The organism is Lysobacter sp. F60174L2 (genome assembly GCF_052547135.1).
The window spans coordinates 276,728-392,070 of sequence record NZ_JBQWRA010000002.1 but is presented as its reverse complement, the minus strand read 5'-3'; the positions used below and the strand labels follow the sequence as shown (position 1 = coordinate 392,070).

Here is a 115,343-nt window from a genome sequence, read left to right as displayed (position 1 = left end):
CCTCCAGGAACGCGCGCACCTCGTCGCTGCCACGGAGGCCATTGATGGCCGCCGCGAGCGCGTCGATCTCGTCCCCCTGCGTTTCGATGTCGCCCGGTCGTCGCTTCACTGGTTTGCCTTAATGTATTAACGCGTTAATACATTAGATCGCACGGAAGTACGGCCCGTCAACACGGCGCCGCCGCGCGAAGTACACTTCCCCCGCAGGCTGAACAAGATTCACAGGCCGTCGGAAGGGTCGGGGAATGCGCTGCAAACCGGGGACCACCTGCCAGGCGATGTTGCTGGTGCTGCTGCTGGCGCTGGTTTGCGGCTGGACGCACGCGCGCCCTGCCCTGCCCGCAGCCGCAGCCGCAGCCGCCGCGGACGCCATGCCTCCCGCGCTGGAACTCACCGCGGAAAACTCGCGCCTGGCGCTGAATCCCTACGTCGCCTACTACCACGACATCGCGGGAAACGACGGTTTGGCCGAAGCCCGCGCACACCTGCGGCAAGGCGATTTCCGCGCCCTGCCGGCGGGCAACGCCGCCTTCGGGTTCCAGCCCGGTGCGTACTGGTTCCATGTGCGGCTGGTCAACCGCAACCCGGTCGAACCGCGCTGGCTGCTGGTGCAGGACTACCCTTTGAGCGACCGGCTGGAGACCTACAGCCTGTACCCCGACGGCCGCGTGGCCCGCCACGCCGGCGGCGACGCGCTGCCGTTCGATGCCCGCAGCATCCGCTACCGGATGCCGAACTTCTGGCTGCACCTGCCACCGGGCCAGCCCGTCGACGTGCTGTTGCGCGTGGAGAGCCAGAGCTCGATGCAGGTGCCGCTGTCGCTCTACACCCCCGCCGCGTTCGCCGAAGTATCGCGTGACGCGCAGTTCGGCATCGGCCTCTACTACGGCCTGCTGCTGGCGCTGTTCTTCTACAACCTGGTGCTGTGGCTGCAGCTTCGCGACGCCAGCTACTTCTGGTACCTGCTGCACATCTTCGCGTTCGGGCTGGTGCTGTTCACCCTCAACGGGCTGGGCTTCGAGTACCTGTGGCCCAACTCGACCTGGCTGGCGGACAAGTCGGTGCCGCTGTCGATCTGCCTGGCGCAGGTCGGGATGCAGCAGTTCGCGCGGACCTTCCTGGAGTTGCGGCAACGCTGGCGCTTCGGCGACTACGTCGGACTGGGGATGATCGCGTTCTTCGTCCTGCTCGGGATCGCATCGACCCGCTTGCCGTATCGGATATCCACCCCGATCGCGTCCGCTTCGGTGTTCACCAGCATCGCCTGGATCGCGATCGAGGCGGTGGTGGTGATGCGCCGCGGCTACAAGCCGGCACGGTTGTTCCTGCTGGCCTGGGGCGCATTTTTGCTGGGCACCGCGATGATCGCGGCAGTCGCGTTCGGCCTGCTGCCCAAGAACTTCATCACCGCCTATGGCGTGCAGTTCGGCTCCGCGCTGGAGATGCTGCTGCTGTCGATCGCGCTGGGTTACCGCTACGCGGGGCTGCGCAACGAGAACGAGCGCATCGTTCGCGAGGCCAAGAACCAGCTGGAACACAAGGTCGAGCAGCGCACGGCCGAACTGCGCAACGCACTGGGCCAGCTCGGCGACGCCCACGCACGGCTGCGCGAATCCAGCCAGCGCGACGGCCTGACCGGGCTGCACACGCGGGTGCATTTCCGCGAGCGTTTCGAGCAGTTGATGGCGCAGGCGCGCAGCCAGGCCCGGCCTCTGTCGCTGCTGATGATCGACCTCGACCACTTCAAGCTGATCAATGACCGCCATGGCCACCTGACCGGCGACGAGTGCCTGCGCTGGGCCGCACGGACCATCGGCCAGGCGTTGCGGCCGCATGGCGCCCTGCTGGCACGGTTCGGCGGCGAGGAGTTCGTGGTCGGCCTGCCCGGGCTGGACCTGCAGGCCGCGTTGCTGGTCGCCGAGGACCTGCGCCAGCACCTGGGCGACGAACCCTGCAGCAGCAACGGCCGCGAGATAACCGTCACCGCCAGCATCGGCGTGCACGAACTCGACAACTACGAATCCGGCGGAATCGACGCCGCACTGCAGCGCGCGGACGAGGCGCTGTACCGGGCCAAGGCGGATGGCCGCGACTGCGTGCGGCCGGCGCCCGGGATCGAGCCGCTGACGGTTGGCTGATTCGTGGGCGCGACGGCCTCAGGCCAGTCGCGCCGCCGCCAGCACCTCGCCATCCACCACCAGTTGCACCGCGGCGGCGACTTCGCCGTCGAGCGCGCGGTCGCGATGCAGGAACGGGATCCGTGCACGGATCGCCGCATGCGCGGCCGCGACCGCGTGCCCCGGCCGGAACTCGTCGGCCGCCGCCAGCTCGACCCGCAGCGCCTCCACCTCGGCAATGAAGCCGGCGTGGCCGCCACTGTCGGCACGCGGTGCGCCCTGCACTTTCGCCGCCAGCGCCGTGGCATCGGCGCGGTCGGCCAGGTCGCGGGCGGCGTTGATCATGTCGCGCCGCAGGTCGAGCGCCTGCGCCGCGGTGTACAGCTCCAGCGCCAGCACCTTGCCGAGGTCGTCGGCCATCGCCAGCACGTGGCGTGCCTCGTTGGCGCCCATCGAGACGTGGTCCTCGGCGTTGGCGCTGGTCGGGATCGAGTACACCGATGCCGGGTGCGCGCGGCTGGCCAGGTCGTTGACGATCGCCGCCGCGGTGTACTGCACGATCATGAAGCCCGACTCGGTCGAGTCCTCGTTGCCGATCAGGAACCCCGGCAGGCCGTCGTTGGTGGCCGGGTCGACCAGCTTGTTGAGGCGACGCTCGGAGATCGACGCCAGCACCGGGATCGCGGCCTTGACGTAGCTCATCACCAGCGCCAGCGGCATGCCGTGGAAGTGGCCGGCGGAGATCACCTGCTCCTCGACGTGCTCCTTGTCGGCATCCGGGAACACGATCGGGTTGTCGGTCAGCGCATTGAGCTCGACCTCGAGCACCCGCGCGGCCTGCGCCACCGCGTCGCGCACCGCGCCATGCACCTGCGGGATGCAACGCAACGAGTAGCTGTCCTGCGGCTGGTGCTTCTTGCCGCCGCGGAACGGGCGGAAGCGGGTGTAGAACTTCTCGCGGCCGTGGCGCTGGTCGAACGACACCCAGTTCCAGCCGATGTCGAAACGCAGCGCCTGCGCTTCCGGAGTGTCCCAGCTCTGCGGCGCCCATGGCCTGAATGCCGGCACCAGGTGGTACGGGATATCGGCGAGGGTCGAGCCATCGAGCAGCCGGCGCAGGTGCGCGGCGACCTCGACCTGCCCCGGGTGCGGCCGCAGCGCGTGGACCTCTTCCGCAAACGCACCCAGGCGGCCCGCGAACGCGTCGATCGTCATCGCCGCTGCGAGGTCGGCAGTGTCCAGCAGGTCCTCCAGCTTCGACAACGCCAGCACGCCGCAGGCCAGCATCTGCGCGGTGCCGTTGTTGAGCGCCAGGCCCTCCTTGTACGACAGCGTGACCGGCTGCAGCCCGGCGCGGTCCAGCGCGTCGGCGCCACTGATCCGCTCACCCTGGTAGAACGCCTCGCCACCTCCGAGCAGCACGATCGCCAGGTGCGACAGCGGCGCGAGGTCGCCCGACGCGCCCACAGAGCCCAGTTGCGGCACCACCGGCACGATGCCGGCGTTGAGCATCGCCACGAGGCCCTGCAGCGTCTGCACACGGATGCCGGAATGGCCGCGCATCAGCGTGTTGATGCGGATGCAGAGCATTGCCCGCACCACGTCCGGCGCGAACGGCTCGCCCACGCATACGGCATGGGTGACGATGAGGTTGCGCTGCAGCTCCTCGTGCAGGGTGCCGGCCGGTTGCGGCTCGCCGGACAGCTCCCCGCGCAGGCGGTGGGCACCGAGCAGGCGGTCGGCATTGCTGCCGAAGCCGGTCGAGACGCCGTAGATGGGCTCCTCGCGGCGCACCTGTTCGGCCAGGAATTCGGCGGCGCGCGCGACCGCCGGCAGTTGTTCTTCGGCCAGTTCGACCTGCGCGCCATGCGCGACCGCGACCAGTTGCGCGCGCGTCAGCGAGCGGCCATCCAGACGTACCGGCTTCATCGCTGCGCCTCCACCTGCGGCTGGGCCAGCTCGACCCGCAACGCCTTGGCCAGCTCGGCCCGCGCCACCTCGAACTGGTCGGCCCGGCGCAGGTCCTTGACCGTCACCGTGCCCTTTCCGATCTCGTCCTCGCCCATCACCACCACGAAGCGGATCCCGGCGCGGTCGGCGTACTTGAACTGCTTCGCCAGCTTCGACGATTCCATCACCACCTCGGTGTTGAGCCCGGCCTGGCGCAACTCATGGGCGATTGCCAGCCCATGCGGCAGGTACGCCGGGTCCATCTGGGTCACCAGCACCTGCACCGTGCTCGCGCCGCTGTCGACCAGGCCTGCCTCGCGCAGCTGCCAGAACAGCCGGGTCAGGCCGATCGAGATGCCGACACCGGGCAGTTTCGACTTGCTGTAGTGGCCGGCCAGGTTGTCGTAGCGACCGCCCGAGCAGATCGAACCGATCTGCGGGTAGTCGTCGAGCGTGGTCTCGTAGACGGTGCCGGTGTAGTAGTCCAGGCCACGGGCGATCGAGAAGTTGAGCGCGTAATCGGCCTCGGGGACGCCGAGCGCGCGGACCAGCTCGAGCACTTCGCGCAACTCGGCCACGCCCTCGCGCAGCGACTCGTTGCCGTCGCCGAGGGCGTCCAGCCGCGCCAGCGCATCGGCGTGCGAGGTCGAGCGCACCTCGACGAACGCCATGATCGCCGCGACAGCCGTGGCATCGAGCCCGAAGCCCTCGCCGGTCAAGGTCTCGCGCACGTAGGCGGCGCCGCGCTTGTCGAGCTTGTCGACCTCGCGCAGCACCCGCGCCTGCAACTCGCCATCGGCCACGCCCTGGGCCTCGAAGAAGCCGCGTAGCAGCTTGCGATTGTTGAGCTGGATGGTGAACTTGCCGATCGCCAGCTCGGAGAAAACCGCGTGGATCACCGCAGGGATCTCGGCATCGAAACGCACGCTCAGCGCGTCCTTGCCGACCACGTCGATGTCGCACTGGTAGAACTCGCGGAAACGGCCGCGCTGGGCGCGCTCGCCGCGGTAGACGCGCTGCATCTGGTAGCGCCGGAACGGGAACGCGAGATCGTGCTCGTGCTCGGCGACGTAGCGCGCCAGCGGCACGGTGAGGTCGAATCGCAGGGCCAGTTCCGGCAGGCCTTCGCCGCCCTTCTCCAGCGCCCCGGTCGACTGCACGAAGTACACCTGCCGCTCGGTCTCGCCGCCGGACTTGGTCAGCAGCACGTCCGACAATTCCATCACCGGCGTTTCCACCGGCAGGAAGCCGAAGCGTTCATAGTTGCGGCGGATCGTGTCCAGCATGCGCTGGAAGGCGATCTGGTCGGGAGGCAGCAGCTCCATGACCCCCGGCGGGGTACGCGGCTTGATCAAGCAAGGCTCCAGTGACGGCGGTTGTCGCGGATGGATCGCCACAGTTTAGCGGGGCGGCCGGATTCCCGTCGCCCGATGGTCAGGACCCCTTGCCTAACCCCGCGGCACTGTCTAAAATGCGCGGCTCTGCTGTCGGGGTGTAGCTCAGCCTGGTAGAGCGCTACGTTCGGGACGTAGAAGTCGCAGGTTCGAATCCTGTCTCCCCGACCAATCAAATCAAGCAGATAGCAAAAAACCGGCCGAGGCCGGTTTTTTTGTGTCCGGTTTCCGGCCCCGTCCGGGCCGCGCATTACCCCGCTGCGGCGACCCTGGCCACGTCCGGATGCCGCGCCTGCCCCTCGCCGCGCACCACGTAGCGCTCGATCGTCAACGACTCCAGCCCCATCGGCCCGTAGGCGTGCAGCCGCGTGGTCGAGATGCCGATCTCGGCGCCCAGGCCGAGCGCACCGCCGTCGTTGAAGCGCGACGAGGCGTTGACGACCACGGCGGAGCTGCGGATTTCGCGGATGAAGCGGTCGATCGCGGCGCGGTCCGTGCTGACGATCACCTCGGTGTGGTCGGAGGTGTAGCGATGGATATGGGCGATCGCGTCATCGATGCCGTCGACCACGCGCACCGCGAGGATCGGCGCAAGGAACTCGGCGTCGTAGTCGTCGTCGGTGGCGGGGATCGCGTCGGGGAACAGTGCCCGGGTGCGCTCGCAACCGCGGATCTCGGCGCCGCGCGCGACGAGCTCCGCCAGCGCGCCCGGCAGCCACTGGTCAGCGATGTCGGCATGCACCAGCATCGTCTCCAGCGCATTGCACACGCCGGGACGCGACAGCTTGCCGTCGATCGCCAGCTTCAACGCCAGGTCGAGGTCGGCGGCGCGGTCGACATACAGGTGGCAGACGCCCTTGTAGTGCTTGATCACCGGCACCCGCGCGTGTTCGGCGACGAAGCGGATGAGCTTTTCGCCGCCGCGCGGGATCGCCAGGTCGATCAGGTCCGACAGCTGCAGCAGTTCCAGCACGTGTTCGCGCGCGGTGTCCTCGATCAGCGATACCGCCTCGGCCGGCAGGCCCTGACCGCGCAACGCACGGTGCAGGCAGGCGGCGATCGCGATGTTGCTGTCGCGCGCCTCCGAGCCGCCACGCAGCAGCACCGCGTTGCCGGCGCGCAGGCACAACGCGGCGGCATCGGCGGTCACGTTGGGACGGGCCTCGTAGATCATCGCGATCAGGCCGAGCGGGATGCGGACCTTCTCGACCTGCAGGCCGTTGGGGCGCACGTCGCTGCGGGTGACCTGGCCGACCGGATCGGGCAGCTCGGCGACCTCGCGGATCGCGATGACGATGCCGGCGACGCGGTCGGCATCGAGCTTGAGCCGGTCGAGCATCGCGCCAGTGGTGCCGGCATCGGTGGCACGCTGCATGTCGGCGGCATTGGCCGCGAGGATGTCGTCGCGACCGGCCGCCACGGCATCGGCCATGGCCTGCATCAGCGCCGCACGCTGCGCGCTGTCGAGCGCGGCGATGACCTGCGAGGCCTCGCGGGCGCGTTCGGCCAGGCCGCGGACGTAGCCGCCCGCGTTCGAGCCGGTGTTCGTCGAGCCGGCCTTCGTCGAGGCGGTCGTGGTCGATGCGGTGGTGGTGGCGTCATTCATCAGCAGGTCTCCATGAACAGTTCGGGGGTCGGCGCGGCCGCGGCGGCGCTCAGCAGCACCATGTCCTCGCGGCGGATCACCGAATGGCAGTTGTTGAAGCCGAGTACGCCCTCGATCTCGCTGCTGTGGCGTCCCGCGATGCGCTGCAGGTCGGTCGACTGGTACTGGACGAGGCCGCGGGCGAGTCGGCGATAGCCTTCGGCCGGCAACACGTCGACCATCGCATCGCGGTTGAAGTCGCCTTCGACCGAGACCACGCCGCCGGGCAACAGCGAGGCGCCCTGCTCGGACAGCGCCGCGGCCGCGCCGGCATCGATCCGGATCGCTCCGCCGCTTGGCGGGGTATGCCGCAGCCACATCTTGCGCGCGACCAGGCGGTCGCCGTGGGCGGGGATGAAGGTGCCGTGCAGGCGGTCGTCGGCGAGCGCCGCGATGGTGTCGGCGTCGTGGCCGCAGAACAGCGCGGTGTCGATGCCGGCCGCGGCGGTCTTGGTGGCCGCTTCCAGCTTGGTGTACATGCCACCCGTGCCGAGCGAGCCGGCCCCGCCCTGCGCCATCAGCATGGTTTCGGGCGTGATCTCCTCGACCCGCGGTACAGGCCGCGCGTCGGGGTCGTTGGCGGGATGGCCGGTGTACAGGCCTTCGGTGTCGGTGGCGATCAGCAGCACGTCGGCATCGACCAGGCTGGCGACCACGGCGGCCAGGTTGTCGTTGTCGCCCAGCTTCAGTTCATCGATGGCGACGGTGTCGTTCTCGTTGACGATCGGCAGCGCGCCGATCCGCAACAGCTCGCGCAGGGTCGCGCGGGCATTGAGGTAGCGCCTGCGATTGCGCAGGTCATCGTGGCTCAGCAGTACCTGCGCGACCGGCTGCTCGACCAGCCCCTGCCACAGCGCGAGCATCGGGGTCTGGCCGACCGCCGCCAGCGCCTGGCGCTGGGTGAAGCCCCGGCCGCTGCGGGCGAGCAGGCCGCGCCCGGCCGCCACCGCGCCGGACGACACCAGCAACACCTCGCGGCCCTGGTCGTGGAAGCGCGCGATCATGTTGGCCAGCGCGGCGGCGTTGCGTTTGCCCAGGCCGCCCTTGCCATCGGTCAGCAGGCTGCTGCCGACCTTGAGCACGGCGCGCTGCCAGGACGGCATCGGTTGTGAAGGAAAAACAGGTGTCATTGGCTGCGTCGGCCCCCATGGTTGGTGTGCGTGGACCACGCCGCAGGCGTGGCTGGCACAGCCATTCCCGGGCGCGTGCAAGCAGCGGTCGTGCCCGTGGATGACAGGCTGGACAACAAGCCGGGAATGTCTGCCTGCGATGCGCCGTTGGCGCTTGCGCGGGATATTTCGCGATGGCGGAAATATGCGCTGCAGGACGGCGGCGTTACCTGGAACCAACGCCGAAAGCTGTACTCGACAGCGCACCACCCTAACATTTGCGGGCTTGCGGCTCCACCGCGGCATTCATGCTGGAGTTGGAAGACGACACCTGCGAGCGGACGGCGGCGGCACTGGCCAGCAGCACCATGTCGTCGCGATGGATCACCGATTCGCCATGGTAGAAACCGAGCACGGCCTCGATCGCCCGGCTGTGGCAACCGGTGATGCGACGCAGGTCGGCGGACTGGTACTGGACGAGGCCGCGGGCGACTCGCCGGGACCCACGATCGGCCAGCACGTCGACCATCGCCGCGCGGCTGAAATCGCCTTCGACCGACACCATGCCACCCGGCAGCAACGAGGCGCCGTGTTCGAGCAGCGCCCGCGCCGCGCCATCGTCGATGCGGATCACGCCGCCGCTGGGCGGGGTGTGGCGCAACCACATCTTGCGCGCGACCAGCCGCTCGCCGTGCGCGGGGATGAAGGTGCCGTGCAGGCGACCGTCGGCCAGTGCCGAGATGGTCGCGCCGTCATGGCCGCAGAACAGGACGGTGTCGATCCCGGCCGCCGCGGCCTTGGTCGCCGCTTCGAGCTTGGTGTGCATGCCGCCGGTGCCGAGCGCGCCCGCCCCGCCCCGCGCCATCCGCATGGTCTCGGGCGTGATGTGCTCGATACGCGGAACCGGCACCGCATCGGGGTCGTGGCTGGGGTTGCCGGTGTAGAGCCCGGCGATATCGGTGGCGATCAGCAGGATGTCGGCATCGATCAGGCTGGCGACCGCAGCGGCCAGGTTGTCGTTGTCGCCGAGCTTCAGTTCATCGATGGCGACCGTGTCGTTCTCGTTGACCACCGGCAGTGCGCCGATCCGCAGCAGCTCGCGCAGGGTCGCGCGGGTGTTGAGGTAGCGACGGCGGTTGCACAGGTCGTCATGGCTCAACAGCACCTGCGCCACCGGTTGCTCGACCAGCCCCTGCCACAACGCCAGCATCGGGGTCTGGCCGATGGCGGCCAATGCCTGTCGCTGGGCAAGCCCCGGTCCGCGGCTGGCCAGCAGGCCGCGGCCGGCGGCGACCGCACCGGACGACACCAGCAATACTTCGCGGCCCTGGTCGCGGAAGCGCGAGATCATGTTGGCGAGCGCGACGGCGTTGCGCTTGGCCAGGCCGCCCTTGCCGTCGGACAGCAAGCTGCTGCCCACCTTGACCACGGCGCGTTTCCAGGGCGGCATCGACTGTGCGGGGAATGGCGATGTCATGGGCTCGGTATCCTTGCTCTTGTGGCTCTTCCTGGGCCGCCCGGAGTTTCAGGTGCGGCTTGATGTTTCCGTCGACCGGTCGCCGGCGAGCGCCGCAAGACGCCCTCGCAGCACCCCGAGTCGCAGGTCGCCTGCCGCGCCCGGCGAGACGCGTGCGGCGAGGCTGTCCATGGGGTCGCCTTCGGCCCAACGCGCGGGGTCGGCGGCCTGCCGGTAGGCATCGCGGAACGGCATGCCATCGCGCGCGAGATCGATCGCGAGATCGGTCGCGTACATGGACGGCTCCAGCGCGGCGCGCATCGCCTCGGGCTTCCACTCCAGGTTGCGCAGCAGCTCCGGCAGCAGTTCCAGTGCGCCGAGCCCGCGGCCGAACGCATGGAAAATCGCGCCCTTGGAGAACTGCAGGTCGCGGTGGTAGCCCGACGGCAGCGACAGCAACTGCTCGATCTCGGCGCGGCCGGCCGCGACGCTGGCGTAGCTGGCGCGCATCAGTTCGATGACGTCGGGGTTGCGCTTGTTCGGCATGATCGAGCTGCCGGTGGTGTATTGCGCAGGCAGCGCGACGTAGCCGAATTCGGCGCTGGTGAACAGGCTCAGGTCCCAGGCGAGCCGGCGCAGGTCCAGCATCGCGCTCGACAGCGCCTCGATCGCGGCCAGCTCGAACTTGCCGCGCGACAGCTGCGCGTAGGTGGCCGAGACCTGCATCCGGCCGAACCCGAGCGCCTGGGTGGTGTGGTCGCGGTCGAGCGGCAGGTTGACGCCGTAGCCCGCCGCGCTACCGAGCGGGTTGGCATCGACCCAGGCGAGGGTGTCACGGGCGCGCGCCGCGTCATCGATGAACGCCTCGGCCCATGCCGACCACCACATGCCGGCCGAGGACACCACGGCGCGCTGCAGGTGGGTGTACCCCGGCAATGGCAACGACGCCTCCGCCTCCGTGCGGTCGAGCGCGACGGCGGCCGCCTGGCGACACGATGCCAGCAACCGTGTGAGCCGGTCCTTCAGCCAAAGCCGGGTCGCGACCAGCACCTGGTCGTTGCGGCTGCGACCGGTGTGGATCCTGCGCCCGGCGTCGCCGAGGCGTTCGACCAGCCGCGCCTCGATCGCCGAGTGGCCGTCCTCGTAGCGGTCGTCGAGGACGAACTCGCCGGCCGTGAAGTCCCGGGCCAGGGCGTCGAGTTCGCGGACGATGCCGGCCAGCTCGTCGGCGTCGAGGATGCCGATGCGCTGCAGGCCCTCGGCATGCGCGGCGCTGGCCTGGATGTCGAACAGGAAGAACTCGCGGTCGAGGATCACGTCGTCGCCGGCGCAGAACTGCTGGATGCGCGCGTCGAGCTTGACGCCGGGTTTCTGCCAGAGAAGGTCGGTCATCTGTGTGTTTCCTGTTGGAGCATTGGAATGCGTGGAACCCTGTAGGAGCGACGTGAGTCGCGAATGCGCGGAGTCCCGGGATCGCCGTGCGGTCGCGACTTACGTCGCTCCTACATCGGAGGGTGTCGGCAGCGGGATTCCGGTCAGCTCGTGCAGACCGAACGCGCGATTGAGGTTCTGCAGCGCCTGTGTCGCGGCGCCCTTGAGCAGGTTGTCCTCGGTGGCGACCACGACCAGGCGCCGGCCGTCCTCCGACAGGGTGAAGCCGCCAAGTTCCACATGGTGCCGGCCGGCGATCGCACTCACCCACGGCGCCGCGTCGAGCACGCGGACCAGCGGCTCGTCGGCATAGCGGTCGCGGTAGCGCGCCTGCACTTCGCCGATGGTGAACGGCCGCGCGAGGTGCAGGTTCGCGGTGACGGTGATCCCGCGGAAATGCGGCGCCACGTGCGGCATGAACTCGATCGCATGGCCAAGCCGCGACGACACCTCGCGCTCATGCACGTGCCCGGTCAGCGCGTACGGCATCAGGTTGTCGCGCAGCTTGTCCGGATCGTTCCGGTCCGATGGCGTGGTGCCGGCGCCCGAATATCCAGATACACCGAAGCACTGCACCGCGCCTTCAAGCACGTCGAGCATCGGCGCGATCGCCAGTTGCATCGCGGTGGCGTAGCAACCGGGGTTGCTGATGCGGCGCTGGCCGGCGTAGGTGCCACGCGTCAGTTCCGGCAGGCCGTAGTACCAGTCGCCATCGAAGCGGTAGTCGGCGGACAGGTCGATGATCACCGGGCCGTCGTCTGCGCCCGCCCCGGCGGCATCGTACGCATCCACGCACAGCGCGGCCTTGCCGTTCGGCATCGCCAGCACGACCGCATCGGCGCCCAGGCCCGGCAACTGCTCATGGCCCGGCGCGCTGAAGCGCAGGGAACCGGTGTAGGCGTCGCTGTGGTCGGCGAGGCGCTGTCCGTCGAGTTCGCGCGATGACACGAACGCCAGTTCGAAGCGCGGATGTCCGGCAATCAGCCGGATCAGCTCGGCACCGGTATGTCCGCGCGCTCCGACGATGCCGATTGAAATCGGTGGTTCAATCATGCTCTCGCTCCAGTTTTGCCTGCAGGTGCCGCTTCACCGCCGGCCACTCGCTCTCGACAATGGAGTACGTCACGGTGTCGCGAATGCTGCCGTCGGCATGGCGCAGATGGTTGCGGATCACCCCGTCGCACTTGGCGCCCAGCCGCTCGATCGCGTTGCGCGAGCGGTGGTTGAACCAACTGGTCTGGAACCCGACCGCTATGCAGCCCATGGCTTCGAACGCATGCGCGAGCAGCAATCGCTTGGCCTCGGTATTGAGGCCGGTGCGCTGCACCCGGCGCGCATACCAGGTGTAGCCGATCTGCAGCCGCGGGGTGGACGGGTCGAGATCGTAATAGCGCGTGGTGCCGACGACCTCGCCGTCCGGGGCACTGACGACGAAGGACAACGCCTCGCCCGGGGCCTGCATCTCCAGCGCCGATTCGACGTACGCGGCAACCGCGTCCGGCGCGGGCACGCTGGTGTACCAATGCTGCGCGAGCACCTCGTCGGTAGCCGCCTGCAAGCCGGCGACATGCCTTCGGTCCAGCGGCTCAAGCCGAACGTGCCGGCCGGCCAGCACCGGTGGAACAGTCCACATGCTCATGCGGCCTCCAGTGGTTCGAGCAGGGTCGGCGCGCGGTCACGGCAGTGGACGACGCAGCGCGCGACCTCGTCGAAATCCTCCAGCCCGTACCAGAACACCTTCCATTGCTGCTGTTTGCAGTGACCGTCGGATTCGGCGTAGTAGAACGCGTTGACCGGATTGCCATGGCGCGAGCGCCAGAACAGCCGCGGGTTCTGTTCGCGCATCACCTGCCAGACCGCGCGGCCAAGGCCTTCGCCCTGCGCCTCGTCGAGCACGGCGAACTTGTCCAGGTAGGCGTGGCCATCGACCTCGATGAGGATCACCGCGGCGCGGTAGTTCTCACTCACGTACGCGCGATGCAGCGCGGTGCGTTCGAAGTAGTCCGGCGCCAGTCGCCGCCCGAACGCGGACTCGATCAGCGCGCGCAGGCGCGACAGGTCCAGCGCGTCCCAGTCATCGGCCTGCAGCACCCGCTCGCCCCGCCGCACCAGCGTGCCGGAGCCCTTGTGGGTGAACAGTTCCTTGGCCAGCTCGGCCGGCTTGGTGATCGATACCGACGACGACAGGGGCAACCGGTCGAGCAGCTGCTTGATCTGCTCGATCTTGACCCGCATGCCGCCGTTGACCCACGGCTGCGTGAGCAGATGGTCGTACTCGGTCGACAGGTTGATCGAGTCGATCACCCTTCCCTGCTCGTCGAGCAGGCCACCGGTGCCGGTCAGGAACACGATCTTGTAGGGCTGCAGCACTTGCACCAGTTCATTGGCGGCGAAGTCGGCGTTGATGTTGACGATCTGCCCGCCGACGGTTTCCCCGAGGCTGGCGATCACCGGGATCGAGCCGGCCTGCAGGCTGGCCTGGATCGGCGCCAGGTCGACCCGCTTGACCTCGCCCACCAGGCCATAGGTGCCGCGATCTAGATAGTCGGCCTCGAACACGCCCGACACGATCGAGGTCGCGCGCGCATCGCCATGCTGCAGCGCCTCGACCAGTTTCAGGTTCTGGCTGTGGAACACCCGGCGCACCACCGCCAGCGCCTCCGGCGAAGTGATGCGCAGGCCGTTGATGGTCTGCTTCTCGATGCCGGCGGCGGCCATCGCCTCGTCCAGTTGCGGGCCGGCGCCGTGGACGACGATCGGGGTCAGGCCGACGTCCTGCAGGAACGCCAGCGACGAGGTCAGCGCATCGAGGTCGTCGCGCAGCACCGCGCCGCCGACCTTGACCACCGCGAAGCGCGCCGCGTCCAGCTGCGAGAAGCGCTTGAGGTACTGGCTGATCTCCTTGGCGCTGGCCATGCTGGAAAGCAGCCGCACGATGGTCTGGCGCGTCTGGATGTCGTGGCTGTTGGGAAGAATGGTCATCGGCCAGGGCGTTGTAGTTGCACTTGTAGGAGCGACGTAAGTCGCGAACGCGAAAGAAATCGTGGTGTCAGCGGATCGCGACGTTCGCCGCGCCCCCAACGGAGCCACCGAGAATGCGCGCCACCGACTCCCCATAGCGCTGCAACTGCTCCAGCGCCACCCACTCGTCAGCCGTATGCGCCTGCGCGATGTCGCCCGGCCCGTAGACGATCGCGGTCAGGCCGGCGGCGGAAAACAGCGAGGCCTCGGTCCAGAAATCGACCGCGTTGCCGATCGGCAGGTCCAGCGCCTCGGCGAGGTCGCGCGCTTCCAGCCGGCGTTCCTCGGCCGTCGCGATATCCCCGGAGGGCAGCGGCGGTCCACGGAAGGTTTCCTCGTAGCGCTCGACCGCGCCGGCCTCGACCAGGGTGCCGAAACGCGCATGCAACTCGTCGATCGACATCGACGGCAGCGGCCGGAAACCGAACCGGACCTCGGCGCTCGGCGCGATCATGTTGGCCTTGATCCCACCCTCGACCTTGCCGATGTTGAAACGCAGGCCGGTCAGGCCGCCGAAGCGCTGGTGCGACTCGTCCTCGACCAGGTCCAGCGCGCGATCGCCCCAGCGCATCGCCTGGTGCAACGCGCTGGCCTCCATCGCGTTGGCGCCGGAAGCATGGCCGGCGCTGCCGCGGAACCGCATCAGCACCGAGCTGATGCCGCGGTGGGCGAGCACCGCCTCGCATCGGGTGGGCTCGGCCACGATCGCCTCGGTGAAACCGTGCGCACGCGCCAGGAACACCGGGATGCAACGGGCGTCGTTGGCCTCCTCGTCGGTACTGAACAGGAATGCGGCGTCGCCCGTGGTGGTCGCCGCGGCAGCCAGCAGGCCGGCCGCCGCACCCTTGATGTCGCAGGCACCGAGGCCGATCGCGCGATCTTCCTCGACACGCAGCACGTGCGGGTCGGCCGTCCATGCCTTCGAGTCCGGCACCGTATCCAGGTGCACGTTGAACACCCGGCGCGGGTTGCCGCGAACGGCCAGCATCGACACCGCGCCGGCGCCGTGGTCGGTGACCTCGACCCGGAAGCCGGGCAGCTGCGCGCGCAGGTAGTCGAACATTCCGCCGGTGCCGATCCGGCGCGGCGGGTTGCGGGTATCGAAGGACACCAGCGCTTCGAGGTGGCGGAGGATGACGGGCAGCATGGTCATGTCCGGTTGACCTCCGCCCACAGCGTGCTGCTCATGCCGAACAGCTTGATGAACCCTTCCGCCTCGGCGACGCCCCAGTCGGCGGCCTGCGCGTAGGTCGCGCCCTTGGCGTTGAGGATGTGCGGCGACTCGATCGCGACCGCGTTGACGATGCCGCCGTGGGTTTCCAGCAGCACCTCGCCGTTGACGGTCGCCTGGCTGGAGGCAAGGAACGCTTCCAGGTCGGTCTTCAGCGGGTCATGGAAGAAGCCCTCGTAAACCAGTTCCACCCACTTGCGCGCGACGTCGGGCTTGAAGCGGTTTTGCTGCTTGCTCAGCACCGCCTCCTCCAGTGCGCGGTGGGCGACCAGCAGCGCCGCCAGCCCGGGTGCCTCGAAGATGATCCGGCCCTTCAGGCCGATCGTGGTGTCGCCGGTGTAGAGTCCGCGGCCGACGCCGTATTCCGCGAACAGGCCGTTGAGCTTCGCCAGCAACGCGTGCCCGGCGATCCGCTCGCCATCGAGCGAGACCGCCTCGCCATTCTCGAATCCGAGTTTCACCCGCAGCGGTTGCGCCGGCCATTCGGCGCGAGGCTTGCACCAGCCGGTCGCGCCTTCGCCGGGCGCCTGCCAGCGATCGATCTCGCCGCCCGACATGGTCAGGCCCAACAGGTTTTCGTTGATGGTGTAGGCCTGCTGCTTGGCCCGTACGCCAAAACCGCGCTGTTCCAGATACGCCTGCTCGTAGGCGCGCACTTCGGTGTGCTCTTTCTGGATCTCGCGGATCGGCGCGACGATCTCGTAGTCGCCGAGTGCCTTGACCGCCAGGTCGAAGCGGACCTGGTCATTGCCCATGCCGGTGCAGCCGTGCGCGATCGCGCGGGTGCCGAGTTCGGCGGCACGCTTGAGCGCGGCCTCCACGATCAGGTAGCGGTCCGACACCAGCAGCGGGTACTGGCCCTGGTAGCCCTCGCCCGCCCATACGAACGGCTTGACGAAGCCCGACCAGATCGCCGGGCCGCCGTCGATGGTCACGTGGCTGGCGACGCCCAATTCGGCGGCGCGCTGCTCGATGAAGGCGCGCTCCTCGTCGTCGACCCCGCCGGTATCGGCGAACACGGTGTGCACGGCCCAGCCGCGCTCCTGCAGGTAGGGCACGCAGAAGCTGGTGTCGAGGCCGCCGGAAAAGGCGAGGACGATGTTCTTGTCGGTCATGTCGGGTCTCGTGGGTTTTTTGGCTCCCTCTCCCGCTTGCGGGAGAGGGCTGGGGTGAGGGCAGGCGAAACGGGCTTGCGTGGAATCGGCGGTGTGTCGCGTGCCCTCATCCGCCCTTCGGGCACCTTCTCCCGCTAGCGGGAGAAGGAAAACAAAACACGCCTCCCGCTGGCGGGAGAAGGAAAAACAAAACACGCCTCCCGCTAGCGGGAGAAGGAAAAAGCAGTTACCGGGCGGTCAACGCGGCCATGATCGCCTTCTGCACGTGCAGGCGGTTCCCGGCCTCCTCGATCGCGATGCAGCGCGGGGAATCCATCACCGCGTCCGTTGCCTTGACGTTGCGGCGCAGCGGCAGGCAGTGGCTGAAGACGGCGTCGTTGGTCAACGCCATCTTCCGCTCGTCGACGATGAAGTGCCTGTACTGGTCGCGGATCGGCTTTTCCGGTGCCCAGTTGCCGAAGTACGGCAACGCGCCCCAGCTCTTGGCATAGACCACGTCGGCGCCGGCGTAGGCGCTGTCGATGTCGTGGCTGACCGCGAGCGAGCCGCCGCTTTCGCCGACGTTCGCCTCGGCCCAGCCCATGTAACGCTCGTCCAGCACGTACTCCGGGGTCGGGCACAGCAGGGTCACGTCCATGCCCATGCGGGTGGCGATCGTCAGCGCGGAATTGGCGACTGCGGTGTTGAGCGGCTTCGGGTGGTAGGTCCAGGTCAGCACGAACTTCTTCCCCCGCAGGTCGGTGGTGCCGAAGTGCTCCTGCAACGCCATCGCGTGGGCCAGTTCCTGGCACGGGTGGGTGATCGTCTCCATGTTGATCACCGGCACCGGCGAGTACTTCGCGAATGCCTTGAGCACGCGGTCCTCGCGATCGACCGCCCAGTCGACGAACTTCGGGAACGCGCGCACCCCGATCAGGTCGACATAACGGCCCAGCACCCGCGCGACCTCGGCCACGTGCTCCTCGGCCTCCCCGTCCATGACCGTGCCCAGCTCGAATTCGATCGGCCAAGCGTCCTTGCCCGGCTGCAGCACCACGGCGTGGCCGCCGAGCTGGAACGCACCCAGCTCGAAACTGGTACGGGTGCGCATCGACGGGTTGAAGAACACCAGCGCGATCGACTTTCCACGCAACTGGTCGCCAAGCTTGTCGCGCTTGAACGCCGCGGCCTGCGCCAGCAGCGCGTCGAGGTCGGGGCGGGACCAGTCCTGGGTATTGAGGAAGTGCTTGATGGACATCGTCGGGGTTCCGGGAGGGTGGATTTGCCGGGCCAGAACGCAAAAAAGCCCAGCTCGGAGGCTGGGCTTTTCGTGTGTCACGCACCTGTCGCGTGCGTGCGAGCGCTACCCAGCCGGATTGGGGGGTTGCGGTCGACGCGCGCGCGAGGTCATCCCCGCCGCCATGTAGGCGGAGGTCAGGATGTCGGCGTCGGCGCGGAACTGGGTCATCAGGGAACGGATGCTCGCACGTGGCGGGCGCCACGGCAAATGATTATCGGCAATGTCGCTCAATGGCTGCGCGACCCGGTGACCACCGGGGTCACCCCGATCCGGATGCGCAGGCGGTTGCCGGGGTCGTCGGGCAGGCGCGAACGGTACTTCGAGCCCTTGTAGACGTAGTCGACGTCGTAGGCGATCGGCCGGTGGAACTCGCGCTCCACGGGCACGGCCACGCAGTTTTCCGGCACTTCCTCGGGTTTGCGGCTCAAAGCGTCCTTGACCGCGCCGACCACCCGCGACAGCCCCGACGCCTCCTCTTCCGGACGCGGCGACTGGTCGCAGCGCTGCTCGACGCTGGTCGCGGTCAGGGTCTGGTAGACCGGGGTCACGCGGAGCACCTGGGCGTAGGCGAAGCGGACGTTCTCGGCCTGGATCACCGTGGTTTCCTGCGCCATCGCCGGGAATGCCCACAGGGCAGACAGCATCAACGGCAGCGACAGGGCGAGGCGGGTCATCAAATCGGAGGCTCGGCAGGCGTATCGACGAAGTGTATGCGGGCGGCGGGTGGATGGGCTGAATCCTCGCTGTCGTGCCCCCGCAGGCCGCGGCGCCCGCCGCGGTGTGCGGCGGGCCGCTAGAATGTCGCAAACCCTCGCAACGCCCCCATGAGCCTGCATCTATACAACAGCCTGACCCGCCGGGTCGAAACCTTCGTCCCCGCCGATCCGGCCCGCGTGACCATGTATGTCTGCGGCCCGACCGTCTACAACTACGTGCACATCGGCAACGCCCGCGGGCCGGTGGTTTTCGGGGTACTGGCCGAGCTGCTGCGCCGGCGCTTCGGCGCCCTCGCCTACGCCCGCAACATCACCGACGTCGACGACAAGATCAATGCCGCCGCCCGCGAACAGGGGGTGCCGATCACGGCGATCACCGACCGCTTCGCCGCCGCCTACCGCGAGGACATGGCGGCGCTGGGCATCACGCCGCCGGACATCGAGCCGGAGGCGACCGGCCATATCGGCGAGATCATCGCGATGATCGAGCGCCTCATCGACTCCGGCCACGCCTACGCGGCCGAGGGCCACGTGCTGTTCTCGGTCGCCAGTTTCGATGGCTACGGCAAGCTGTCGCGGCGCGATACCGAGGACATGCTGGCCGGCGCCCGGGTCGACGTGGCGCCGTACAAGCGCGACCCCGGCGATTTCGTGCTGTGGAAGCCGTCGACCGACGACCTGCCCGGCTGGGATTCGCCGTGGGGTCGCGGTCGCCCGGGCTGGCACATCGAGTGCTCGGCAATGGCCGCCGCGCACCTGGGCGAGACCATCGACATCCATGCCGGCGGCGTCGACCTGCAGTTCCCGCACCACGAGAACGAGATCGCCCAGAGTGAATGCGCCCACGGCGGCAAGCCGTTCGCGCGCTGGTGGCTGCACAACGGCATGCTCAATTTCGGCGGCGCCAAGATGTCCAAGTCGCTGGGCAACATCGAGAAGGTGCACGACCTGGTGCGCAAGCATCCGCCGGAAGCCCTGCGCTACGCGCTGCTGTCGGCGCACTACCGGCAGCCGCTGGACTGGTCGGACGCGTTGATCGAGCAGAGCGTGCGAACCCTGGACCGGCTGTACGGAACCCTGCGCGACCTGGCCGATGTCGACGCCAGCGCCGTCATCCCGGGCGCCATCGAAACGATTCTCGACGACGACCTCAACACGCCGCAGGCGCTGGCCGAGATCGCCCGGATCGGTGGCGAGGCGCGCAAGGCCGACTCGGTTGCGGACAAGGCCCGGCTCAAGGCCGAACTGCTCGGCGCCGGCCTGGCGCTGGGACTGTTGCAGCAGGACCCGGCGACCTGGTTCGCCCGCGGCGCCGGCAGCGGCGACGACGCGCGGATCCAGGCACTGGTCGACGAGCGCCACGCCGCCAAGCAAGCCCGCGATTTCACCCGCGCCGATGCGATCCGCGAGCAACTCGCCGCTGACGGCATCCTGCTGGAAGACACGCCGGCGGGTGTACGTTGGAAACGCGCGTAGGAGCGCCCTCATCCCGGCCTTCTCCCGCAAGCGGGAGAAGGGGCCAGAAGCAACGAAGAGTGATGCAGTGACTGATACCCCGTTCCCGCTTGAACCCACCGCCGCCGAGGCGCAGGCCGCGATCCGCGAGGAGTTCGCGTTCTTCAGCGACTGGTCGGAGCGCTACCAGTACCTGATCGACCTCGGCCGCAAGCTGCCCGACCTGCCGGCGGAGTGGAAGACCGAAGAGCACCGCCTGCACGGGTGCCAGTCGATGGTCTGGATCGTCGCCGAAGGTGACGCCGGCAAACTCGACTTCCACGCGATCAGCGACTCGGCGATCGTCTCCGGCCTGGTCTACCTCGCACTGCGCGTCTATTCCGGCCGCAGCGCTGCCGAGATCGCCGATACCGACGCCGACTACATCGCCGACATCGGCTTGGCCAAACACCTCTCGCCGACCCGCAGCAACGGCTTGGCGGCGCTGCTGGCATTCATCCGCGACCAGGCCCGAAACCGCCTGTGAGCGCGCCGATGCCGGGCGTCCGGGTGCTGTTGCGCAACCCGGGGTTCATCGCCCTGCTGACTTACCGGCTGCTGTCGATGTTCTCCGCGCAGATCGTCGCGGTGACGGTCGGCTGGCACATCTACCAGCTCACCGCCGACCCGTTCGCGCTCGGCCTGGTCGGCCTGGCCGAGGTGGGGCCCTACATCGCATGCGCCCTGTTCGCGGGATATGCGGTGGACCACCTGCCGCGGCGCAAGGTCGGGATGGTGGCGTGCCTCGGGCTGGGCGGGACGACGTTGATCCTCGCCGCGGTTGCCGCCGGACTGCTGCCGGCGGGCGTCGGCGGCATGCAGGCCTTCACCATCTATGCCGCGATCGCGTTGAACGGCGTGGTCCGGGCATTCCTCAGCCCGGTCTACATGTCGCTGTTCGCGCGCGTGCTCAAGCGCGACGAGTATGTCCGCGGCTCCAGCATCGGTGCGGCCGTGATGCAGACCGGGATGGTGCTGGGGCCTGCGTTGGGCGGATTGCTGATCGCCGCCATCGGCACCACCGCGACCTATCTGGTCGCGGCGGCATTCGCGGGGATCGCGGCGGCGGTCGTCGTCGCCCTGCAGGTCACCGAACCACCCCTGCCGCTGCAGCGCGAGCCCGTGTTCAAGAGCATCGGCGAGGGGCTGCGCTTCGTCCGCAATACCCAGGTCGTGTTCGGCGCACTGGCGCTGGACATGTTTGCGGTGCTGTTCGGTGGCGCGGTGGCGATGCTGCCCGCATTCGTCAGCGACATATTCGAGGCCGGGCCGGATGCACTCGGCCTGCTGCGCGCGGCGCCCGCTGCCGGTGCGGTGCTGATGAGCCTGTGGCTTGCGCGCCACCCACCGCAACGCCACGCCGGGCCGCTGCTGTTCGGCGCCGTCGGCGCGTTCGGCCTGTGCATCGTCGGCTTCGGCCTGTCGCAATGGATGTGGCTGTCGGCGGCGATGCTGCTGCTGTCGGGTGCGTTCGACAGCATCTCGGTGGTGATCCGCTCGACCATCGTGCAACTGGCCACGCCGGACCACATGCGCGGACGGGTCGCGTCGATCAACGGCATATTCATCGGTTCTTCCAACGAGCTGGGCGCGTTCGAATCGGGCGTCGCCGCGCGCCTGCTGGGGCTGGTGCCGTCGGTTGTGTTCGGCGGGTTCATGACGCTGGCGACGGTGGGCATCACCGCGAAGCTGACGCCGAAGTTGCGGCGGCTCGACCTGCGCGACCTCGATTGACACTCCGGTTTCTGTAGGAGCGACGTGAGTCGCGACCTGTACATCCTCTCAAGCGCTCGGCGGGTCGCGACTTACGTCGCTCCTACAAGGGCCGTAACCTGGCCATGAAAAACCCCGCGAGTGACCGCGGGGTTTTCAGGGGTGCGACCGCAGCGACGATCAGTCGCCCATCTGGCGCTGCAGGTGCTCCCAGCGCTCCTGCGCGTCGATCGTACGCTCGGCGGTGAGGCGCGCCTCGAGGCGCTCCAGGCCGATGTCCTCGCCGGTGTCCACGCAGAAACCGTAGTCACCGCTGTCGACCCGCTTCAGCGTGCTGTCGATCTTGCTGATCAGCTTGCGGTAGCGGTCACGGGTACGCAGCTCAAGCGAGTTCTCGGTCTCGCGGGTCGCGCGCTCGGCCTCGTCGCCGACGTCACGCACTTCTTCCTTGAGGTTCTCGATCGTCTGCTTGGACTCCTCGACCAGGTCCTCGCGCCACTTCAGCAGGCGCTGGCGGAAATATTCCAGTTGCAACGGGCTCATGTATTCCTCGTCCGGGCCCGGCTTGTAACCAGCGGGAACGATCGGACGACCACCTTTTTCTGTCTTGTACGGCACGACTTTTACTTTTCCTCGCGGTGCGGGTGCTTGCGGCTTGGCCGCGACTGCGACGGCAACCTTGCCGATCGGTCGCTTGGCCGGAGCCGAAGCGGGCTTGCCGACGGCGGGCTTCTGCGAAGCCGGTGCCTTGGCAGCCTTGGTTAGGGATGAAGTTGCGGGGGAAGAAGCCGGCGCCTTGGCAGCCGTCTTCCTGACCGGGGATTTCTTGGACGCGGCCTTGGCCACGGTCGACTTTGAAGCCGCCTTGGCTGGCGCAGCCGCTTTCCGGACCGGCGCGGTCTTTTTGGGAGCCGCCTTCTGGACGGTCTTCGCGGCCGGCTTCGCGGTGGCGACCTTCTTCGCGGGAGCCTTCTTTGCCGGAGCCTTCTTGACCGGGGCCTTCTTCGCGGCTGCCTTGCCCGCGGCAACCTTCTTGGCCGCCGGCTTCTTCGCAACCGACTTGGCGGCCACGGCCGGCTTTTTCGCGACCGGCTTTTTGGCAACCGCCTTGCGCGCCGCCGGCTTGCCGGCAACGGGCTTCTTCGCAGCGGCCCCCTTGGCGGCCGGCTTGACGGTCTTCTTGATGGCCTTGCTGGCCTTCTTGGCGGTTTTCTTGGCTGCCACGGTCGGCGTATCCTTTTTTCATTCCCTTGTGACGGGAAAGCGCGCTGTTATACCCTGCCCGGACACTTGCAGCAACCGCGACGGCAAACGTCCGCTAGGTTTCACGCGGGTCTGCCGGGCCGCCTGCCCCGACCCAGGCCGGAATGTGCACGAGCGCGCCACATCCAACGTCCCATCATGGCGCATCTTCCCTTCAAGGAACCGTGATCGACCGTCTGCTCATCGCCCTGCTGCGCGGCTACAAGCGCTGGATCAGCCCGCTGCTTGGGCCGCGCTGCCGTTTCCATCCGACCTGTTCCGAGTATGCCATGCAGGCGGTGGCGCGTTTTGGCGCGATCAAGGGCAGCTGGCTGGCGCTCCGGCGGATCCTGCGCTGCCACCCCCTCCACCCCGGCGGCCACGACCCGGTCCCGCCGGCCTCGTGATCCGTGCCAACCTGACGCCCGGAATCTTCGAAAAGGACCCCTGATGACCTCTGCCCCCACCCTTATCGTCAACGCCCGCCTGGTCAACGAGGGGCGCGAGTTCGACGGCGACCTGCGCTTCGAGGACGGCCGTATCACCGCCATCGGCAGCGGCCTGTCCGCGCGCGCCAACGAGACCGTGGTCGACGCCGCCGGCCGCCGGCTGCTGCCGGGCATGATCGACGACCAGGTCCACTTCCGCGAGCCGGGGATGGAATACAAGGCCGACATGGCGATCGAGTCCGGCGCCGCGGTCGCCGGCGGCCTGACCAGCTTCATGGACATGCCCAACACCAGCCCGCCGACACTGGATGCCGAAGCGCTGGAGAACAAGTACCAGCGCGCCGCCGGCCGGGTGCGCGGCAACTACGGCTTCTACATGGGGACCAGCACGTCCAACCTGGAGCACATCCAGCGACTCGATCCGCTGACCGCACCGGGCGTGAAGGTGTTCATGGGCGCCTCCACCGGCAACATGCTGGTCGACGACCCGGTGGTGCTCGACGCGGTGTTCCGAGACGTGCCGACGCCGATCATCACCCACTGCGAAGACACCCCGATGATCGAGGCCAACACCGCGCGCTACAAGGCGCAGTACGGCGACGACATCCCGGCCGAGTGCCACCCCGACATCCGCTCGCGCGAGGCCTGCCAGAAGTCGACCGAACTGGCGATCTCGCTGGCGCGCAAACACGGCACCCGCCTGCACGTGCTGCACATCTCCACCGCCGACGAGCTGGCGCTGTTCGAAGCCGGCCCGCTGATCCGTGCCGACGGCAGCCGCAAGCAGATCACCGCCGAGACCTGCATCCATTTCCTGCGTTTCGACCGCAGCGACTACGCCGCGCTTGGCCACCTGATCAAGTGCAATCCGGCGATCAAGGACGCCAGCGACCGCGAGGCACTGGTCCGCGCCGTCGCCGGCGACGTGATCGACGTGCTCGCCACCGACCACGCCCCGCACCTGCTGGAAGAGAAGCAGAACCCGTATACGAAGGCGCCGAGCGGCCTGCCGCTGGTGCAGTACGCGCTCAACGCCGCGCTGGAGCTGGTCCACGAAGGCCACCTGACCACCGCCCAGGTGGTGCAGAAGTTCGCCCACGCACCGGCGCAATTGTTCGACGTCAAAAACCGCGGTTTCCTGCGCGAAGGCTACGCCGCCGACCTGGTGCTGATCGACGACACCCCGTTGACCGTGCGCCGCGAAGACGTGCTGTCGAAATGCGGCTGGTCGCCGTTCGAAGGCCGCACCTTCCACTCGCGCATCGCCTCGACCTGGGTCAACGGCCAGCTGGCGTGGGACGGCACCCGGCTGGTCGGCGCGCCCAACGGCCAGCGGCTGGAGTTCGATCGTTGAGAACCGTGCTGGTCGCTGCCGGCATCGGCTTGCTGACAGCCTGCGCCGGCACCGCATCCCTTCCTGCCCGGGCCGCTCCCGCGCCGCAGGTGGGTGGAGCCGGACCGGCCACTCCGGCGCCCGCGGTGGATCGACGCATCATCTTTCCCGCCTCGGTCCAGCAGGGTGCGCTGGTGATCGGCAAGGTCCCTGCCGGAAGCCGCGTTTCCTACGCCGGGCGCGATCTCAAGGTCACGCCCTACGGAACGGTCGCCTTCGGCGTGGCCCGCACCGAGGCCGGCCCGGTCAGTGTCGAGGTCACCCGGCCGGACGGCAGCCGGGAAACCGCGAGCATCGCGGTCACCGCGCGTGACTGGCCGGTCGAACGGGTCAATGGCGTGCCCGGCAAGACCGTCGATCCGCCGCCGGCGATCGCCCGGCGCATCGCCCGCGAGCAGGCCGCGGTAACCGCCGCGCGGACCCGTGACGACGCGCGCACCGGGTTCGCGCAGGATTTCATCTGGCCGGTCCGGGGCCGGATCAGCGGCCGCTTCGGCAACCAGCGCGTCTACAACGGCACGCCGGGCTCGGCGCATTCGGGCATGGACATCGCGGCCGCCAGTGGCACCCCGGTCAAGGCGCCCGCCGATGGTGTGGTGACCTTCGCCGACGATCTGTACCTGACCGGCGGCACGATCCTGCTCGACCACGGGCATGGGGTGAGCTCCAACTTCCTGCACCTGTCCCGCATGGACGTGGCGGTCGGCGACAGCGTCGAACAGGGCGAAGTCATCGGCCGGGTGGGCGCGACCGGGCGCGCGACCGGCCCGCACCTGCACTGGGGCATGAACTGGCTGACGGTGCGGATCGATCCGCTGCTGATGATCGAGGCGTCGGACGCGGCGCAGCCCTGATCCGGACCGGGCGGGCCGGTGTCAGGCCATCGCCAGACCACCGCGGCTGTGCGCGGTGACGCGGTCGCGGCCGGCCGACTTGCTCGAATACAGCGCGGCATCGGCGCGTTCGAGCAGTTGTTCGGCGGTCTCGCCCTCGCCCAGTTGCGCGACCCCGAGGCTCAGGCTCGCGTCGAACAGGTGGCCATCGATCGAGAGCGGCCGGCAATTGACGGCCGAGCGCAGGTTTTCCGCGACGCCCAAGGCCTCGCCCAGGCGGGTATCGGGGAGCAGCACGAGGATCTCGTCGCCACCCCAGCGGCCAAACAGGTCGTAGGTGCGCAGGCGGTTGCGCGTGCGCAGCGCGATGATCTTCAGGCAACTGTCGCCGACCCGATGGCCAAAGTCGTCGTTGATCCGCTTGAACCGGTCGATGTCGAAGAACACCACCGACAACGGCATGCCGGTGCGATGCGAGTCGGCGACGCCGGCCTTCAGGCGCTCCTCGATCGCCGGTCGCGACATCGCCCCGGTCAACGCATCGAATGTCGCCAGCCGGCTGGCGCGGTCGCGGTCGCGGCGCAGCTGCTGCAGGGTGTCGCCGAGGCCGATCATGATCACCAGCCCGGACAGCACGAACGCCGCCGGGAACGCATAACCCACCCAGGTCGACGCCGGCCACAGGCCGGACAGCTCGCCCACCCGCAGGAACAGCAGGCCGATCATCGGCAACCACGACAGCAGCACGAAGTACGCGGCGCGCTGCCGTTGCAGGCACCCGATGAGGCTCGCCACCAGGACCACCACGGCGGCGACCAGCAGGATCGAGTTGGCGACCACCGCCACCCAGCCCATCGTTCCCACCAGCGATACCAGCACGAGCAGCAGCAACGCCGCCCCGCAGCCCACCAGCACCCGCAGCGTGCGCGGCTGCCGGGCCCGCAGGTCGAGGTAGTGGATCAGGAATACCAGGCTGCACAGCGCACCCAACAGCCCCAGCAGCAGCGGGATCCTCGGGTCGTTCTGGATAAGCGTCGCGACGCCGGGCAGCATCCGCACCTCGCCGCCGGTGGTCGCAAAGAACGCGGCCTGCGCCAGCAGGGTCAGCAGAAGGTAGGCGTAACTGCGTTCACCGATACCCAGCCAGAACCCGAGCGCCAGCAACGCCAGCAGCAGCAGGCTGACCAGGATCATGGTGCGCCATGCGACGTGGAGCAGGTCGGCGCGATGCACTTGCGCCAGCGACTCGATCGAGACCGGCATCGGCGCTGTCGAGGGGGAATGCACGCGCAGCCACAACGAGGCGCCGGCTTCGAGTCCGTCGTCCAGCGGGATCACCAGCGCGCGGGTGGAATACCCCGGGTCGGCATCCGGCCCCATGATCGATCGCCGGATCGGCATCGGGTGACCCGGCGTCCAGGCTTCCACCCGGGCCAAGTGCGGTGACTGCAGGACCAGTTGCGGCCGCGATTCCGCCGGCACCGCGCGATCGACCGTGATGCGCCACCAGCGGGGCGCGCGGTCGCGCTCGCGGATCACGGCGCCCGGCTGGGTGATGAAGTCGCTGGCGAAGTCACCGGCAACGACGCGTGCCGGCACCGGATCGGAGGCCAGCCGCGCCACGGCGACCTCGGCAAGCGTCGCGGGCGGCGGAGCGGCCCACGAAATCGATGGCAGCGCCGCGATCGAGGCGAGCGCAAGCAGCACGGCATGCGCGCTCGCAGTAATCCATCGACGCAGGGGTGTCCCCATACCCATCCCGGTCTTGCAGCCGCTGAAGCATAGCGCGAAGCCGGCGAGCGGGGGCAATGCCGCCCCCCTCGGGCGAGGGATGCCGAAATCGTCAGCCGTTGGCGCCGGTACCGCTCACCCGCGCCACCGCATCGTGCGCGTGCAGGCTTTCGAAGTGCGCGACCTCGGCATCGAAACGCTCGATCCGCGGATCGGCCGAGAGCGCGGCCGCAACCCGCCGCGAGGCGTCCTCGCAGAACATCAGGTTGGCCGCGTTGAGGCGCGCGAAGGCCTGCTCGTCCTCGCGCTTGACCGCGGTCTGCACCGGGGTCGCGAGCACCGTCTCCAGGGCGTCGATCAATGCGGTGAGCGGCAGTTCATCGAATGCGGGGCGCAACTGGACGCGGACATCGGCGCGGCTGCGCTGGGCGTGCGGGGTCGCAGCCAGGCCACGCTCGGACGCCAGCCATTCGTGGACCGCACTGGACAGCGGCCGCGCATCGGCGAAATCCTCGGCGAAACGGTCGGCATTGAGCTGTCGCGACAGCGCCGCCGAGGCCGGGCAGGTGCTGGAATATTCGACCGAGAAGCGCAGCGCGACCTGCAGGTGGCCATCGACCAGACTGGCGTCGATCTCGACCGGGTAACGCTTCCAGCCGGCATTGGCGCTGGCCAGCGCCGGGCGCAGCAACATCTGCTCGTAGCGCAGGACCAGCCGTGCGGCGGTCGACAGCCCGGCCTGGGTCTCGACCAGGGTCTGCAGCACCCGGCGCAGGCCGGCGGGGGTCACCGTCTCGCTGGCGAACGCGGTCTGCAGCTCGAGGTACAGCCGCGACATGTGGATGCCGCGGGCGTCGGCGTCGACCAGGTTGACCGAGACATCGACCGAGGCGGCGACCTGGATGGGCTCACCGCCGGCCGTCGCGACCCGCAACGGCAGGGCGATGTTGGACATGCCGACCCAGTCCAGCGGCCGCGCCATGGCGGCGGCATCGGAGGCTACATCGGGCAGGCGGCGGGGGGCGTTGGGATTCGTGGTCACGTGGGAAGAAATGGGGGCGTCGCGGGGAGTTGCAACGCCGCCATTCTACCGGCCAGGGCCGGTGCAGCCGGCTGTACGGCTGGAACGCTGCATCGCGGGAACCCGTGCCGCCGTTGCGCGTCAGCGGCGGGCGGCGCGCCAGGCCGTCAGCAACGCCTTCCAGGCGGCCTGCGGGCGGGCCGGATCGGCCTGGCCCAGCCGGGCACGCGCCAATGCCAGCCAGATCCGGCGCGGTCGCGTCCCCGGGCGACCGGGCGGCCATTGCCGATGCAGTTGCGCGGCCCAGACCGGTCGCGGATCGGCGTCGCCGGCACGCGCGAGCACGGCCAACGGCACCCCTGCGGCGGAATCCGCCTCCGCCTGGCCGTCCGCCTTGAGCATCCTCGACTGCAGCAGGCCCGCCGCGACCCGCCGCACCTCGGCCGGATCGACCGGTGTATCGGTGGATTCGCCGAAAAGTCCCGCATCGATCCGCGCCACCGCCTCGGCGAACGGGGCCACCGCGGCGAACGCCTCGTCGACGCTGGCCGGCCGCTCGCGGCTTGCGCGCAGCGATGGCAGGGACGCGGCCAACATCGCCCAAGCGGCCGGACGGCGCTGCAACACGGTGCCGAGCGGATGGCGACGTGCGCCCCTGCCCCACCCCGCCAGCTCCTCCTGCCACCAGCCCAGCTTGGCCTCGCCCGGACGCGGGTCGTTGCCGCCCCACGCAGCATCGGTCAGCTCCTGCTGCAGCGTCGCCCAGGCGAGCGCGGCCTCGCGCTGCGCGGCGGGAACGAACACCTCGGCCACCGTCCATTCCGCCCAGCGCACGCGCCACTTGTCGATGAAGTCGGCCAGCGCATCGCCACCGGCATCCGGCCGCGCCGTCGCGGCCCGATCGTCGGGAGCCAGCGGGTCAAGCATTGCACGCGGGCCATGCGGCCGCTTCGCACAACTGCGCGGGCTGCTCGATCATCACGTCGCCCTGCCATGCCGCCGGGTCGTCGCTGGACAGCCGGTAGCCCCACAGCGCCACCACCGACGGCATGCCGGCGGCGCGCGCGGCGACGATGTCGCGCTCGTCATCGCCGACATAGATGCAATCGCCCGGGGCGACGCCGATGCGCTCGGCGGCCACCAGTAACGGTAGCGGATCGGGCTTGCGCGCCGCGAGGGTGTCGCCACCGATCAGCACGGCGCAGCGGTCCTGCCAGCCCAGCATCGGCACCAGCGCCGCGGCCAGGTATTCGGGCTTGTTGGTGACGATGCCCCAGATGCAGCCGGACGCCTCCAGCGCGGCCAGCATCGCCTCGACACCTTCGAACGGCGCGCAATGGCGACCCAGCTCGGCCTGGTAGTGGTCGAGGAACGACGGGATCCAGCTGTCGCGCTCGGCGGCATCGACCTCCGGGAACGCCGCCGCGACCATCGCCCGCGCGCCCTTGGAGACATGTGGTCGCAGCTCGGCCAGCAACATCGGCGGCATGCCGCGGGCGGCACGCGCGTTGTTTATCGCGGCAAGCAGGTCGGGCGCGCTGTCGAGCAGGGTGCCGTCGAGATCGAACAGCACGGCCCTGGGGAACGGACGGCTCATCCCGCCTGCCCCGGTTTGCGCGCACACGCGAGATAGTTGACGTCGGTCCGGCCGATGATCCGGGCCGTGTTGCGCCACGGCTCGTACATCAGCCCGCTGACGTCGTCCAGTTGCAGGCCGGCGGCACGCAACCAGGCCGCCAGTTCCGACGGCTTGATGAAGTCGCGGTACTGGTGGGTGCCCTTGGGCAGCAGGCGGGCGACGTACTCGGCACCGACCACCGCCAGCGCGAACGCGGCCGGAGTGCGGTTGAGGGTCGACACGAACAGCTGGCCGCCCGGTTTCAGCAGCGCCGCGCAGGCGTCGATGATCGACCCCGGGTCGGGCACGTGCTCCAGCATTTCCATGCAGGTGACGACGTCGAAACTCCCCGGGCGCTCCAGCGCCAGCGACTCGACCGACTGCAGCCGGTAATCGACCTCGACGCCGCTTTCCAGCCGATGCAGCCTGGCGACCTTGACCAACTCGGGCGCCAGGTCCAGCGCGGTAACCCGGGCGCCCGCGGTCGCCAGCGCCTCGCTCAGCAACCCGCCACCGCAGCCGACATCGAGCGCCTCGGCGCCCGCCAGCGACGCCCGGCTGGCGACGTAGCCCAGCCGCGCGGGATTCAGCGCGTGCAATGCCTTCTGCGGACCCGCCGGGTCCCACCAGCGCTGCGCGAGCGCGCCGAACTTGTCGAGTTCGGACTGGCTGAAATTGTCGTCGGGCGCGTTGGCGGCTTGGTTCATGTCGTGGTTCCTTCAGGCCCGGATCGCGGCGATCCGCTGCCGCCATTGCCGGGCATTGGCGACCAGCGCCGCCGCGTCGATGTCGACCAGCACGCGCTCGCGCAGCCTGGCCAAGCCGCCGATCCAGACGTCGCTGACCTGGTGCCGGCCGGTGGCGTAGACCAGCTGCGACACCACGCTGTGCAGCGGCTGGGTTTCGAGCTGGGCCAGGTCGACGCAGGCCAGGTCGGCCTGCTTGCCGATCTCGATCGAGCCGATCGCGTGGTCCAGGCCCATCGCCTTCGCGCCTCCGAGGGTCGCCGCGCGCAGCGCACTGGCAGCACTGAAGGCCGCAGCGTCCCCGGCGACGGCCTTGGCGAGCTGGGCCGCGGTGCGGGTCTCGCCGAACATGTCGAGGTCGTTGTTGCTGGCCGCGCCATCGGTACCGATCGCGATGTTGACGCCGGCCTGCTCGAACCGGCCGACCGGGCAGAAACCCGACGCCAGCTTGAGGTTGGATTCCGGGCAATGCACCACGCTGACGCCACGCTGCGCGCACAGTTCGATCTCGGCGTCGGTCACGTCGGTCATGTGCACCGCGATCAGGCGGTCGTTGACCAGTCCGAGCCGGTCGAGCCGCGCCAGCGGACGCTGGCCGTATTTCTGCAGCGACTCCTCGACCTCGTGCCGGGTCTCGTGCGTGTGCAGGTGGACCGGCACGTCGAGCTGGTCGGCCAGCATCCGGATCCGTTCGAAGCTCGTATCCGACACCGTGTACGGCGCGTGCGGGACGAACGCCGTCGACACCAGCGGGTCGTCGCGCCACTGATCGAAGACTTCCGAGGCGCGGTCGAAGTATTCGTCGTCGCTGGCCGCCCACGCGGTCGGGAAGTCGATCACCGGCAACCCCACGCGCGCGCGGAAACCGTGGCGCTTGTAGGTCGCGGCCTGCACGTCGGGGAAGAAGTAGTTCTCGTTGGCACAGGTGGTGCCGCCACGCAGCATTTCGGCGATCGCCAGGGTCACGCCGTCGGCGACGAACTCCGGCCCGATCACCGCCGCCTCGATCGGCCAGATGTGGCCGTTCAGCCATTCCATCAGCGGCAGGTCGTCGGCCACCCCGCGCAGCAGGGTCATCGGGTTGTGGGTGTGCGCGTTGACCAGGCCGGGCATCAGCGCCGCGTCGGGGCGCGAGACGGTTTCCTTCGCGTCGAAACGCGCGCGCGCCTCGGCGATCGGCAGCAACGCCACGATGACGCCGCCGCTGACCGCCACGGCATGGTCCTGCAGGACCACGCCGCGCGGCTCGACCGGCACCACCCAGCCGGCTTCGATCAGCAGGTCGCAGGGCTGGGGGGCTTGGCCGGTCATTTACTTGACCCGGCTGACGTACTCGCCCGAGCGGGTATCGACCTTGATCACCTCGTCCTGGCCGACGAACAGCGGCACGCGCACCACCGCGCCGGTTTCCAGCGTGGCCGGCTTGCCGCCGCCACCGGAAGTGTCGCCGCGGACGCCCGGGTCGGTCTCGGTGATCTTGAGTTCGACGAAGTTCGGCGGGTTGACGAAAATCGGCACGCCGTTCCACAGCGTCACCACGCAATCCTCCTCGCCCTTGAGCCACTTGGATGCGTCGCCCACGCCGTTCTTGTCGGCCTGGACCTGCTCGAAGCTGGTCGGATCCATGAAGTGCCAGTGCTCGCCGTCGGCGTACAGGAACTGCATGTCGGTGTCGATCACGTCGGCGGCCTCGACCGAGTCGGTCGCCTTCATGGTGATTTCCTGCACCCGGCCGGTCTTGATGCTGCGGTACTTCATGCGGGTGAACGCCTGGCCCTTGCCCGGCTTGACGTACTCGGTGTCGGTGATGATGCACGGGTCGTTGTTGACCAGGATCTTCATCCCGTTCTTTACGTCGTTCATGCCGTAACTGGCCATGCTGGAACTCCTGCGATGTAGATGATTGGAGTGGCGCGGTCCGGCGCGGACGCCGGGCGGCTAGAATGTCGGGCTGCGCCCGGCCGAGGCCGGATGCAGGCAAAACCGGACCCGAATGATAACCGCAGTGACCCCCACCGCCCCAGCCTTGCAGACGCCTCCAACCCCGCAGTCGCCGCGCTGGCAGCAACTGTGGCGCGAGGCAGTGCGGGATCCGCGCGAACTGCTGGCGCTGCTCGGCCTCGATCCGGATGCAATGGGCGTTTCCGCCGACGCCGCCACGCAGTTCCCGCTGCGAGTACCGCGTGGCTTCGTCGCCCGCATGCGCCACGGCGATCCGGCCGACCCGTTGCTGCGCCAGGTATTGCCGCTGGACGCGGAAATGCAGCCGATGCCCGGCTTCAGCCTCGATGCGGTCGGCGATGGCGCTGCCAGGACCGGCCACGGCGTGATCCAGAAGTACCGGGGGCGCGCCCTGCTGGTGACCACCGGCAGCTGCGCGATCAACTGTCGCTACTGCTTCCGCCGGCACTTCCCGTATGCGGAGGAAACCGCCGCCGCGGCCGGCTGGCGCGAGGCGGTGGCGCTGATCGGTGCCGACGCCAGCATCGACGAGGTGATCCTGTCCGGCGGCGACCCGCTGTCGCTCGCCACGCCCAAGCTGGCCGAGCTGACCGGTGCGTTGGCCGGATTCAGCCACATCAGGCGGCTGCGCATCCACACCCGCCTGCCGGTGGTCCTGCCTGAACGCGTCGACGACGCCCTGCTCGACTGGCTCGCGGGCCTGCCCTGGCCGCTGACCGTGGTGCTGCATGCCAACCACGCCAACGAGTTCGATCCATCGGTCGACGCCGCGATGGCCCGCCTGCGCCAGGCCGGGGCCACCCTGCTGAACCAGGCGGTGCTGCTGCGCGGGGTCAACGATTCGGTCGACGCGCTGGTAGCACTGAGCGAACGCGGTTTCGAGGCCGGCGTGCTGCCGTATTACCTGCACCAGCTGGACCGGGTCCAGGGCGCGGCCCATTTCGAGATCGACGACGACAGTGCCCGCGCCCTCCATGCCGGCCTTGCAGCCCGGCTGTCGGGCTACCTGGTGCCCCGGCTGGTGCGGGAGGTTCCCGGCGACAGCGGCAAACGGCCGCTCTGAGGCCCCACTCGCGTCCCAACTCTAGAGAGGCGCCATGGACGGTGGCTCCGGCATCTGTCATAACACGGCGGAATGCGTCGGAACGGGTCGCGCAACGTCGCCGAGCGACGGGCCTTAGGGCCGGACCCGACGACCCGGGCGGTGACGTCCGGGGCAACGCAGGGGGACAACATGCTTATATATGCGAACGGCGAAGCCGCGATGGCGGGCGGGTCCCACCCGGCCGTCATGCTGGGCGATTGCAGCGTGACCACGCTGCAATCGTTGCAAGCGATGCCAACAGACCCGGATGGAGGGGCTATGCAAGTGGGTAAGGACATGGTGTTGCGGCTGCTGATCGTCGACGACAGCGTCGAGGCGGCCGAAGCCATTGCCAGCGGGCTGCGCAACAGCGGCATCGCGGTGCGGCCCAACCGGCCCGAAACCGAGTCCGACTTCCTCGCGATGCTGGCCAACCACCCACCGGATTTCGTGCTGATCGCGCGCGACGCGACCAGCGTGCCGCTTGCCACCGTGATGCAGCATGTCGCCGCCAGCGGCAAGGACCTGCCGGTGCTGCTGCTGCTCGACAGCATCGATGACGCCGGCCTGCTGCAGGCCAGCTCGCTCGGCGTCCGAAACGTGGTCCTGCGCGACCGCATCGCGCAGATCGAGAGCACCGTGCGCAGCGAGTGGGCCGACCTGGAGGCACGCCGCGCGTTGCGCAAGCTCGAGTCGCAGGTCCGCGAGACCGAGCGCCGTTGCGATGCATTGATCGACTCCTCGCGCGACCCGATCGCCTATGTGCACGAGGGCATGCACATCCGCGCCAACAGCGCCTACCTGGAGATGTTCGGCTTCGAATCGTTCGAGGACATCGAGGGCATGTCGCTGCTGGACCTGGTCGCGCCGCAGCATGTCGACGAGTTCAAGCAGCTGCTCAAGCGGCTCGGCAAGGGCGAGGCACCGCCGCCGCGGCACGAGATCGAGGCGCGCACGCTCGAGGGCAACAGCTTCCCGGCGGTGATGGAATTCACCGCGGCCAGTTACGAGGGCGAAAACTGCCAGCAGGTGATCCTGCGCCGACAGGAACTGGATCCGGAACTGGCCCGCGAGGTCGAGGAACTGCGCCAGCGCGACCAGGCCACCGGCCTGCTCAACCGCGCGACCTTCCTGCGCGCGCTCGAGGACGCGGTTGCCGACGCCGGCCAGAACGCCAGCCACCATGCGCTGCTGCTGGTCGAGCCGGACCACTATTCGCGCCTGCTGCAGGAACTCGGGCTGGATGCCGCCGACGAGCTGATATCCGCCTGCGCACAACGCCTGCGCAGTGCGCTTGGCGCCGACGACGTCGTCGCGCGTTTTGGCGAGCACCAGTTCGCGGTGCTCCGTCGCGGCAGTGATTACACCGCCACCTCGGCCCTGGCGGAAACCGTGCGCGCGGCATTCGCCAACAGCGTGCTCGACATCGACAGCCGCTCGCTCAACGCCACCGCGAGCATCGGCGGCGTGCAGATCGGGCAGAAGATCGCCAGCGTCGCCGCGGTGCTCGGCAAGGCGAACCAGGGCGTCCAGTCCGCCATCGGCGTGGGCGGCAACCGTACCGACATCTTCGACCCCGGCGCGGTCGACCGCGCCGAGGAAGAACGCGTCGAAGCCTGGGTCAACCGGATCCGCGACGCGATCGACAGCGACCGGTTCGTCCCCTACTACCAGCCGCTGATGAGCCTGCACGGCGAGCCCATGGAGATCTACGACGTCTACCTGCGCATGCAGGGCGAACATGGCGAACTGGTGCAGCCGCTGACCTTCCTGCAGATCGCCGAGGAACACGGCCTGCTGTGGGAGATCGACCGCTGGATGGTCGGCCGCGCGATCGCCGACATCGGCGCGCAGCTCAAGGCCGGCCACCGGACCACCCTGATGGTCCGGATCACCGAAGCGTCGTTGCAGGACGACAGCCTGCTGCAGCACATCGAGGAAAACCTGGCCAAGCACGGTGCCGACGGCAGCCTGCTGGTGCTGCAGCTGACCGAATCGAAGGTGTCCACACACCTCAAGGCCGCGCAGGCGTTCCAGCAGCGCGCCTCGAAGGCGGGGGTGCGGATCGGCCTGGAGCAGTTCGGCAGCGGACTCAACTCGTTCCAGTTGCTGAGCCATTTCGACGCCGACCTGGTCAAGCTCGACCGCGCCTTCATGGAAGACCTGGCGGCCAACCCCGAGTACCAGCAGAAGATCCGCGAGATCGCGACCCGGGCCCACGAACTCGGCAAGCAGGCGATCGCCGAGTTCGTGCAGGACGCGGCCAGCATGACGATCCTGTTCAGCGCCGGGATCGACTACGCCCAGGGCCACTTCCTCGCCCAGGCCGGTCCGTCGATGGACTACGACTTCTCCTGACCGGACGAACCCGCCGCGGTCATGCGGCGGGTGCGGCGGTCATGCAGCGGTACGGATCGTGTCCGGCATCCGCCGCAGCGCGGCGATGCGTTCTTCCAGCGGCGGGTGGCTCATCAGCAGGCGCTTGAGGCCGTGGCCGATCGCGCCGCTGATGCCGAAGGCCGCGACCTGCTTCGGCAGGGTGTTGGCCCCGTGGTTCAACGACAGCCGCTGCAGCGCGGCGACCATCTTGTCGCGCCCGGCGAGGTTCGCCCCACCGGCATCGGCGCGGAACTCGCGATGCCGCGAGAACCACATCGCGATCATGCTCGCGAGCAATCCGAACACCATGTCCAGCACGAACACGATGATGTAGTAGCCGAAGCCCGGACCGCCCTCGCGGTTGCCACTGAGGTAGCTGTCGATCACGCGGCCGACCAGCCGCGCGAGCACGATCACGAACGTGTTGAGCACGCCCTGGATCAGCGCCATCGTCACCATGTCGCCATTGGCCACGTGGCTGACCTCGTGCGCCAGGACGGCCTCGGCTTCGTTGCGGCCCATCTGCTGCAGCAGGCCGGTCGACACCGCGACCAGCGAGTTGTTGCGGCTAGGCCCGGTGGCGAAGGCGTTGATCTCCGGCGCGTCGTAGATCGCCACCTCCGGCATCTTGATTCCGGCGGCCTCCGCCTGCCGGCCCACGGTGGCCAGCAGCCATTGCTCGGCCTCGTTGCGCGGCTGCCCGATGACATGCGCGCCGGTGCTGCGCTTGGCCATCCACTTCGACATCAGCAGCGACACCAGCGAGCCGCCGAAGCCGAACAGCGCCGCCATCACCAGCAGCACGCCGTTGTTGCCGAGGGTGACCCCGAACACGCCCTGCAGCACACTCAGCACGATGCCGAGCAGCACCATCACGGCGAGGTTGGTGGCGAGGAACAATCCGATCCGCTTGAACATGTCGTTGACCCGGTCGCGCCCGATGCGCGGCTATGCGCAAAAAATGTGGCAGGCTCACGGCGAATTCAAGGTGACGGATTTGCCGAGTGGGTCCAGCCGTACTCCCGACCGCATCAGTACCCGCGACATTGCCCGCCAGCTACCGCGGCCGCTTCGCACCCTCGCCCACCGGCGACCTGCACGCCGGCTCGCTGCTGGCCGCATTCGGCAGCTGGCTGCTGGCGCGCGCGGCCGACGGCGAATGGTGGGTACGCATCGAGGACGTGGACGGCCCGCGGGAAGTCGCCGGCGCCGCCGACCGCCAACTCGCCGCGCTGGCCGCGCTCGGCCTCGTCCCCGATGCGCCGGTGGTGCGCCAGAGTGGACGCGACGCGATCTACCAGCGCGCGCTGGACCGGTTGCTGGCGGAGGGCCGCGCGTTCACCTGCCATTGCAGTCGCAGCGACCTGGTCCCGACCGGCGGCGTCCATCGCCAGTGCCTCGCAACGGCGCCGCGACCGGACCCGGCGATCCGCCTGCGGGTCGATGACGGCACCCTGGTCGATTTCGTCGACGGCATCCAGGGCTCGCAATCGCAGGACGTCGCCCGCGAGGTCGGCGACTTCGTGCTCAGGCGCGCCGACGGCTGCTGGGCCTACCAGTTGGCAGTCGTGGTGGACGATGCCGACCAGGGCATCACCGATGTCGTGCGCGGCGCCGACCTGCTCGATTCCACCCCGCGCCAGATCCTGTTGCAACGCGCGTTGGGGCTGCCGACACCGCGGTACGCCCACCTGCCGCTGGTCATCGATGCCGGCGGACGCAAGCTTTCCAAGTCCGACGACTCGCAACCGTTCGACCCGGGCGATCCGCTGCCCGCACTGCGTCGCGCCTGGACGGCGCTGGGCCAGCCGGCCGATGCACTGGCCGGGACCAGCAGCGTGGCGGAACTGCTCGCCGTCGCGAGCGCGTCATTCCAGCCCGGCCGCATCCCGCGCGGGGTCGCTCCGTTTCCCGCGTCGCACAACAGGGATTTCACAATCCGGGACTAGTATTTCCCGGGGGAGTTTCCCGGGCAGATTGGAGAGCAGCATGCAGGCACGCGTCGCGTTGGTCACCGGCGGCACCGGTGGCATCGGCACCTCGATCGTCAAGCGACTGGCCGACATGGGCCACAAGGTGGCGACCAACTTCCGCGACGAGTCCCGCGGGCGTGCCTGGCAGGAAAAGATGAAGGCGTCCGGCATTGACGTGGCGCTGGCGCAGGGCGACGTGTCCTCGCCCGAGCAGGCCGAGGCGCTGGTGCGCGAGGTCGAGAACCAGCTCGGCCCCATCGACATCCTGGTCAACAACGCCGGCATCACCCGCGACTCGACGTTCCACAAGATGAGCGCGCAGCAGTGGAACGACGTCATCTGCACCAACCTCAATTCCTGCTTCAACGTCACCCGCCCGGTGATCGAAGGCATGCGCGCGCGCAAGTGGGGACGGATCGTGCAGATCAGTTCGATCAACGGCCAGAAGGGCCAGTACGGCCAGGCCAACTACGCCGCGGCCAAGGCCGGCATGCACGGCTTCACGATCTCGCTGGCGCAGGAGAACGCGAAGTTCGGCATCACCGTCAACACCGTCTCGCCGGGCTACATCGGCACCGACATGGTGATGGCCGTACCCGAGGAGGTGCGCAACAAGATCGTCGCGCAGATCCCCACCGGCCGCCTCGGCACGCCGGAGGAGATCGCGTACGCGGTGGGCTTCTTCATGCCCGACGAGGCCGGCTGGATCACCGGGGCCAACCTGTCGGCGAACGGCGGGCAGTACATGGGCTGGTAAGGCGCTCTCGCCACAAGTTGCAAACCGGCCGCGGCCTGCGCCATGCTGCAAAGCATCATGACTCAGAGCGTTTGCTCCATGGCCTCGATCCGCGTCATCAAGAAGTACCCCAACCGTCGTCTGTACGACACCGAGATCTCCAGCTACATCACGATCGAGGACGTCCGCCAGCTGATCATCGACAACGAGGAGTTCGAGGTCCGCGACGCGCGCTCGGGCGAGGACCTGACCCGGCAGGTGCTGCTGCAGATCATCACCGAGCACGAGCAGGACGGCGAGCCGATGCTGTCGACCCAGTTGCTCAGCCAGATCATCCGTTTCTACGGCGACTCGCTGCAGGGCTTCATGGGCAGCTACCTGGAGCGCTCGATGCAGGGCTTCCTCGACCAGCAGCAGCAGTTCCGCAAGCAGATGGGCGGCATGCTCGGGCAGACCCCCTGGGCGATGATGAACCAGCTGACCGAACGCAACCTGGCGATGTGGAAGGAGTTGCAGAACCTGTCCGGCAGCGTCGGCCAGACCCCGGCGTCGGGCAAGAAGCCCGAAGGCAAGCGCTGAGGCCAGACCCCGCGACAGCGCGCCATTGCAGGAGCGACGTGAGTCGCGATCGCACGGCGAAACCGGGCATCAGGGAATTCGCGACTCACGTCGCTCCTACAACGGGTCTCTATTGCAGCGGCTGGCCGGCGCAGTATTTTTCGTGGAACGCGACCGCCTGCGGCATCAACGCCTGCAGGTTCTGGATGCGGTTGGCCGGATCCGGATGGGTCGAGGCGAATTCCGGCGGACGCTCGCCGCCGCCCAGTTGCGACATCCGCTCCCACAGCGGAACCGCCGTGCGCGGGTCGTAGCACGCCGCCGCCGCCAGCATCAGGCCCACCTGGTCGGCCTGGGTTTCGTGGTCGCGGCCGTACGGCAGGATGAAGCCGTACTGCGCGCCGGCGCCAAGCGCGGCCATCACCGCCTGCTGTTGCTGCGGGTCCATCCCGCCGATCGCCATGCCGGCGGCCATCTGTCCCATCTGCACCAGCTTCTGCTGGGCCATGCGCTGGGAACCGTGGCGCAGCAGCGCATGGGCGATCTCGTGGCCCATCACCACCGCCATCGCATCCTCGCTCTGCGCGATCGGCAGCAGCCCGGTATAGACCGCCATCTTGCCGCCCGGAAGGCAGAACGCGTTGGCCTGGTCGGACTGGATCACGCTGACGTCCCACTGGAACTGCTGATGGGCGGTCGGCGTCTGCTGCTGGTGCATCGCGGCCAGGTCACTGGTGACCTGCGGTACCCGGGCGACCAGCCGCTGCGCGATCGTACTGATCTGGCGGCTGACTTCGGAATCGGCCGGCATCAGCGCACCCTGCGCCTGGGCATCGCCCAGTACCTGCTGGTAGGCCTGCGCGCCGAGCTGCACTTCTTCCTCGGCACTGGCGCCGTAATGCGCGGTCTCGCCGGTGTACGGATCGGTCTCGGCGCTGCCGAACCACTGCCACGCCGCATAGCCTGCGAACAGCAACAGGATCCACCAGCGGATGCCGCCGCCGCGACGCCGGCCGCCCGCAGAGCTGCCGCGCGCGCGTCCCAGGGAGATGTTCATTCAGCGCTCCTTGCCCGGCGACACCGGGACGTTGGTGGTTGTCATATTTCCCGCACCACGCGGAAACCGACCCGCGCGTTGGTGGTGCCGATGTCGCTGCCCAGGCGCCAGGCCGAGCGGGTCTGGACCGGGGAACTGGCCCACGAACCTCCCCGTACGACCTGCTCGCGGCAGCCCGGGTTGATCCAGGCCTGGCCGTCCGCCGGCGCGCGCCGGTAGCCGTCGTGCCAGCAATCGGCGACCCACTCGCTGACATTGCCGGCCAGGTCGTGAAGGCCGAATGCATTGGCCGCGTACGACCCCACCCGCGCCGGGCCCCATGCGCCGTCGCCGTAGCCGTCGAAGGCATTGCGCCAGTGGCGCCCTCCCGGTGACTCGTCCTCGCCGCCGGTGAAGTTGCCGGCGCCGTCGGGCGGGGCGTCGTCGCCCCAAGGGAACCGCGACTGGCTGCCCGCGCGCAGCATGTGCTCGAACTCGGCCTCGCTCGGCAACCGGTACACGTGGCCGGTCTGGACCGACAGCCATTCGGCGTACGCCTTGGCATCCTGCGCGCTGACGTGCACCACCGGCAGGCTGTCCCCGGCCGGGTTGCCGGCGTAGTCCGAGCGCCAGTCGATGCCGCTGCGCCGCACCAGGTTGCCGCTGCGCTCGTCGTACACCGTCGAATAACCGCGCCGCGTGGCCCGTGCCTCGTAGCCCGTGGCGGTGACGAAGCGGCGGAACTCGCCCACGGTGATCTCGTTGCGCGACACCGCCAGGCCACGATCGAAACGGATGTTGCGCGCCGGACGCTCGACATCGTTGGCGCCTTTCTCATCCGGTCCCGCACCCATCCGGAACGCGCCGTGCGGGACGACCACCATCTCCGGGCCACGGCCACCGCGTTCCAGCGCCTCGGTGAACGCCTGGCCGGGCCGGAACAATCCGTAATGGCTGGCCAGCTCGATCTGCTCGCGCAGCTCGACCGCGGCCGGGTCGCCTTCCGGGGCGATCCGCAGCAGGTCGGCGAGATGACGGCGCGCCTCGTCGAGTCCACCCTCGCGGGTCAGTGCCGCCAGCCCGAGGTCACGCAGGTTGCCGACCCGCGACGCGCGGTGGCGCGCGATGCGCTGCCGGGCCTCGGGCACCGTCTTCATGTCCGGCCGGACCGTGGCCGCCTTGTCGAGCCACTGTGCCGCCGCATCGTAGTCGTCCTTGTCGGCTGCCAGCTCGGCCTGCCGGATCAGCGCGCTTTCGGCGGCCGCGAGGCCCTGCAGCGCGCGCGCATCGCCGGGCCGCAGTTGCAGCGCCTTGCGGAAATGATCGACCGCGGCGTTGCCATCGTCGCCCAGGATCCGCCGCGCGTTGAGCGCCTGCTCGCCCCCGAGGTTGGCCTGTGCGGCCTGGTCGGCGCGATCGAGCCGCCCCAGGAATTCGATTACCGGTTGCGCATCCGGCGCCGCTTCGCGGGCCACCGCGGCGAACTGGTGGGCGCGCCGCAGCGCGGCGGGGTCGTCGTCGATCGCCGCGAGCGCGTCGTCGCCCCGCTCGATCACCGCACCCAGCGCCTGCTGGAAGCCTGTCGCCACATCGGCATCCGCGGGCGCGTGCCCGCGCAGCGCCAGGTACAGCGGGATCGCATCATCGTCCTCGCCGAACAGCTCGCCCGCTTCCAGCGCCGCCGACGCATCCTCCTTGAGCTGGGCGATGTTTTCGTCGTCGACCTCGACCTCGGGCGCGCTCCATGGCGGGACCGGCGAGACTTCCTGCCCGGCGCCGATGGTCACGATCGGCGCGGTCGCGCGGCTGGATGCATCCGGGGTGGCGGGCGATGCGGCATCGTCGTCGGCGGAGCAGCCAGCCAGCGAGGCGGCCAACGCGGCAACCACCAGCCCGCCGCACACCCACATGCGAAGCCAGCGGACAACCGCCCGCGACACCGGCCCTGGTGGCGTTGATGCTGGCAATCGTGCTGACAACCTTGCTCGCAATCGTCCTCCCGGCCTGACGGCCCACCGGCGCCCCCGCGAGGGCGTCCTGAAAGTAGGCTATTGTCGCCCACCCCGGCAACCCGAATCGCGATCCGCCCAAAGTGCCCATCGAACCGACACATCCCGCCCCGAACGCCGCCGATTCGACCACGCCGGTGTGGGTCACCGATCCGGCCGCACTGACCGCCCGCTTCACCGGCCGCCCCGCACGCATCGGGCTGGATACCGAGTTCATCCGCGAGCGCACCTACTGGCCGCAGCTGGCGCTGGTGCAGATCGCGATCGAGCGCGACGCCGGCGGCATCGAGATCCTACTGGTCGATCCGCTGGCGCCGGGCATCACCGATGCGCTCGCGGCGATCCTCGCCGACGAGTCGATCCTCAAGGTCATGCACAGCCCCAGCGAGGACCTGGTCGCCTTCAAGCACGCCTGCAAGGTGGTGCCACGGCCGTTGTTCGACACCCAACTGGCGGCGGCGCTGGCCGGCATCGCCGGCGGCATGGGCTACCAGAAGCTGGTCGAGCGGATCACCGGCGTGGTGCTGAGCAAGGGCGAGACCCGCTCCGACTGGCTGCGCCGGCCGTTGTCGCCGTCGCAACTGGAATACGCCGCCGACGACGTGCGCCACCTGTTCGAGATGCACGACGTGCTGGACGGCATGCTCGGCGAGCTCGGGCGGCGCGACTGGCTGGCCGACGACGCCCGCCGCACCGTCGCCAACGCCGACACCGACGCGCTCGAGCGCTGGCCGCACCTGTCGATGCGCAGCGCGCACTTCCTCGACCTGGATGCCCAGCGCCGGCTGGTGCGGCTGCTGCGCTGGCGCGAGGCCCATGCGCGCGACAGCGACCGGCCGCGCAGTTGGATCCTCGACAACGAACTCGCCGTCGCCCTCGCCCGTACCCCGCCGGCCGATCGCGGCGCGCTGCAGGCGCAGCTGGATGAGCACCCCAAGGCCCCACGCAAGCTGGGCGACGCGATCTGGCGGGCGCTGTCCACGCCGTTGGAAGACGAGGCCGGGACGCCCGATGCCGGTGTCGCCGAGAAGCGCGACAAGAACCGCGTGCGCCAGATGCAGGATGCAGTCGCCGCCCGCAGCGCCGAACTGGGCCTGCCCGACGGCCTGCTGGCGTCGCGCCGCTACCTGGAAGCCCTGCTCGACCACGGCGAATGGCCCGCCGCCCTTGCAGGGTGGCGCCGCGAACTGCTGGAGCCGAGCCTGGCGCCATTGCTGGCGGAGTAGCGCTCCCGGGCCACGCGGCGCCGTTTGACGCCCGCTTGACCGTAGGAGCGACGTAAGTCGCGATTTCACGGTGACTACGTGTGTCAGTGAAATCGCGACTTACGTCGCTCCTACATTCGGTGCATGGCGGTTGCGAGCGTGGCGGGTGCCGTTGTGCCGTGACATCCGCTGCTCACGGGGGCTGGCGCCGCCGGTTCCGGGCCGTTAGAATTGCCTCCTTCATGGGGCGGTAGCTCAGCTGGGAGAGCGCCACGTTCGCATCGTGGAGGTCAGGGGTTCGATCCCCCTCCGCTCCACCATGAATCCAGGAAGGCCGCGAGAAATCGCGGCCTTTTCTGGTTCTGGCGTCGCGGGAAATCGCGACTTTGTTGTTTGGCGTCGCGGACGATGGCGACCGTTCCAGGTCCGGCGCCCCGCTTTCGCCGCCCCGTCGCTTCAGTCGGTCAGCCACGGCCCGGCGATCTCGAGCGCGGTCCGGTACGGCTCGGGGTCGTTGCGGTTGCTCAGCAGGATCACCGTCAGCCGCCGCTGCGGCCAGCGCACGATGACGTTGCGAAACCCCATGGTCTCGCCCGAGTGCCACAGGCTGTCGCCGGTGATGCGCCAGCCGTAGCCGTATTCGACCGCGGGATCGTCGGTCGGGGTCACGGCGGTGAACGCGAGGCGGCGTGACTCGTCGCTGAGCAGGCGGTCGTCGTACAGTGCCGCATCCCACCGGGCGAGGTCGTCGATCGACGAGTAGATGCCGCCATCGCCGAGCACCGCGCTGGTCTGGCTCTGGTCGGTGCGGGTCCAGTCGCCGTCGATCCGGCTGTAGCCGAAGGCCCGGTGGGGCACTTCGGGGCCGCCCTGCACGTAGGCCAGAGTGTCGTGCATGCCCAGCGGGAGGAAGATCCGCTCGCGCAGGAATGCCGGAAAACCTTGCCCGGAGGCGCGCTCGACGATCAGCGCCAGCAGCGCGTAGCCGCTGTTGCTGTACCTGTAGTTGGTGCCGGGCTCGAAATAGGTGCGGTCCTGCCCCTCCAGGATGCGCAGCACGTCGGCATCGTGCAATTGCGCGGTCATGGTCTCCGGTATGACGTCCTCGTAGTCGATCAGGCCGGAGGTGTGGCTGAGCACCTGGTGCAGGGTGATGCCGTCGGTGGCGGCTGGCAGCGACGGCAACCACTGGCGCAGCGGATCGTCCAGGTCGAGCGTGCCATCCTGCGCCAGCAGCAGGATGGCCGCGGCGGTGAACTGCTTGGTGACGGACGCCAGGCGGTAATCTGTCGCCGGGCCGGCCTCGATGCCGTGCTCGAGATCAGAGCGGCCGTAGCCGCGCCGCACCACCGGTACGCCGTCCTTGAGCACCAGCAGCGATGCTCCGGGCACGTCGCCGTCGTAGCGGGCCATCAGCTGGTCGGTCGTGGGGCGGGACACGGGGATGTCGTACATCAGCGTCGGGCTCGGTTCGGGCTGCAGCGTGTAGTGCCACCATTCCATCGGATAGTTGGCGAAGCCGTGGCGGCCCATCGCCTCGCGCAGGCGTTCGCGGTTGGCGCGCTGGGCCGGCGTGGCCAGCGGCGAATCGGTATTGGCACGCGGGCCGAAGAAGTCGAAACCGGTGCCCATGTCGAGCGGTTCGCACGCTCCGTCATCGCATTGCAGCAGGGTCAGGTCGACCGTCGCGCCGCGGCTGTGGCCGGAGACCGGGGCGATGTAGCCGTCCAGCAGGTCGGGTTTGTCCATGTCGGGGTAGTAGTCGGCGCGGTTGCGCTGGTCGTCGGGGTCGTGGGCCCAGCGGACGAAGTGCGCGACCGCGCGCGTGGGCCGGTAGCAGTCGAAGATCTTCAGGCGCAGGTCCTGTCGGCGCAGGTCCTCTTCGACTTTCCGCAATGCCTCGGCGACCGGCTCCAGCAGGTAGCAGCGCGGCGCGTCGTAGCCGTCGATCGGCATGCCGACGAAGTTTTCGCTGCCGGCGTAACGGATCTCCTGGGCCATGTCGGGGACGAGGCTGCGGATGTCGACCAGACCGGCCTCGTCGAGTGTCTGTGCCGACGATAACTGTGGTGCCGGCGTGGTCGATGCGCAGGCGCACAGCAGCGTGGCGAGAGCGCACGCCGCCAGTCGCGATACTGCCCTACTCGCAGTTTCCGGTGCGTTCAAAGGCCAGGTCCTCGTAGTCGGAACTGAAATCGGCGTTGGGGTCGACCTTGGCCATCGCCAGCGCGGGCGATGCGCCGGGGGTGGCAAAGTCCAGCCAGGCCTCGTCGAGGCCATGGCCGTCCCAGTCGACCAGCAGGCGGTCATCGACCGTCATTATCCGGCCGCGCAGGCGTGGCGACTTGGCCGAGGTGAAGCGCACGCCGCCGCCGTCCCGGCACACCGAGATTTCGCCGAACCACGGGTCGGTGTAGCGGCCGAGATGCCCCGCAAGGGCGGCAGCCGTGGCCGGCTTGCGCGCGGAGGTGTCGGGCGCCGATGAGCCTTCGGACGATGCCGGCTGGCTGGCGATGCGCGCGGCATACGCCGCAACGGTGGCGTTCTCCCGTGGTGCCGTGAAGTGCTTGAGCAGCACCTGGTTGATCACGGTGCGGGCCTCGCCCGCCTCGCCGTTCATCAGCACCACGAAGCCGGACCTGGAGTCCGGCAGCAGCGTCATCACCGAGTACATGCCCGACAGCGTGCCGGTGTGCGAGACGGTCCAGGCGCCGTCGACATCGGCCAGCCGGAAGCCGAACGCGTAGGCGTAGTAATGCGTGTTGTTCCACTCGCGACTGCGCTGCGAAATCGGCATCGGCGTGCGCGCGGCCCACATCGCTTCGCGCTGCTGCGCCGACAGCCATTGCAATTGCGGGGCGGTCGGGTCCAGCCAGTTCTTCGCCCAGGCCAGCATGTCGTCGAGGCTGCAGCGGATGCCGCCTGCCGCGGCCGAGGTGATCGCCGGGATGGTGTCGCCGTCGATCGCCGCCGGTACGTTGCGGCCGTCCTCGCGCCGGTGCGACCGGGCGATGTTGTCGACCGCCTTGCGGTCGATTTCGCCGACGCGGCATCGGTCCAGTCCGAGCGGCTGGAACACCTCGCGCCGCACCATCTCCTCGTACGACACGCCGCCGACCGCGGCCGCGACTTCACCCGCGACGACGTACAGCAGGTTGTCGTAGGCATAGCCGGCACGGAAGCCGTAGGCGGGCTTGATGTGTGCCAGCCCGTTGATGATGTCGGCGCGGTCGAAATGGTTCGGCTCCGGCCACAGCATCAGGTCGCCGCCGCCCTCGGGCAGGCCGCTGTTGTGCACCAGCAGGTCGGCCACGGTCATGTGCTGCGTGACCCACGGGTCATGCATGCGGAACTGCGGCAGGTGCTTCACCACCGGGTCGTCCCAGCGCAGCTTGCCGGCATCGACCAGCCGCGCCAGCACGCTCGCGGTCATCGCCTTGGTGTTGGAAGCGATCTTGAACAGACTGTCGGGATCGACCGCGTCGCCGCTGCCGGCGACGGTCTCGCCATAGCCGCGGGCGAACACCACTTCGCCGTCCTCGATGACACCGATGGCGAGGCCCGGGAGCTGGTAGCGATCGACGGTGGCCCGGGCGATTTCGTCGATCCGGGCCGGGCTGGTTTCCGCAACCTCCGCCGCTGCACCGGAGGCGCAGGACAACCCCATCAACAGTGCAATGGCGGCCTGCGGCAGGTGCCTCACGGTGCACCCGGCCCAGCGTCCGCGGCATCGCCGGCGGCCTGCCAGACGCGCAGCAGGTTGCCACCCCACAGCCTGGCGATGTCGGAGTCGCTGTATCCCCGCTTGCGCAGTTCCGCGGTGACGTTGGGAGACTCGCTCGCATCCATCCAGCCGGTCACCTCGCCGCCGCCATCGAAGTCGGAGGCGATGCCCACGTGGTCGATGCCGACCAGCTCGACCATGTAGTCGATGTGGTCGACGTACTCCTGCAGCGTGGCCAACGGGTGTTCGCGCTCGATCCGCGCCATGCCGGCGGCCAGAGCCGGCAGCTCGCCGTGGACATCCCAGTCGAATTCCCCGGCGCCCGCCTCGCGTGCGATCTCCTGCTGCAACGCCTTCTCGGCGGCCTGTCGCGCAGGGTCGTGCTTGACGAATTCGTAATAGGCGACCGCCTGCACCACGCCGCCGTCATCGGCGATCGCACGCAGCAGGTCGTCGGGCAGGTTGCGCGGCACGTCCACCAGTCCCCGCGCCGAGGAGTGCGAGGCGAACACCGGTGCCCGCGAGGCGGCGATGGCATCGAGCACGCACTTGTCGGAGGCATGCGAGACATCGACCATCATCCCCAGCGCATTGGCGCGCGCGACCAGAGCGCGGCCGAACTCGCTCATCCCCGGGTCCTGCGCGGAGTTGTGCGCCGGTTCGCCGGCTTCGGTATCCGGATTGGCGCTGCTGCACACCGCGTTGTTGCCCACGTGGGTGAGGCCCACGTAGCGGGCGCCGCGGGCATGGGCAGTGTCGAGGCGCGACAGGTCGTGGCCGAGCGAATACGGATTCTCGATGCCGATCATCGCCGACAGCAGGCCATGCGCCTGGTTTTCGCGAATCTGCGTCGGCGTGGTCGCCAGCCGGATGCGATCGGGATACTTCTCAAGCATCAGCGCGATGGCCGAGTACTTGCGTTCGGCCTGGGCAACGGCATCGGCATAGCCCGCTTCGGTCAGCGGCCCCTGCCCCACGTAGATGATGAAGAACGCGCCGTCCAGGCCGCCGCGCTCCATCTTGCCCAGGTCGACCTTGAGCGCGCTGTCGCCGCCCACGTCGTAGCGTGGCTCGCGCATGTAGTCCAGCGGGATGTCGACATGGGTGTCGAGGGTCAGCAGGTCTGGAGCGGACGTCTGGACCGGCTGCTGTGCGCAACCCGCGAGCGCGCCGGCCAGCGCCGCGCAAGCGACACCGATGCGGATATTCATGTGTTCCTCCTCTTCCCGGCGGACCGTTCGCCGGCCCTGAAAAAAAAAGGCGGCCCGCAGAGCAGGCCGCCAACGGGATGTTTCAGTAGGACAAGGAGAGGATCAACTGCGCATAACGCGGGGACTGCAGGAAACGTTCCTGGCCGAAGAACGGATCGCGCTCGCCCACGCTGGATTCCAGTTCCTGGTAGACCCAGACCGGCTCCTGGTTGTTGAGCAGGTTGTAGACCGCGAGCTTGGCCTGGAACGTCGCCAGCCCGAAGTCACGCTCATAGGCGACGCTGGCACCGATGTCGTAGGTCCACGGCATCCGGCCCTCGCCACCGCGGGGCGAGTGCTCGTAGACGCGGTCGCTGGTGCTCCAGGTATCGCCCAGCTCGGCGCCGTCGGGCGGCGTGCAGTTCTCAACGCACAGGTAGTAGCTGTGGTACAGCTTCCAGTTGTACGGATTGCCGACGCCGAAGCCGGTGATCGGGCCGCCCGACTTCGCGTCCACCGTGGCGCCCACGCGCCAGTTGTCGTTGAGCGCGTAGGTGCCGCGCAGCTTGATCTGGTGGCGGTGGTCGTTGGCCAGCGGACCGTAGCCGTCGCGGTTCACGAACGGGTCGTCGAAGTTCTCGGTGCGGCCGGTGTCACCGAAGTTGGTATCGGTGTTGACCGGACCTTCGGCGTTGCCCTCGTTCCACGACAGCGTGTACGAGCCGTTGAACATCCACTTGTCGTCCCATGCGCGGTCGATCTGGAGTTCGATCGCCTTGTAGGTGCGCTCGGGCTTGGCCCAGCCCATCTGGCCGGTCGGCGTGGAGCTGTCGTACTGCCAGCCCAGCTCGCCGTCCTCGTCCGGACCGTAGACATAGTTGTCGGCTTCGGTCCAGTAACCGCCCTGCGAGGTATCGATGCTGACGTAGCCGTCATCGACGCCGTCGCAATCGGTGTCGCCCCAGATGGTGACTTCCTCGCCCGGGTTGGCCATCACCCAGTTGCTGGCGACGCGGCCGCAGTGGGTGGCGGTGATGTTGATGTCGTCGATCGCGTTGTTGAGCTCGCGGTAGATGCCCCGCACGCCCCACGACCACGCCTGGCTGAGCTGCTGCTGGAAGCCGAGGATCAACTCGTCCTGGTAGACCGGGTCCATGTCGGAATCGACTTCCGCGCGCAGGTCGCCGACGGTGCCGTCGCCCTGGTCGTCGTCGAAGCCCATGAACTCGCCCAGGATCGGCATCGCGTACTCGACGCCGTTGGTCTCGCGGACCTCCCAGCCTTCGAACCCGTAGTAGCTGCGCGCATCGAGCAGCGCACCGCCCTGCTTGATGTTGATGACGTTGGCGACCGGCAGGAAGTACCGGCCGGCGTTACCGAAGAGCTTGGTGGTGCCGTCGCCCTTCATGTCCCACGAGAAGCCGAGTCGCGGCGCCCACATGTCGTCCATCTCGATGTAGGTGGTGCCTTCCGCGTCCTTGTTGTCGAACGCCTCGTTGCGGATGCCCAGGCTCAGGATGAAGTCGTCGGTGATCGACCAGTTGTCCTCGATGTACCAGGCCTGGTTGTTGGATTCGAAGGAACCGGAAATCTCGTACTGGCGGGCCCGGATGCAGGCCGTGTAACCGGCGGGAACGAAGAAGCCACCACAGTTGTCGTTCTGGGTGCCGGCGACGGCGCTGTAGACGTTGTACTGGAGGTTGTCCGGGCCGGAATAGACCTGGCTGAGGTCGGAGGTGTTGACCTCGCGGTCGAGGCCGAACCGCACCAGGTGGTCGCCGAGCGCCCACTCGAAGTCCGCGCGGGTCTGTTCGCGCTCGTCGTTGCGGTCGTAGATGCTGGAGTTGCTGTTGCAGCCCAGCGGCACGCCGGGATCGACCACGCCGGTGCCGGCGGTGACGTAGTTGCAATCCCCGTCGACCGGCGAACCGGCGACGCTGGTGCGCTCGTTGGTGCCGTGCATCAGCTTCATCGACAGGTTGTCGGTGAGGTAGGAGGTCCAGGTCAGGCCCCAGTTCTTGCCGCCGCCCTCGGAGTAGGAGGTGCTCAGCTGCTGGCCGATGGTGCCGGTGTCGTAGTCGTAGTCGTAAGTGGTGCTGTTGACCCGGTTCTCGTTGGAGAACGCCATCAGGCTGAGCAGGTTGTCGCGGTTCACCTGCCAGTCGAGCGTCGTGCCCCAGAAGCCGTCGTCGCTGTTGCCTTCGGTGAGGTTGTTGCCCTGGTTGTCGGTGTTCTGCGGGTCGACCTGGCGCCCTTCGTACATCGCGAAGAAGAACAGCTTGTCCTTCACCAGCGGACCCGATGCCCAGATGTTCATGCGGGTGGAGTCGGAGGTGTCGCGGCTGCGGGTGAGGTAGCGTTCGCCGTCCAGGTAGCTGTCGTGAGCCTCCTCGCGCCAGTTCTCGGGCGTGAGCACCACCTTGGCGCCGGAATGGAACTCGTTGGTGCCGGACTTGGCGACGGCGTTGACCACGCCACCGGTGGTGCGTCCGAACTCCACCGAGTAGCCGCCGGTCTTGACCTGGAACTCCTGGTAGAAGTCGAACGGCGCTTCCGAGAAGCCGACCCGGTTGTAGAAGTCGGTGACGTTCAGGCCGTTGACGTAGAAGGCGTTCTCCGCCACCGACGAACCGCCGAACGAAATGCCGCCGAAGCCGGCGCTGCCGCCGGCCACGCCGGGCGCGAGCAGCGCCACCGAGCTGACGCTGCGCTCCACCGGCATGCGGGCGATTTCTTCCGCGGTCACGTTGGTGGCGGACTCGGTGGAGCTCACGTCGACCGCGTTGATGACCCGCGAGCCGGTGACCTGCACGGTGCCGAGATTGGCGACGCCGTCGCCATCGACGGAACCGACGTAGGTCGCGTTGCCGAGTCCGACCCGCACCTGCACCGGCTCGCCGACCGGCTGGCCGTCGACACTGGTCTGCAGTTGGTAGGTGCCCACCGGGAGGAAGGCGAAGCGATAGCTGCCGCTGGCATCGGCGGTGACGCTGCGGGTGAAGCCGGTCTGCGGATTGGTCACCGTGACCTGCGCGCCGGCCTGGGACTGGCCGATGACCGAACCGTCCTGGGCCAGCGCGACCGGTGCAAGGGACGCCATGCAAAGCCCCATGGCTATGGAAAGCGCGTTTCTACGGAATGCCCTGCTGTTCATGTCCCCTCCGGCGGTGTGATCGTCGATCTGGTTGATGGATTGGTTGTGCTGGGCCGGATTTCGCGTGCCTCGAATCCGTAATCCCACTGGTCGAAATACAGGTTGCCCCCGCTCCACTCGACTTCGCCGCGTTGCGAGTCGACGGTCTCCGAGCGGAAATGGACCTTGGCGGGTTGGAACTGGCTGCCCCAGCCGTCGTTGAACACGATGCGGTAGGCGTCGAGGCCGCCGAGGTAGAACCATTCGAGCTGGGCGTTGCCCTCGAAACGACCGGTGGTCACGTCCATCGGCACCCAGCCGTAGGGCGCCAGGTACACCCAGCCCCAGTCGTGCAGGTTCCAGTAGTCGTGGTCGGGGCCGTCGCCGCCTTCGAACACCATGCCCGACTGCCAGCGCGCGGGGATGCCGTTGAGGCGCAGCAGGGTGATCAGCAGCAGCGTCTGCTGGCCGCAGTCGGCGTGGCCGGCGTGCAGCGCGTAGTCGCTGATGTTGGAGATGGTGGAGTACTCGCGCGCGCCGGCCCACGGAATTTCGTCGACCGCGGCGAACAGCTTGCGGGCGATCAGGTACGGGTTGGTCTCGTCACCGACGACCTTGCGCGAGAACGCGCGCAGCTCGGGAGTAAACACGATGTGCGGCGCGCGCTCGGCCAGGTACGGGGCGAGTTCGGCGATGGCCGGTGCCGGCGTCACCCGGTCGGCATCGATATCGAAATAGCGCGCCAGGATGTCCAGCTCGTAGGTGACCGCGAACTCGGTCGGCTCGCCCGCACGCGCCGGCTGCTCCAGGTAGGCGGTGCGCTGCAGCACCGACTCCGGCGCGACCTCGGCACCGTCCGGATTGCTGTCGACCAGCCGGATGTTTTCCTGTTGCCCGGGGATCGCGCGCGGATACGGGATCCATGCGCGCACCGTCTCGCCGGCGGGCACCGCGTCGGCATCGACGGTGAGGGTCTGGGTGACGCGGATGCGGTGCGAGCCGACGCTGGTGTCGCCGCTGGCCAGCGCCGCTTCGCGCACGCTGGCCTGGTGCGCGTTGGGCGACTCCATCGGTCCTTCACTGAAGGAAGGATCGGGCCGCCTAGCGTTGGCCTCGGGACTCAGGCGGAACAGATTGGATACCGCGCGGTCGAAGTACCACGTGCGGCCGTCGATGACCCGATGCTCCAGCAGGTTGGCCTGCTTCCAGCGTGCGAACTCGTCGTCGCGCAGGTCGGGAATGCGTTCGCCCAGGCGCTTGCGGACCTCGGCCTCGTCGCGGTGGAAGTCGATCAGGATGCGGCGCATGCGCTCGCGCTCGAACTCCAGCGCCTTGCGGGTGTCCGCGGGCAGCGACGCGTCATCGAGGCTGCCGGCGATCATGGCCTCGGCCTCGGCGAAGTGGCCGTCATCGACCAGTTCGATGACGGCGGGCAGCGACGCGGGCTGCTGCGCGGCCACGACACCGCAGCAGCACAGCAGCGCCAATGCCAGCCCCATCGACCGGATCGACACCGCCCCCTTCCGGCTTCGTCGCCTGGCCTGCCGCACCGTCGCGGCCGTTGTCTTTCGCACCGTGTCCATCCGCGAGTCTTCCCCACCCGGGTTTTGCAGTGAAGATGGGTGTGTAGCACGGGCGTCATGGCCGGTCAATAATTTATTCTTTTATGGTGTGATATAAGAATGATGTATTCCGCAGCGCACAACGAACGCAATGCAGCTCTCACGGGGAAAACCATGACGAGGCGATCGCCACTCCTCACCGCGTTGGCACTGGGACTGGCAATCGCGTTCGGCGCCGCCACGCCATCGTCTGCGCGCGACGCGCCAGCCACTCCGACGTACGAGGTGCCGGAAAGCGGTGTCATCGGCATCCGGGATGCGTACCTGGACCCCGGCTTCTGGGTCGCCCGGATGACCCACCCGGACGGGTTGCTGATGGATCGCACGGCGATCACCGCGCAGAACGCCCGACTGCAGCAGCTCGATCCATCGATGCACGACCTGCGCGCGATCCCGGCCACGCTCGACCGCGCCACCGTGCGCGGATGGATCGAGGATCTGTCGGAACGCCCGACCAGCGAGCGTTTCGATGTCGATGGCGCGCCCGTGCCGGCAGCGACGCTGGACGCGATGGTCGACAACCTCGCGCTCGATGCGATTCCGGCGTCGCAACCGACCCGCCATGGGCTGGTCGTCCATCGTGCGGCGCTGCGTACCTTCCCGACCGCGCAACGCATGTTCAGCCGCGCCGGCGAGACTGACATCGACCGCCTGCAGGAAAGCGCGCTGTTCCCCGGCACGCCGGTGGTGGTCGCCCATGAGAGCGGCGACGGCGACTGGCTGTTCGTGGTCAGCCCGCGCTACGCGGCGTGGATCGAAAAGCGCCATGTGGCGATCGGCAGCGCCGACGAGGTCTTCGGCTACCTCGACCAAGCGCCCTACCGCATCATCACCGGCGGCACCGAGCACACCGTGTTCACCCGCGAAGAGCCGCGCGTTTCGCAACTGCAACTCGACATGGGTCTTCGCGTGCCGCTCTCCGACACGCCGCCAGACAAGGCGGTCAACGGCCAGCACCCGTACACCACGCACATCCTCCGGATGCCGGTGCGCAATGACGACGGCAGCCTGGCCTTCTCCCCGGCGTTGCTACCGCGGCGCCTCGACAGCGCATCCGACTACCTGCCGCTGACGCCCGCCAACCTGGTGCGACAGGGGTTCAAGTTCCTCGGCGAGCGCTACGGCTGGGGCCACTCCTACGATGCACGCGACTGCAGCGGCTTCGTGTCGGAGATCTACCGCAGCATGGGCGTGCAGCTGCCGCGCAACACCAGCGCCCAGGCGGTCAGCCCGGCGCTTCACCACGTCACCTTCGACAAGGACGATGATCGCGCCGCCCGGATGGCCGCGGTGGCGAAACTGCAGGTCGGCGACCTGGTCTACATCCCGGGCCACGTGATGATGATGATCGGTCGCATCGACGGCGCGCCATACGTCATCCACGACACCAATGGCGGCCGCTATCTCGGCGCCGATGGCGAGCTGCACGGCATGTCGCTCAACGGCGTCTCGGTCACCCCGCTGCTGCCGATGATGTTCAACGACCACGAAACCTACGTCGACCGGATGACCAGCATCGTGCGCCCCCACGGCGCACTGGACGGACTCGCGAGCACCCCGACCGATGTCGGAACCAAGACCATGAAGGCCACGCCATGAAGATCACGGAGATCAAGTTCGGCATGCTGCGGGTGCCGCTGAAGACGCCGTTCAAGACCGCGTTGCGCACGGTCGAGCGGGTCGAGGACATCGTGGTGATGGTCCACACCGACACCGGCCACGTCGGCTACGGCGAGGCGCCGGCGACCGCGGTGATCACCGGCGACACCCACGGTTCGATCATCGACGCGATCCACCACTACATCTCGCCGCGCCTGATCGGCGAGGAGATCGCCAACCTCAACCGCATCACCCGGCTGGTCCAGACCTCGATGGAGAAGAACTCCAGCGCCAAGGCGGCGGTGGAGATCGCGATCTACGACCTGTTCGGCCAGCTCTACGACGCGCCGCTGTACAAGATGCTCGGCGGCGGCGACCCGGTCGTCACCACCGACATCACCATCAGCGTCGACACCATCGACAAGATGGTGGCCGACTCGATCAGCGCGGTCGAGCGCGGATTCGACTCGCTGAAAATCAAGGTCGGCAAGGACATCGGGGTCGACATCGAGCGCACCAAGGCGATCTACGCCGCGGTCGAGAACCGCGCCCTGCTCCGCCTCGACGCCAACCAGGGCTGGACCGCCAAGCAGGCGGTGTTCGCGATCACCGCGCTGGAGGACGCCGGGGTCCGGCTGGAGTTGGTCGAGCAACCGGTCAAGGCGCGCGACCTGGAAGGCATGCGCTACGTCACCGAGCGCGTGCACACCCCGATCATGGCCGACGAGAGCGTGTTCGGCCCGATGGAGGTGATCAAGCTGATCAACATGCGCGCGGCCGACATCATCAACATCAAGCTGATGAAGACCGGCGGGATCTCCAACGCCATCCGCATCGCCGACATCGCCGGCATGCACCAGGTCGACTGCATGATCGGCTGCATGCTCGAGTCCAGCATCAGCGTCGCCGCCGCGGTGCACCTGGCGGTGGCCAAGGCCGACGTGATCACCAAGGTCGACCTCGACGGGCCGTCGCTGTGCCAGGGCAACCCGGTCGAAGGCGGGGTGATCTTCAACGAGTCGGAGATCTCGATCACCGACGCCCCGGGACTCGGCATCCGCAGCATCCAGGGACTGGAACCGATCCTGATGGGCAGCGCGGCGGCCTGACCGTGGCGGCGCTGCTGAAGATCCGCGCCGGTCGCGACCAGATGTCGGCGATCGAGCGCCGCATCGCCGACTTCATCCTCGACAACGCCCAGTTGCTGCGCGACTACTCCTCGCAGCAACTGGCCAACGCGCTCGGCATCAGCCAGTCCAGCGTGGTCAAGTTCTGCCAGAAGCTCGGCTTCAAGGGCTATCCCGACCTGAAGTACTCGGTCGGCGAAGCAATCGCCCGCGCCGACAACGGCGACGACGCGACCGGGCCGGATGCGGACGACAGCGAGCCGCAACGCGACTCCGCACTCGAGTTGTGGCGCTGCAAGTCCGAGGCGCAGGAAGAAACCCGCTCGATCAACACGCCCGAGGCGATCGAAGCGGTGGCGGCAGTGATCGCCGACGCCGGGAATCACGGCAAGGTGTTCATCATCGGCTTGGGCGAGGACGACATCCACGCCCGTGCATTCGCACTGCGCTTGTCGCTGCTGGGCATCCTCACCGTGCACAACTTCGATACCGCGCACATGACCGCCAGCGTCTCGGCCGCGCGCACCGGCGACGTATTGCTGGTGTTCTCGGAGCACGGCAAGCAGCCGGCGCTGTGCCAGATCGGCCGGTTGTTCCGGCAACGCGGCGGCAGCGTCGTCACCGTGACCCGGCACACCTCGAACCCGCTGCGGGCGCATGCCGACCTCACCCTGCTGGTGTCGGCGCACGACGACCGCGCCCATATCGAACCTTTGCTGTACCACTCCGCGCTGCAGCACCTGCTCGACCGCGTGTTCGTGCTGCTGTGCGAGGGCGGGCGCGACGAGCAGTTGCAGGAAAACCTGGACCGGATCCGGCCGATGCTGGAGGGCTGAGGCCTGGCGGCCCCGTAGCGGATGGCCACCCGGGCGAATCGGGACAGACCGCTCGCCTCCGAGGGAGGTCATCGCGACCTGTTCCTGCGATAATCGACCGGATGGCCCCGTAGCTCAGCTGGATAGAGCGGTCCCCTCCTAAGGGACAGGTCACACGTTCGAATCGTGTCGGGGTCACCATATCGCGCGCGTCCACGCGCGGACGATCCAATGCTCGTCGCTCGACCCTTTTCTGTTTGTTTCCAAGGAGTTACCCATGACCCACCCCGTCCTCACCGCACTCGGCCTGAACGGCACCGAATCCGGCACCTACCTCGGCAATGGCGAATGGGCCAAGACGAGCGACGCCGGCATCCTGGAGCCGGTCAATCCGACCGACGGCGAGGTGCTGGCGCGGGTCCAGGCGTCCTCGCAGGACGACTACGACACCATCGTCGAGCGCGCCCAGGCCGCCTTCAAGGTCTGGCGCACCACCCCGGCCCCGCGTCGTGGCGAGGCCGTGCGCCTGTGCGCCGACGCGCTGCGCGAGAACAAGGACCTGCTGGGCTCGCTGGTTGCACTCGAGATGGGCAAGTCCAAGCCCGAGGGCGACGGCGAAGTGCAGGAAATGATCGACATCGGCGAGTTCGCCGTCGGCCTGTCGCGCCAGCTGTACGGCCTGACCATGCATTCCGAGCGCCCCGGCCACCGCATGTACGAGCAGTGGCACCCGCTGGGCGTGGTCGGCGTGATCTCGGCGTTCAACTTCCCGGTCGCGGTGTGGGCCTGGAACGCGCTGGTCGCGGCGGTCTGCGGCGACATCACCATCTGGAAGCCGTCGCCGAAGACCCCGCTGTCGGCGATCGCATCGATCCGCATCTGCAACGAGGCGCTGAAGAAGGGCGGCTTCCCGGACATCTTCTTCCTGTTCAACGACGCCGGCACCGAGCTGGCCCAGACCTTCGTCGATGACAAGCGCATCGGCCTCATCAGCTTCACCGGCAGCACCAAGGTCGGCCGCCACGTCGGCGAGCGCGTTGCCCGCCGCATGGGCCGTTCGCTGCTGGAGCTGGGCGGCAACAACGCGATGATCGTCGACCAGACCGCCGACCTGAAGCTGGCGATCCCGGCGATCGTATTCGGCGCGGTCGGCACCGCCGGCCAGCGCTGCACCACCACCCGTCGCGTGTTCATCCACGAGTCGATCCATGACGACGTGCTGGCCAAGCTGGTCGCCGCCTACAAGCAAGTCGAGGGCAAGACCGGCGACCCGATGGACACCGCCAACCTGATGGGCCCGCTCAACAGCAAGGACGGCGTGCAGGCCTACCTCGACGCGATCGAGAAGGCCAAGGCGGCCGGCGGCAAGGTCGAGACCGGCGGCGAGGCGCTGGACCGCAAGGGCAACTTCGTCAAGCCGACGATCATCACCGGGCTGGCCAACGATTCCGACGTCGTGCAGACCGAGACCTTCGCGCCGATCCTGTACGTGATGAAGTTCAAGGACCTCGACGACGCCCTGGCGATGCAGAACGACGTGCCGCAGGGCCTGTCGTCGGCGATCTTCACCGAGAGCCTGAAGAACGCCGAGGCGTTCCTGTCGGCGCGCGGTTCCGATTGCGGCATCGCCAACGTCAACATCGGCACCTCGGGTGCGGAGATCGGCGGCGCGTTCGGCGGCGAGAAGGAAACCGGCGGCGGTCGCGAGTCGGGTTCGGATGCATGGCGCGCCTACATGCGCCGGCAGACCAACACCATCAACTACTCCGACGAACTGCCGCTCGCGCAGGGCATCAAGTTCGACCTCTAGGCCCGAGGGCCGGTCATGTACGCGCTCGCCCGACCCTGGCTGTTCCGGCTCGATGCCGAGCGCGCGCATGACTTCAGCCTGCGGGCGCTCGAGGCCAGCCATCGCAGCGGGCTGGCCGGGCTGCTCGGGCGCGCGCCCGAGCCGTTGCCGACGCGCGTGTTCGGCCTCGACTTCCCGAACCCCGTTGGCCTCGCCGCGGGACTCGACAAGAACGGTGCGCATATCGATGCCTTGATGGCGCTGGGCTTCGGCTTCATCGAGATCGGCACCGTGACCCCGCGACCGCAGGCCGGCAACCCGAAACCACGCATGTTCCGCCTGCCCGAGCAGCAGGCGGTGATCAACCGGCTGGGCTTCAACAATGGCGGCGTCGACGCGCTGGTGCGCAATGTCGAGCGCGCGCAACGCAAGGGTGGCCTGCTCGGCATCAACATCGGCAAGAACAAGGACACGCCCAACGAGATCGCCGAGGGCGACTACATGTACTGCCTGTCGCGGGTCTACCCGCTGGCGGACTATGTGACGATCAATATTTCCTCGCCGAATACCGCCGGGTTGCGCGAGCTGCAGGAAGAGCAACTGCTGCGCCGGCTGATCGGTACCTTGCGCGAGGAACAGGAGCGCCTGGGCGCCAAGCACGGCCGGCGCATCCCGATGCTGGTCAAGATCGCGCCGGACCTGTCGGACGCCGACATCGAGGCCTGCGCCCGCGTGCTGACCGAGCTGGAGGTCGACGGCGTGATCGCGACCAACACCACGGTGTCGCGGATCCCGGTCGAGGGCACGCGCCATGCCGAGGAACAGGGTGGCCTGTCCGGCCGGCCGCTGATGGGCCAGTCGACCACGGTGCTGCGGATGATGCGCACGCGCCTGCCGGAGGCGATCCCGCTGGTCGGCGTCGGCGGCATCCTGTCGGGGGCCGACGCGGTGACCAAGATGGCGGCCGGCGCGAGCCTGGTGCAGTGCTACTCGGGGCTGGTGTACCGCGGCCCGGAACTCGTCGGCGAATGCGTCGAGGCGATCCGCCGACGCAAGTTCGCGCCCAGCCGCGGCCCCGTGCCGCCGGTCGCATGAACGTGCCGGACCCGCTTCCCGCTCCCGACCGCGCCATCCGCATCCTTCGCGACGCCCCGCTGCAATCGCGCAACACCTTCGGCGTGCCGGCCCGCGCGGCCGTGCTGGCCGAGGTCGACGACGCCCGCGCATTGCCCGCCCTGCTGCAATCCCCGGAGTTCGCCGGGCAGGCGCCGCTGGTGCTTGGCGGCGGCAGCAACCTGCTGTTCGTCGACGATCCCGGTCGTCCGCTGCTGGCGCTGACCGGCCGCGACGTACGGGTGTTGTCCGACGACGGCGACCGCGCGATCGTGCGTGCCGACGCCGGCGCACAATGGCATGGCTTCGTCATGGACACCCTCGCCCGCGGCTTTGCGGGACTCGAGAACCTCGCGCTGATCCCCGGCACCGTTGGCGCCGCGCCGATCCAGAACATCGGCGCCTACGGGGTCGAGGTCCGCGAGTTCATCCATGCGGTGGAGGCGTTCGAGCCGGCTACCGGCCAGACCCACCGCTTCGCCCGCGCCGAGTGCCGGTTCGCCTACCGCGACAGCGTGTTCAAGCAGCAGCCCGATCGCTACGTGGTCACCGCGGTGGAGTTCGACCTGCCCCGCAAGCACACCCCGACCCTCGACTACGCCGGCCTGGGCGACGAACTGGCCGCGGCGGGGATCGACCGCCCGACCCCGCGCCAGGTCGCCGATGCGGTCATCGCCATCCGTCGCCGCAAACTGCCCGACCCGGCGGTACTCGGCAACGCCGGCAGCTTCTTCAAGAACCCGATCGTGCCCGCCATGCAGGCCGACGCGCTGGTGGCCGACCACCCCACCCTGCCTGCGTTCGGTGCGGGCGACCCGGACAGCCGCAAGCTGTCGGCCGGCTGGTTGATCGACGCCTGCGGCTGGAAGGGCCATCGCGATGGCGACGCCGGTGTCGCGGCCTCGCACGCGCTGGTTCTGGTCAACCACGGCAGTGCCACCGGGCGGCAGCTGTTCGACCTCGCCCGGCGCATCGCCGACTCGGTACACATCCGTTTCGGCGTCGCACTGGAACCGGAACCCCGCATGATAGGCGCGCACTGGTAATGGCCCTCCCGACCCACACCCGCGCCGCGCTGCTGATGCTGGGCAGCACCGGTTTCTTCGCGGTCATGGTGATCGCGATCCGGCTCGCATCGGAATCGCTGCACACCTTCGAGGTCGCGTTCTTCCGGAGCTTCTTCGGCCTGGTCGCGGCCTTGCCGCTGCTGCTCAAGCACGGCCCGGGGCTGCTGCGGACGCGGCAACTGCCCCGCTACGCGGTGCGCTGCATACTCGGCACGCTGTCGATGTTCTGCGGCTTCTGGGCGATCGGCCACCTGCCGCTGGCACAAGCGGTGTCGCTGTCGTACTCCAGTCCGCTGTTCGTCACCGTGTTCGCGGTGTTCTGGCTGGGCGAGCAGGTCCGCGCGCGACGCTGGTCGGCGGTGGTGCTGGGCTTCGTCGGCGTGCTGGTGATCGTCCGCCCCGGCACCGAAGGCTTCAGCGCCGGGACGCTGGTGGCGGTATCGGCGGCGGTGATCAGCGCCATCGTCGCGATCCAGATCAAGCAGCTTTCCCACACCGAACCGGCCGACCGCATCGTCATCCTGACCACGCTGTTCTGGGTGCCGCTGTCGTTGGGGCCGGCGCTGGCGGTCTGGGAATGGCCGCAGGGCATCACCTGGGTGTGGGTGGTCGCCGCCGGCATACTCGGCACCGCCGGCCACATGCTGTGGACGCGTGCACTGAAGATCGGCGACGTGTCGGCGCTGCAACCGATCAGCTTCATGCAGCTGCCGATCGTCGCGGTGCTGGCGTTCTTCCTGTTCAACGAAGGCGTCGACCGCTGGACCCTCGTCGGCGCCGCGATCATCCTTGGCGCCAACGGCTACATCGCCCACCGCGAGGCACAGCTCGCCCGCCGCGCCGCGACGACCGCGCCGACCAGCGCGGTCAAACCCGGCGAGTAAACGCAGGCCACGGCCCGCCGCATGCCGTGACCGCACGTCGGCGCATGGCGCGTATCAGTGCCGGTCCGGCCGCAGCGCCACCCGGTCAACCACCCACATCGTCGGGCGCGTGTCGCCGGTGAACACGATGCACAGGTCGGCGCTGGCGGGATGCCGCGCCGGCAATGGCGCACGCAGGGTGACGAAGCCATTCGCGTCCGGTTCGGCCGGCAGCGGCACGCTGGCCAGCAGCCCGCCCTCGCAGCCGTCGCGCAGTTCCAACTCGCCGTGCGCGCTGCGCGCGGGCTGGAACCTGCGGTTGGGCTCGTCACCGGCGAGCTGGAAATAGTAGGGAATCCGGCCGGCGACCACGTCGACCGCGCCGATGCCGTCCAGCGGCGCGTCGCTCCACAGCCAGCAGGGATTGAAGATGTCGACGTTGTAGATCGCGCGGGGGCCGTCGAACGGGCCGTCGTCCTCCAGCCGCAGCATCAGGCCCTGGCTGCACATCGCCAGTTCCTCGTCCTCGCGCCGCAGCAGCGAGGCCGCGTCGAAGCGCCGCGACGCCGGCGCTCCCAGCACGCGCCCGTCGACGAAGGCCGCGGCCTGCACTTCCACCGGCAACCGCAACGACAGCGGAGCATCATCCCAGGACGGCGAGTCCTGCGTTGGCGGCGTGCCGTCGACGGTGTAGCGGATCGTTCCCAGCCCCACCGGCTGCGACAGGGCGACGTGGATGGCCCCGTCACCGTCCGCCGAGCCTTCGATCCGCACGTCGAACGGCGTGCGCGCGTAATCGATGCCCATGCTGCGGTATCGATCCAGCTGCGCCGGCAGCCGGGCCAGGAAGTCCGCGTAATCCTTGTTCGCGCGCGGCGTCCAGCCGGTCTCGGCGACGGCCGCGATGCGCGGGAAGAACGCATGTTCGACGCGCTCGAACGAACGCATGTGCTCGGTCCACACGTTGGCCTGCAGGCCGAGGATGTGGCGTGCCTGCGCGGGCGTGAGCGCGTCCGGCACCGGCTCGAATCCATAGGTCTTGCGCAGCGGGATGAGCTTCGGCCGGCCCGGCGGCTCGTCCGGCGAGCCGGTCTGCTGGTAATCGAAATACAGGTGCGACACCGGCGTCATCACCACGTCGTGGCCCTTGCCCGCGGCCTCGATGCCGCCCTCGATGCCGCGCCAGGACATCACCGTGGCATCGGCCGGCAGGTCGTCCTCGAGGATCTCGTCCCAGCCGATCACGCGCTTGCCGTGCGCGGCGAGGAAGCGCGCCATGCGCTCGACGAAGTAGCCCTGCAACTGCGCCTCGTCGGCCACGCCCAGTTCGCGCATGCGCGCCTGCACGCGCGGCGATGCCTTCCACTGGTCCTTGACGGCCTCGTCGCCGCCGATGTGGACGTAGCGCCCGGGAAACAGTTCGACCACCTCCGCCATCACGTCCTCGAGGAAGGCGAACGTGTCCTCGTCCGCGTTGAACAGGTACTTGTGCACGCCCCACTCGTTGGACACGGGCGTCGGGCCGTCCACGCTGCCCAGCCGCGGATAGGACGCCACCGCCGCCTGCGCATGGCCGGGGATGTCGATCTCGGGCACCACCGTGATGTGGCGCTCGTCGGCGTAGCGCACGATCCCGCGCACCTGCTCCCGGGTGTAGAAACCGCAGTACGGTGCGGGCTTGCCGGTGTCCGGGTCGATGCCGCCGCCACCGGCGGGAATCCGGCAGGCACCCGTGGCGGTGAGCTCCGGATACCCCGGGATCGGCAGGCGCCAGCCCTGGTCGTCGGTCAGGTGCCAGTGGAAGGTGTTGAGCTTGTGTCGCGCCATCGCGTCGAGCAGTTGCTTGATCTCGTCGACCGACTGGAAGTGCCGCGCGGAGTCGAGCATCAGCCCGCGCCAGGCGAAACGCGGGGTGTCGTCGATATGCAGCGCGGGGATGCGCGCGGGCGTGCCCTCGTCCAGCCCGGACGTGGCCAGCTGCCAGAGGGTGACGGCGCCGTAGAACAGTCCCCGCTCGTCGCCGGCGCTGACCACGATGCGCCGCGGCGAGACATCCAGCGAATACGCTTCCGGCGACGCACCCGCCTCCATCGGCGCGATCCGGAACTCCACCGCCGGCGCACCGTCCGCCCCCGCCCCGTCGAAACGCGGCGCGACGTGGCGACCGCGCTGCAGGTAGCCGGCGAACTGCCGCGCCACCCGCACCGCGCGCGGGTCGGTCGCGACCAGCGGGGTATCCGCACGCAGTTCGAACGTCCCCTCGCCCGGCGTGAGCGACGCGGGTGCGGGGATCAGCGACATTGGCGCATCCGCGCGCGCGTCGGCATGCGCCGTGAACGTGGCGAGGGGCAGCAGCGCCAGCAGCAGGAGGTGTCGGAGCTTCATTGCGGGTCCTCGCGGATCACGGTACGGATGCAGGAAAGACGCGGGCCCGGGAATCCCGGGCCCGCGGAGCAGTACGCAGGCCGGACCGCGCTCAGTACTTCAGGCGGACGTTGAAGTAGTACTGCCGGCCGTTGTTGTAGAACGAGGTCGGGATGGTCGAGCTCTGGTAGTACTTGATGGCCGGGTTGTTGAGGTTCAGCGCGTCGAGGCTGAAGCTCAGCCAGTCGGTGGCCTTGTAGCCCAGCGACGCCGACAGCGTGCCGAAGTCGTCCTGGTAGTACGGGTTGGCGCCCGACAGCCCGATCAGGAACGAGGACCGGTAGGTGTAGCTGACCCGCGCACCGAAGGCTTCGTTCTCGAAGTAGGCGCCCACGTTGTAGGTGTCCCTCGAGTTGCCCAGCAGGTTGTGGCTGCCGTCGGCCCAGGTGTGCGAGGTGCTGCCGTCGGAGTAGGTGTAGTTGGCGTTGATGCCGAAGAACTCGCCGATCGGCTGTTCGTACGCCACCTCCAGGCCCTGCACCTCGGCGTCGGCGTTGATCGGCACGGAGACGTTGTATTCCTCGAGCTGGTGGGTGAGCTCGCTGAACAGCATCTGGGTCTCGGTGCCGTAGGCGACGTAGTCCTTCATGTCCATCGCGAACGCGCCCACCGACAGCAGGCCGCGCGGCATGAAGTACCACTCCAGGTTGGCGTCGACGTTGGTCGACAGCACCGGCTCCAGGTTCGGGTTGCCGCCACCGCCGGTCTTGTTGAGGTCCGAGCCCCAGCTCGACGCGCCCAGCGCGGAGTAGTCCGGCAGGGTCTGGGTCTGCGAGGCGGCGAAGCGCAGGACCAGGTTGTCGTCGAAGTCGAACTTCAGGTTCGCGCTCGGCAGCACGCGGCTGTGCTTGTTGTTCGTGTTCACGATCTTCCAGCCGCCCCACACCGGACAAGCCCAACCACAGCCCGGGCCGGGTCCCTGCGCGAACAGGCTGGTGACATCCGCATTGGCGACATCGCTGACCGACTGGTAAGACATGATGTCCTGATCGACGTTGACGTAACGCAGGCCGACATTGCCGCTCCAACGAGCGCCGGTGAAGTTGGCTTGCACGTAAGCGGCCTGGTTCTTCTCTTGTACCGTCCATTCGGCGCCGTAGTTGCGGCGGCCGTTCGGGCCATCATCATCGGACAGCCAGTCCGAGTTGTTGATGATTGCGTCCTTCAGGGCGCCGGGCGTGAAGTACCAGATGTCGCGCGGGAAGTTTCCGCCGATGTCGCTGGCAAAGCCGTTCGGATACGAGCCGGTGGCGCCCCCTTGGAGCGCAGGCCAGATGTCGCCCGGGCTGGCACCTTCCGGCGACAGCGCCTTGCGCTCGTGGTCGGCGTAGCGCACGCCGAAGTCGATCGACGAGAGCGTGCCGGTGTTGAAGTAGTGGCTGAAATCGGCGGTGAACCATTCCTCGTCGTCCTCGGCGGTCACCTGCTGGTTGCCCCAGGTGCCGAAGCTGGTCACGCCGTCCGGGGAGATGTCGCCGCCGACGCTCCAGTCGACCGGCGAGCCATTGCCATGCGTGGTCCAGCTGGCGCCGCCGCCGTCGGCCACGGTCACCTCGGCGATGAACTGGCGCGCGGTCGAGCCTTCGCCGCTGGTGGTGCCGGCCTGGAACTTCGCACTCAGGTTGTCGGTGACCTGCCAGTCGACGTCGAAGGTCGCGTAGCTGCTCTTGGCGGTGGCCTCGCGGTAGATCATGTCGTACACGGCGTAGGGCGTGCCGGCCACGCCGGTATAGGTGGCTTCGGTCAACACTCCGTCGGTCACGACGTAGCCGGGATCCGGCGCCTGCGCCCTGCCGAAGTTGCCGCCCCACATCATGAAGTTGCGGTTGTAGTTGTTGGCTTCCATCTCCGAGCTGAAGCCGCTCAGGCCCAGGGTCAGGTCGTCGCTGGGCTTGAACTGGATGTCGACCAGCCCGCCCTGGCGGTCGCGGGTCTGTTCGAACAGGGTCGAGCCCAGCAGGCCCGGCGCCCAGACGCCGACCAGGTCGGGGTTGGCGATGCCGGCCGGGTCGGTGTCGGCGATCTGGAAGAAACCGCCCGGGATTTCCTGCGCCTGCCGGCTGAGCTCGCGCTCCTGCTTGAACGCCTGCACCAGCACGCCGAAGGTGCCGGCGTCGTTCCTGTAGTTGAACAGGCCCGACAGCTGCGGATCGGTGCTCTCGGCATTGTCCGAATGCACCGCGCCGATCGAGGCCTCGGCGCTGATCCGGTCGGCGAACTGCAACGGCCGGCGGGTGATGATGTTGACCGTGCCGGTGGTGCCGCCGTCCTGCAGCCTGGCCTGCGACGACTTGTTCACTTCCACCGAGCTGACCAGCTCGGATGGCAGCAGGGTGTAGCTGACGCTGCGGCCGACGTTGCTGCCCTGGCTGAGCACGAACCAGTCGGCCGAGCCGACGGTGTGGCCGTTGATCAGGGTCTGGGTCAGGCTGGGGCTGGTGCCGCGCAGGCTGACGCGGTCGGCTTCGTCGAAGCCGCCCTCGTCGGAGCTGGAAGAGCTGATGTTCACGCCCGGCAACCGCTGCAGGGTGTCGGCGACGTTGTGCGCCGGCAGCTTGCCGACGTCTTCGGCGGTCACCACTTCCAGGCGCGCGTTGGCCTCGCGCTTGGTGTCGAGTGATTTCTCCACGGCGCCACGGATGCCGGTCACGGTGACGGTTGCGAGGTCGGTCGTGTCTTCGGACTGCGAGGCACTGGCTTCCGCCTGCGCCTGGTCGGCGTCGCTGCCGGTGTCCTGTTCCTGGGCGTTGATGTGGGCGCTGAAGCCGAGGCAGACGACGATCGCGGCGGACAATGCGGATTTGCGGTACTGCATGGTCTCTCTCCCCTCTTTGCGTGGAATGGCCGGCGTCGACTGCAGGGTCGTGCCGTGTGTCTTGCCGGCCAGCACGCGTCGCGACGGGATCGCCACGCGCGCCGACCTATTGCAGCGGTGCCCGCGCTCCCGCGCCGGACAGGTACCAGTTGGCGGCGCCGATCACGCCCAGTTGCCCGTGCTCGACCAGCTTCACCGGAATCCGCTCCAGCGCCTCGCGCATCGGGCCCTTGTTGAGGAAGCGCTCGACGAAAGTGCTCTGCAAGACGAATTCGCGGATCTGCGGCAGGATTCCGCCCGCGAGATAGATGCCGCCCTGCACGCCGTACAGCAGCGCCATGTCGCCGACGGTGCTGCCGAGCAGGCCGCAGAACACGCCGAGGCTTTCGCGCGCGCGCTCGTCCGCGCCGGCCAGGGCGGCGGCGGTGATCGCGTCGGGCGTCGCGTAACCGGAGGTGGTGCCGTGCAGCGCGCACAGCGCGGCATGCAGGTTCATCAGCCCGGGGCCGGACAACGCATGCTCGACCGGTACGTGGCTGCGCTGGCCGAGCATCTGCCGGAGCAGCGCCATTTCCAGTTCGGTGCCGGTGGTGAGTGCGGCGTGCCCCGCTTCGGTGGCCAGCACCACCGGGCCGTGCGCGGACGGGATCCAGACCGCGGCGCCCAGGCCGGTTCCGGGGCCGACGATCAGGGTTGGGCCGGGCGGCACCGTGTCCGGGCCGGTGAGCTGCAACACCTCGCTCGCGTCCACATAGACGGCGGCATGCGCGACCGCCTCGAAATCGTTGACCAGCCGGAATGCGCGGAAGCCCAGCCGCGCGCGGATCGCATCCAGCGAAATCCGCCACGGCAGGTTGACCGCGATCAGCGAGCCGTCATCGAGCGGATAGCCGGCGCTGGCAATGGCACCTTCGGACACCGTGACCCCGCTCAGGCCGGACACGAAGTCCTCGATGATCTCGGCCAGCCCCGGGTACTGCGCGCAGACGTACTTGCGGTACTCCAGCACCTCGATCGGCTGCGCGGGATTGCCACTGGCGCGGACCAGGCCGATGCGGACGTGGGTGCCGCCCACGTCGGCGGCGATGAACGGCGCGTCGGCGCGGCTCATGGCGTCCACTGGCATCTGGCTGGCGACTGCGGGCACGTGGTCTCCGGTCGGGCTCCGCATCCGGCGGACGCGGCGGTGGGGTGGCCCGGAGTGTGGAAGTGCGCTGACAACGATGTCAACACACGGCCACCAATGACCCACCAGGAGGTCGGCAGTGGTGACAAAAATGGCATTGAATACATCCGTTTGCTTCCTTTGAATACAACTGTGTTTTGAATGAAACGTGCCAGGCGGTTACTGCAGTGCAGCAACAAGACAAGCCATGCTGCGCTGCACAAGCCATGAGTGCGCGAACAGGTGCATCGGTCGCGCCGAAAACATGGCTTGTACGGAAAAAATATGACAACGTTGCCCCCGGCCATGTCCATCGCGTCATCGGAACCGGCCGCGGGATCGCACCTCTGCGCACAGGAGACATTGTCCATGGCCGTTGCCGCATCCGCATCAAAACCCGCCGGCAATACCGGCTCGATCGCCATCATCGGCCTGCTGTTCTTCATCTTCGGCTTCGTCACCTGGCTCAACGGGCCGCTGATCTCGTTCGCCAGGCTCGCCTTCGACGTCAGCGAGGCGCTGGCCTTCCTCATCCCCAGCGCGTTCTACATCTCCTACTTCTGCCTCGCGCTGCCGTCGTCATGGGTGCTGCGCCGCACGGGCATGAAGAAGGGCATGGCGCTGGGGCTGTTCGTGATGGCGGTCGGCGCGGTGGTCTTCGGCGAATACACGACGCTGCGGGTGTACCCGGGCGCGGTGGCGGGCGTGTTCGTGATCGGCGCGGGGCTGGCGATCCTGCAGACCGCGGTGAACCCCTACATCAGCATCCTCGGGCCGATCGAGAGCGCGGCCCAGCGCATCGCGGTGATGGGCATCTGCAACAAGACCGCGGGCATCCTCGCGCCCCTGCTGATCGGCACCGTCGTGATGCACGGCATGGGCGATCTCGCGACCGAAGTCGCCGGCGCCGATGCGGCCACGCGCGAGGCGCTGCTGGCGGAGTTCGCCGCGCGCGTGCATACGCCGTACCTGGTGATGGCCGGCCTGCTGGCGTTGCTGGCGGTCGGCATCGTGTTCTCGCCGCTGCCGGACATCCATGCCGAAGAGGCCAACGCGGCCGCCGCCGGCAAGCGCGGGCTGCTGCAGTTCCCGCACATGTGGCTGGGCGCGCTGTGCATCTTCGTCTACGTGGGCGTGGAGGTGATGGCCGGCGACGCGATCGGCATCTATGGCCAAGGCTTCGACCTGCCGCTGGACCAGACCAAGTTCTTCACCTCGTTCACGCTCGGGGCGATGCTGGTCGGCTATCTGGTCGGGCTGGTGGCGATCCCGCGCTTCATCTCGCAGGAGCGCTACCTCAGCGTGTCGGCGGCGCTCGGCGTGCTGCTGGCACTGGGCGCGTTCGTGACCCACGGCTACGTCTCGGTCGGGTTCGTCGCCGCGCTGGGCTTCGCCAACGCGATGATGTGGCCGGCGATCTTCCCGCTGGCGATCCGCGGGCTCGGGCGCCTGACCGAAACCGGTTCGGCGCTGCTGGTGATGGGCATCGCCGGCGGCGCGGTGATCCCGCAGCTGTTCGCGGTGCTCAAGCAACACTACGACTTCCAGCTGGTATTCGCCGCGCTGGTGGTGCCGTGCTACCTCTATATCCTCTACTACGCCCGGCGTGGTCATCGCGCGGGCCTGGACTGATCTTGACGGGGCGCGGGCGATGAACGATTGCGGGCAAGGCGGGGACTGAACGTGCGCAGGCCGACCATCAAGGACGTCGCAGAGCGCGCCAAGGTGTCGCTCAAGACGGTGTCGCGGGTGATCAACAACGAGTCGTCGGTCATGCAGGCCACGCGCGACCGCGTGCTGCAGGCGATCGACGAGCTCGACTACGAGCCCGATCCGTCCGCGCGCAGCCTGCGCAGCGCGACGCCCTACGTGATCGGGCTGGTCTACGACAACCCCAACCCGTACCACATTATCGGCGTGCAGAACGGCGTGCTGTCGGCCTGCCGCGAAACCGGCTTCGACCTGCAGATCCATCCCTGCGATTCGAGTTCGCCACTGCTGGCCGACGAGCTCGGCGAATGGGCGCGACGTTCGCGCCTGGCGGGGCTGGTGCTGACCGCGCCGATGTCGGAGTCGACCGAACTGGTCGACGCCCTCGCCGCGCGCGGGGTGAAGCTGGTACGCATCATCGCCGCGACCGAGGACCCGAAGGACGGCCACCCCTGCGTGTTCGTCAACGACCGCGACGCCGCCTACGAGATCACCGAGCACCTGATCCAGCTCGGCCACCAGCGCATCGGCTTCCTCTGGGGCGGCGCCGCGCACCGTTCCAGCCAGGAACGCTACCAGGGTTACGAGGACGCGCTCAAGGACTACGGCATCACCCTCGACAAGCACCTGGTGGTGCCGGGCGACTACACCTTCGACGACGGCTTCCGCGGCGCGCGCCGGCTGCTGGCGCTGCGCGAGCCCCCGACCGCGATCTTCGGTTCCAACGACGAGATCGCCGCCGGCGTGCTTGCCGCGGCGAAGTCCGCCGGGGTCGACGTGCCCTACGAACTGTCGATCGCAGGCTTCGAGGACAGTCCCATCTCCAAGCATTCGTGGCCCGCGTTGACCACCGCGAAACAGGCGACCGGGGACATCGCCCGGCACGCCACCCGCCTGCTCGCCGGCAGCCTGCGCCAGGCCGACGGCGATGAGCATCCGCTGGGAATCCGCAACCAGGGTTTCGTGCCGCAACTGGTGGTGCGCGGCTCGACCGCGCCGATGCGCGCACGTGGCAACGCCGGCGGCCGCGACACCCAGGCGGAGCACGAGGCGTGAGCGCGTTGGCGCCCGCGCCGGAATCGACCCTGATGTTCCGCGAGGCCGCGGAGGCCGCCGACGTGGTGGAACGGCAGTTCGCGCGCAACCGCGACGCGGTCGAACGCCTGTGCACCGACCTGCGCCGCACGCCGCCGCCGTTCGTGGTGACCTGCGCGCGCGGAAGCTCCGACCACGCCGCGACCTACGCGAAATACCTGTTCGAGACCCAGCTCGGCACCGTCACCGCGTCGGCCTCGCCTTCGGTCGGTTCGGTATACGGGGCCACCCAGTCCCTGCGTGGCGCGCTGTACCTGGTGATCTCGCAGTCGGGCAAGAGTCCGGACCTGCTGCGCAACGCCCAGGCCGCGCATGACGCCGGCGCGCGCGTGGTGGCGCTGGTCAACGTCGAGGACTCGCCGCTGGCGCGCATGGCCGACACCGTGCTGCCGCTGCATGCGGGCGCCGAGCGCAGCGTCGCGGCGACCAAGAGTTACCTCGCCTCGCTGTCGGCGATCCTGCAACTGGGCGCCTGCTGGAAGGGCGAACCGCCGCTGCTCGATGCGCTCGATGCCCTGCCCGATGCGTTGCGCGCGGCATGGCGATGCGACTGGTCGCCACTGGTCGACGGGCTGACGGGTGCACGCAACCTGTTCGTGCTCGGTCGCGGCCTTGGCCTGGCCGCCGCCCAGGAGGCCGCGCTGAAGTTCAAGGAAACCTGCGGCCTGCATGCCGAGGCCTTCAGTTCGGCCGAAGTGAAACACGGGCCGATGGCGCTTGTAGGACCGGGCTTCCCGGTGGTGGCGTTCGCGCTGGCCGACGAAACCGGTGCCGGCACGCGCGCGCTGGCAGGCGAGTTCCGCGAACGTGGCGCGCCGGTGTGGGTGACCGCGGGCGATGCCGATCGCGACGGCCTGCCGATGGCCACGGCGCCCCACCCTGCCTGCGCCCCGCTGCTGGTGGTGCAGAGCTTCTACCGCGCGATCAACGCGCTGGCATTGCGGCGCGGTTTCAACCCGGACCTGCCGCCGCACCTGAACAAGGTGACGGAGACGGTCTGATGGCGATCGCGCTGGCGAACGGCAAGGTGCTGCTCGACGACGGTCTGCACGACGGCGTGGCGGTGCTGGTTGAAGGCGGCGACGTCATCGCCGTCCTGCGCGACGACGACCCGCGACTGCGCGATGCCGACGTCCATGACCTGCGCGGCAGCATGCTGCTGCCCGGCTTCATCGACGCCCAGGTCAACGGCGGCGGCGGCGTGCTGTTCAACAACGCGCCCACGGTCGAGGCGATCGCCACGATTGCGCGCGCGCATCGCCGCTTCGGCACCACCGGCCTGCTGCCGACGCTGATCAGCGACGACCTGGAGGTGATGCGCGCGGCGATCGACGCGGTGCGCGAGGCGATCGCCCGGGACGTGCCGGGCGTGCTCGGCATCCACCTTGAAGGCCCGTACCTGGCAGTCGCACGCAAGGGCACGCACGACGCCGGCAAGTTCCGCGTGCCCGATGCCGCCGAGGTGGAGCTCGCGACCTCGCTCGGCACCGGCGTCACCCTGCTCACGCTCGCTCCCGAACAGGTGCCGGCCGCGAGCATCCGCGCACTGGTCGCACGCGGCGCCATCGTCGCCGCCGGACACAGCGCGGCCAGCTACGAACAGGCACGCATCGGCCTCGATGCCGGCGTGCGCGGCTTCACCCACCTCTACAACGCGATGACGCCACTGCAGGGCCGCGAACCCGGCGTCGTCGGAGCGGCACTGGAGGACCGCGACAGCTGGTGCGGGATCATCGTCGACGGCGTGCACGTACACCCGGCCAGCCTGCGCGTCGCACTGGCGACCAAGCCACGCGGCAAGCTGTTCCTGGTCACCGACGCGATGCCGCCGGTCGGCGCGGACAGCCCGGACTACACGCTCTACGGCGAAACCATCACCGCGCGCGACGGCGTGGTTCGCAACGCCGCCGGTGCGCTGGCCGGCTCCGCGCTCGACATGGCCACCGCGGTGCGCAACGCGGTGTCGATGCTGGGATTGCCACTGGAGGAGGCCGCGCGCATGGCATCGCTGTACCCGGCGCGGTTCCTGCGGATCGACGACCACCGCGGGCGGATCGCGCCGGGATATCGCGCCGACCTGGTACTGCTCGACGACGCGCTGCAGGTCGCCACCACCTGGATCGCCGGCCAGCCCGCGTAGGAACACGGCAGACGCAATGCCCGTGACCGCCGCGCCACGCTTCCAGTCCGTCGACGCCCTGCGCGGTCTCACCGTCGCGGCGATGCTGCTGGTCAACAACCCGGGCGACTGGGGCCACGTCTACGCACCGCTGCTGCACTCGCAATGGCACGGCTGCACGCCGACCGACCTGGTGTTCCCGTTCTTCCTGTTCATCGTCGGGGTGTCGATCGCGCTGGGCGTGGTGCCGCGCAGGCAGGCCGGCGGCGACCGCGGCCGCCTGCAATGCGCCGTGCTCTGGCGCGCGGCGCGGATCGTCGGCCTTGGCCTGTTGCTGCACCTCGTGGCGTGGTGGCTGTCCGACGCGGAACACTTCCGCCCCTGGGGCGTGCTGCAACGCATCGGCCTGTGTTTCGCGGTCGTCGGTGTGCTCGCCTTGCATACCCGCGCCCGCGTTCAATGGCTGTGCTTCGCCGTACTGCTGATCGGCTACTGGGGCCTGCTTGGCTGGACCGGCGGTTACGAGCCATGGACCAACCTTGCCAGCCGCATCGATGCCGGCATGCTCGGTCCGCACGCGTACCTGTTCGACGCTGCGACCGGCCGCGGACACGATCCGGAAGGGCTGCTCGCGACGCTGCCGGCGGTCGCCACCACCCTGCTGGGACTGCGCGCCGGCGACTGGTTGCGCCACCGCCAGGTGCGCCGGCTTTGGCTGGCCGGCCTGGCCGCACTCGCACTGGGCGCGCTGTGGTCGCCGCTGTTCCCGCTCAACAAGAACCTGTGGACTTCGTCGTACGTGCTGTGGACCGGCGGCTGGGCGATGCTCGCGCTCGCCGCCTGCCACGCGCTGGTCGACCTGCGCGGCTGGCCGGCGCTGGGCCGCAGCTTCGGCGCCAACGCCATCGCCGCGTATGCGGGCTCGGCGCTGATGGTCCATGTGTTCGCCGCGCTCGGATGGTGGGAACCGGTCTACCGCATCGGCTTCAGCGGGTGGATGGCGCCCCGCTTCGGGCCGTACCTGCCGTCGCTGGCCTTCGCGCTCGCGTTCGTCGCACTGTGGTGGGGCATCGTGCGCTGGATGGACCGGCGCGGCTGGCATCCGAAGATCTGACGCGAGCGGATAAAGGAACCCCGGCGCGGAGCCGGGACCACCTCGAAAAAGAACCCCGGCACAAGGCCGGGGTTCCGGTCACATCATTCGACCATCAAACCTCAGAACTGCAGGCTCCAGAGGTCGATCTTGCCGGTGTCGTAGCTGTAGGCATCGTTGACACGCAGCTTCCAGGTGCCGTCGGCCGACTCCGACGACGCATTGACCGTGTAGGTCGCGTCGATGTCGTTGGCACTGCCGCCACTGCGGTTGCGCAGGTTGTAGACGCTGCCATCGGGCGCCACCAGGCTGACGGTGAGGTCACCGATGTAGGTGTGGTCGATGCTCACCGTCACTTCCAGGTCCGACGGCGCGTTGCCGCCGACGCCGCTGACGCTGATCGGGCTTTCCACGGTCGTGCGGTCGACGATCTGCACGTCGGTGCCGTTCTCGAAGTAGGTGTTGCCACCACCGCCGCCGTCACCGTCGAAGCTGCCGGTCAGGCTGACGCCCGAGAACGAGCTGTAGCCACGCAGCATCACGTGGTAGGTGCCCGCCTGCACGTTGCTGATGCTGCAGGTCTCGTTGTTGCCGCTGCGGTACGGACGGCAGTCGTAGCTGGACGTGGTCGGCGCGGAACCGAACTTCACGTACAGGTCGGCGTCACCGCTGCCACCGGAGGTGGTGAACTCCAGGTTGGACGCGCCGGCCGGAACCTCCAGGGTCCAGAACTGCTGGCTGTTCTGGGCACCGGAGATGCCGGTCTCCGGAACGCCGTTCTCGAGTTCGCCGCCACCCGGGTTCGGCGTGGTGCCACCGTCGCAGCTGACACCGACCACGGCGAACGCCGCGGTAACGTCGGCCACCGGGAACCCGAGCGCGGTCGCACCGGCCTCGACGCCGCAGGCGCCTTCGTCGAACGTGGTGTTGGGCTGCCACTCGAACTGGTTGGCGTAGGCGAACACCTGGAAGGCCTCCTTCGCATCCCAGCCGCTGGTCTGGGCAAGGGTGCAGTAGGCCTTGTTGTAGACGCCGCTGGAGTAATGCACGTCGAGGCCGTCGTAGTAGTCGTCGGCGTGGTCGATCGAGCCACCGTCCTGGGTCGGGTTGCACATGTAGCGAAGCGAGCCGTTGCCCTTGAAGATGTCAGCGCCGACCAGGAAGTCGTTGCTGCCGCGGTCGAAGAACTCCGCCGCCTCGCCGGCCATGTCGGAGAACGCCTCGTTCATGCCACCCGACTGGTACTGGTACTCCAGCCCCGAGTTCTGCTCGGTGAAACCGTGGCTGACCTCATGCGCGCTGACGTCCAGCGACACCAGCGGATAGAACGTGCTGGCGCCGTCGCCGAAGGTCATCGACGAGCCGTCCCAGAACGCGTTCTCGTAGCCGTTGCCGTAGTGCACGTTCATCTTGAGCCGGAACGTCAGCGGCGGAACGCCGACATAGGCGTCGTACATGTCGTAGACCACGCCGCCGAAGTGGTGCGCGTCGTTGAGCGGCGAGTACGCCCCGTTGATCTGCTTGACCGTGTTGGTCGGGCAGTTGAACGTGTGGATCGGGCCGCTGGAACCGTGGTTGAAGTTGTGGGTCTCGACGTTGGTGTTGACCATCGAGCAGGTGCTGCCCGACTGCTGCACGTCCAGTGCGGGGAAGTCGGTGCCGTACTGGTACTGGCCGATCTTCTGGTTGCCGCCCGGGCCGTAGCCATCGGCGAAGGTCAGGCCATCCCACTGGCGGATGACCTCGCCGGTGTTGGCGTCGATGATCGCGGTCGGGCGCGCGGGGGCGTCGCCGTTGACGAAGTACGAGGTCAGGTACACCAGCCGCGCCTGCCCCTGGGTGGCGGACTCGGGGGCATAGACGAACAGCTCTGCCTTCTGGTTGCTGATGTCACCGCCGCCGGCGCGCAGCGACTGGCTGTGGCGTGCAAGCACGGACTGGGCGCGGGCCTGGCTCAGCCGCGGGGTCACCGACGGCAGGTCGACCTGCACGCCCTGCAGCACCTGGCCATTCATGCGCAGGGCATTGCCACGGGCGTCCTGCACCACGGCCACGCTGTGGCCATAGACCGGCACGCCGCGGTAGGTCTGCTGCATGCGCACGGTGCGGGTGTTGCCGGGGGTGGCGGCCGAGCTGCGCGCCTTCAACGCCATGTTGGCGCCGAGGCCCAGTTCGCCGGCAAGCTGGCTGGCCGGGGTGGCGACCAGACTCTGTCGCTGGACCTGCTGGGTGTTCGCGGCCATCGCGGTCGACGCGGCGGCCATGCCGATCGCTGCCACCAGGGCTTTCAGGTGGATGGTGCGGAGGTGAGTGTTACGGGAAGTGCATGTCATCCGAAATCTCCTTTCCATGAAGAAAAATGCGACCGCCGTGGCGGCGCCGTGGATTGAACAAATTCCCCCTGTTCCCCGCGAACGCCCTGGCCATCTGGTGGTGGCATCGGTGACACCTGTCCAGGTGCCGGGTCCATCGCGCGGATCGCCGGCACCGGGTGGTGCGCGACCGCGCGAAATTAGAAGTGGCCGGAGTCGCCGTCAATTTTCGTTGGCGCACCGCGCGACTGTGCCGAATCTGGCAGCTTGGAAAAAATCGAGGATAAACAGACCATAAACCCGCCGCATGGGACTTGCAGCGAAAATCAACACGTGTTTGCACGCACCCTGAACCGCACCCGAATTGAAACACTGTTCCAGCAAATATCGTGCAGCGCAGCAAAAATTTCCGTGTGACGGCGGTCCGTTGCCTGCCGCTGCGACCGGTCAGTCCGTCCGGACGCGCTCCGCCCAGGCCCGCCCATGCAGGCGGAAAACCGCCAGGTGGCTCGCGACCGCCCAGGCACTGGCCGCGGCCCAGCCGGCAAGGATGTCGGACGGGTAATGCACACCTAGGTAGACACGCGAGAAGCCGACCAGCAGCACGAACGGCACCGCGACCGCGACCACCGGCCAGCGCCAGCGGGTCCGCCAGGCCAGCAGTACCAGCACCCAGGCCAGCGTCGCCGAGCCCATCGCGTGGCCGCTCGGAAAGCTGTAGGTCAACTCGGGCGTGATCGATTCCCACAGCGACGGCCGGTCGCGCGCGAACACCAGCTTGGTGCCGACGTTGAGCAGGCCCGAGCCGGCCAGCGCGAGCGCGGCAAACGCCGCCGCACGCCAGCGGCGCAACACCAGCAACACCAGCACCAGCGCGATGTCGAACGGAACCACGCCGTGCAGGTAGCCTATGTCGGTAAGGACGACGAAAACGCGGTCGAGCCCCGGCGTCGCCAGCCCATGGGCGAAGTGCAGCAGCGGCTCGTCGAAAGCGATGGCCTCCTGCTCGTGGATCTCGTCGGCCAGCTCGGCGAAACCCCACAAGGGCAGCAGCAGTCCGATGAATACCAGCAGCAATCGCCAGCCATGCCGATGCAGCAGGTCGGTGGTGACGCGGCGCTCCTCGCGCAGCACCTCGCCCGGCTTCGGCAGCCCGGCGTCGGGCGGCCCGCGATCGGACGACCGGGCGTCAGGCGACCCGGGCGCCGCCATAGTGGCGCTCGACGTAGTTGTCGATCAGCCCGACGAACTCGTCGGCGATGTTCTCGCCACGCAGGGTGACCGTCTTCTGGCCGTCCTCGAACACCGGCGCCGACGGCGCCTCGCCGGTGCCCGGCAGCGAGATGCCGATGTTGGCGTGGCGCGACTCGCCGGGGCCGTTGACCACGCAGCCCATCACCGCGAGGGTCAGGTTCTCGGCGCCGGGATGGGTCACCTTCCACTGCGGCATCTTCGCGCGCACGTGTGCCTGCACGGTCTTCGCCAGTTCCTGGAAGAACTCGCTGGTGGTGCGGCCACAGCCCGGGCACGCGGTGACCATCGGGGTGAATGCACGCAGGCCCATCGTCTGCAACAACTCCTGCGCGACGATGACCTCGTTGGTGCGCGACTGGCCGGGTTCGGGGGTCAGCGAGATGCGGATGGTGTCGCCGATGCCTTCCTGCAACAGCACCGCCAGCGCCGCGCTGGAGGCGACGATGCCCTTGCTGCCGATGCCCGCCTCGGTCAGGCCGAGGTGCAGCGCGTAGTCGCCGCGGCCGGCGAGTTCGCGATACACCGCGATCAGTTCCTGCACGCCGCTGACCTTGGCGCTGAGGACGATGCGGTCGGCGGGGAGGCCGATCTCGACCGCGCGATCGGCCGAGTCCAGCGCCGAGCGGATCAATGCCTCGCGCAGCACCCTGCCGGCCTCCCAGGGTTCGGCGCGGGTGTGGTTCTCGTCCATCAAACGGGTCGCCAGCGACTGGTCGAGCGAGCCCCAGTTGGCGCCGATCCGGACCGGTTTGCCGTGCTTGATCGCCAGCTCGATCAGGGTCGCGAACTGGCTGTCGCGCTTCTTGCCGAAGCCGACGTTGCCGGGGTTGATCCGGTATTTCGCCAGCGCCTCGGCCGCGGCGGGCTCGGCGGTCAGCAACTGGTGGCCGTTGTAGTGGAAGTCGCCGATCAGCGGCACCGGCGCGCCGATCATCGCCAGCTTGTCGCGGATGCGCGGCACCGCGGCGGCCGCCTCGGGGGTGTTGACGGTGATCCGCACCAGCTCCGAGCCGGCGCGCCACAGGTCGGCGACCTGCTTGACGGTGCCGGCGACGTCGGCGGTGTCGGTGTTGGTCATCGACTGCACCACCACCGGCGCCCCGCCGCCGACCTGCACGCCGCCGATGGTCACGGCGCGGGTCGACCGGCGCGATTGCGGGCCGAAAGCGGGATGGGCACAGGGAATGGCAGCGTCGTTCATCCCCCAATTCTACCGCCGCGCCCCGCCTCCTGTAGGAGCGACGTAAGTCGCGATCGCCTCGCCACCCGGGATCGCCGTGCGATCGCGACTTACGTCGCTCCTACATTGCGGTACCGTATCCAGCCGCGTCCGCCCCACCCCCATGCCCGCAGACGACCGCAACCATGTCCTCACCCCGAGCCAGCTGAACACGCTGGCGCGCGACCTGCTGGAAGGCGCCTTCCCGCTGGTCTGGGTCGAGGCCGAACTGGGCAACGTCTCGCGGCCTGCTTCCGGGCACCTGTACTTCACCCTCAAGGATGCGCGCGCGCAGGTCCGCTGCGCGATGTTCAAACCCAAGAGCACCTGGCTGAAGTTCCAGCCGCGCGAGGGCCTGCGCGTGCTCGCGCGCGGCCGGGTCACCCTTTACGAAGCGCGTGGCGAGTACCAGATGGTGCTTGACCACATGGAGGAAGCCGGCGAAGGCGCACTGCGCCGCGCGTTCGAGGAGCTCAAGGCGAAGCTGCAGGCCGAGGGCCTGTTCGACGATGCGCGCAAGCGGCCGCTGCCGGCGTTCGCCGCGCGCATCGGCGTCATCACCTCGCCCAGCGGCGCCGCGGTGCGCGACGTGCTGAGCGTGCTGGCGCGGCGCTTCCCGCTGGTCGAGGCCGACGTGCTGCCGGTGCAGGTGCAGGGCGCGACCGCGGCCGCGCAGATCACCGCGATGCTGCAGCGCGCGGCGGCGTCGGGCCGTTACGACGTGCTGGTACTGGCGCGCGGCGGTGGCTCGCTGGAAGACCTGTGGGCGTTCAACGACGAGCGGCTCGCCCGTGCGATCGCGGCCTGCGACGTGCCGGTGGTGTCCGCGGTCGGCCACGAAACCGATTTCAGCCTCGCCGACTTCGCCGCCGACCTGCGCGCGCCGACCCCGTCGGTCGCGGCCGAGCTGCTGGTGCCGGGCCGCGATGACCTGGCGCGCCGGCTGCGCGCCCTCGCCGCCCGGCTGCACAACCTGCAAGCACAGCACCTGCGCCAGCGGATGCAGCGCGCCGATCGCGCCGCCTTGCGCCTCAACGCCCTGCGCCCGCGTGCCCGGCTCGACCTGCTGCACCGGCGCCAGGCCGAGGCGATGCGCCGGTTGACCACCGCGTGGCAGCAACGCCTCGATCGCGAGCGCGCCCACCTGCGCCATGCCGACGCGGTGCTGCGCGCCGCCCACCCGCAACGCCGCATCGTCCGCCTGCGCGAGCGCCTGGCGTCGCTGGCGAACCGGCCGCAGGCCTGCATCGCCCGCCGGCTCGGCAGCGACGCGCTGCGGCTGCGCGCCCTCGCCCGCTCGCTGGAAGCCGTCAGCCCGCTGGCCACGGTCGCGCGCGGCTACGCGATCCTGCAGCACGACGACGGCCGCATCGTCCGCAGCGTGCTGGATGCCGCGCCGGGGGATCGGCTGCAGGCGCGATTGGGCGACGGCAACCTGCAGCTCAAGGTCGAACCGCAGAAATAGCCGGTTCCTTGTAGGAGCGACGTAAGTCGCGATCGCACGGCGATTCCGGGCATCAGCGAAATCGCGACTTACGTCGCTCCTACACAGGTCCCTTCCGTCGCCTTGCGCTAACGCCGTTTCGTTCAGACTGCCCCATCCAGCCGCACCAAGGAGGCACGCATGGCGAAGGCGTCCGACCTGTTCGTCGCCGCGCTCGAAGCCGAAGGCGTCGAGTACATCTTCGGCATCCCCGGCGAGGAGAACCTCGACCTGCTCGAATCGCTGCGCACTTCCTCGATCAAGCTGCTGTTGACCCGCCACGAACAGGCCGCCGGCTTCATGGCCGCGACCTGCGGCCGCCTGACCGGCCGCGCCGGGGTCTGCCTGTCGACGCTCGGGCCCGGCGCGACCAACCTGGTGACCGCCGCGGCCTACGCCCAGTTGGGCGCAATGCCGATGCTGATGGTCACCGGCCAGAAGCCGATCAAGACCAGCAAGCAGGGCCACTTCCAGATCATCGACGTGGTCGACACGATGCGGCCGCTGACCAAGTACACGCGCCAGATCGTGTCCGCCGGCAGCATCCCGGCGCGGGTGCGCGAGGCGTTCCGGCGCGCGCAGATGGAACGGCCCGGCGCGGTCCACCTGGAGCTGCCGCAGGACATCGCCGGCGACCCGACCGACGCCCACCTGCTGCCGGCGTCGTATTCGCGCCGCCCGGTCGCCGAGGCCAAGGCGATCGCCCACGCCGCGCAAACCATCGCCGACGCGCGTCACCCGCTGCTGATGATCGGCGCTGGCGCCAACCGCCAGACCACCGCCGACTGCCTGCGCGCGTTCGTCGACAAGCTCGGCATCCCGTTCTTCACCACCCAGATGGGCAAGGGCGTGCTCGACGAGGACAGCCCGCTGTGGCTCGGCAACGCCGCGCTGTCGGATCACGATTTCGTGCACCGGGCGATCGACGCCGCCGACTGCATCGTCAACATCGGCCACGACGTGATCGAGAAGCCGCCGTTCTTCATGCGTGAGGGCAGGCGCAAGGTCATCCACGTCAACTACGAGGGCGCCGAGGTCGACGCGGTGTACTTCCCGCAGATCGAGGTGGTCGGCGATATCGCCAACGCGGTGTGGCAGCTCGGCGAGGCGCTGACACCGCAGCCGCACTGGGACTTCGGCTTCTTCGACCGCGTGCGCGCGGCGCTGGCCGCGAACATCGCCAAGCGCGCGGACGACGACGGTTTCCCGCTGACCGGGCCGCGGCTGGTCGCCGACGTGCGCGCGGCGATGGGCGACGACGACATCGTCTGCCTCGACAACGGCCTGTACAAGATCTGGTTCGCGCGCAACTACCGTTGCCGCTTCCCAAACACCCTGCTGCTCGACAACGCGCTGGCGACGATGGGCGCCGGCCTGCCCTCGGCGATCGCCGCGCGCATCGTCCACCCGGACCGCAACGTGCTGGCGGTCTGCGGCGACGGCGGCTTCATGATGAATTCGCAGGAACTGGAAACCGCGGTTCGCCTCGGCATCGACCTGACCGTGCTGGTGCTCAACGACAACGCGTTCGGCATGATCAAGTGGAAGCAGCAGCACGAGGACTACCCCGACTACGGCATGGACGTGTCCAACCCCGATTTCGTCAGGTACGCGGAAAGCTACGGCGCGCGCGGACATCGTCCCGCGTCGACGGCGGAGTTCCTGCCGCTGCTGCGCGAGGCGCTCGCGCGTCCCGGCATCGACCTGATCGAAGTGCCGATCGACTACAGCGACGACGACCGCATCCTCAACGAGGAAATCCCGCGACTGAGCGCGGCGCTGGCCGACGCGCTGTAGCGCCGGTATTCCCTGTAGGAGCGACGTAAGTCGCGATCGGAAATCGTCCGTCCGCACCGGCCCCCGATCGCGACTCACGTCGCTCCTACAACCGCAGGAAGCACAGTCGGACAAGAGCTAGCAATCCAGGAGATTCGTAAATGGCCACCCTGAAGAAAACCTACCCCTACTACCTCGCCAACAAGCCGGTCGCCACCAACACCGACCTGGAGGTGTTCGACAAGTACAGCGGCAAGCGCGTCACCCGGGTCGCCATGGCCGACGCCAAGGCGGTCGGCAAGGCGATCACCGCGGCATACAAGGCGCGCGAGGCCATGGCGGCGTTCCCGCCCGGCGCGCGGCGCCAGGTGCTGGAGCATTGCGTGCGCCGCTTCGAGGAGCGCCACGAGGAGCTCGCGCTCGCCCTGTGCATCGAGGCCGGCAAACCGATCGCCGACGCACGCGGCGAGGTCACCCGGCTGATCGACACCTTCCGCATCGCCGCCGGCGAGGCCACCCGCATTGGCGGCGAGGTGCTGGAACTGCAGATCTCCGAGCGCACCGTCGGCTACCGCGGCATGGTCAAGCGCGTGCCGGTCGGCGTGTGCAGCCTGATCACGCCGTTCAACTTCCCGCTCAACCTGGTCGCGCACAAGGTCGCGCCGGCGATCGCGGCCGGTTGCCCGTTCGTGCTCAAGCCGGCGCTGAAAACTCCGATCGGGGCGTTGATCATCGCCGAGATCCTGGCCGAGACCGATCTGCCCAAGGGCGCGTTCTCGGTGGTCACCTGCTCCAACGACGACGCCTCGCAACTGGTCGAGGACGAGCGCGTCGCGCTGCTGAGTTTCACCGGCGGCCTGATCGGCTGGGACCTCAAGGCCCGCGCCGGACGCAAGAAGGTGGTGCTGGAGCTGGGCGGCAACGCGGCCTGCATCGTCGATGCCGACCCCGGCGTCGAACTCGACGAAGTGGTCAAGCGGCTGGTCTCCGGCGCCTACTACCAGAGCGGCCAGAGCTGCATCGGCGTGCAGCGCATCTACGTCCACGTCGACATCCACGACGCCCTGCGACGCAAGCTCAGGGCCGCCGTCGGCAAGCTGCGCATGGGCGACCCGCGCGACGAGAAGACCTTCATCGGCCCGATGATCGACGAGGGCGCCGCCAAACGGGTCGAGGACTGGATCGCGAAGGCGCGCAAGGCCGGCGCGAAGAAGCTCGCCGGTGGCGAGCGCGAAGGCAACATGCTGCCGGCATGGCTGCTGGAAAAGGTGCCGCATGACAGCGACCTGTACCGGCAGGAGGCATTCGGCCCGGTCGCCTTCATCGAGCCGTTCGAGGATTTCGACGACGCCCTCGCCGCGGTCAACGACAGCGAATTCGGCCTGCAGGCCGGCGTGTTCACCGCGCGCCTGGACCACGCGATGCGGGCCTGGGACCGGCTCGACGTCGGCGGCGTGGTGGTCGGCGACATCCCGAGTTTCCGGGTCGACAACATGCCCTACGGCGGGGTGAAGGCGTCCGGGCTCGGCCGCGAGGGCCTGCGCTATGCGATCGAGGACATGACCGAGCAACGGCTGCTGGTGATCCGCGACCGTTGATCGCGCCGGCCATCGATGGGCGTCAACCCCGTTCCGGACAGACGCGCGTTTGCCATCGGTACCGACCCACGAGGCATCCGCCATGCATCGATATCCCTCGCGTTCCACCGCGCGCGTCGCCGCCCTCGCGGCCGCGCTTGTCGCCGGCCTTGCCGTCACTGCCTGCAGCTCGACCCGGGAGGCGGCCGTCGCCCGGGAAGACTTGGCAACGGTCGCGCCCAAGGCAAACCCGGTTGGCCCACCGCCCCCACCCGCCCCGCCGGCACCGGTGATGTACGCGCCGCAGGCCATGGCCCGCTCGGTCGTCGCGGATGCTAGTCATTGGTACCGGCCGCCAGTCCCGCCGGCCAACACCGAGAACTACGCCGATTTCGACGACAACCCCGTCCACCGCACATCGGACCAGCCGGTGTCGACGTTCTCGATCGACGTCGACACCGGCAGCTACGCCAACGTGCGCCGCATGCTGCTCGACGGTGTGCGACCACCGGCCGACGCGGTGCGTGCCGAGGAGTTCATCAACTACTTCGACCACGGCCACCCCGCGCCGACCTCGCGCGAGGTTCCGTTCCGGGTCAGCACCGAGCTGGCACCGGCGCCGTGGAACGCCGGCCGGCAACTGCTGATGATCGGCATCAAGGGTTACGACGTCCCGCGGGCGGACCTGCCACCGGCCAACCTGGTGCTGCTGGTCGACACGTCCGGTTCGATGCACTCGGCCGACAAGCTGCCGCTGCTCAAGCGCGCGATGGGCATGCTGGTGCGCCAGCTGCGCCCGCAGGACACGATTTCGATCGTGGTCTACGCCGGGTCCGCCGGACTGGTCTTGCCCCCGACCGCCGGCAACCGACAAGGCGAAATCCTTGCCGCGCTGGAGCAACTGCAGGCCGGCGGCAGCACCAACGGCGGCGCGGGCATCCAGCTGGCCTACGACATGGCGCGGCAGGGCTACGTCGAAGGCGGCGTCAACCGCATCCTGCTGGCGACCGATGGCGACTTCAACGTCGGCACGGTCGACCAAGGCGCGCTGGAAACCCTGGTCGCCGACCAGCGCAGGAGCGGTATCGCCCTGACCACGCTCGGCTTCGGCAGTGGCAACTACAACGACGCGCTGGCCGAGCGGCTGGCCGACCTGGGCAACGGCAACCACGCCTACATCGACAGCGCACTGGAGGCGCGGCGGGTGCTGGTCGAAGCGATGGGGTCGACGCTGCTGACGATCGCCAGCGACGTCAAGATCCAGGTCGAGTTCAATCCCGCACGGGTCGCCGAGTACCGGCTGGTCGGGTACGAGAACCGCGTCCTGCGCAACGAGGACTTCGCCAACGACAAGGTCGACGCCGGCGAGATCGGCGCGGGCCACGAGGTGACCGCACTGTACGAGATCACTCCGGTAGGTTCGGACCAGGCGCGGCTGCCGGCATTGCGTTATGGCAACGATCGCCCCGCGGCCACCAGCAGCGGCGAGATCGCCCACCTGCGCTTGCGCTACAAGCAGCCCGGCAGCGACCGAAGCCGCTTGATCGAAACCCCGATCCTGCATTCCGCGCTGCGCCCGCAGGCCAGCGACTCGCTGATGTTCACCGCGGCGGTCGCCGGTTTTGCCGATGCCCTGCGTGGCGGCACGCACACCGATGGCTGGGGTTGGGACGGCATCCTCGCCGCCGCGCGCTCCACCGGTCGCGAGCACAACGACTCCCGCCACGCGGAGTTCATCGAGCTGGTCGAACAGGCCCGGCTGCTGGTCGACCACAGTGACGACCCGGCCGGCAACCGGAGCGCCGGTGCAGCCGCCGTCAGCGATTGACGGAAGGGGCGATCGTGGACGCCATCTGCTCGGCCGGCCGGCCGAGCAGGTAGCCCTGGCCGTAGTCGCAGCCCAGTTCCCGCAGCAGCGCGCGCTGCTCGTCGGTCTCGATACCCTCGCCGATGGTGTAGATCCCCAGCGCACCGGCCAACGCCTGGATCGCCCGCACCACCGCGATGCTTTCGTTCTTGCTGTCGCCGGTCAGCCCGGCGACGAAGCTGCGGTCGATCTTCAGGCATTCGATCGGGAACCGGTGCAGGTACGACAACGCCGAATAACCGGTGCCGAAGTCGTCCAGCTGCGCCAGCACCCCGTGGCCGCGCAGGGTTTCCAGCGTGCGCAACGCGCGGGGCACGTCGTCGAGCAACGCCACCTCGGTGATCTCGATGCGCAGCCGGTTCGGGTCGGCGCCGGCGGCGTCGATCAGGCGCAGCAGGCGGTCGGCGAAATCGTCGGTGCGGAAGTGCCGGGGCGAGACGTTGATCGAGATGTAGCCGGTGCCGTCGACCGACAGCCGCGAGATCACCTGCGCGTACATCAGCCAGTCGACTTCCTCGATCAGCCCGTTGTCCTCGCCGACGCCGATGAATTCGCCGGGGCTCAGCAGGCCGCGCGCGTGGTGGCGCCAGCGCAACAGCGCTTCGTGGCCGATCACCGCGTTGTCGCCCAGACGCACGATCGGCTGGTAATGGGCGATGAAGCTGTCGCCATTGATCGCCCGGCGCAGGTCGGCTTCCAGGTCGAGGATCTGCAGCGCCTGCTCGCGCATCGCCTCGTCGAACACCGCGCAACGGTCGCGGCCGGACGCCTTGGCCCGGTACATCGCCGCGTCGGCATCGCGCAGCAGCTCGGCGCCGGTGTGGTAACGCGGATGCCACAGGGCGATCCCCAGGCTGGCCGACGGGAACACTTCGCGCCCGGCCACCCAGCACGGCTGGCCGAGCGCGTTGAGGATCCGCTGGGCCAGTTCCTCGGCCGCGTGCAGGCCGTCGATGTCCTCGATCAGGATGGCGAACTCGTCACCGCCAAGCCGCGCCACCGTGTCGCCATCGTGCACGGTGGCGACGATGCGTCGCCCGGCCTCGACCAGCAGGTCGTCGCCGGCGGAATGGCCGACGCTGTCGTTGACCAGCTTGAAACGGTCGAGGTCGAGGAACAGCACCGCGAACACCCGCGGCGTCTCGCCCATCGAACTGTGCCGCGCGCTGGTCCGCGCGTTGCTGATCGCGGTCCCGAGCCGGTCGAGCAGTTGCGACCGGTTGGGCAGCCCGGTCAGCGCATCGTGCCGGGCCTGGTGGGTCAGCTTCTGCTCGGCACGCAGGCGCTCGCCGATCTGCTCCAGCAACTCGGCGTTGGCCATCGCCAGTTCGCGGGTGCGCGACTCGACCCGTTGCTCGAGCTCCACGTGGGCCGCGATCAGCCGGTCCTGGCCCTGCTTGCGCGCCAGCCCGATGCCGATGTGGTGGGCGACGAAGGTCAGCAGGTCCTGGTCGCGCGCACTGAAGTTGATCGCATTGGAATAGCTCTGCACCGCGATGACGCCGACCACCGCGTCGTTGCGGAACAGCGGCACGCCGAGCCAGCAATGCGACAGGCTGCCGTGGCTGCGCCAGTGGCCCTGCGCCTCCAGCTCGGCGATCCGCTGGCGGTCGGCCAGCACCGGGCGGCCGCTGGAAATCACGTATTCGGTCATGCCGGCGCCGAGCCGGCGGGTGACGCGGGCGGCGTCGCGCTCGTCGATCGAGTACGGGAACTCCAGCCGTTCGCCATCCTCCGACAGCAGCGCGATGTAGAAGTTGCGGGCGTACAGCAGCTCGCCGACCACGTCGTGCACCTGCGCGTAGAAGCGCTCCAGGGTGTCGGAGGTGATCGACAGTTCGGCAATGCGGAACAGCGCGCGTTGCAGCCGTTCGGCGCGCTGGCGCTCGACGATCTCGCTCTGCAGGTCGCGGTTGCTCTGCTGCAGCGCCTGGGTGCGCTCCTCGACCCGCCGTTCCAGTTCCTCGCGGGCCTGGTGGCGGTCCAGCGCGGTCAGGATGTGCTGGGCAACGAACGCCAGCAGGGCGCGCTCCTCGTCGCCGTAGCTGTCGGGACGGTCGTAGCTCTGCACCACGATCGCACCGCAGACGCGGTCGTCGCGGCGCATCGGCACGCCGAGCCAGTCCTCGCTGTCGGGGCCGTGCCGGTCGTCGTGGCCGACCGACAGTTGCGCGCGCACCTTGTCGGACGATCCGAGCACCGGCTCGCCGTGGTGCAGCAGCGCCAGGGTCAGGCTGGTGGGGGTCTCCTCGGCGAAGATCTCCTGCTCCGGCTCGGCCACGTAGGGGTCGAGGCGATCGGCGAAGTAGAGGAACCGGTAGCTGTCGCGCACATCGTCGAACAGCACGATGTAGAAATTCTCCGCATACATCAGCCCGGCGACGACCGAGTGCAGGCGCTGCAGCATCTCGTCCATCTCGAGGTCGGAACCGGCCAGGTCGGCGATCTCGTACAGGGCCTGCTGCAGCCGCTCGGACTTTTCCAGCGACTCGACGCGCGCCCGCGCGTCCCGCAGTTCGGCGACCAGCGAGTCCGCCCCGCCGGTCGCGCCGGTCACGTTTTGCGCGCTGCCCATCGTTGCGCTTGCCTTCTGCACCTGCTGGCGCCCCCCGTGTTCCCGGGCAGGATAGCGCGCCTGCGCCGGCCATGGCCGGGTGGCTTTCCGTGGCCCGCGCCAGCCCGTACCCTGCTGCCGATGAATGGCGCCGCCGACTCGAGCGATGAAATGCTGATGCTGGCCTGGGCCGGTGGCGACGCGGCCGCGTTCGAAATGCTGTACGCGCGCCACCGCGGGCCGCTGTACCGGTTCCTGCTGCGCCAGCTGCGCGACCCGTCGATGGCCGACGAGTTCTTCCAGGATGTGTGGCAGCGGGTCATCGGTGCCCGCGATGGCTGGAAACCGGACGCGGCGTTCCGCACCTGGTTGTTCAGGATCGCCCATAACCGCCTGAACGACCATTGGCGCGCGCTCAAGCACCGTCCCCCGGCACCGGCCGACGGCGAGGAACGCAGCAACCGCCAGCCCGACCCGTCCAATCCGGAGCGCGAGCTGTCGGAGTTCGAGCAGCGCCGCCAGTTGCAGCGCGCGATCGACGACCTGCCCGACGAGCAACGCATGGTGGTGCTGCTGCGGCTGGAGCAGGAGTTGAGCCTGGAGGAAATCGGCACGATCACCGGCAGCGGCCGGGAAACCGTCAAGTCGCGCCTGCGCTACGCGATGGACAAACTGCGCGCGGGGTTGAATCCATGACCAGCCAACGACCCGATCCGTTGACGCCCGAAGAACGCGAACTGGCCGGGCGGCTGGGCCGCATCGCCCCGCGCGCGACGCCCTCGGCCGAACTGGACGCGAGGATCCTCGGGGCCGCGCATGCGGCCGCGGGCCGCAGGGCCGGTCCGGCACGTCCACGTTCGCGCTGGCCCGCGCTGGTCGGCATCGCGGCGACGCTGGCGCTGGCAGTGGGCGTGGTGTGGCAGCTGCGACCGGTGCACGAGGTGCCGGTCGAGCGCGAGGAGATGCCGTCCAGCGCGGTGATCCGATCGCCGGCGACGGCGACAGTGGCGGAGGCGGAGGCGCCCGTGTCGGAAAGCGACCTCTCCCGCCCCGCCAAGCCCCGGGCAGCGGACATTGCGGCACCTGCGCAATCGTCCGAGCCGCGGCTGCGCATGCTTCCACCGCCTGCACCGCGGCCGGCGCCGCCCGTGGTATTCGATGATCCGTCGCCGGTCGACGCGCCCGAGGTTGCCGCTCTTCCGGCCCCTCCGGCCGCTCCCCCTTCACCTGTGCCTGCACCACCTCCCCCTCCCGCGCCACCGGCCCCTCCCGCACCGGTGATAGACACGGCGGCCGCAGCGGTCAACAGGCCCGCGGCTGCGGCGCAGGCGAGGTACCAGGCGGATTCAAGGGCTGCAGCAATGCAGCGCAAAGCCACCGCCGCCACCGCTGACAGGGGGGGCACCGACGACGCACCGGCTGAGCCGGGCGATATCGATACCCCTCGGCGCACGATCACCATCGCCGACGTCCCGGTCGACAGCGACCACCTGCTCGATCCGGTCGACTGGATCGAACGCATCCGCCAGCGGCGCGACAGCGGCGACCTGGACAGCGCGCGCGCCAGCCTCGACGCGTTGCGCGAAGCGCATCCGGCACTGACGTTGCCCGACGACGTGCTGGCGATCGCTACCGCTTCCGAAACTCCTCCGGAACGATGAGCGGCACCACCCTCGCCCAACGCGTCAGCCACGAGATCGAGATCAAGCACAGCCGCTTCCTCGCGCTGGCCGGGCCGGTCGAATCGCCCGAGGCGGCGCTGGCGTTCGTCGCCGAAGTCGGCACGGTCGACGCCACCCACAACTGCTGGGCCTACCGCATCGGCGGGCTGTACCGCTCCAGCGATGACGGCGAACCCGCCGGCACCGCGGGCCGGCCGATCCTGGCCGCGATCGACGGCCAGGGATTCGACCAGGTCGTGGTCGTGGTCACCCGCTGGTACGGCGGCATCAAGCTGGGGGCCGGCGGCCTGGTCCGCGCCTACGGCGGCTGCGCCGCGGAGTGCCTGCGCACGGCGCCGCGACGGGAACTGGTCGAACTGGTCGAATGCACGGTGAGTTACGGTTTTGCCGACACCGGCGCGGTGCATGCGACGGTTGCCGCGCACGGCGCCGACAAGCTCGACGAGCGGTTCGATGCCACCGGCGCGCAGTTGCAGCTGCGCCTGCCGGCCGGGCAACTGGACTCGCTCAGAACCCAGTTGCGCGATGCGACCCGCGACCGGGCGACCGTGACGTCTTCGCGCGACTGATCCACCACTGCGGTCACCCGGCGGACGCGACGCACCGGGGCGGATGACGGACAATGGCGCGATGACCGCACCGTCCGAATCCGAAAATCCCTCGTCCTCGACCGCCAAGGCACCGATCGGCAGCCTGCGCACCCTGTGGCCGTTCGTGCGCCGGCACAATGGCTTGTTCGTGGCCTGGCTGCTGGCGCTGGCCTGCTCCTCGAGCGCGACGCTGAGCCTGCCATTCGCGTTCCGGATCATGATCGACCAGGGCTTCAGCCAGGGCGGCGGCGGCGCGATCGACCGCGCATTCGTATTGCTGTTCGTCGTCGCCGTGGCGTTGGCGCTGGCGACCGCGGCGCGGTTCTATTTCGTCTCGCTGCTGGGCGAGCGCGTGGTGGCCGACCTGCGCGGCCAGCTGTACTCGCACCTGATCGGCCTCGACGCCGGCTTCCACGACCGCAACCGCAGCGGCGAGCTGGTGTCGCGCCTGACCGCCGACGCCGAGCTGTTGCGCGGGGTGATCGCCACCAGCATGTCGGTGGCGCTGCGCAGCACGGTGACCTTCGTCGGCAGCATCGTGATGCTGTTCGTGACCAGCCCGCACCTGGCCGCCTATGCGCTGATCGGCATTCCGCTGGCGGTGTTGCCGATCGTGCTGGGCGGGCGCCGGTTGCAGAAGATCTCGCGCGACAGCCAGGACCGGGTCGCCGATGCCAACGCGCTGGCCAACGAGACCCTCGGCGCGGTGCGCACGGTGCAGGCGAATGCGCGCGAGCCCTACGAGCTGGGCCGCTTTGCCGAGGCGCTCAAGGTCGCGGTGGCGACCGCCCGCAAGCGCATCCGCGCCCAGGCCTGGGTTACCGCGATCGCGATCGTGCTGGTGTTCGGCGCGATCACGCTGGTGTTGTGGTCCGGCGCGCACGACGTGGTCGACGGCCGGATGAGCGCGGGTGCGCTCGGCCAGTTCGTGCTGTACGCGTTGATCGGCGGCGGTTCGGTCGGCGCGCTGGCCGAAGTCTGGAACGAGTTGCAGCGCGCGGCCGGCGGCATGGGCCGGATCACCGAACTGCTGGTCGAGTCCCCCACCGTGGAATCGCCGGCGCAGCCGCAACCGCTGGCCTTGCCGGTGCGTGGCGAGCTGGGTTTCGACAACGTCACCTTCCACTACCCGCTGCGCCCCGAGCTGCCGGCGCTGGAAGCCTTCGACCTGCGGGTGGCGCCGGGCGAAACCGTCGCGCTGGTCGGCCCCTCGGGCGCCGGCAAGAGCACCGTGTTCTCGCTGCTGCTGCGCTTCCACGATCCGCAGTCGGGCACGCTGCGGGTCGACGGCAACGACATCCGCGCGCTCGCGTTGGCCGACCTGCGCGACGCCATCGCCCTGGTCCCGCAACAGGCGACGATCTTCGCCACCAGTGCCCGCGACAACATCCGCTACGGCCGGCTCGAAGCCACCGACGCCGAGGTCGAGGCGGCGGTCCACGCTGCCCACGCGACCGACTTCATCGACGCCTTGCCGCAAGGCCTCGACACCGAACTGGGCGAACGCGGCGCACGCCTGTCGGGCGGGCAGCAGCAACGCGTCGCGATCGCCCGAGCACTGCTCAAGGACGCGCCGATCCTGCTGCTCGACGAGGCCACCAGCGCGCTCGATGCACAGAGCGAGCGCGCCGTGCAGCAGGCACTGGAAACGCTGATGGAAGGCCGCACCACGCTGGTGATCGCGCACCGGCTGGCGACCGTGCTGAAGGCCGACCGGATCGTGGTGATGGACCGCGGCCGGATCGTCGCCGAGGGCACGCATGCACAATTGCTGGCCGAGGGCGGCCTGTACGCGGAGCTGGCGAAGCTGCAGTTCCTGGACTGAGCGTCAGCCCGCGGGCGGCAGCGCCCGCTCGATCATGTCGTCGAACGGCAGGTCGGGCGGAAGCGTACCCATCGCCAGGCCATGCTCGCCACCCAGCCGCGAGCGGCAGAACACATCGGCCGCCGGGCTGTCCGCGGCCAGCAGCACGCTGCCTTGCAACGCCAGCGCCAGCGATTCGACGAAACGGCGCGCGCCGGCTTCGTCGATGCGCGTCTCGCCATGCAACGGCCCGCGCAGGTGCTCGACCGCAGCCGCGTGCGCGGGGTGGCCAGCGCCGGCCTCCTGCAGCGCCGTCCACAGGGCCGCACCGGTACCGGGCTCCTTCGCCAGCGCGCGCAGCACGTCCAGGCACTGGATGTTGCCGCTGCCTTCCCAGATCGAATTGAGCGGCGCCTGGCGATACAGCCGCGGCAGGATCGATTCCTCGATGTAGCCGTTTCCGCCGAGGCATTCCTGAGCCTCGTTGACCAGGGCCGGTGCGCGCCGGCACAACCAGTACTTGCCGACGGCGGTCGCGACCCGCGCCAGCGCCGCCTCGGCCGGATCATGCGGTGACGCGTCGACCGCGCGCGCCACCCGCATCGACAGCGCCAATGCCGCCTCCGCTTCGATCGCGAGATCGGCCAGCAGGTTGCGCATCAACGGCTGCTCCACCAACGGCCTGCCGAATGCGCGACGGTGGCGGCAATGGTGGATCGCATGGGCCAGCGCCATCCGCACCTGCGCGGCGGCACCGAGCATGCAGTCCAGCCGGGTCAGCATCACCATTTCGAGGATGGTGGCGATGCCGCGCCCCTCCTCGCCGATGCGTCGGGCCCAGGCGCCACAGAACTCGACCTCGGACGAGGCGTTGGACCAGTCGCCGAGCTTGTCCTTCAGTCGGACCAGCCGGAACGCGTTCTTCCGGCCATCGGGCAGGCGGCGCGGCATCAGCAGGCAGGTCAGCCCGCCGGGTGCCTGCGCCAGCACCAGGAAGCCGTCGCTCATCGGCGCGGAGAAGAACCACTTGTGCCCGACCAGGCGGTACTCGCCATCGCCCTCAAGCGGCGTCGCGGTGGTGGTGTTGGCGCGCACGTCGCTGCCGCCCTGCTTCTCGGTCATGCCCATGCCGAGGGTGACGCCGGGCTTGTCGACGATCGCCACCTCGCGCGGGTCGTAATGCGGTGCGGCGGCCTTGTCCGCCCACTCGGCCAGCGCCGGCTCGCGCCGCAGCACCGGCACCGCCGCGTGGGTCATGGTCAGCGGGCAACTGGTGCCGGGCTCGACCTGGTGGTGCAGATAGCTCAGCGCGGCGCGCGCGACATGCGCGCCGGGCGCCGGGTCGCGCCAGCTCAGGCCCGCGACGCCGTGCTCGATCGCCGCCCGCATCAACGCGTGGTAGTTCGGGTGGAACTCGACCCGGTCGATGCGATGGCCCTGCGCGTCGTGGCTGCGCAGCCTCGGGCGGTCCCGGTGGGCGTCGAAGGACAGCTCGTACAAGGCGCTGCCGGCCAGCGCGCCGTAGGTCGCGACGCGCCCGGCAAATTCGCCGGCGCCCTCGCGTCGCATCGCCTCGCGCAGGACGATGTCGTCGGCCCACAGGTCGCGTGGCGCAAAGTCGGGCGGCTGGTTTTCGACCTCGTGGGTTTCGAACTGCTGCGTCTCGACGCCCGGATTCCCGATCCGCGGTGGGTTCATGGCCGGCTCCGCATGGATGACCGCATGAATCTAGCACCGGCGCCCGGCGGCGCGTTTCCGCGCGCCCGCGACATAAAAAAAGCCCCGCCGGAGCGGGGCTCTTCAACCCTGCCGGCGGGTCACTCGACCGGCGTGATATCGGACGCCTGCGCGCCCTTCGGGCCCTGGGTCAGCTCGTAGCTGACACGCTGGCCTTCCTGCAGGCTGCGGAAGCCCTTGGCGTTGATCGCGGAAAAATGTGCGAACACGTCCGCGCTGCCATCTTCGGGCGAAATGAAGCCGAAGCCCTTCGCATCGTTGAACCATTTCACGGTGCCGTACGTCATATCCTGAAAAACCTCATGCTGGATTCGTTGTCGCGTCGCGCTGCGGGGGAAAAGGCGGACGCCGCCCGAGTATGCAAACTGAACGGCCGCTTGACAATCGCGTTGACGTGTTTAGTCCGCAATTTCGCGCCTTAACAGCGCGCGCAGCAGCCCGGGGAGGCCGGATGAGGCCGCGGCGACGTTGTCGAGCACGTCCTGCAGGGTGATCACCTCGTCGGGGTCCGGACCGGCACCGGCGGCCCAGTTGGCGACGATTGCAAGGCATGCGTAATCGAGGCCCATCTCGCGTGCGAGACCGGCTTCGGGCATGCCGGTCATGCCGACCAGGTCGCAACCGTCGCGCCGCATCCGCGCGATTTCGGCGCGGGTTTCCAGCCGTGGACCCTGGGTTGCGCCGTAGCACCCGCCGTCGACCAGTTCGACACCGGCGTCGGCCGCGGCGGCCATGACCGCGGTGCGCAGCGAGCCGGTGTAGGGTTCGCCGAAGTCGACGTGGATGACTTCGCTGCCGGGCTCCTCGCAGATCGTCGAGATGCGGCCCCAGGTGTAGTCGATGAGCTGGTCGGGACAACCGAGGACGCGCGGACCGAAGCGTCCGGTGATGCCGCCGACGGTATTGAGCGCGAGCACGCGTTGCGCGCCGACCGCCTTCAACGCGGCGAGGTTGGCGCGGTAGTTGATCTGGTGCGGCGGCAGCGAGTGGCCCTCGCCATGGCGGGCCAGGAACGCCACGCGACGCCCGTCGAGCGTGCCCACGCGGATCGGCCCGGACGGCGCACCGAAGTGGGTCACCGGCTGGTGGGTTTCGACATCCTGCAGCTCGGCCAGCTGGTAGATGCCGGTGCCGCCGATGACGGCCAGTGCGATCGCATCGCCCATGGGATCAGTCCTTCAGCGCGTAGATGGCGGGCAGGTTGCGTCCCTGCTCGTGGTAATCCATGCCGTAGCCGAACACGTAGCGGTCCGGCACCTCGACGCCGACGTAGTCCGCGCACATCCCCGGCACGCAGCGCTCGTGCCGCTTCACCGCCAGCACCGCGATGCGCACGTCGGTAGCGCCCTGCTCCAGGCACCAGGCGGTGATCGCCACCATGGTGTGGCCCTCGTCGAGGATGTCGTCGGCCAGCAACACGCGTCGTCCCTGCAGGGAGGTGGCCGGGCGATGCTTCCAGACCAGCTCGCCGCCGGAGGTCGCGCCGCGATAGCGGCTGGCATGCAGGTAATCGAATTCGAGGTCGAGGCCGAGTGCCCCGACTTCCATTGCCAGTTGCCCGGCAAACGGCAGGCCGCCGTGCATGACCGTCAGGTAGACCGGCACGCTGCCGTTCGCGTAATCGGCATGCACCTGTTTCGCCATCGCCGCGATCGCCCGGTCGAGCGTCGCCCGGTCGTGGATCACGTCGGAGTTGGCGAGCGCCTGCTGCAGGCTCATGGTGGATTCGTCCTGCGTCATCAGGCCATGCCCTCCAGCCGGCCGCGGCTGTCGCCGTAGCGGCTGTCGGCCAGCAGGCCGTCCCAGCCCATCGGGCCGCGGCCGATCAAGCCGGCCAGCGCAATCGTGTTGAGCGTGCGGCCCTCCACGGCTTTCAGCGATTCCTCGACCAGCTCCGGATGGCAGACCAGCACCACGTCGCAGCCGGCGTCCAGGTGCAGGTCTACGCGCTGCTTGATGCCGCCGGCGGAGAACGCCGCGGCCATGCCGATGTCGTCGCTGAAGACCACGCCGCGGAAGCCCATCTCCGCGCGCAAGATCTCCCCGATCCAGCGCTTCGAGTAGCCGGCCGGTTCCGGCGCGACTTCGGGATAGACCACGTGCGCCATCATCACCGCGTCGGCCCCGGCCTCGATGCCGGCGACGAACGGCACCAGGTCGAGCGCACGGATCTCGTCCAGCGGGCGCCGGTCGATCGCGTCGTCGAAATGGGTGTCTTCCAGCACCGAGCCGTGGCCGGGGAAATGCTTGAGCGTCGCCGCCATGCCCGCGGCGTGCATGCCGCGCACGTAGGCGCGGGTGAACCCGGCGACCACCTGCGGGTCTTCCGAGAATGCGCGGTTGCCGATCGCGCGGTTGCCGCGGCCGAGGTCGACCACGGGTGCGAAGCTGAGGTCGACGCCGCTGGCCTTGATCTCGCTGGCCATCAGCCAGGCGTGCTCTTCGGCGAGCTTGAGCGCGGCCGCGGGATCCTGCGCGTAGCACCCGCCGAAACTCTCCAGCGCAGGCAGCGCACTGTAGCCCTCGCGGAAGCGCTGGACCCGCCCGCCCTCCTGGTCCACGCAGATCAGTTGCGGGCGCGGCGCGGCCTCGCGGATCGCCTGCGACAGTTCGGCGACCTGCGCCTTCGACGCGAAATTGCGGGTGAACAGGATCACTCCGGCGCAGGCATCGTGCTGCAGCCAGTCGCGCTCCTGCGCGGTGAGTTCGGTGCCGGCAACGCCGATCACGAGCATGGTGGACTCCAGGGACTGTCTTCGGGCACGGGCGCCTGCCGCATTGTCGCGCAGTTGGCCGATCCCGGTGTAGGAGCGACGTGAGTCGCGATCAGCGTCCCGTCGGGCTGCCCTGCGGCCTGTCGCGGTCGAAATCGGCGCACGGATTTTCGCGATCGGGAAGTGGGTTGGGAGCCGGCTTTCTATCGCGACTTACGTCGCTCCTACAGGGGCTGCGCCTGGCGGCCTGGTCGGGGCGGATTGCGCTCGTCGGCGGTCCACTGCGCAAACGGACGCGTCGCCAGGGCGAGGTTGTAGTACCGCGATTCGTCGGTGACTTCGACGCCAAGCCAGGCAGGCCGGGCGAATGCCTCGTCGGCGTCGGCCAGTTCGATCTCCGCCACCACCAGCCCGGCGTTGTCGCCGAGGAACTCGTCGACCTCCCACAGGTGGCCTTCGAACTGGACGTAGTGCCGGCGCTTGTCGACCAGCCCACCGACGCTCAACGCCAGCAGCGCGCGGGCGTCGTCGACCGGGATCGGGTAATCGAACTCCTGCCGGGTGTGGCCGAGCTCGCGCGACTTGAGGTTCAGGAAAGCCGCGTCGCCGGCGATGCGTACGCGCACCGAGGCCTTCATCGCGCCGACGTCCATTGCGGCGAGGTCGTTGAGGTACCCCTGCGCCATCGGCACGACCTCGTGTGCGGCGGCGCGCCAGGCGTCGGAGGTAACCAGGAACTTGCGTTCGATTTCGATCGGCATGTGCGGGTTCTCTGTAGGAGCGACGTAAGTCGCGATCTCACTGACACCCGGGATCGCCTGCTATCGCAACTTACGTCGCTCCTACATCAGGAGTGAATGCGGGACTGTTTCAGCGTGGTTCGAACATCGCGATCGACTCCACGTGCGCGGTGTGCGGAAACATGTCCATCACCCCGGCGGCCTTCAGCTTCCAGCCCTTCTCGTTGACCAGATAGCCGGCATCGCGCGCCAGCGAGGCCGGGTGGCAGCTGACGTAGACGATCCGCTTGAACTGCTTCAGCGGCAGGTGCGCCAGCACGAAATCGGCGCCCGAGCGCGGCGGGTCCAGCAGCAACTTGTCGAAGCCCTCGCGCATCCACGACTGGCCACTGAGATCCTTCGCCAGGTCGGCGGCGTGGAACTGCACGTTGCCAATACCGTTGTGCGCGGCATTCTCCCGCGCGCGCTGGACCAGACCGGCCTCGCCCTCGACGCCGACCACCTCGCGCACCGAGCGCGCCAGCGGCAGGGTGAAATTGCCGAGACCACAGAACAGGTCGAGCACGCGTTCTTCCGGGCCGGCGTCGAGCAGCTCGATCGCATCGGCGATCATCCGGCCGTTGAGTCCTGCGTTGACCTGGATGAAGTCGAGCGGACGGAACACGAACTCCAGGTTCCACTGCGGCAGCGAGAACGCCAGCTTCGGCGCCGCCGGCCACAGCGGATGCACGCTGTCGAGCCCGCCGGGCTGCAGGAAGATCGCGAACCCGTGCTGCTGCCCGAACGCGACCAGCGCGGCACGATCCGCATCAGACAACGGCGAGAGGTGGCGGATGGTCAGCGCGATGCCACTGAACCCGTCGACCGGGTCGCCGGCGATGAACTCGATCTGCGGAATGTCGCGGCGTGCCTCCAGCCCGTCGACCAGCAAGGCCAACGCCTCGACCTTCTCACCGATCTGCGGGATCACCGTATGGCAGCGCGCGATGTCGGCGACGAAACGCGGATCGGTCTCGCGGAAACCCACCAGGGTCTTGTCCTTCTTCTCGACCCGGCGCACCGAGAACCGGCCCTTGCGGCGATAGCCCCAGGCGGCGTCGACCAGCGGTTCCAGCACGCGCTCAGGGGTGACGTGGCCGATGCGTTCGAGGTTTTCCAGCAGCACGTTCTGCTTGGCGAGGATCTGCTTGTCCTCCGCGTAGTGCTGCAGCGCGCAGCCTCCGCACACGCCGAAATGCTCGCAGCGCGGCTCGACCCGCTCCGGCGCCGCATGCAGCACCTCGACTGCACGTGCCTCGTCGAAGCTCCGATGGCGGCCGGTCTGCACCGCCATCACCCGCTCTCCGGGCAACGCCCCGGCGATGAAGACCGCCTTGCCAGCCTCGCCCGGTTCCTTCGACGCCCGGCGGGCCACGCCGCGGCCATCGTGGGTCATGCCGGTGATTTCGGCTTCAAACGGGGTCTTGTCGATTCGGGCCACGGGCAACACACGGTTATTCAGGGCCGCGTATTGTCGCAGAGGTGGGTGTGCGGTCCCTATGAGGTGGTTCACAGAGCTCGTCGAGGACTTCTCGCGCAGGAGGCGGCCGCCGGGGGATTGCTCCAGCCCTTCATCAGGCCCGCTCCACGGTCCGGCCCGGCGCAGCGCGCCGGGCGTTCGCGCAGACGCGCGGCAGTGCCGCGCAAGCCGTCTGCGCTCACCCTGTCCTGAGGCGGGCCGCGGGCCATCCATGGCCCGCTTTTACGCAATTCCCCCGGCGTCCACCTCCTGCCCCGGATGTCCAGGACTCCGGGAACCGGCCCCGTGTAGGAGCGACGTGAGTCGCGATTTCCTAAGTGCCTCACGCGTTCAGAGGGTCGCGACTTACGTCGCTCCTACACCAGCGAGGATCGCGGCTACCTTGGTGTCGTGCGGATTGGCACCCGAACTCCAACACACTGAATCCACCACCCCCAAGCCGCGACGCGGCGTCCTGGCCGGGTGCTGCGGAGAGTGCGCCATGGATGGCGCACGGCCCCGACTCGGGCCATGGATGGCCCGATGGAGTGGGCGCAGCAGCACCCGGACAGGGCGGCGCTCCCGCCCGAAGCCGGGAGCCCACCCGCTGCCACCGCTTCTCGCTGTTGCTGTTGCTGTCGCTGTTGCTGTCGCTGTCGCCGCTACCGTTGCTGCTGCGACTGAACCAGCCTACTTCTGCTTCCAGCCACCGCCGCTCTGGTACCACCAGTCACTGCGCGCACTGGCGATCCACTGCTTCGCGAACACCTGGCGGATCTGCGACTCCCACTCCGGGTGCCCATTGGCCACCGCCACCTCGCGATACACCGCATTGCGGTCGCGATTGTCCTCCGCCACCGCCTGCTGGATCTTCACCCGGTCGCGCAACTCCAGCTTCGACGCATCGCGCACCACGATCGTGCCGTCACTGGCGAACCCCAGCGCACCGGCATCGAAGCCCGCCCGCAGGGTCGAATTGAACCGCGACGCCATCCGCGCCTGGATCGCCTGGATCGCCGGCGTCTTGATCGTGATGTCCGGCGACTGCGCATGCGCACTGCCGATGCCGACCAGCGAGTACAGATCGACCCGCGACGCCAGCTGCCGCAACGTCACCGGCTCCAGCATCGCACTCGGACCACCTTCGCCATCCTCGACCGGCGTCGACGGCTGCGGCTCCTCGCCGATCACCTTGTCGACGAACTGGCGGGCCGCCTCCCTCGCCTCCGCGGCCGGGAAGTACACGTTGATCGTGACGCATGCCGTGACCATCACCGCGGCGACCGGAACTCCCATCCAACGACGCATCCGACTTCTCCCTTGTTCAAGACCGAAATTTTCCGGGACGGAGGACTGCGCGGCCGGTTATTCGACCACCGGCTTCACGTCACCCGTACCGACCGCCGCGAGCCGCTCGACCAGCGTCGGCCAGTCGACCCGGCGGTTGTACCCGACCACCGTCAACCGCGGCAGCCCGGACCCTTCGACGATAATAAAGCCCCCACCCGCTGAACCAAGGCCGTCCATCGCACAGACCTCGTCCGACAGACGGCAGGCGATGCCGATCCGTGAATAGCCGAAGTCGTCGAAGAACCCGATCAGCTGCGACTGCAGGCTGCCGACGATCGACGCGTTGCCGACACTCGTCAGGTCCTGCACCGCGCGCTGGCTGATCCGCTGGCGCACGCCGCGATGGCGGTCGGTGTCGAGTCGCGCATCGAACGCGACCGGCTGCCAGTTGACCAGGCGCAGGTCGGCGATGCGGCCATCGAGCTTGCCGCTGATGCTGCCGAAGTCGAATGCACCGGTCAGCGCGGCCAGGTCGATATCGTCGAACGCGATGTCGGTCGACAGCGTCGGCAGCACCCCGAACGGCCGCTCCATCGACAACTGGGTCACCTCGACCTCGCCGCCGAACAGTTGCATCGCCAGGCCGCCATCGAACTCGACCCGGTCATCGGCATAGCGCGCCTCGGGAATCGTGCCGCTGAGTTCACCGGTGAACGCCGGCCAGTCCAGCGCCTGCGACAGCTGGGCCACGTCGAGCCGCTCCAGGGTCAGGCCGAAGCGCACGTCCAGCGATTCGTCGCCCCCCGGCGGGCGGATCTGCAGATGGTCGAAACGCGCGATCCCACCGAGCAGTGGCAACTCGACCGCGTCCGCCAGTTGCAACGCGCCCGCGGCGCTGCGGAACGGCAGGCGGCTCGGCCCGAACGCAAGCCCGTACAGGTCACCGCCCTGCCAGCGCAGCTCGCTGGACACCGGCGCGGCCCCCGAAAACGCCAGGTCACCATCAATGCCGTCGAAGGCGAATCGCCCGCGCGGGTCGTCCAGCCGGACCTGGTGCAGGCGCAGCAGGCCATCGTCGAGTTCTCCGTCGCCGATCCGCACGGTCGCGTCGGCGGCGCCGTCGATCGCGAGGTCGCCCAGCCCCGCCAGCCCGAGCCAGCCGCTCAGATAGGCTGCGGACATGGGCGCGAGATCGGGCGCGCGCAGTTGCAGGTCGAGCGCGCGAAGCCCGGCCTGCGCGCCGAGCGCGGCACTGCCTTCGACCGCGAGGATGCCGCGGTCATTCCAGCCGATGCGCGGAAGCGTCCAGCCCTGCCCCTCCTGGAGCGCGGACAGGTGCAGTTCGACCTGGCGCTCCTGCAGCGATACATAGGTGGTCCCGAACAGCACTTCGCCACCGAGCAGGCGGCCATCGATGGTGAACCGGTCGCGCTCGCCCAGGCGCGCATCGACGTCGACGCGCGCGCCGAGGTTGGCGCCCGCTACGGTTCCGTCGGGGGTGTCGAACGATGCCGCGTCGATGCGCAGCGGACCGGCAACGCGGATCGGCTCATCCGTGGCCGCGGTGATCTTCAGGGCGGCGTCGAACGTGCCGTCGGTGATTCGGCCGGACGCCCACACCTGCGACAGCAGTGCCTGGGTCCACGCCAGGGGCACCCGGGTCAGGTCGATGCGGGTCGCGTCGGGCGTGGTGGCGTTGCGATGCAGCTCGATCCGGCTCGCGCCGCGCACGAGGCTGGCCCCGGTCGTGGCGACACCCAGCTCGACCGACAGCCGCATGCGTTCGCCGCCGCTGCGCAGCTCGCCGGCGCACCGCCACGCGCCGCTGGCATCACGCTGCAATGGGCAACGCCAGTCGAGATCGCGAAACCGGTAGCCGAGGTCCGGCGCCTCGACCCGCCGCGCCTGCAGGCGAAGTTCGCCCTGCGGCATGTCCGCGGGCCACGCAAGCCTGACCCGTACATCGTGCAGCGTGGCGACCGCGGTGGTCACCCGGTCGATGTGCGCAGTCGCCGAACGCGGCGCGGCGAACGCCTGCCCGACACCGGACAGCATCAGGCATGCGAGCAACGCGGACGACGGCAGCAGGCGTAAAATCGGGCGCGACATCGACGCAGCATACCGAGCCCGGAAGGATCTTCCGATGAAATCACCGCCCGACCCGCCGGCCTCGCCACGCATCCTGCTGGTCGAGGACGACCCGACCAGCCGCGCGTTCCTGAGCGCCGCGCTGCATGCGATCCCGGCCGAGGTCGATGCGGTCGACAGCCTCGCCGGCGCGCTCGCCCTGCTGGGCGGCAGGCAGTACGACCTGTGGCTGTTCGATGCCAACCTGCCCGACGGCGACGGCCGCGACCTGCTGGCACGGGCGCGTCAGGCGCACCCCGGCATTCCGGCGCTGGCGCACACCGCATCCAACGACGCCGGGGTGCGCGAAGCCCTGCTGGCCGCCGGCTTCCGCGACGTGCTGGTCAAGCCGCTGCCGGCGTCCGCGGTCCAGTCCGCCGTGCGCGCTGTGCTGGGGTTCGGGGCGTCGACGGATTCAACGCGCGCCATCGCCAGCAACCAGCCGACCTGGGACGACGTCGCCGCTGCCGCCGCGCTCAACGGCAACCAGGCGCATGTCGCCACGCTGCGGCAGCTGTTCATCGCCGAGCTGCCCCACACGCGCGAGCGGATCCTCGCCTGCGCCCGCGATGGCGACCGCGAATCGATGCAGGGAGAGCTGCACAAGCTGCGCGCGAGTTGCGGTTTTGTCGGCGCCGCACGGCTGGCCGACACCGTCCGCGCGCTGCAATCGCAACCCGACGCCGTCGATGCGCTGGACCGCTTCGACCGCGCCGCGCTCGATATCCTGCGCCAGTCCGACGGCAACGACGATGGAACCGGTTACGCCTGATCCCCCGCCGATCCGGGAGACGGTGCCCTGGGCAGGCCGGCAAGCATCTCCCAGGACTTCAACCCGCGCGCGCCCAGGTGATGCGCGAGCACGCCGCGCAGTACCCGGCGCAATCCTGGCAGGTCGGCGTCATCCGGTTGCCGGTCGGCACCCAGGTCGATCAACCCGCGACCGGTCGCCGCGCCGCTGCGATCCGCCTGGCCGCGGTCGCTGAGCACGCGCCGTGGGCCATGTTCGGGATCAAGCCGGTAGCGCGCGGCCGGGTCGATCGGTTCGCCATCGCCATCGACGCTCCACTCGAATCCCAGTCCGAGCGCATCCAGCAGGTCGCGCTCGAACCGGCGCAGCGTCCACGCCAGCGGCTCGTCCGCACGCAGGCGTTCGCGGGTGCGCGCATAGGCGGTATAGAAATCGGGTTGCGGGTCGTCGCGCTGGGTCAGGCGCAGGGTCAGTTCGTTGAGGTAGAAGCCAGCCATCATCGCGTCGCCGGCCAGTCGCGGGGCGGCGTCGAGCGCTTCGGCCGCGCGCAGCTGCGCAAGCTCGCCGCGCTGCACGGCGTCGAAGCGGATCGATTGCAATGGCTGCAGCGCGGCGCGCAACGGGTGGCTCCGCGGTCCGCGCAGGCCGCGCGCCAGCAGGCCGACACGGCCATGGTTGGCGCTCAGCACCTCGACCAGCAGGCTGGTCTCGCGCCAGGCCCGCGCATGCAGGACGAAGCCGGGCTCGTTGTCCAGGCGCATCGGCGCCTAGTCGTGGTACCCGAACGTGCGTAGCGCGGCCTCGTCGTCCGACCAGCCCTCGCGCACGCGCACCCAGGTTTCCAGGAACACCTTGGAATCGAACAACCGCTCCATCTGCTGTCGCGCCTTGGTGCCGATCTCGCGCAGGCGCTCGCCGCCCTTGCCGATCACGATCGACTTCTGGCCGTCGCGCTCGACCCAGATCACCGCGCCGATGCGCAGCAGCGGGCCATCGACGACGAAGCGCTCGATCTCGACCGTGGTCGCGTATGGCAGCTCCTCGCCAAGCTGGCGCATGAGCTGTTCGCGGACCAGTTCACCGGCGAGGAAGCGCTGGCTCTTGTCGGTGATCTCGTCCTCGGCATACAGCGCGGGTTGCTCGGGCAGCAACGCCAATACGTCCTTGGTCAGCGCTTCGAGCCCCTTGCGCTTGAGCGCGGAGATCGGGTGCACACCGGCGAACTCGCGCCCTTCGCTGACCCTGGCCAGATACGGCAGCAGCGCGGTCTTGTCCTTGAGCCGGTCGACCTGGTTGACCACCAGCACCACCGGCACGCCGACGTGATGCAGGGCCTGGTAGGCGAAGTCGTCGGCCTCATCCCACTGGCCGGCGCGGACCACCAGCATGGCCGCGTCGATGCCCTCGAGCGCGCCGCGGGCGGCCCGGTTCATCCAGCGGTGCATGGCGGTCGCGGTCGACTTGCCCTGGTCGCGGTGCAGGCCGGGGGTATCGACCAGCAGCAGCTGGCCGTCGGCAAAGGTGGCGATGCCAAGCAGGCGATGGCGGGTGGTCTGCGGCCGTGGCGAGACGATACTGATCTTGGCGCCGACGAGGGCGTTGGTCAGGGTCGACTTGCCGACGTTGGGCCGGCCGATGACGGCGACGTGGCCGCTGCGATGGGGGGTTGGGGTCATGCGGGGATTGTAGGCGCTACGGCGCGGCGATGGCGCCCAGCGCGGCCTCGGCGGCGGCCTGTTCGGCGCCGCGGCGCGAGTTGCCCTCGCCTTCGGTGACCAGCGCCGGGGCGGCCAGCGTGCAACTGACCCGGAAGGTCTTGGCGTGGTCCTCGCCGCTCTCGGCAATCAGTTCGTAGACCGGCAGCGGCTTCTGCCGGCCCTGCAGCCATTCCTGCAGGCGGGTCTTGGCGTCCTTGCCGACCTTGTGCGGCGGCGGCAGCGCGTCCATCGCGGTGGTGAACCAGGGCAGGACCACGGCGCGACAGGCCTCGAAGCCGGCGTCGAGGTAGATCGCCGCGACCACCGCCTCGACCGCGTCGGCCAGGATCGAATCGCGGCGATGCCCGCCGGACTTCATTTCGCCCGGCCCGAGGGTCAGGCGTTCACCCAGTTCCAGCGCCCGTCCGATCGGTGCCAGTGCGGATTCGCGCACCAGCTCGGCACGGGCCCGGGTCAAGGCGCCTTCGTCGGCGCGCGGCCAACGGGCGTAGAGCGCTTCGGCCGCGAACAGGTTGACCAGCGCATCCCCAAGGAACTCCAGCCGCTCGTTGTGCGGCGCGCCGGCGCTGCGATGGGTCAACGCCTGCGCCAGCAGCTCCGGCCGGACGAACGGATGGCCGATACGGTCAGCCACCGGTCAGTCGATCGCCCCGCCGCGGCGCAGTTCCTTTTCCGCCTCGAACTTGCCGACCACATCAAGGTTGGCGATGAGCGGCTCGCGCACTTCGTACTTGACCGTCACGAGGTAGCCGGCGTCCTTGCGTGCGATCTTCACGTGTCCGGGCTCGACCGTGTCCGCATAGCTGATGTCCAGCCGCCGGAAAAGCAGCTTCTTTATTTCGGCCGGATCCTTGTTCGCAATGCCGGGTTCACCGGCAAGGCCATGCAGCGCCTCCTTGACCGAATAGAACTCCGAGTACATCGGGATCACCTTCATCCCCATGTAGATGAACACGCCGGCCACGGCCAGCACGATGATGAACCCGATGAGGGTCATGCCCCCTTGTGCACGTTTCATGCCTTTACTCCCCTGGTGACTGGTCGACAGGTGCTGCTGCAGGATCCTACTGGATGCTCTTGCCGATCCGGGAGAAACCGATACCCCCATCGATATTCATCCAGATCAGGAACGCCTTGCCGCGGAGGTTCTCCTCCGGCAGGAAACCCCAGTATCGGCTGTCTTCACTGTTGTCGCGATTGTCGCCCATCACGAAATAGTGGCCGGGCGGGACCACCCACTCGCCCTCACCCGGATCGCGATACGGGACGCCCGTCCGCTCGAGCACGAGGTGTGGCCGGCCGGCGAGCTGCTCGCGCAGTTCCTCGGCCCCGGTCATGCCGATGCCGCTGTCATGGCCCTGGTAGATGCCCAGCGACTCGTAGCCGATCGGCTCGCCATTGACGTGGACCTGGTTGTCGTAATAGCCGATGCGGTCGCCCGGCAGGCCCATGACCCGCTTGATCCAGTCCTGCTCGGGATGGTGCGGCGGATGGAACACCACCACGTCGCCGCGCTCGGGCTCGCCGATGTCGACGAACTTCCTGTTGATGATCGGCCAGCGCAGGCCGTAGGCGAACTTGTTGACCAGGATGAAGTCGCCGGTCAGCAGGGTCGGCATCATCGAGTTGGACGGGATGCGAAACGGTTCGGCGATGAAGCTGCGCAGGATCAGCACCACCAGCAGCACCGGGAAGAACGCCTTGGCGTAGTCGACGTACCACGGCTCGGCATCGTCGTCGAGCAGGCCCTGGTGGGCGGCACGGTGCTTGGCCAGGACCAGTTTGTCGAGCAGCCAGACCAGCCCGGTGACGAGGGTGAGCACCACCAGGGCGATTTCAAACCAACGCATGCCTGCTCCTTTGATCGACTGGCGACACTGTTATTTGTTGTCCATCTGCAGCACCGCCAGGAAGGCTTCCTGCGGGATCTCGACGCTGCCGACCTGCTTCATGCGCTTCTTGCCGGCCTTCTGCTTCTCCAGCAGCTTCTTCTTGCGCGAAATGTCGCCACCGTAGCACTTGGCAAGCACGTTCTTGCGCATCGCCTTGACCGTGGTGCGGGCGATGATCTGCGACCCGATCGCGGCCTGGATGGCGACGTCGAACATCTGCCGCGGGATCAGGTCCTTCATCTTCTCGCACAGGTCGCGGCCACGGCGGTCGGCGTGGCTGCGGTGGGCGATCAGCGACAGCGCGTCGACCTTGTCTCCGTTGATCAGCACGTCTACGCGCACGAACGGGCCGGCCTCGAAGCGCACGAAGTGGTAGTCCAGCGAGGCGTAGCCGCGGCTGACCGACTTGAGCTTGTCGAAGAAGTCCAGCACCACCTCGGCCATCGGCAGCTCGTAGCTGATCTGCACCTGGCTGCCCATGTAGTTGATGCCCAGCTGGGTGCCGCGCTTCTCCTCGCACAGCTTGATGATGTTGCCGATGTACTCCTCGGGGGTGAGGATGTTGGCGCGGATGATCGGCTCGCGGATCTCCTCGACCAGGTTGACCTGCGGCAGCTTGGCCGGGTTGTCCATCATCACGATGGAATCGTCGGTCCTGAGCACCTCGTAGACCACCGTCGGCGCGGTGCTGATGAGGTCGAGGTTGTATTCGCGCTCCAGCCGCTCCTGCACGATTTCCATGTGCAGCATGCCGAGGAAGCCGCAGCGGAAGCCGAAGCCCATGGCCTCCGAGCTTTCCGGCTCGAAGCGCAGCGCGGCGTCGTTGAGGCGCAGCTTGTCGAGCGCCTCGCGCAGGTCCGGGTAGTCCTCGGCGTCGACCGGGAACAGGCCGGCGAATACGCGCGGCTGCATTTCCTGGAAACCCGGCAACGGCTTCGGCGCCGGGTCGCCGGCCAGGGTCAGGGTGTCGCCGACCGGGGCGCCGTGGACGTCCTTGATGCTGGCGTTGATCCAGCCCACCTCGCCCGCGCCGAGCTTGCCCAGCTCCTTGCGCTTGGGGGTGAACACGCCGACCTTGTCGACCAGGTGGGTGCGCCCGGTCGACATCACCAGGATCTTGCTGCCCGGGGTGATCTCGCCCTGCATGACGCGCACCAGCGACACCACGCCAAGGTAGTTGTCGAACCACGAGTCGATGATCAGCGCCTGCAGCTTGTCGGTGTCGCGCGGCTGCGGCGGCGGGATGCGCTCGACGATCGCCTCCAGCACCTCCTCGATGTTGAGCCCGGTCTTGGCACTGATCGCGACCGACTCGCTGGCGTCGATGCCGATCACCGCCTCGATCTCGGCCTTGGCGCGGTCGATGTCGGCGGTCGGCAGGTCGATCTTGTTGAGCACCGGCACCACTTCCAGGCCCTGCTCGACCGCGGTGTAGCAGTTGGCGACCGACTGCGCCTCGACGCCCTGCGCCGCGTCGACCACCAGCAGCGCGCCCTCGCAGGCGGCCAGCGAGCGGCTGACCTCGTAGCTGAAGTCGACGTGGCCGGGGGTGTCGATGAAGTTGAGCTGGTAGGTCTTGCCGTCGCGCGCGGTGTACGGCAGCGACACCGACTGCGACTTGATGGTGATGCCGCGCTCGCGCTCGATCGGATTGTTGTCGAGCACCTGCGCTTCCATCTCGCGCTCGGTCAGGCCGCCGCACAGGTGGATGATGCGGTCGGCCAGGGTCGACTTGCCGTGGTCGACGTGGGCGATGATGGAGAAGTTGCGGATCTGCTGCATGGGGTCGGCAATGGCTCGGGGGCCGGGAAAGTTAACGGGCGATTATCGCATACCGCATCCTGGCCGCCGCGGGCCAACAGGGCGCCTGGCGGCGGCCGGAGAAGGCCCGGTCCACCGCCCTGTGGCCGGCGATGGGTCAGTCCGGCGCGGTCACCGCCACGAACTGGCTGGCGCCACCTCGCTGGACCAGCAGCATCACCGTATCCCCGGCGTCCACCTCGGCGAGCGCGCGGTTGAATTCGGCCACGCTGGCGACGCTCTGGCGCCCGACCTGCAACACCACGTCGCCTGCCTGCAGCCCGGCTTCACGGGCGATTCCGGTGGGCACGCGTGCCAGCAGCACGCCTTCATCGCCTCGGACGCCGAGCCGCTGACGGGTCGCATCATTCAGCTCACGGCCCTCCAGGCCCAGCGGATTGGAGCCTGCGGGCACCGCGCTGTCGTCGTCATTGCCGCGGGTTCCCGCAGGGCCGGTGGCGCCCAGCGCGCTCTCGGCGCCGACGACCAGGTCCAGTTTCATGGTGTCGCCATCGCGAAGCACCTCGACGGTGGCCTTGCTGCCCGGCGCGATCGCACCGACGAGCGGCGGCAGGTCGCTGGCATCGGCGATGCGGACGCCGTTGAAGGCGCGGATCACGTCCATCCGGCGGATCCCGGCCTTGTCCGCGGCGCTGCCCGGCTGGACATTGGAAACCATCGCGCCGCGGCTGTCGGGCAACCCGGCCGCGCGTGCCATGTCCGCGGTGACGGGCTGGATGTTCACGCCGATCATGCCGCGGCGGACCTCGCCGGTTTCCTTGATCTGCTCGACCGCGTTCATCGCCAGGTCGATCGGGATCGCGAAACTCACGCCCATGTAGCCGCCGGAGTTGCTGAAGATCTGCGAGTTGATCCCCACCACCTCGCCGGAGGTGTTGAGCAGCGGGCCACCGGAGTTGCCGCGGTTGATCGCGACGTCGGTCTGGATGAACGGCACGTACTGCTGGCTGCGATTGGCGCGGCCGACCGCGCTGACGATGCCTGCCGTGACCGAGTGGTCGAGCCCGAACGGCGAGCCGATCGCGACCACCCACTGCCCCGGCTGCAGGCTGTGCGAATCGCCGGTGCGCAGCCATGACAGGTCGTCAGCCTCGATCTTGAGCAGGGCGATGTCGTAGGTCTCGTCACTGCCGACCACTTCGGCCTTGAACTCGCGGCGGTCCGACAGCGTCACCGTGACGTCGTCGGCGCCATCGATGACGTGGTTGTTGGTCAGCACGTAGCCGTCATCGGAGATCACGAAGCCGCTGCCCAGCGAGGTGCCGCCGCCGCGCGGGCCATCGGGCGCACCCGGCATTCCCGGCACCATGCCGAACCGGCGCAGCAGGTCCTCGAAGCCCGGTGGCATGCCGCTGCCGGCGCCACGCTCGGGCGGCGCGATTTCGGCGCTGATGTTGACCACCGCTGGACCGACCCGTTTGACCAGTTGGGTGAAGTCCGGCAGGCCGGTGACGATCGGCGCCGCGACGGGCGGCGTGACCGCCTGCGCGGCAGCAGCGGTGGTGGGAGTCTGTTGCGCGGTGCAGGCCACCGGCAATGAAGCGGCGAGGATGCCAAGCACGGCAACGGCGCGAAGCGGTCGGTTCATGGATCGGCCTCGTATTGCGAATGGATTCTGTGGTGGGAAACGCGGTGCGCCGGTCAGCGTCGCGGCCAGTCGGCCCCTTCCGATTGCCTGGCGCCCGGCGCTGTCGCGGATTCGGGCTGCGGCTCAATCAGTGGCTCGAACGGATAGAACGGTGATGTCGGGCCGGCTGGCGGCGCCACGACCGGGCGGCCGGAAAAACCGGCGGTGAAAGTGTTGCCGGTCGGATAGTCGGGCAGCGCCGCGCGCGGCCACGGGCGCGAAACGATCTCGCCCTGCGGCAGGAACGGATGGGTCGACGAGGGCTGGATCAGCGCGGGTGAGGGGTCGATCGTGGCGGCGACCGCCGTCGACGGGCTGGCAACGGCCGCCATCGCCGGCGACTCGACCTGGTTCCGCGAATTGCGAACGGCCGCGCGTTGCGACTGGCCGCGCGAACGGCGCTCACCGGCGCGGCGCGGCACCTCGGCGACCGCCACCGCGGCGGCGGCCAGACCGATCTCGGTACCCGGCGCCTCCGGGATGGTGTTCGGCGCGGATATCGGTGCGGCGGGCTCCTGCATCGCAAATTGCGCGGTTGCGCCCGCCTCGCCATCCACCGGCGCCGCTGTCGAGCCGGCGGTCGCCGCAACCTGCGGGGCCGATGACGGCAAGTCACCCGATTGCGAGAACGGGCGGACCACGAACAGCGCCGCCACCGCCACCGATGCGGCCAACGCGGCGCCACCGACCCAGCGCCGGCGCACCGGCGTCGCACGCGCCACGGCAGTCGCCGGTTGGGCCACGGCTTCCTGCGCCAACGCCGCGCCGACACGCTCCGCGAATCCCGCCGGCGCCACCGCGCCGGCCTGGCCGCGGAGCACGTCGCCACACAGTTGCCAGCGGCCGCACGCCTCGCGCCACTGCGGGTCGTGGTCGAGCCGCCTCAACGCGAAGCGCGCCGAATCGCCCTGCAGCTCGCCGTCGAACAGCGCGCTGAGGGTTTCCCGATCTGCATCATGGTGTTGGGTGGTGGACATCAAATGCTCCGTTCCCGGCGGTCGTCGTGGTCAAGCAGGGGTTTCAGTTCGGCATCGATGGCATCGCGGGCGCGGAAGATCCGTGAACGCACCGTGCCGATCGGACAATCCATCCTCTGCGCGATCTCCTCGTAACTCAGGCCATCGACCTCGCGCAGGCTGATCGCCGTGCGCAGGTCTTCGGGCAAACCTTCGACCACGCGCATGACGGTTTGTTCCACCTGCTGCCGCATCAATTCGCGTTCCGGCGTGTCGTTGTCGCGCAAGCGGACACCGACATCGAACTGCTCGGCCTCACCGACTTCGATGTCATCGGTCGGCGGGCGGCGGTTCTGCGCGACAAGGTGGTTCTTGGCGGTATTCACTGCGATCCGGTGCAACCATGTGTAGAACTGCGCGTCGCCACGGAAGTTCGGCAGCGCGCGGTAGGCGCGGATGAAGGTGTCCTGGGCGACGTCCTGGCACTCGCTCCAGTCGGAGACGTAGCGCCCGATCAGCCCGACGATCCGGTGCTGGTACTTGCGCACCAACGCATCGAAGGCCGTGCCGTCACCGCGCTGGACACGCCTGACGAGTTCCTGGTCCAGCTCCTGGTTTGACTCCACGTCGTTTTCGGCCATACCGCGCGCCGGCACTCCTGTCAGCTCGGCCGTGGCCGAACAATGGGACAACCCTGTCGGGGAAAAGTTCACTCCCCCAACGATTGGGGCACGGCGCGCCTTCCGCAACTGCCTCCCGGCACCCCCGGGACGGCAGACAACCGCCGCGCCGCCCCATGCCGACTTCATTTGACGGCGATCGAGCATCCTCGGGATGATAGCGGCCTATTCCATACCTGAACGGATGGTGCAGCATGGCCTCGCACGACACCGGACTTCCGAGCTTCGACGGGCTTCGCGTCAAACATTGGCACGCGGAAAAGCGCCCCGACGAAGTCCTCGTGCTGTCGCTGGACCGCGCGGGCGAGTCGGTCAATGCGCTGTCGCAGGACGTGCTGATCGAGCTCGACGGCCTGCTCGAGCGGGTCGCGATCGACCCACCCAGGGCCGTGGTGCTCCGCTCGGCCAAGGACAGCGGCTTCATCGCCGGCGCCGACATCAAGGAGTTCCAGGGCTTCGACGAAAAGGGCAACGTCGCCGGTGCGCTCCAGCGCGGCCAGCAGGTGTTCCAGCGACTGGCGCAACTGCCCTGCCCGACCGTCGCCGCGATCCACGGCTTCTGCATGGGTGGCGGCACCGAACTGGCGCTGGCCTGCGACTACCGCGTGGCCAGCAAGGACGGCTCGACCCGGATCGGTTTGCCCGAGGTCAAGCTCGGCATCTATCCGGGCTGGGGCGGCAGCGTGCGGCTGCCGAAGCTGGTCGGTGCACCCGCGGCGTTCGACATGATGCTGACCGGCCGCACCCTGTCGGCGTCTGCCGCGCGCGCGAACGGCCTGGTCGACAGGACCGCGGACAAGGCGGTGCTGGTCGACAGCGCCGCGTCGCTGGCGCTGAAGGGTGGCAAGCGGCCGTTCAAACAACGCTTCATGGGCTGGCTGACCAACACCTGGCCGGCGCGGCAGCTGATCGCGCCGATGCTGCTCAAACAGGTCGCGCGCAAGGCCCGCAAGGAGCACTACCCGGCGCCGTACGCGCTGGTCAACACCTGGAAGAACACCGGTGGCGGCATCGACCGCAAGCTCGCCGCCGAGCGCAAGTCGGTGGCGAAGCTGGCCTCGACCCCGACCGCGCGCAACCTGATCCGGGTGTTCTTCCTGCAGGAGCGGTTGAAGGCGGTCGGTGGCAAGGATCACGGGATCAGCCGGGTGCACGTGATCGGCGCCGGGGTGATGGGCGGCGACATCGCGGCGTGGTCTGCCTACAAGGGTTTCGAGGTCACCCTCAACGACCGCGAGCAGCGCTTCATCGACAACGCGATGGGGCGCGCCGGCGAGCTGTTCGCGAAGAAGGTCAAGGACGAGGCCAAGCGTCCGGCGGTGGCGGCGCGGCTCAAGGGCGACCTCGCCGGCGACGGCGCGGCCACGGCGGACCTGGTGATCGAGGCGATCATCGAGCAGGCCGAGGCCAAGCGCGGCCTGTACGCGGACGTCGAGCCGCGGATGAAGGCCGACGCGTTGCTGACCAGCAACACTTCATCGATCCCGCTGGTCGAGTTGCGCGACGACATCGCGCGTCCGGCGCAGTTCGCCGGCCTGCACTACTTCAACCCGGTGGCGTTGATGCCGCTGGTCGAGATCGTCCAGCACGACGCGATGGCCGAGGAGACCCGGCAACGGCTGGCGTCGTTCTGCAAGGCGATCGGCAAGCTGCCGGTGCCGGTCGCGGGGACGCCGGGGTTCCTGGTCAACCGGGTGCTGTTCCCGTACATGCTGGAAGCAGTGACCTTGTATTCGGAAGGCATCCCGGGCAAGGCGATCGACAAGGCGGCGGTCAAGTTCGGCATGCCGATGGGGCCGATCGAACTGGTCGACACGGTCGGGCTGGACGTGGCCGCCGGCGTCGGCGCGGAGCTTTCGCCGTTCCTCGGGTTGCAGGTGCCGGCGGCGCTGGCCGGCGGCGCCGAGCCGGGCAAGCGCGGCAAGAAGGACGGCCAGGGCCTGTACAAGTGGGAGGACGGCAAGGCGGTCAAGCCGGAATTGCCGGAGAACTACCAGGCGCCGGCCGACCTGGAGGATCGCCTGGTCCTGCCGCTGCTCAACGAGGCGGTGGCCTGCCTGCACGACGGCGTGGTCGCCGATGCCGACCTGCTGGATGCGGGGGTGATTTTCGGCACCGGTTTCGCACCGTTCCGTGGCGGCCCGATCCAGTACATCCGCGAGGCCGGTGCCGACGGGCTGCTGGAGCGGTTGAAGCAGTTGCAGGCGCGCCACGGCGAGCGGTTTGCACCGCGGCCGGGCTGGGATTCGGCGGCGCTGCGCTGAATTGCGGGCCTGCCGCGACCCCGCTTCTGTAGGAGCGACGTGAGTCGCGATCGGATGACGGGTCGCTCGACCTACTCCAGATCGCGACTTACGTCGCTCCTACAGGAGGGGCCAGCCCACTGCGGCTACATCGTGTGGGTCGCGCGCTCGGCGGCGAGGGTGCCGGCCAGCAGCGCTTCGATCTTGCCCTTGACGTTCTCGCCCTCGGCACCATCGCCGAACTGGACGCCGACCCCGGCCGGGCGATTGCCCTGCGCACCGGCGGGCGTCACCCAGACCACCTTGCCGGCAACCGGCAGGCGCTCGGTGGATTCGGGCAGGGTCAACAGCAGGAACACCTCGTCGCCGAGGAAGTAACGCTTGGGCGTCGCCACGAAGATCCCGCCCTGCTTCAGGTACGGCATGTAGGCGTTGTACAGCGACGCCTTGTCCTTCACTGCCAGCGACAGGATGCCCTGACGCGCGCTGCCGCCTGTCGAACTCATGCCTTCATCCCCTGTGCCACCTTGTCATTCCCGGCGCGACCAACCCCGGCCCGCCAGGCCATCAACAACTCGACCACCACCAGTTCCGCGCGCACCGTGGTGCGCAGCAATTCACGGGCGCGATTGGCGCGGTCGAACCACTCCGCCAGACTGCGCGCACGCAGCGGGTCGGTCAAGCCACGGGCCGCTTCGGCCACGGCGAGGTCGGCGGCGAACCTGAGCCGCTGGTCGGCCTCGCCATCGGCGGTCCAGCGTTGCGCCGTCTCGACCACCGCCAGTTCGCCACGCAGCAGTTTGTCGAGGTCGGAAGCGACTTCGCGCCGCACCGCCATGCCCTCGCCGCCCAGCCACTCGTGGGCGAGCCCCGGGTGGCCACGCGCGGCATCGAGCGCTTCCACGGCTCCGGTGGCGGGATGGCCCTGGCCCTGCAGCCAGTCCAGCGCCTCCGCGCGGGGCGGCAGGCGGAATTCGAGTTTCTGGCAGCGGCTGCGGATGGTCGCCGACAACCGGCTCGGCTGGGCGCTGACCAGCCACAGGTAACGTCCCGGCACCGGCTCTTCGAGGGTTTTCAGCAACGCGTTGGCCGCGGCGTGGTTGATCGCGTCGGCCGGGTCGATGATCACGACCTGGGCGCCGCCGTACTGCGGAGTCAGCGCCATCTGTTCGGACAGCTTGCGGATCTGCTCGATCACGATCTCGGTCCGCAGCTTGCTGCCATCCTTGGTCCGGACGAACGACACCAGTTGATAGTCCGGGTGGCTGCCGGCGGCCCACAAACGACAACCGCGGCACTCGCCGCAGGGCTCGCCATCGGTG

At 68.8% G+C, this 115,343-nt stretch carries 92 protein-coding genes, 3 tRNA genes and 1 pseudogene (2 of these 96 running past the window's edge); 38 read left to right on the top strand and 58 right to left on the bottom strand.

The genetic code is table 11. The features are described 5' to 3' along the window. Positions 1-109, bottom strand: partial view of a YerC/YecD family TrpR-related protein gene (locus tag ACT9AS_RS06915; protein WP_445099378.1) — the 5' portion only. 203 nt of this gene lie to the left of the window's left edge; the window shows 109 of its 312 coding nt (coding positions 1-109); its start codon is at positions 107-109; its stop codon lies beyond the left edge, outside the window. 136 nt (positions 110-245) lie between these two features. Here ACT9AS_RS06915 and ACT9AS_RS06910 point away from each other — a divergent pair, with 136 nt between their 5' ends. After that, the gene (locus ACT9AS_RS06910; RefSeq protein ID WP_445099377.1) at positions 246-2,138 is read left to right on the top strand and encodes a 7TM diverse intracellular signaling domain-containing protein; all 1,893 of its coding nucleotides are present in this window, start codon (positions 246-248) and stop codon (positions 2,136-2,138) included. Positions 2,139-2,156: 18 nt separating this feature from the next. Here the strand turns inward: ACT9AS_RS06910 and ACT9AS_RS06905 are convergent, their stop codons facing one another. Beyond that, positions 2,157-4,046 carry an aromatic amino acid lyase gene (locus ACT9AS_RS06905; RefSeq protein WP_445099376.1) on the bottom strand — a complete coding sequence of 630 codons (1,890 nt, stop codon included), beginning with the start codon at positions 4,044-4,046 and terminating at the stop codon, positions 2,157-2,159. Further along, positions 4,043-5,422: a histidine--tRNA ligase gene (gene hisS / locus ACT9AS_RS06900; protein ID WP_445099375.1), complete on the bottom strand. Its 1,380-nt coding sequence runs from the start codon at positions 5,420-5,422 to the stop codon at positions 4,043-4,045. The genes ACT9AS_RS06905 and hisS overlap by 4 nt, the downstream gene beginning before the upstream one ends. Before the next feature lie 133 nt (positions 5,423-5,555). Here hisS and ACT9AS_RS06895 point away from each other — a divergent pair. Continuing rightward, a tRNA-Pro gene (locus ACT9AS_RS06895) sits at positions 5,556-5,632 on the top strand. A 79-nt stretch (positions 5,633-5,711) separates the two neighbouring features. On the opposite strand, the gene ACT9AS_RS06890 is transcribed toward ACT9AS_RS06895, so the two are convergent. The 11 genes from ACT9AS_RS06890 to ACT9AS_RS06840 all read right to left on the bottom strand — a co-directional run bounded on the left by ACT9AS_RS06890 (position 5,712) and on the right by ACT9AS_RS06840 (position 18,422). Next, a complete protein-coding gene (locus ACT9AS_RS06890) occupies positions 5,712-7,067 on the bottom strand; it encodes a glutamate-5-semialdehyde dehydrogenase (protein WP_445099374.1) in 1,356 nt (451 codons plus the stop codon). Next, positions 7,067-8,209 carry a glutamate 5-kinase gene (gene proB / locus ACT9AS_RS06885; RefSeq protein ID WP_445099373.1) on the bottom strand — a complete coding sequence of 381 codons (1,143 nt, stop codon included), beginning with the start codon at positions 8,207-8,209 and terminating at the stop codon, positions 7,067-7,069. Before proB (ACT9AS_RS06885) ends, ACT9AS_RS06890 begins: the two co-directional genes overlap by 1 nt. Before the next feature lie 277 nt (positions 8,210-8,486). Beyond that, positions 8,487-9,692, bottom strand: coding sequence for a glutamate 5-kinase (gene proB, locus ACT9AS_RS06880; protein ID WP_445099372.1), 1,206 nt, complete (start codon positions 9,690-9,692; stop codon positions 8,487-8,489). A gap of 48 nt (positions 9,693-9,740) precedes the next feature. Then, on the bottom strand, positions 9,741-11,063 hold the full coding sequence (gene argH / locus ACT9AS_RS06875) for an argininosuccinate lyase (RefSeq protein ID WP_445099371.1): 1,323 nt from the start codon (positions 11,061-11,063) through the stop codon (positions 9,741-9,743). A 99-nt stretch (positions 11,064-11,162) separates the two neighbouring features. Further along, positions 11,163-12,155 (bottom strand): N-acetyl-gamma-glutamyl-phosphate reductase, encoded by a 993-nt coding sequence (gene argC / locus ACT9AS_RS06870; RefSeq protein WP_445099370.1) that lies wholly within the window; start codon positions 12,153-12,155, stop codon positions 11,163-11,165. Then, positions 12,148-12,741 carry a GNAT family N-acetyltransferase gene (locus ACT9AS_RS06865; protein ID WP_445099369.1) on the bottom strand — a complete coding sequence of 198 codons (594 nt, stop codon included), beginning with the start codon at positions 12,739-12,741 and terminating at the stop codon, positions 12,148-12,150. The genes argC and ACT9AS_RS06865 overlap by 8 nt, the downstream gene beginning before the upstream one ends. Further along, the gene (locus ACT9AS_RS06860; RefSeq protein ID WP_445099368.1) at positions 12,738-14,084 is read right to left on the bottom strand and encodes an acetylglutamate kinase; all 1,347 of its coding nucleotides are present in this window, start codon (positions 14,082-14,084) and stop codon (positions 12,738-12,740) included. Before ACT9AS_RS06860 ends, ACT9AS_RS06865 begins: the two co-directional genes overlap by 4 nt. A 67-nt stretch (positions 14,085-14,151) precedes the next feature. Then, positions 14,152-15,276 (bottom strand): acetylornithine deacetylase, encoded by a 1,125-nt coding sequence (locus tag ACT9AS_RS06855; RefSeq protein ID WP_445099367.1) that lies wholly within the window; start codon positions 15,274-15,276, stop codon positions 14,152-14,154. Next, positions 15,273-16,469: an argininosuccinate synthase gene (locus ACT9AS_RS06850; RefSeq protein ID WP_445099366.1), complete on the bottom strand. Its 1,197-nt coding sequence runs from the start codon at positions 16,467-16,469 to the stop codon at positions 15,273-15,275. The genes ACT9AS_RS06855 and ACT9AS_RS06850 overlap by 4 nt, the downstream gene beginning before the upstream one ends. Positions 16,470-16,695: 226 nt before the next feature. Beyond that, complete coding sequence (locus tag ACT9AS_RS06845) at positions 16,696-17,706, bottom strand: N-acetylornithine carbamoyltransferase (protein ID WP_445099365.1); 1,011 nt, start codon at positions 17,704-17,706, stop codon at positions 16,696-16,698. 269 nt (positions 17,707-17,975) lie between these two features. After that, complete coding sequence (locus ACT9AS_RS06840; protein WP_445099364.1) at positions 17,976-18,422, bottom strand: hypothetical protein; 447 nt, start codon at positions 18,420-18,422, stop codon at positions 17,976-17,978. A 150-nt stretch (positions 18,423-18,572) separates the two neighbouring features. Between ACT9AS_RS06840 and cysS the strand changes: the two genes are divergently transcribed. The 3 genes from cysS (at position 18,573) to ACT9AS_RS06825 (ending at position 21,692) form a co-directional block, all read left to right on the top strand. Next, a complete protein-coding gene (gene cysS / locus ACT9AS_RS06835) occupies positions 18,573-19,940 on the top strand; it encodes a cysteine--tRNA ligase (protein WP_445099363.1) in 1,368 nt (455 codons plus the stop codon). Between the two features lie 67 nt (positions 19,941-20,007). Continuing rightward, on the top strand, positions 20,008-20,445 hold the full coding sequence (locus ACT9AS_RS06830; RefSeq protein ID WP_445099362.1) for a SufE family protein: 438 nt from the start codon (positions 20,008-20,010) through the stop codon (positions 20,443-20,445). An 8-nt stretch (positions 20,446-20,453) separates the two neighbouring features. Beyond that, complete coding sequence (locus ACT9AS_RS06825) at positions 20,454-21,692, top strand: MFS transporter (RefSeq protein ID WP_445099788.1); 1,239 nt, start codon at positions 20,454-20,456, stop codon at positions 21,690-21,692. Positions 21,693-21,851: 159 nt separating this feature from the next. Here the strand turns inward: ACT9AS_RS06825 and dksA are convergent, their stop codons facing one another. Next, positions 21,852-22,895: an RNA polymerase-binding protein DksA gene (dksA, locus tag ACT9AS_RS06820; RefSeq protein ID WP_445099361.1), complete on the bottom strand. Its 1,044-nt coding sequence runs from the start codon at positions 22,893-22,895 to the stop codon at positions 21,852-21,854. A gap of 143 nt (positions 22,896-23,038) precedes the next feature. On the opposite strand from dksA, the gene yidD reads away from it, so the two are divergent. The 3 genes from yidD to ACT9AS_RS06805 all read left to right on the top strand — a co-directional run bounded on the left by yidD (position 23,039) and on the right by ACT9AS_RS06805 (position 25,609). Further along, positions 23,039-23,320 (top strand): membrane protein insertion efficiency factor YidD, encoded by a 282-nt coding sequence (gene yidD / locus ACT9AS_RS06815; RefSeq protein WP_445099360.1) that lies wholly within the window; start codon positions 23,039-23,041, stop codon positions 23,318-23,320. 43 nt (positions 23,321-23,363) lie between these two features. Further along, entirely contained in the window at positions 23,364-24,716 is a 1,353-nt protein-coding gene (locus ACT9AS_RS06810) for a dihydroorotase (RefSeq protein ID WP_445099359.1), read from the top strand. An 89-nt stretch (positions 24,717-24,805) separates the two neighbouring features. Beyond that, on the top strand, positions 24,806-25,609 hold the full coding sequence (locus ACT9AS_RS06805; protein ID WP_445099787.1) for a peptidoglycan DD-metalloendopeptidase family protein: 804 nt from the start codon (positions 24,806-24,808) through the stop codon (positions 25,607-25,609). Between the two features lie 21 nt (positions 25,610-25,630). Here the strand turns inward: ACT9AS_RS06805 and ACT9AS_RS06800 are convergent, their stop codons facing one another. The 7 genes from ACT9AS_RS06800 to efp form a co-directional block, all read right to left on the bottom strand. Next, a complete protein-coding gene (locus tag ACT9AS_RS06800; RefSeq protein WP_445099358.1) occupies positions 25,631-27,295 on the bottom strand; it encodes a diguanylate cyclase in 1,665 nt (554 codons plus the stop codon). Positions 27,296-27,431: 136 nt separating this feature from the next. Further along, positions 27,432-28,361 carry a GTP cyclohydrolase FolE2 gene (gene folE2 / locus ACT9AS_RS06795; protein ID WP_445099357.1) on the bottom strand — a complete coding sequence of 310 codons (930 nt, stop codon included), beginning with the start codon at positions 28,359-28,361 and terminating at the stop codon, positions 27,432-27,434. A 120-nt stretch (positions 28,362-28,481) separates the two neighbouring features. Next, the gene (locus ACT9AS_RS06790; RefSeq protein WP_445099356.1) at positions 28,482-29,267 is read right to left on the bottom strand and encodes a phytoene/squalene synthase family protein; all 786 of its coding nucleotides are present in this window, start codon (positions 29,265-29,267) and stop codon (positions 28,482-28,484) included. Next, a complete protein-coding gene (locus tag ACT9AS_RS06785; protein ID WP_445099355.1) occupies positions 29,260-29,937 on the bottom strand; it encodes a phosphoglycolate phosphatase in 678 nt (225 codons plus the stop codon). Before ACT9AS_RS06785 ends, ACT9AS_RS06790 begins: the two co-directional genes overlap by 8 nt. Continuing rightward, positions 29,934-30,665, bottom strand: a complete 732-nt coding sequence (gene ubiG / locus ACT9AS_RS06780) for a bifunctional 2-polyprenyl-6-hydroxyphenol methylase/3-demethylubiquinol 3-O-methyltransferase UbiG (RefSeq protein WP_445099354.1) — start codon at positions 30,663-30,665, stop codon at positions 29,934-29,936. Before ubiG ends, ACT9AS_RS06785 begins: the two co-directional genes overlap by 4 nt. 12 nt (positions 30,666-30,677) lie before the next feature. Continuing rightward, the gene (locus ACT9AS_RS06775; RefSeq protein WP_445099353.1) at positions 30,678-32,015 is read right to left on the bottom strand and encodes a TRZ/ATZ family hydrolase; all 1,338 of its coding nucleotides are present in this window, start codon (positions 32,013-32,015) and stop codon (positions 30,678-30,680) included. Further along, complete coding sequence (gene efp, locus ACT9AS_RS06770) at positions 32,016-32,582, bottom strand: elongation factor P (RefSeq protein WP_445099352.1); 567 nt, start codon at positions 32,580-32,582, stop codon at positions 32,016-32,018. It lies immediately after the preceding gene. Between the two features lie 115 nt (positions 32,583-32,697). On the opposite strand from efp, the gene epmB reads away from it, so the two are divergent. Further along, positions 32,698-33,729 (top strand): EF-P beta-lysylation protein EpmB, encoded by a 1,032-nt coding sequence (gene epmB / locus ACT9AS_RS06765; protein WP_445099351.1) that lies wholly within the window; start codon positions 32,698-32,700, stop codon positions 33,727-33,729. Between the two features lie 300 nt (positions 33,730-34,029). Then, positions 34,030-36,108, top strand: a complete 2,079-nt coding sequence (locus tag ACT9AS_RS06760; protein WP_445099350.1) for an EAL domain-containing protein — start codon at positions 34,030-34,032, stop codon at positions 36,106-36,108. A 39-nt stretch (positions 36,109-36,147) separates the two neighbouring features. Here ACT9AS_RS06760 and htpX read toward each other — a convergent pair whose 3' ends face one another. After that, positions 36,148-37,047, bottom strand: coding sequence for a protease HtpX (gene htpX / locus ACT9AS_RS06755; RefSeq protein ID WP_445099349.1), 900 nt, complete (start codon positions 37,045-37,047; stop codon positions 36,148-36,150). Between the two features lie 86 nt (positions 37,048-37,133). Between htpX and gluQRS the strand changes: the two genes are divergently transcribed. The 3 genes from gluQRS to phaR all read left to right on the top strand — a co-directional run bounded on the left by gluQRS (position 37,134) and on the right by phaR (position 39,417). After that, positions 37,134-38,078 (top strand): tRNA glutamyl-Q(34) synthetase GluQRS, encoded by a 945-nt coding sequence (gene gluQRS, locus ACT9AS_RS06750; protein WP_445099348.1) that lies wholly within the window; start codon positions 37,134-37,136, stop codon positions 38,076-38,078. A gap of 40 nt (positions 38,079-38,118) precedes the next feature. Further along, on the top strand, positions 38,119-38,859 hold the full coding sequence (gene phbB / locus ACT9AS_RS06745; RefSeq protein WP_445099347.1) for an acetoacetyl-CoA reductase: 741 nt from the start codon (positions 38,119-38,121) through the stop codon (positions 38,857-38,859). A gap of 78 nt (positions 38,860-38,937) precedes the next feature. Beyond that, on the top strand, positions 38,938-39,417 hold the full coding sequence (phaR, locus tag ACT9AS_RS06740; RefSeq protein WP_445099346.1) for a polyhydroxyalkanoate synthesis repressor PhaR: 480 nt from the start codon (positions 38,938-38,940) through the stop codon (positions 39,415-39,417). Between the two features lie 109 nt (positions 39,418-39,526). Here phaR and ACT9AS_RS06735 read toward each other — a convergent pair whose 3' ends face one another. Then, on the bottom strand, positions 39,527-40,453 hold the full coding sequence (locus tag ACT9AS_RS06735) for a M48 family metalloprotease (RefSeq protein WP_445099345.1): 927 nt from the start codon (positions 40,451-40,453) through the stop codon (positions 39,527-39,529). A gap of 41 nt (positions 40,454-40,494) precedes the next feature. Beyond that, positions 40,495-42,342, bottom strand: coding sequence for an SUMF1/EgtB/PvdO family nonheme iron enzyme (locus ACT9AS_RS06730; protein WP_445099344.1), 1,848 nt, complete (start codon positions 42,340-42,342; stop codon positions 40,495-40,497). 182 nt (positions 42,343-42,524) lie between these two features. Between ACT9AS_RS06730 and rnd the strand changes: the two genes are divergently transcribed. Both rnd and ACT9AS_RS06720 read left to right on the top strand, forming a co-directional pair. Then, on the top strand, positions 42,525-43,667 hold the full coding sequence (gene rnd / locus ACT9AS_RS06725) for a ribonuclease D (protein WP_445099343.1): 1,143 nt from the start codon (positions 42,525-42,527) through the stop codon (positions 43,665-43,667). Between the two features lie 223 nt (positions 43,668-43,890). Then, a tRNA-Ala gene (locus tag ACT9AS_RS06720) sits at positions 43,891-43,966 on the top strand. A gap of 136 nt (positions 43,967-44,102) precedes the next feature. Here the strand turns inward: ACT9AS_RS06720 and ACT9AS_RS06715 are convergent. The 6 genes and pseudogenes from ACT9AS_RS06715 to ACT9AS_RS06690 form a co-directional block, all read right to left on the bottom strand. Continuing rightward, the gene (locus ACT9AS_RS06715; protein ID WP_445099786.1) at positions 44,103-45,101 is read right to left on the bottom strand and encodes a serine hydrolase; all 999 of its coding nucleotides are present in this window, start codon (positions 45,099-45,101) and stop codon (positions 44,103-44,105) included. A 15-nt stretch (positions 45,102-45,116) separates the two neighbouring features. Next, positions 45,117-45,812 (bottom strand): annotated as a pseudogene (locus ACT9AS_RS06710) (M15 family metallopeptidase); the annotation flags it as partial. Beyond that, a complete protein-coding gene (locus tag ACT9AS_RS06705; protein ID WP_445099785.1) occupies positions 45,787-47,313 on the bottom strand; it encodes a serine hydrolase in 1,527 nt (508 codons plus the stop codon). The pseudogene ACT9AS_RS06710 and the gene ACT9AS_RS06705, both read right to left, overlap by 26 nt. 32 nt (positions 47,314-47,345) lie before the next feature. Then, positions 47,346-48,581: a membrane dipeptidase gene (locus tag ACT9AS_RS06700; protein WP_445099342.1), complete on the bottom strand. Its 1,236-nt coding sequence runs from the start codon at positions 48,579-48,581 to the stop codon at positions 47,346-47,348. Positions 48,582-48,663: 82 nt separating this feature from the next. Further along, positions 48,664-51,714, bottom strand: a complete 3,051-nt coding sequence (locus ACT9AS_RS06695) for a carboxypeptidase regulatory-like domain-containing protein (RefSeq protein ID WP_445099341.1) — start codon at positions 51,712-51,714, stop codon at positions 48,664-48,666. Next, positions 51,711-53,192: a transglutaminase domain-containing protein gene (locus ACT9AS_RS06690; protein WP_445099784.1), complete on the bottom strand. Its 1,482-nt coding sequence runs from the start codon at positions 53,190-53,192 to the stop codon at positions 51,711-51,713. The genes ACT9AS_RS06695 and ACT9AS_RS06690 overlap by 4 nt, the downstream gene beginning before the upstream one ends. A gap of 237 nt (positions 53,193-53,429) precedes the next feature. On the opposite strand from ACT9AS_RS06690, the gene ACT9AS_RS06685 reads away from it, so the two are divergent. From ACT9AS_RS06685 to ACT9AS_RS06650, 8 genes are all read left to right on the top strand, one after another. After that, positions 53,430-54,914 carry an SH3 domain-containing protein gene (locus tag ACT9AS_RS06685; RefSeq protein WP_445099340.1) on the top strand — a complete coding sequence of 495 codons (1,485 nt, stop codon included), beginning with the start codon at positions 53,430-53,432 and terminating at the stop codon, positions 54,912-54,914. After that, positions 54,911-56,023, top strand: coding sequence for an enolase C-terminal domain-like protein (locus ACT9AS_RS06680; protein ID WP_445099339.1), 1,113 nt, complete (start codon positions 54,911-54,913; stop codon positions 56,021-56,023). The genes ACT9AS_RS06685 and ACT9AS_RS06680 overlap by 4 nt, the downstream gene beginning before the upstream one ends. 2 nt (positions 56,024-56,025) lie before the next feature. Continuing rightward, the gene (locus tag ACT9AS_RS06675; protein ID WP_445099338.1) at positions 56,026-56,877 is read left to right on the top strand and encodes an SIS domain-containing protein; all 852 of its coding nucleotides are present in this window, start codon (positions 56,026-56,028) and stop codon (positions 56,875-56,877) included. Between the two features lie 103 nt (positions 56,878-56,980). After that, a tRNA-Arg gene (locus ACT9AS_RS06670) sits at positions 56,981-57,057 on the top strand. 76 nt (positions 57,058-57,133) lie between these two features. Next, positions 57,134-58,666, top strand: coding sequence for an L-piperidine-6-carboxylate dehydrogenase (gene amaB, locus ACT9AS_RS06665; protein WP_445099337.1), 1,533 nt, complete (start codon positions 57,134-57,136; stop codon positions 58,664-58,666). Between the two features lie 15 nt (positions 58,667-58,681). Continuing rightward, on the top strand, positions 58,682-59,740 hold the full coding sequence (locus tag ACT9AS_RS06660; protein WP_445099336.1) for a quinone-dependent dihydroorotate dehydrogenase: 1,059 nt from the start codon (positions 58,682-58,684) through the stop codon (positions 59,738-59,740). Beyond that, positions 59,737-60,804 (top strand): UDP-N-acetylmuramate dehydrogenase, encoded by a 1,068-nt coding sequence (gene murB, locus ACT9AS_RS06655; protein ID WP_445099335.1) that lies wholly within the window; start codon positions 59,737-59,739, stop codon positions 60,802-60,804. The genes ACT9AS_RS06660 and murB overlap by 4 nt, the downstream gene beginning before the upstream one ends. Continuing rightward, positions 60,804-61,709, top strand: coding sequence for an EamA family transporter (locus tag ACT9AS_RS06650; protein ID WP_445099334.1), 906 nt, complete (start codon positions 60,804-60,806; stop codon positions 61,707-61,709). The genes murB and ACT9AS_RS06650 overlap by 1 nt, the downstream gene beginning before the upstream one ends. Positions 61,710-61,763: 54 nt before the next feature. On the opposite strand, the gene ACT9AS_RS06645 is transcribed toward ACT9AS_RS06650, so the two are convergent. From ACT9AS_RS06645 to ACT9AS_RS06635, 3 genes are all read right to left on the bottom strand, one after another. Then, the gene (locus ACT9AS_RS06645; RefSeq protein ID WP_445099333.1) at positions 61,764-64,073 is read right to left on the bottom strand and encodes a family 20 glycosylhydrolase; all 2,310 of its coding nucleotides are present in this window, start codon (positions 64,071-64,073) and stop codon (positions 61,764-61,766) included. Between the two features lie 91 nt (positions 64,074-64,164). Further along, the gene (locus ACT9AS_RS06640) at positions 64,165-66,927 is read right to left on the bottom strand and encodes a TonB-dependent receptor (protein ID WP_445099332.1); all 2,763 of its coding nucleotides are present in this window, start codon (positions 66,925-66,927) and stop codon (positions 64,165-64,167) included. Positions 66,928-67,033: 106 nt separating this feature from the next. After that, positions 67,034-68,038, bottom strand: a complete 1,005-nt coding sequence (locus ACT9AS_RS06635) for a glucokinase (protein WP_445099331.1) — start codon at positions 68,036-68,038, stop codon at positions 67,034-67,036. Positions 68,039-68,461: 423 nt separating this feature from the next. Here ACT9AS_RS06635 and ACT9AS_RS06630 point away from each other — a divergent pair, with 423 nt between their 5' ends. From ACT9AS_RS06630 to ACT9AS_RS06610, 5 genes are read left to right on the top strand one after another with little or no spacing between them, the layout of a single operon-like run. Continuing rightward, on the top strand, positions 68,462-69,724 hold the full coding sequence (locus tag ACT9AS_RS06630; RefSeq protein ID WP_445099330.1) for a glucose/galactose MFS transporter: 1,263 nt from the start codon (positions 68,462-68,464) through the stop codon (positions 69,722-69,724). 51 nt (positions 69,725-69,775) lie between these two features. Beyond that, positions 69,776-70,858 (top strand): substrate-binding domain-containing protein, encoded by a 1,083-nt coding sequence (locus ACT9AS_RS06625; RefSeq protein WP_445099329.1) that lies wholly within the window; start codon positions 69,776-69,778, stop codon positions 70,856-70,858. Positions 70,859-70,890: 32 nt separating this feature from the next. Beyond that, on the top strand, positions 70,891-71,898 hold the full coding sequence (locus ACT9AS_RS06620) for an SIS domain-containing protein (RefSeq protein ID WP_445099783.1): 1,008 nt from the start codon (positions 70,891-70,893) through the stop codon (positions 71,896-71,898). Then, positions 71,898-73,037, top strand: a complete 1,140-nt coding sequence (gene nagA, locus ACT9AS_RS06615) for an N-acetylglucosamine-6-phosphate deacetylase (protein ID WP_445099328.1) — start codon at positions 71,898-71,900, stop codon at positions 73,035-73,037. Before ACT9AS_RS06620 ends, nagA begins: the two co-directional genes overlap by 1 nt. A gap of 16 nt (positions 73,038-73,053) precedes the next feature. Next, positions 73,054-74,130 (top strand): heparan-alpha-glucosaminide N-acetyltransferase domain-containing protein, encoded by a 1,077-nt coding sequence (locus ACT9AS_RS06610; RefSeq protein WP_445099327.1) that lies wholly within the window; start codon positions 73,054-73,056, stop codon positions 74,128-74,130. Between the two features lie 101 nt (positions 74,131-74,231). Here ACT9AS_RS06610 and ACT9AS_RS06605 read toward each other — a convergent pair whose 3' ends face one another. The 3 genes from ACT9AS_RS06605 to ispG form a co-directional block, all read right to left on the bottom strand. Next, on the bottom strand, positions 74,232-76,442 hold the full coding sequence (locus tag ACT9AS_RS06605) for a M4 family metallopeptidase (RefSeq protein WP_445099326.1): 2,211 nt from the start codon (positions 76,440-76,442) through the stop codon (positions 74,232-74,234). A 426-nt stretch (positions 76,443-76,868) separates the two neighbouring features. Then, positions 76,869-77,633 (bottom strand): phosphatase PAP2 family protein, encoded by a 765-nt coding sequence (locus ACT9AS_RS06600; RefSeq protein WP_445099325.1) that lies wholly within the window; start codon positions 77,631-77,633, stop codon positions 76,869-76,871. After that, on the bottom strand, positions 77,611-78,876 hold the full coding sequence (gene ispG / locus ACT9AS_RS06595) for a flavodoxin-dependent (E)-4-hydroxy-3-methylbut-2-enyl-diphosphate synthase (RefSeq protein ID WP_445099324.1): 1,266 nt from the start codon (positions 78,874-78,876) through the stop codon (positions 77,611-77,613). Before ispG ends, ACT9AS_RS06600 begins: the two co-directional genes overlap by 23 nt. Positions 78,877-79,018: 142 nt before the next feature. Between ispG and xseA the strand changes: the two genes are divergently transcribed. The 4 genes from xseA (at position 79,019) to ACT9AS_RS06575 (ending at position 85,558) form a co-directional block, all read left to right on the top strand. After that, the gene (gene xseA / locus ACT9AS_RS06590; RefSeq protein ID WP_445099323.1) at positions 79,019-80,359 is read left to right on the top strand and encodes an exodeoxyribonuclease VII large subunit; all 1,341 of its coding nucleotides are present in this window, start codon (positions 79,019-79,021) and stop codon (positions 80,357-80,359) included. A 159-nt stretch (positions 80,360-80,518) separates the two neighbouring features. Beyond that, positions 80,519-82,174: an acetolactate synthase large subunit gene (locus ACT9AS_RS06585; protein WP_445099322.1), complete on the top strand. Its 1,656-nt coding sequence runs from the start codon at positions 80,519-80,521 to the stop codon at positions 82,172-82,174. A gap of 140 nt (positions 82,175-82,314) precedes the next feature. Then, the gene (locus tag ACT9AS_RS06580) at positions 82,315-83,751 is read left to right on the top strand and encodes an aldehyde dehydrogenase family protein (protein WP_445099321.1); all 1,437 of its coding nucleotides are present in this window, start codon (positions 82,315-82,317) and stop codon (positions 83,749-83,751) included. A gap of 82 nt (positions 83,752-83,833) precedes the next feature. Further along, positions 83,834-85,558, top strand: coding sequence for a YfbK domain-containing protein (locus ACT9AS_RS06575; protein ID WP_445099320.1), 1,725 nt, complete (start codon positions 83,834-83,836; stop codon positions 85,556-85,558). Here the strand turns inward: ACT9AS_RS06575 and ACT9AS_RS06570 are convergent. Then, complete coding sequence (locus ACT9AS_RS06570) at positions 85,548-88,319, bottom strand: EAL domain-containing protein (RefSeq protein ID WP_445099782.1); 2,772 nt, start codon at positions 88,317-88,319, stop codon at positions 85,548-85,550. The genes ACT9AS_RS06575 and ACT9AS_RS06570 overlap by 11 nt on opposite strands. Between ACT9AS_RS06570 and ACT9AS_RS06565 the strand changes: the two genes are divergently transcribed. From ACT9AS_RS06565 to ACT9AS_RS06550, 4 genes are all read left to right on the top strand, one after another. After that, on the top strand, positions 88,293-88,847 hold the full coding sequence (locus ACT9AS_RS06565; RefSeq protein ID WP_445099319.1) for an RNA polymerase sigma factor: 555 nt from the start codon (positions 88,293-88,295) through the stop codon (positions 88,845-88,847). The two genes, ACT9AS_RS06570 and ACT9AS_RS06565, sit on opposite strands and share 27 nt — an antisense overlap. Next, positions 88,844-89,812, top strand: coding sequence for a hypothetical protein (locus tag ACT9AS_RS06560; RefSeq protein WP_445099318.1), 969 nt, complete (start codon positions 88,844-88,846; stop codon positions 89,810-89,812). Before ACT9AS_RS06565 ends, ACT9AS_RS06560 begins: the two co-directional genes overlap by 4 nt. After that, positions 89,809-90,402: a YigZ family protein gene (locus ACT9AS_RS06555; RefSeq protein ID WP_445099317.1), complete on the top strand. Its 594-nt coding sequence runs from the start codon at positions 89,809-89,811 to the stop codon at positions 90,400-90,402. The genes ACT9AS_RS06560 and ACT9AS_RS06555 overlap by 4 nt, the downstream gene beginning before the upstream one ends. A gap of 61 nt (positions 90,403-90,463) precedes the next feature. Further along, positions 90,464-92,248, top strand: a complete 1,785-nt coding sequence (locus tag ACT9AS_RS06550; RefSeq protein ID WP_445099316.1) for an ABC transporter transmembrane domain-containing protein — start codon at positions 90,464-90,466, stop codon at positions 92,246-92,248. Positions 92,249-92,251: 3 nt separating this feature from the next. On the opposite strand, the gene ACT9AS_RS06545 is transcribed toward ACT9AS_RS06550, so the two are convergent. The 9 genes from ACT9AS_RS06545 to ACT9AS_RS06505 all read right to left on the bottom strand — a co-directional run bounded on the left by ACT9AS_RS06545 (position 92,252) and on the right by ACT9AS_RS06505 (position 102,315). After that, positions 92,252-93,925: an acyl-CoA dehydrogenase family protein gene (locus ACT9AS_RS06545; protein ID WP_445099315.1), complete on the bottom strand. Its 1,674-nt coding sequence runs from the start codon at positions 93,923-93,925 to the stop codon at positions 92,252-92,254. A gap of 119 nt (positions 93,926-94,044) precedes the next feature. Further along, on the bottom strand, positions 94,045-94,251 hold the full coding sequence (locus tag ACT9AS_RS06540; protein WP_445099314.1) for a cold shock domain-containing protein: 207 nt from the start codon (positions 94,249-94,251) through the stop codon (positions 94,045-94,047). 111 nt (positions 94,252-94,362) lie between these two features. Next, entirely contained in the window at positions 94,363-95,130 is a 768-nt protein-coding gene (locus ACT9AS_RS06535; protein ID WP_445099313.1) for an S-methyl-5'-thioinosine phosphorylase, read from the bottom strand. Positions 95,131-95,134: 4 nt separating this feature from the next. Further along, positions 95,135-95,704 (bottom strand): hypoxanthine-guanine phosphoribosyltransferase, encoded by a 570-nt coding sequence (locus ACT9AS_RS06530; RefSeq protein WP_445099312.1) that lies wholly within the window; start codon positions 95,702-95,704, stop codon positions 95,135-95,137. Then, positions 95,704-96,699, bottom strand: a complete 996-nt coding sequence (gene nagZ, locus ACT9AS_RS06525) for a beta-N-acetylhexosaminidase (RefSeq protein WP_445099311.1) — start codon at positions 96,697-96,699, stop codon at positions 95,704-95,706. The genes ACT9AS_RS06530 and nagZ overlap by 1 nt, the downstream gene beginning before the upstream one ends. Positions 96,700-96,902: 203 nt before the next feature. Further along, positions 96,903-97,439, bottom strand: coding sequence for a CYTH domain-containing protein (locus ACT9AS_RS06520; RefSeq protein WP_445099310.1), 537 nt, complete (start codon positions 97,437-97,439; stop codon positions 96,903-96,905). A 109-nt stretch (positions 97,440-97,548) separates the two neighbouring features. After that, on the bottom strand, positions 97,549-98,907 hold the full coding sequence (gene rlmD / locus ACT9AS_RS06515) for a 23S rRNA (uracil(1939)-C(5))-methyltransferase RlmD (RefSeq protein ID WP_445099309.1): 1,359 nt from the start codon (positions 98,905-98,907) through the stop codon (positions 97,549-97,551). A 699-nt stretch (positions 98,908-99,606) separates the two neighbouring features. Then, positions 99,607-100,224, bottom strand: a complete 618-nt coding sequence (locus ACT9AS_RS06510) for a DUF1318 domain-containing protein (protein WP_445099308.1) — start codon at positions 100,222-100,224, stop codon at positions 99,607-99,609. Between the two features lie 57 nt (positions 100,225-100,281). Beyond that, positions 100,282-102,315 carry a hypothetical protein gene (locus ACT9AS_RS06505; protein ID WP_445099307.1) on the bottom strand — a complete coding sequence of 678 codons (2,034 nt, stop codon included), beginning with the start codon at positions 102,313-102,315 and terminating at the stop codon, positions 100,282-100,284. Positions 102,316-102,349: 34 nt separating this feature from the next. Between ACT9AS_RS06505 and ACT9AS_RS06500 the strand changes: the two genes are divergently transcribed. Further along, complete coding sequence (locus ACT9AS_RS06500) at positions 102,350-103,105, top strand: response regulator (protein ID WP_445099306.1); 756 nt, start codon at positions 102,350-102,352, stop codon at positions 103,103-103,105. On the opposite strand, the gene recO is transcribed toward ACT9AS_RS06500, so the two are convergent. The 9 genes from recO to rpoE all read right to left on the bottom strand — a co-directional run bounded on the left by recO (position 103,096) and on the right by rpoE (position 111,739). Further along, a complete protein-coding gene (gene recO / locus ACT9AS_RS06495) occupies positions 103,096-103,845 on the bottom strand; it encodes a DNA repair protein RecO (RefSeq protein ID WP_445099305.1) in 750 nt (249 codons plus the stop codon). The genes ACT9AS_RS06500 and recO overlap by 10 nt on opposite strands. A gap of 6 nt (positions 103,846-103,851) precedes the next feature. After that, a complete protein-coding gene (gene era, locus ACT9AS_RS06490; RefSeq protein WP_445099304.1) occupies positions 103,852-104,760 on the bottom strand; it encodes a GTPase Era in 909 nt (302 codons plus the stop codon). 16 nt (positions 104,761-104,776) lie between these two features. Beyond that, entirely contained in the window at positions 104,777-105,436 is a 660-nt protein-coding gene (rnc, locus tag ACT9AS_RS06485) for a ribonuclease III (RefSeq protein WP_445099303.1), read from the bottom strand. A gap of 3 nt (positions 105,437-105,439) precedes the next feature. After that, positions 105,440-105,820 carry a DUF4845 domain-containing protein gene (locus ACT9AS_RS06480; RefSeq protein ID WP_445099302.1) on the bottom strand — a complete coding sequence of 127 codons (381 nt, stop codon included), beginning with the start codon at positions 105,818-105,820 and terminating at the stop codon, positions 105,440-105,442. A 46-nt stretch (positions 105,821-105,866) separates the two neighbouring features. Further along, on the bottom strand, positions 105,867-106,652 hold the full coding sequence (gene lepB / locus ACT9AS_RS06475; RefSeq protein ID WP_445099301.1) for a signal peptidase I: 786 nt from the start codon (positions 106,650-106,652) through the stop codon (positions 105,867-105,869). Positions 106,653-106,682: 30 nt separating this feature from the next. Then, entirely contained in the window at positions 106,683-108,476 is a 1,794-nt protein-coding gene (lepA, locus tag ACT9AS_RS06470; RefSeq protein ID WP_445099300.1) for a translation elongation factor 4, read from the bottom strand. A gap of 136 nt (positions 108,477-108,612) precedes the next feature. Continuing rightward, positions 108,613-110,103: a Do family serine endopeptidase gene (locus ACT9AS_RS06465; protein WP_445099299.1), complete on the bottom strand. Its 1,491-nt coding sequence runs from the start codon at positions 110,101-110,103 to the stop codon at positions 108,613-108,615. 53 nt (positions 110,104-110,156) lie between these two features. Further along, positions 110,157-111,119, bottom strand: a complete 963-nt coding sequence (locus ACT9AS_RS06460; RefSeq protein ID WP_445099298.1) for an RseA family anti-sigma factor — start codon at positions 111,117-111,119, stop codon at positions 110,157-110,159. After that, positions 111,119-111,739, bottom strand: coding sequence for an RNA polymerase sigma factor RpoE (gene rpoE / locus ACT9AS_RS06455; protein ID WP_445099781.1), 621 nt, complete (start codon positions 111,737-111,739; stop codon positions 111,119-111,121). The genes ACT9AS_RS06460 and rpoE overlap by 1 nt, the downstream gene beginning before the upstream one ends. Positions 111,740-111,972: 233 nt before the next feature. On the opposite strand from rpoE, the gene ACT9AS_RS06450 reads away from it, so the two are divergent. Then, complete coding sequence (locus ACT9AS_RS06450) at positions 111,973-114,042, top strand: 3-hydroxyacyl-CoA dehydrogenase NAD-binding domain-containing protein (RefSeq protein ID WP_445099297.1); 2,070 nt, start codon at positions 111,973-111,975, stop codon at positions 114,040-114,042. 125 nt (positions 114,043-114,167) lie between these two features. Here ACT9AS_RS06450 and ACT9AS_RS06445 read toward each other — a convergent pair whose 3' ends face one another. After that, the gene (locus tag ACT9AS_RS06445; RefSeq protein WP_445099296.1) at positions 114,168-114,527 is read right to left on the bottom strand and encodes a PilZ domain-containing protein; all 360 of its coding nucleotides are present in this window, start codon (positions 114,525-114,527) and stop codon (positions 114,168-114,170) included. After that, on the bottom strand, positions 114,524-115,343 hold the 3' portion of the coding sequence (locus ACT9AS_RS06440; RefSeq protein ID WP_445099295.1) for a DNA polymerase III subunit delta'. It continues 164 nt past the right edge of the window; the window shows 820 of its 984 coding nt (coding positions 165-984); its start codon lies beyond the right edge, outside the window — the gene reads right to left on this strand; it ends in the stop codon at positions 114,524-114,526. Before ACT9AS_RS06440 ends, ACT9AS_RS06445 begins: the two co-directional genes overlap by 4 nt.

Bases quoted from the DNA above. Each gene is read 5' to 3' on its own strand.
- ACT9AS_RS06535 (WP_445099313.1), bottom strand. From the start codon at position 95,130: ATGGGCGATGCGATCGCACTGGCCGTCATCGGCGGCACCGGCATCTAC.
- murB (WP_445099335.1), top strand. From the start codon at position 59,737: ATGAACGTGCCGGACCCGCTTCCCGCTCCCGACCGCGCCATCCGCATC.
- proB (WP_445099373.1), bottom strand. From the start codon at position 8,209: ATGCCGTCCTGGCAGCGCGCCGTGCTCAAGGTCGGCAGCAGCCTGCTG.
- ACT9AS_RS06825 (WP_445099788.1), top strand. From the start codon at position 20,454: ATGCCGGGCGTCCGGGTGCTGTTGCGCAACCCGGGGTTCATCGCCCTG.
- ACT9AS_RS06550 (WP_445099316.1), top strand. From the start codon at position 90,464: ATGACCGCACCGTCCGAATCCGAAAATCCCTCGTCCTCGACCGCCAAG.
- ACT9AS_RS06510 (WP_445099308.1), bottom strand. From the start codon at position 100,224: ATGCGTCGTTGGATGGGAGTTCCGGTCGCCGCGGTGATGGTCACGGCA.
- ACT9AS_RS06575 (WP_445099320.1), top strand. From the start codon at position 83,834: ATGCATCGATATCCCTCGCGTTCCACCGCGCGCGTCGCCGCCCTCGCG.
- ACT9AS_RS06560 (WP_445099318.1), top strand. From the start codon at position 88,844: ATGACCAGCCAACGACCCGATCCGTTGACGCCCGAAGAACGCGAACTG.
- ACT9AS_RS06505 (WP_445099307.1), bottom strand. From the start codon at position 102,315: ATGTCGCGCCCGATTTTACGCCTGCTGCCGTCGTCCGCGTTGCTCGCA.
- ACT9AS_RS06865 (WP_445099369.1), bottom strand. From the start codon at position 12,741: ATGAGCATGTGGACTGTTCCACCGGTGCTGGCCGGCCGGCACGTTCGG.
- ACT9AS_RS06735 (WP_445099345.1), bottom strand. From the start codon at position 40,453: ATGAACATCTCCCTGGGACGCGCGCGCGGCAGCTCTGCGGGCGGCCGG.
- ACT9AS_RS06605 (WP_445099326.1), bottom strand. From the start codon at position 76,442: ATGACATGCACTTCCCGTAACACTCACCTCCGCACCATCCACCTGAAA.
- ACT9AS_RS06645 (WP_445099333.1), bottom strand. From the start codon at position 64,073: ATGAAGCTCCGACACCTCCTGCTGCTGGCGCTGCTGCCCCTCGCCACG.
- ACT9AS_RS06685 (WP_445099340.1), top strand. From the start codon at position 53,430: ATGACGAGGCGATCGCCACTCCTCACCGCGTTGGCACTGGGACTGGCA.
- recO (WP_445099305.1), bottom strand. From the start codon at position 103,845: ATGCGCCTGGACAACGAGCCCGGCTTCGTCCTGCATGCGCGGGCCTGG.
- ACT9AS_RS06775 (WP_445099353.1), bottom strand. From the start codon at position 32,015: ATGACCGGCCAAGCCCCCCAGCCCTGCGACCTGCTGATCGAAGCCGGC.
- ACT9AS_RS06500 (WP_445099306.1), top strand. From the start codon at position 102,350: ATGAAATCACCGCCCGACCCGCCGGCCTCGCCACGCATCCTGCTGGTC.
- ACT9AS_RS06600 (WP_445099325.1), bottom strand. From the start codon at position 77,633: ATGGCGGCGCCCGGGTCGCCTGACGCCCGGTCGTCCGATCGCGGGCCG.
- epmB (WP_445099351.1), top strand. From the start codon at position 32,698: ATGATAACCGCAGTGACCCCCACCGCCCCAGCCTTGCAGACGCCTCCA.
- ACT9AS_RS06810 (WP_445099359.1), top strand. From the start codon at position 23,364: ATGACCTCTGCCCCCACCCTTATCGTCAACGCCCGCCTGGTCAACGAG.
- ACT9AS_RS06845 (WP_445099365.1), bottom strand. From the start codon at position 17,706: ATGTCCATCAAGCACTTCCTCAATACCCAGGACTGGTCCCGCCCCGAC.
- ACT9AS_RS06650 (WP_445099334.1), top strand. From the start codon at position 60,804: ATGGCCCTCCCGACCCACACCCGCGCCGCGCTGCTGATGCTGGGCAGC.
- ACT9AS_RS06520 (WP_445099310.1), bottom strand. From the start codon at position 97,439: ATGCCGATCGAAATCGAACGCAAGTTCCTGGTTACCTCCGACGCCTGG.
- ACT9AS_RS06545 (WP_445099315.1), bottom strand. From the start codon at position 93,925: ATGAACCCACCGCGGATCGGGAATCCGGGCGTCGAGACGCAGCAGTTC.
- rpoE (WP_445099781.1), bottom strand. From the start codon at position 111,739: ATGGCCGAAAACGACGTGGAGTCAAACCAGGAGCTGGACCAGGAACTC.
- ACT9AS_RS06640 (WP_445099332.1), bottom strand. From the start codon at position 66,927: ATGCAGTACCGCAAATCCGCATTGTCCGCCGCGATCGTCGTCTGCCTC.
- ACT9AS_RS06910 (WP_445099377.1), top strand. From the start codon at position 246: ATGCGCTGCAAACCGGGGACCACCTGCCAGGCGATGTTGCTGGTGCTG.
- ACT9AS_RS06840 (WP_445099364.1), bottom strand. From the start codon at position 18,422: ATGACCCGCCTCGCCCTGTCGCTGCCGTTGATGCTGTCTGCCCTGTGG.
- ACT9AS_RS06850 (WP_445099366.1), bottom strand. From the start codon at position 16,469: ATGACCGACAAGAACATCGTCCTCGCCTTTTCCGGCGGCCTCGACACC.
- proB (WP_445099372.1), bottom strand. From the start codon at position 9,692: ATGACATCGCCATTCCCCGCACAGTCGATGCCGCCCTGGAAACGCGCC.
- htpX (WP_445099349.1), bottom strand. From the start codon at position 37,047: ATGTTCAAGCGGATCGGATTGTTCCTCGCCACCAACCTCGCCGTGATG.
- ACT9AS_RS06465 (WP_445099299.1), bottom strand. From the start codon at position 110,103: ATGAACCGACCGCTTCGCGCCGTTGCCGTGCTTGGCATCCTCGCCGCT.
- ACT9AS_RS06555 (WP_445099317.1), top strand. From the start codon at position 89,809: ATGAGCGGCACCACCCTCGCCCAACGCGTCAGCCACGAGATCGAGATC.
- ACT9AS_RS06760 (WP_445099350.1), top strand. From the start codon at position 34,030: ATGCAAGTGGGTAAGGACATGGTGTTGCGGCTGCTGATCGTCGACGAC.
- ACT9AS_RS06585 (WP_445099322.1), top strand. From the start codon at position 80,519: ATGGCGAAGGCGTCCGACCTGTTCGTCGCCGCGCTCGAAGCCGAAGGC.
- ACT9AS_RS06445 (WP_445099296.1), bottom strand. From the start codon at position 114,527: ATGAGTTCGACAGGCGGCAGCGCGCGTCAGGGCATCCTGTCGCTGGCA.
- ACT9AS_RS06715 (WP_445099786.1), bottom strand. From the start codon at position 45,101: ATGTACGACATCCCCGTGTCCCGCCCCACGACCGACCAGCTGATGGCC.
- ACT9AS_RS06635 (WP_445099331.1), bottom strand. From the start codon at position 68,038: ATGAGCCGCGCCGACGCGCCGTTCATCGCCGCCGACGTGGGCGGCACC.
- argC (WP_445099370.1), bottom strand. From the start codon at position 12,155: ATGATTGAACCACCGATTTCAATCGGCATCGTCGGAGCGCGCGGACAT.
- ACT9AS_RS06905 (WP_445099376.1), bottom strand. From the start codon at position 4,046: ATGAAGCCGGTACGTCTGGATGGCCGCTCGCTGACGCGCGCGCAACTG.
- ACT9AS_RS06690 (WP_445099784.1), bottom strand. From the start codon at position 53,192: ATGGGGCTGGCATTGGCGCTGCTGTGCTGCTGCGGTGTCGTGGCCGCG.
- ACT9AS_RS06580 (WP_445099321.1), top strand. From the start codon at position 82,315: ATGGCCACCCTGAAGAAAACCTACCCCTACTACCTCGCCAACAAGCCG.
- ACT9AS_RS06890 (WP_445099374.1), bottom strand. From the start codon at position 7,067: ATGAATGACGCCACCACCACCGCATCGACCACGACCGCCTCGACGAAG.
- ACT9AS_RS06630 (WP_445099330.1), top strand. From the start codon at position 68,462: ATGGCCGTTGCCGCATCCGCATCAAAACCCGCCGGCAATACCGGCTCG.
- ACT9AS_RS06620 (WP_445099783.1), top strand. From the start codon at position 70,891: ATGTTCCGCGAGGCCGCGGAGGCCGCCGACGTGGTGGAACGGCAGTTC.
- ACT9AS_RS06480 (WP_445099302.1), bottom strand. From the start codon at position 105,820: ATGAAACGTGCACAAGGGGGCATGACCCTCATCGGGTTCATCATCGTG.
- amaB (WP_445099337.1), top strand. From the start codon at position 57,134: ATGACCCACCCCGTCCTCACCGCACTCGGCCTGAACGGCACCGAATCC.
- ACT9AS_RS06460 (WP_445099298.1), bottom strand. From the start codon at position 111,119: ATGTCCACCACCCAACACCATGATGCAGATCGGGAAACCCTCAGCGCG.
- ACT9AS_RS06530 (WP_445099312.1), bottom strand. From the start codon at position 95,704: ATGACGCAGGACGAATCCACCATGAGCCTGCAGCAGGCGCTCGCCAAC.
- ispG (WP_445099324.1), bottom strand. From the start codon at position 78,876: ATGAACGACGCTGCCATTCCCTGTGCCCATCCCGCTTTCGGCCCGCAA.
- nagA (WP_445099328.1), top strand. From the start codon at position 71,898: ATGGCGATCGCGCTGGCGAACGGCAAGGTGCTGCTCGACGACGGTCTG.
- ACT9AS_RS06695 (WP_445099341.1), bottom strand. From the start codon at position 51,714: ATGAACAGCAGGGCATTCCGTAGAAACGCGCTTTCCATAGCCATGGGG.
- ACT9AS_RS06540 (WP_445099314.1), bottom strand. From the start codon at position 94,251: ATGACGTACGGCACCGTGAAATGGTTCAACGATGCGAAGGGCTTCGGC.
- ACT9AS_RS06565 (WP_445099319.1), top strand. From the start codon at position 88,293: ATGAATGGCGCCGCCGACTCGAGCGATGAAATGCTGATGCTGGCCTGG.
- ACT9AS_RS06700 (WP_445099342.1), bottom strand. From the start codon at position 48,581: ATGAATATCCGCATCGGTGTCGCTTGCGCGGCGCTGGCCGGCGCGCTC.
- efp (WP_445099352.1), bottom strand. From the start codon at position 32,582: ATGGCCAGTTACGGCATGAACGACGTAAAGAACGGGATGAAGATCCTG.
- lepB (WP_445099301.1), bottom strand. From the start codon at position 106,652: ATGCGTTGGTTTGAAATCGCCCTGGTGGTGCTCACCCTCGTCACCGGG.
- lepA (WP_445099300.1), bottom strand. From the start codon at position 108,476: ATGCAGCAGATCCGCAACTTCTCCATCATCGCCCACGTCGACCACGGC.
- phbB (WP_445099347.1), top strand. From the start codon at position 38,119: ATGCAGGCACGCGTCGCGTTGGTCACCGGCGGCACCGGTGGCATCGGC.
- ubiG (WP_445099354.1), bottom strand. From the start codon at position 30,665: ATGAACCAAGCCGCCAACGCGCCCGACGACAATTTCAGCCAGTCCGAA.
- cysS (WP_445099363.1), top strand. From the start codon at position 18,573: ATGAGCCTGCATCTATACAACAGCCTGACCCGCCGGGTCGAAACCTTC.
- ACT9AS_RS06450 (WP_445099297.1), top strand. From the start codon at position 111,973: ATGGCCTCGCACGACACCGGACTTCCGAGCTTCGACGGGCTTCGCGTC.
- era (WP_445099304.1), bottom strand. From the start codon at position 104,760: ATGACCCCAACCCCCCATCGCAGCGGCCACGTCGCCGTCATCGGCCGG.
- ACT9AS_RS06660 (WP_445099336.1), top strand. From the start codon at position 58,682: ATGTACGCGCTCGCCCGACCCTGGCTGTTCCGGCTCGATGCCGAGCGC.
- argH (WP_445099371.1), bottom strand. From the start codon at position 11,063: ATGACCGACCTTCTCTGGCAGAAACCCGGCGTCAAGCTCGACGCGCGC.
- ACT9AS_RS06705 (WP_445099785.1), bottom strand. From the start codon at position 47,313: ATGGGGTTGTCCTGCGCCTCCGGTGCAGCGGCGGAGGTTGCGGAAACC.
- ACT9AS_RS06730 (WP_445099344.1), bottom strand. From the start codon at position 42,342: ATGTGGGTGTGCGGCGGGCTGGTGGTTGCCGCGTTGGCCGCCTCGCTG.
- xseA (WP_445099323.1), top strand. From the start codon at position 79,019: ATGCCCGCAGACGACCGCAACCATGTCCTCACCCCGAGCCAGCTGAAC.
- ACT9AS_RS06610 (WP_445099327.1), top strand. From the start codon at position 73,054: ATGCCCGTGACCGCCGCGCCACGCTTCCAGTCCGTCGACGCCCTGCGC.
- ACT9AS_RS06860 (WP_445099368.1), bottom strand. From the start codon at position 14,084: ATGACCATTCTTCCCAACAGCCACGACATCCAGACGCGCCAGACCATC.
- ACT9AS_RS06785 (WP_445099355.1), bottom strand. From the start codon at position 29,937: ATGAGCCGTCCGTTCCCCAGGGCCGTGCTGTTCGATCTCGACGGCACC.
- ACT9AS_RS06855 (WP_445099367.1), bottom strand. From the start codon at position 15,276: ATGACCATGCTGCCCGTCATCCTCCGCCACCTCGAAGCGCTGGTGTCC.
- yidD (WP_445099360.1), top strand. From the start codon at position 23,039: ATGTGCACGAGCGCGCCACATCCAACGTCCCATCATGGCGCATCTTCC.
- phaR (WP_445099346.1), top strand. From the start codon at position 38,938: ATGGCCTCGATCCGCGTCATCAAGAAGTACCCCAACCGTCGTCTGTAC.
- ACT9AS_RS06680 (WP_445099339.1), top strand. From the start codon at position 54,911: ATGAAGATCACGGAGATCAAGTTCGGCATGCTGCGGGTGCCGCTGAAG.
- nagZ (WP_445099311.1), bottom strand. From the start codon at position 96,699: ATGCTCGTGATCGGCGTTGCCGGCACCGAACTCACCGCGCAGGAGCGC.
- ACT9AS_RS06790 (WP_445099356.1), bottom strand. From the start codon at position 29,267: ATGCTTGACCCGCTGGCTCCCGACGATCGGGCCGCGACGGCGCGGCCG.